At 71.9% G+C, this 107,254-nt stretch carries 96 protein-coding genes and 3 pseudogenes; 47 read left to right on the plus strand and 52 right to left on the minus strand.

Annotation, left to right across the window (positions count from 1 at the left end):
* Window positions 1–153: 153 nt before the first annotated feature.
* Complete coding sequence (locus tag ACFWYM_RS33545; RefSeq protein ID WP_384845945.1) at window positions 154–2,766, minus strand: ATP-dependent Clp protease ATP-binding subunit; 2,613 nt, start codon at window positions 2,764–2,766, stop codon at window positions 154–156.
* A gap of 278 nt (window positions 2,767–3,044) precedes the next feature.
* Here ACFWYM_RS33545 and ACFWYM_RS33550 point away from each other — a divergent pair, with 278 nt between their 5' ends.
* On the plus strand, window positions 3,045–3,989 hold the full coding sequence (locus ACFWYM_RS33550) for an NADP-dependent oxidoreductase (RefSeq protein WP_384845947.1): 945 nt from the start codon (window positions 3,045–3,047) through the stop codon (window positions 3,987–3,989).
* 258 nt (window positions 3,990–4,247) lie between these two features.
* On the opposite strand, the gene ACFWYM_RS33555 is transcribed toward ACFWYM_RS33550, so the two are convergent.
* The gene (locus ACFWYM_RS33555; RefSeq protein WP_384845949.1) at window positions 4,248–5,045 is read right to left on the minus strand and encodes an alpha/beta hydrolase fold domain-containing protein; all 798 of its coding nucleotides are present in this window, start codon (window positions 5,043–5,045) and stop codon (window positions 4,248–4,250) included.
* Between the two features lie 175 nt (window positions 5,046–5,220).
* Complete coding sequence (locus ACFWYM_RS33560; RefSeq protein WP_384845951.1) at window positions 5,221–6,945, minus strand: PucR family transcriptional regulator; 1,725 nt, start codon at window positions 6,943–6,945, stop codon at window positions 5,221–5,223.
* A 929-nt stretch (window positions 6,946–7,874) separates the two neighbouring features.
* On the opposite strand from ACFWYM_RS33560, the gene uppS reads away from it, so the two are divergent.
* The 5 genes from uppS (at window position 7,875) to ACFWYM_RS33585 (ending at window position 12,917) form a co-directional block, all read left to right on the plus strand.
* Window positions 7,875–8,651, plus strand: a complete 777-nt coding sequence (uppS, locus tag ACFWYM_RS33565) for a polyprenyl diphosphate synthase (RefSeq protein ID WP_384845954.1) — start codon at window positions 7,875–7,877, stop codon at window positions 8,649–8,651.
* Between the two features lie 61 nt (window positions 8,652–8,712).
* Entirely contained in the window at window positions 8,713–9,753 is a 1,041-nt protein-coding gene (locus ACFWYM_RS33570) for a terpene synthase family protein (protein ID WP_384845956.1), read from the plus strand.
* A complete protein-coding gene (locus ACFWYM_RS33575; protein ID WP_384845958.1) occupies window positions 9,750–11,135 on the plus strand; it encodes a cytochrome P450 in 1,386 nt (461 codons plus the stop codon). The genes ACFWYM_RS33570 and ACFWYM_RS33575 overlap by 4 nt, the downstream gene beginning before the upstream one ends.
* Window positions 11,136–11,164: 29 nt before the next feature.
* Window positions 11,165–11,569, plus strand: a complete 405-nt coding sequence (locus ACFWYM_RS33580) for a DUF488 domain-containing protein (RefSeq protein WP_384845960.1) — start codon at window positions 11,165–11,167, stop codon at window positions 11,567–11,569.
* 226 nt (window positions 11,570–11,795) lie between these two features.
* Window positions 11,796–12,917 (plus strand): hypothetical protein, encoded by a 1,122-nt coding sequence (locus tag ACFWYM_RS33585; RefSeq protein WP_384845962.1) that lies wholly within the window; start codon window positions 11,796–11,798, stop codon window positions 12,915–12,917.
* A 54-nt stretch (window positions 12,918–12,971) separates the two neighbouring features.
* Here the strand turns inward: ACFWYM_RS33585 and ACFWYM_RS33590 are convergent, their stop codons facing one another.
* From ACFWYM_RS33590 to dhaK, 3 genes and pseudogenes are all read right to left on the minus strand, one after another.
* Window positions 12,972–13,478, minus strand: a complete 507-nt coding sequence (locus ACFWYM_RS33590) for a PTS-dependent dihydroxyacetone kinase phosphotransferase subunit DhaM (protein WP_384846113.1) — start codon at window positions 13,476–13,478, stop codon at window positions 12,972–12,974.
* Window positions 13,479–13,487: 9 nt separating this feature from the next.
* Window positions 13,488–14,165, minus strand: a pseudogene (gene dhaL, locus ACFWYM_RS33595) (dihydroxyacetone kinase subunit DhaL); the annotation flags it as partial.
* 66 nt (window positions 14,166–14,231) lie between these two features.
* Complete coding sequence (gene dhaK, locus ACFWYM_RS33600) at window positions 14,232–15,227, minus strand: dihydroxyacetone kinase subunit DhaK (RefSeq protein WP_384845964.1); 996 nt, start codon at window positions 15,225–15,227, stop codon at window positions 14,232–14,234.
* A gap of 388 nt (window positions 15,228–15,615) precedes the next feature.
* Here dhaK and ACFWYM_RS33605 point away from each other — a divergent pair, with 388 nt between their 5' ends.
* The gene (locus ACFWYM_RS33605; protein WP_384845966.1) at window positions 15,616–16,722 is read left to right on the plus strand and encodes a glycerol dehydrogenase; all 1,107 of its coding nucleotides are present in this window, start codon (window positions 15,616–15,618) and stop codon (window positions 16,720–16,722) included.
* 97 nt (window positions 16,723–16,819) lie between these two features.
* A complete protein-coding gene (locus ACFWYM_RS33610) occupies window positions 16,820–17,401 on the plus strand; it encodes a hypothetical protein (RefSeq protein ID WP_384845968.1) in 582 nt (193 codons plus the stop codon).
* Between the two features lie 39 nt (window positions 17,402–17,440).
* Here the strand turns inward: ACFWYM_RS33610 and ACFWYM_RS33615 are convergent, their stop codons facing one another.
* Window positions 17,441–18,295: a Clp protease N-terminal domain-containing protein gene (locus ACFWYM_RS33615; RefSeq protein ID WP_384845970.1), complete on the minus strand. Its 855-nt coding sequence runs from the start codon at window positions 18,293–18,295 to the stop codon at window positions 17,441–17,443.
* Window positions 18,296–18,635: 340 nt separating this feature from the next.
* Window positions 18,636–18,908, minus strand: coding sequence for a hypothetical protein (locus tag ACFWYM_RS33620; protein WP_384845972.1), 273 nt, complete (start codon window positions 18,906–18,908; stop codon window positions 18,636–18,638).
* Window positions 18,909–20,883: 1,975 nt separating this feature from the next.
* On the opposite strand from ACFWYM_RS33620, the gene ACFWYM_RS33625 reads away from it, so the two are divergent.
* Window positions 20,884–22,005, plus strand: a complete 1,122-nt coding sequence (locus ACFWYM_RS33625; protein WP_384845974.1) for a glycosyltransferase — start codon at window positions 20,884–20,886, stop codon at window positions 22,003–22,005.
* A gap of 64 nt (window positions 22,006–22,069) precedes the next feature.
* Complete coding sequence (locus tag ACFWYM_RS33630) at window positions 22,070–22,504, plus strand: hypothetical protein (protein WP_384845976.1); 435 nt, start codon at window positions 22,070–22,072, stop codon at window positions 22,502–22,504.
* Window positions 22,505–22,537: 33 nt separating this feature from the next.
* On the opposite strand, the gene ACFWYM_RS33635 is transcribed toward ACFWYM_RS33630, so the two are convergent.
* The 5 genes from ACFWYM_RS33635 to ACFWYM_RS33655 form a co-directional block, all read right to left on the minus strand.
* The gene (locus tag ACFWYM_RS33635) at window positions 22,538–22,927 is read right to left on the minus strand and encodes a VOC family protein (protein WP_384845978.1); all 390 of its coding nucleotides are present in this window, start codon (window positions 22,925–22,927) and stop codon (window positions 22,538–22,540) included.
* Window positions 22,924–23,217 (minus strand): ArsR/SmtB family transcription factor, encoded by a 294-nt coding sequence (locus tag ACFWYM_RS33640; protein ID WP_384845980.1) that lies wholly within the window; start codon window positions 23,215–23,217, stop codon window positions 22,924–22,926. The genes ACFWYM_RS33635 and ACFWYM_RS33640 overlap by 4 nt, the downstream gene beginning before the upstream one ends.
* Window positions 23,218–23,397: 180 nt before the next feature.
* Window positions 23,398–23,739 (minus strand): STAS domain-containing protein, encoded by a 342-nt coding sequence (locus ACFWYM_RS33645; protein ID WP_384845982.1) that lies wholly within the window; start codon window positions 23,737–23,739, stop codon window positions 23,398–23,400.
* A gap of 129 nt (window positions 23,740–23,868) precedes the next feature.
* Complete coding sequence (locus ACFWYM_RS33650) at window positions 23,869–24,918, minus strand: bile acid:sodium symporter family protein (protein WP_384846115.1); 1,050 nt, start codon at window positions 24,916–24,918, stop codon at window positions 23,869–23,871.
* A gap of 75 nt (window positions 24,919–24,993) precedes the next feature.
* Window positions 24,994–25,878: an alpha/beta hydrolase gene (locus ACFWYM_RS33655; protein WP_384845984.1), complete on the minus strand. Its 885-nt coding sequence runs from the start codon at window positions 25,876–25,878 to the stop codon at window positions 24,994–24,996.
* A gap of 160 nt (window positions 25,879–26,038) precedes the next feature.
* On the opposite strand from ACFWYM_RS33655, the gene ACFWYM_RS33660 reads away from it, so the two are divergent.
* Window positions 26,039–26,707 carry a hypothetical protein gene (locus tag ACFWYM_RS33660; protein ID WP_384845986.1) on the plus strand — a complete coding sequence of 223 codons (669 nt, stop codon included), beginning with the start codon at window positions 26,039–26,041 and terminating at the stop codon, window positions 26,705–26,707.
* 38 nt (window positions 26,708–26,745) lie between these two features.
* On the opposite strand, the gene ACFWYM_RS33665 is transcribed toward ACFWYM_RS33660, so the two are convergent.
* Window positions 26,746–27,285: a TetR/AcrR family transcriptional regulator gene (locus ACFWYM_RS33665; RefSeq protein WP_384846117.1), complete on the minus strand. Its 540-nt coding sequence runs from the start codon at window positions 27,283–27,285 to the stop codon at window positions 26,746–26,748.
* Window positions 27,286–27,649: 364 nt separating this feature from the next.
* Here ACFWYM_RS33665 and ACFWYM_RS33670 point away from each other — a divergent pair, with 364 nt between their 5' ends.
* Together ACFWYM_RS33670 and ACFWYM_RS33675 are read left to right on the plus strand one after the other, a co-directional pair.
* Window positions 27,650–28,627 carry an alpha/beta hydrolase family protein gene (locus ACFWYM_RS33670; protein ID WP_384845988.1) on the plus strand — a complete coding sequence of 326 codons (978 nt, stop codon included), beginning with the start codon at window positions 27,650–27,652 and terminating at the stop codon, window positions 28,625–28,627.
* Window positions 28,628–28,714: 87 nt separating this feature from the next.
* Complete coding sequence (locus ACFWYM_RS33675) at window positions 28,715–29,713, plus strand: SDR family NAD(P)-dependent oxidoreductase (RefSeq protein WP_384845990.1); 999 nt, start codon at window positions 28,715–28,717, stop codon at window positions 29,711–29,713.
* Window positions 29,714–29,819: 106 nt separating this feature from the next.
* Here ACFWYM_RS33675 and ACFWYM_RS33680 read toward each other — a convergent pair whose 3' ends face one another.
* Entirely contained in the window at window positions 29,820–31,373 is a 1,554-nt protein-coding gene (locus ACFWYM_RS33680; RefSeq protein WP_384845992.1) for a HEAT repeat domain-containing protein, read from the minus strand.
* Window positions 31,374–31,548: 175 nt separating this feature from the next.
* On the opposite strand from ACFWYM_RS33680, the gene ACFWYM_RS33685 reads away from it, so the two are divergent.
* The 3 genes from ACFWYM_RS33685 (at window position 31,549) to ACFWYM_RS33695 (ending at window position 34,358) form a co-directional block, all read left to right on the plus strand.
* Entirely contained in the window at window positions 31,549–31,977 is a 429-nt protein-coding gene (locus ACFWYM_RS33685; RefSeq protein WP_384845994.1) for a cupin domain-containing protein, read from the plus strand.
* A gap of 77 nt (window positions 31,978–32,054) precedes the next feature.
* Window positions 32,055–32,528 carry a carboxymuconolactone decarboxylase family protein gene (locus tag ACFWYM_RS33690; RefSeq protein WP_384845996.1) on the plus strand — a complete coding sequence of 158 codons (474 nt, stop codon included), beginning with the start codon at window positions 32,055–32,057 and terminating at the stop codon, window positions 32,526–32,528.
* A gap of 204 nt (window positions 32,529–32,732) precedes the next feature.
* The gene (locus ACFWYM_RS33695; protein ID WP_384845998.1) at window positions 32,733–34,358 is read left to right on the plus strand and encodes a GMC family oxidoreductase N-terminal domain-containing protein; all 1,626 of its coding nucleotides are present in this window, start codon (window positions 32,733–32,735) and stop codon (window positions 34,356–34,358) included.
* A gap of 200 nt (window positions 34,359–34,558) precedes the next feature.
* On the opposite strand, the gene ACFWYM_RS33700 is transcribed toward ACFWYM_RS33695, so the two are convergent.
* The gene (locus ACFWYM_RS33700) at window positions 34,559–35,461 is read right to left on the minus strand and encodes a LysR family transcriptional regulator (protein WP_384846000.1); all 903 of its coding nucleotides are present in this window, start codon (window positions 35,459–35,461) and stop codon (window positions 34,559–34,561) included.
* A gap of 188 nt (window positions 35,462–35,649) precedes the next feature.
* Here ACFWYM_RS33700 and ACFWYM_RS33705 point away from each other — a divergent pair, with 188 nt between their 5' ends.
* A complete protein-coding gene (locus tag ACFWYM_RS33705; protein WP_384846002.1) occupies window positions 35,650–35,955 on the plus strand; it encodes a DUF1330 domain-containing protein in 306 nt (101 codons plus the stop codon).
* A gap of 301 nt (window positions 35,956–36,256) precedes the next feature.
* Here ACFWYM_RS33705 and ACFWYM_RS33710 read toward each other — a convergent pair whose 3' ends face one another.
* The 3 genes and pseudogenes from ACFWYM_RS33710 to ACFWYM_RS33720 all read right to left on the minus strand — a co-directional run bounded on the left by ACFWYM_RS33710 (window position 36,257) and on the right by ACFWYM_RS33720 (window position 37,544).
* The gene (locus ACFWYM_RS33710) at window positions 36,257–36,769 is read right to left on the minus strand and encodes a GntR family transcriptional regulator (protein WP_384846004.1); all 513 of its coding nucleotides are present in this window, start codon (window positions 36,767–36,769) and stop codon (window positions 36,257–36,259) included.
* A gap of 9 nt (window positions 36,770–36,778) precedes the next feature.
* Window positions 36,779–36,895 (minus strand): annotated as a pseudogene (locus ACFWYM_RS33715) (GntR family transcriptional regulator); the annotation flags it as partial.
* Window positions 36,896–36,932: 37 nt separating this feature from the next.
* Complete coding sequence (locus tag ACFWYM_RS33720; RefSeq protein WP_384846006.1) at window positions 36,933–37,544, minus strand: class I SAM-dependent methyltransferase; 612 nt, start codon at window positions 37,542–37,544, stop codon at window positions 36,933–36,935.
* Window positions 37,545–37,726: 182 nt separating this feature from the next.
* On the opposite strand from ACFWYM_RS33720, the gene ACFWYM_RS33725 reads away from it, so the two are divergent.
* The 5 genes from ACFWYM_RS33725 to ACFWYM_RS33745 all read left to right on the plus strand — a co-directional run bounded on the left by ACFWYM_RS33725 (window position 37,727) and on the right by ACFWYM_RS33745 (window position 42,929).
* Window positions 37,727–38,590, plus strand: a complete 864-nt coding sequence (locus ACFWYM_RS33725) for an SGNH hydrolase domain-containing protein (RefSeq protein WP_384846008.1) — start codon at window positions 37,727–37,729, stop codon at window positions 38,588–38,590.
* A 92-nt stretch (window positions 38,591–38,682) separates the two neighbouring features.
* Window positions 38,683–40,020 (plus strand): acyltransferase family protein, encoded by a 1,338-nt coding sequence (locus tag ACFWYM_RS33730; RefSeq protein ID WP_384846010.1) that lies wholly within the window; start codon window positions 38,683–38,685, stop codon window positions 40,018–40,020.
* A gap of 121 nt (window positions 40,021–40,141) precedes the next feature.
* Window positions 40,142–40,840, plus strand: coding sequence for a response regulator (locus ACFWYM_RS33735; protein WP_384846012.1), 699 nt, complete (start codon window positions 40,142–40,144; stop codon window positions 40,838–40,840).
* Window positions 40,837–42,360, plus strand: coding sequence for an ATP-binding protein (locus ACFWYM_RS33740; protein ID WP_384846014.1), 1,524 nt, complete (start codon window positions 40,837–40,839; stop codon window positions 42,358–42,360). Before ACFWYM_RS33735 ends, ACFWYM_RS33740 begins: the two co-directional genes overlap by 4 nt.
* Window positions 42,357–42,929, plus strand: a complete 573-nt coding sequence (locus tag ACFWYM_RS33745) for a hypothetical protein (protein WP_384846016.1) — start codon at window positions 42,357–42,359, stop codon at window positions 42,927–42,929. Before ACFWYM_RS33740 ends, ACFWYM_RS33745 begins: the two co-directional genes overlap by 4 nt.
* Window positions 42,930–42,964: 35 nt before the next feature.
* Here the strand turns inward: ACFWYM_RS33745 and ACFWYM_RS33750 are convergent, their stop codons facing one another.
* Window positions 42,965–43,942, minus strand: a complete 978-nt coding sequence (locus tag ACFWYM_RS33750) for an NADP-dependent oxidoreductase (RefSeq protein ID WP_384846119.1) — start codon at window positions 43,940–43,942, stop codon at window positions 42,965–42,967.
* A gap of 666 nt (window positions 43,943–44,608) precedes the next feature.
* Here ACFWYM_RS33750 and ACFWYM_RS33755 point away from each other — a divergent pair.
* The 5 genes from ACFWYM_RS33755 to ACFWYM_RS33775 all read left to right on the plus strand — a co-directional run bounded on the left by ACFWYM_RS33755 (window position 44,609) and on the right by ACFWYM_RS33775 (window position 49,719).
* On the plus strand, window positions 44,609–45,391 hold the full coding sequence (locus tag ACFWYM_RS33755; protein WP_384846018.1) for an MHYT domain-containing protein: 783 nt from the start codon (window positions 44,609–44,611) through the stop codon (window positions 45,389–45,391).
* A 141-nt stretch (window positions 45,392–45,532) separates the two neighbouring features.
* Complete coding sequence (locus tag ACFWYM_RS33760) at window positions 45,533–48,322, plus strand: nitrate- and nitrite sensing domain-containing protein (protein ID WP_384846020.1); 2,790 nt, start codon at window positions 45,533–45,535, stop codon at window positions 48,320–48,322.
* Window positions 48,319–48,759: a roadblock/LC7 domain-containing protein gene (locus tag ACFWYM_RS33765; protein WP_384846022.1), complete on the plus strand. Its 441-nt coding sequence runs from the start codon at window positions 48,319–48,321 to the stop codon at window positions 48,757–48,759. The genes ACFWYM_RS33760 and ACFWYM_RS33765 overlap by 4 nt, the downstream gene beginning before the upstream one ends.
* Entirely contained in the window at window positions 48,756–49,139 is a 384-nt protein-coding gene (locus ACFWYM_RS33770) for a DUF742 domain-containing protein (protein ID WP_384846024.1), read from the plus strand. The genes ACFWYM_RS33765 and ACFWYM_RS33770 overlap by 4 nt, the downstream gene beginning before the upstream one ends.
* Window positions 49,120–49,719 carry an ATP/GTP-binding protein gene (locus ACFWYM_RS33775; RefSeq protein ID WP_384846026.1) on the plus strand — a complete coding sequence of 200 codons (600 nt, stop codon included), beginning with the start codon at window positions 49,120–49,122 and terminating at the stop codon, window positions 49,717–49,719. The genes ACFWYM_RS33770 and ACFWYM_RS33775 overlap by 20 nt, the downstream gene beginning before the upstream one ends.
* Before the next feature lie 2 nt (window positions 49,720–49,721).
* Here ACFWYM_RS33775 and ACFWYM_RS33780 read toward each other — a convergent pair whose 3' ends face one another.
* Window positions 49,722–50,990 (minus strand): MFS transporter, encoded by a 1,269-nt coding sequence (locus ACFWYM_RS33780; RefSeq protein ID WP_384846028.1) that lies wholly within the window; start codon window positions 50,988–50,990, stop codon window positions 49,722–49,724.
* A 26-nt stretch (window positions 50,991–51,016) separates the two neighbouring features.
* On the opposite strand from ACFWYM_RS33780, the gene ACFWYM_RS33785 reads away from it, so the two are divergent.
* Entirely contained in the window at window positions 51,017–51,538 is a 522-nt protein-coding gene (locus ACFWYM_RS33785) for a CGNR zinc finger domain-containing protein (RefSeq protein WP_384846121.1), read from the plus strand.
* Window positions 51,539–51,914: 376 nt separating this feature from the next.
* On the opposite strand, the gene ACFWYM_RS33790 is transcribed toward ACFWYM_RS33785, so the two are convergent.
* The 4 genes and pseudogenes from ACFWYM_RS33790 to ACFWYM_RS33805 all read right to left on the minus strand — a co-directional run.
* On the minus strand, window positions 51,915–53,426 hold the full coding sequence (locus ACFWYM_RS33790) for a protein kinase (RefSeq protein WP_384846030.1): 1,512 nt from the start codon (window positions 53,424–53,426) through the stop codon (window positions 51,915–51,917).
* A gap of 104 nt (window positions 53,427–53,530) precedes the next feature.
* Window positions 53,531–54,166, minus strand: a complete 636-nt coding sequence (locus tag ACFWYM_RS33795; RefSeq protein WP_384846032.1) for a 3-oxoacid CoA-transferase subunit B — start codon at window positions 54,164–54,166, stop codon at window positions 53,531–53,533.
* 2 nt (window positions 54,167–54,168) lie between these two features.
* Window positions 54,169–54,963: a CoA transferase subunit A gene (locus ACFWYM_RS33800; RefSeq protein ID WP_384846034.1), complete on the minus strand. Its 795-nt coding sequence runs from the start codon at window positions 54,961–54,963 to the stop codon at window positions 54,169–54,171.
* 193 nt (window positions 54,964–55,156) lie between these two features.
* Window positions 55,157–56,188: pseudogene (locus tag ACFWYM_RS33805) on the minus strand (PHB depolymerase family esterase); the annotation flags it as partial.
* Between the two features lie 279 nt (window positions 56,189–56,467).
* On the opposite strand from ACFWYM_RS33805, the gene ACFWYM_RS33810 reads away from it, so the two are divergent.
* Entirely contained in the window at window positions 56,468–57,940 is a 1,473-nt protein-coding gene (locus tag ACFWYM_RS33810; protein ID WP_384846036.1) for a tannase/feruloyl esterase family alpha/beta hydrolase, read from the plus strand.
* 117 nt (window positions 57,941–58,057) lie between these two features.
* Window positions 58,058–59,413 carry an FAD-dependent oxidoreductase gene (locus tag ACFWYM_RS33815; RefSeq protein ID WP_384846038.1) on the plus strand — a complete coding sequence of 452 codons (1,356 nt, stop codon included), beginning with the start codon at window positions 58,058–58,060 and terminating at the stop codon, window positions 59,411–59,413.
* 39 nt (window positions 59,414–59,452) lie between these two features.
* On the opposite strand, the gene ACFWYM_RS33820 is transcribed toward ACFWYM_RS33815, so the two are convergent.
* Window positions 59,453–59,905 carry an Lrp/AsnC family transcriptional regulator gene (locus ACFWYM_RS33820; protein WP_384846040.1) on the minus strand — a complete coding sequence of 151 codons (453 nt, stop codon included), beginning with the start codon at window positions 59,903–59,905 and terminating at the stop codon, window positions 59,453–59,455.
* Window positions 59,906–60,006: 101 nt separating this feature from the next.
* Between ACFWYM_RS33820 and ACFWYM_RS33825 the strand changes: the two genes are divergently transcribed.
* A complete protein-coding gene (locus tag ACFWYM_RS33825) occupies window positions 60,007–60,966 on the plus strand; it encodes an SMP-30/gluconolactonase/LRE family protein (RefSeq protein WP_384846042.1) in 960 nt (319 codons plus the stop codon).
* Here the strand turns inward: ACFWYM_RS33825 and ACFWYM_RS33830 are convergent.
* Window positions 60,917–62,935, minus strand: coding sequence for a glycoside hydrolase family 76 protein (locus ACFWYM_RS33830; protein WP_384846044.1), 2,019 nt, complete (start codon window positions 62,933–62,935; stop codon window positions 60,917–60,919). The genes ACFWYM_RS33825 and ACFWYM_RS33830 overlap by 50 nt on opposite strands.
* Window positions 62,936–63,015: 80 nt before the next feature.
* Window positions 63,016–64,410, minus strand: coding sequence for a glycoside hydrolase family 76 protein (locus ACFWYM_RS33835; RefSeq protein WP_384846123.1), 1,395 nt, complete (start codon window positions 64,408–64,410; stop codon window positions 63,016–63,018).
* A 358-nt stretch (window positions 64,411–64,768) separates the two neighbouring features.
* Here ACFWYM_RS33835 and ACFWYM_RS33840 point away from each other — a divergent pair, with 358 nt between their 5' ends.
* On the plus strand, window positions 64,769–65,401 hold the full coding sequence (locus ACFWYM_RS33840; protein ID WP_384846046.1) for a hypothetical protein: 633 nt from the start codon (window positions 64,769–64,771) through the stop codon (window positions 65,399–65,401).
* Here ACFWYM_RS33840 and ACFWYM_RS33845 read toward each other — a convergent pair.
* Window positions 65,370–65,921, minus strand: a complete 552-nt coding sequence (locus ACFWYM_RS33845; RefSeq protein ID WP_384846135.1) for a hypothetical protein — start codon at window positions 65,919–65,921, stop codon at window positions 65,370–65,372. The two genes, ACFWYM_RS33840 and ACFWYM_RS33845, sit on opposite strands and share 32 nt — an antisense overlap.
* Before the next feature lie 195 nt (window positions 65,922–66,116).
* Here ACFWYM_RS33845 and sigJ point away from each other — a divergent pair, with 195 nt between their 5' ends.
* Entirely contained in the window at window positions 66,117–66,998 is an 882-nt protein-coding gene (gene sigJ / locus ACFWYM_RS33850) for an RNA polymerase sigma factor SigJ (protein ID WP_384846048.1), read from the plus strand.
* Between the two features lie 2 nt (window positions 66,999–67,000).
* On the opposite strand, the gene ACFWYM_RS33855 is transcribed toward sigJ, so the two are convergent.
* A complete protein-coding gene (locus tag ACFWYM_RS33855) occupies window positions 67,001–69,409 on the minus strand; it encodes a beta-L-arabinofuranosidase domain-containing protein (RefSeq protein WP_384846050.1) in 2,409 nt (802 codons plus the stop codon).
* 106 nt (window positions 69,410–69,515) lie between these two features.
* Window positions 69,516–72,233 carry a PA14 domain-containing protein gene (locus ACFWYM_RS33860; RefSeq protein WP_384846052.1) on the minus strand — a complete coding sequence of 906 codons (2,718 nt, stop codon included), beginning with the start codon at window positions 72,231–72,233 and terminating at the stop codon, window positions 69,516–69,518.
* A 174-nt stretch (window positions 72,234–72,407) separates the two neighbouring features.
* On the opposite strand from ACFWYM_RS33860, the gene ACFWYM_RS33865 reads away from it, so the two are divergent.
* From ACFWYM_RS33865 to ACFWYM_RS33895, 7 genes are all read left to right on the plus strand, one after another.
* Complete coding sequence (locus ACFWYM_RS33865; RefSeq protein WP_384846054.1) at window positions 72,408–73,421, plus strand: LacI family DNA-binding transcriptional regulator; 1,014 nt, start codon at window positions 72,408–72,410, stop codon at window positions 73,419–73,421.
* A gap of 213 nt (window positions 73,422–73,634) precedes the next feature.
* Complete coding sequence (locus tag ACFWYM_RS33870; protein WP_384846056.1) at window positions 73,635–74,723, plus strand: ABC transporter substrate-binding protein; 1,089 nt, start codon at window positions 73,635–73,637, stop codon at window positions 74,721–74,723.
* Between the two features lies 1 nt (window position 74,724).
* On the plus strand, window positions 74,725–76,320 hold the full coding sequence (locus ACFWYM_RS33875) for a sugar ABC transporter ATP-binding protein (protein ID WP_384846058.1): 1,596 nt from the start codon (window positions 74,725–74,727) through the stop codon (window positions 76,318–76,320).
* Complete coding sequence (locus tag ACFWYM_RS33880) at window positions 76,313–77,278, plus strand: ABC transporter permease (protein WP_384846060.1); 966 nt, start codon at window positions 76,313–76,315, stop codon at window positions 77,276–77,278. Before ACFWYM_RS33875 ends, ACFWYM_RS33880 begins: the two co-directional genes overlap by 8 nt.
* 50 nt (window positions 77,279–77,328) lie before the next feature.
* Entirely contained in the window at window positions 77,329–78,324 is a 996-nt protein-coding gene (locus ACFWYM_RS33885) for an ABC transporter permease (RefSeq protein WP_384846125.1), read from the plus strand.
* Window positions 78,325–78,384: 60 nt separating this feature from the next.
* A complete protein-coding gene (locus ACFWYM_RS33890) occupies window positions 78,385–79,107 on the plus strand; it encodes an alpha/beta fold hydrolase (RefSeq protein WP_384846062.1) in 723 nt (240 codons plus the stop codon).
* A 195-nt stretch (window positions 79,108–79,302) separates the two neighbouring features.
* A complete protein-coding gene (locus tag ACFWYM_RS33895) occupies window positions 79,303–80,124 on the plus strand; it encodes an acyl carrier protein (RefSeq protein WP_384846063.1) in 822 nt (273 codons plus the stop codon).
* 26 nt (window positions 80,125–80,150) lie between these two features.
* On the opposite strand, the gene ACFWYM_RS33900 is transcribed toward ACFWYM_RS33895, so the two are convergent.
* Window positions 80,151–80,582 (minus strand): MarR family winged helix-turn-helix transcriptional regulator, encoded by a 432-nt coding sequence (locus ACFWYM_RS33900; RefSeq protein ID WP_384846065.1) that lies wholly within the window; start codon window positions 80,580–80,582, stop codon window positions 80,151–80,153.
* Window positions 80,583–80,586: 4 nt separating this feature from the next.
* Here ACFWYM_RS33900 and ACFWYM_RS33905 point away from each other — a divergent pair, with 4 nt between their 5' ends.
* Complete coding sequence (locus ACFWYM_RS33905; protein WP_384846067.1) at window positions 80,587–80,916, plus strand: hypothetical protein; 330 nt, start codon at window positions 80,587–80,589, stop codon at window positions 80,914–80,916.
* A 93-nt stretch (window positions 80,917–81,009) separates the two neighbouring features.
* Here ACFWYM_RS33905 and ACFWYM_RS33910 read toward each other — a convergent pair whose 3' ends face one another.
* Window positions 81,010–81,486 carry a DUF6069 family protein gene (locus tag ACFWYM_RS33910; protein ID WP_384846069.1) on the minus strand — a complete coding sequence of 159 codons (477 nt, stop codon included), beginning with the start codon at window positions 81,484–81,486 and terminating at the stop codon, window positions 81,010–81,012.
* 169 nt (window positions 81,487–81,655) lie between these two features.
* Window positions 81,656–82,294, minus strand: a complete 639-nt coding sequence (locus ACFWYM_RS33915) for a TetR/AcrR family transcriptional regulator (protein ID WP_384846071.1) — start codon at window positions 82,292–82,294, stop codon at window positions 81,656–81,658.
* Between the two features lie 83 nt (window positions 82,295–82,377).
* Between ACFWYM_RS33915 and ACFWYM_RS33920 the strand changes: the two genes are divergently transcribed.
* Entirely contained in the window at window positions 82,378–83,886 is a 1,509-nt protein-coding gene (locus ACFWYM_RS33920; protein ID WP_384846073.1) for an MFS transporter, read from the plus strand.
* A gap of 203 nt (window positions 83,887–84,089) precedes the next feature.
* Window positions 84,090–85,337 (plus strand): glycosyltransferase, encoded by a 1,248-nt coding sequence (locus ACFWYM_RS33925; RefSeq protein ID WP_384846127.1) that lies wholly within the window; start codon window positions 84,090–84,092, stop codon window positions 85,335–85,337.
* Between the two features lie 38 nt (window positions 85,338–85,375).
* Here ACFWYM_RS33925 and ACFWYM_RS33930 read toward each other — a convergent pair whose 3' ends face one another.
* The 5 genes from ACFWYM_RS33930 to ACFWYM_RS33950 form a co-directional block, all read right to left on the minus strand.
* Complete coding sequence (locus tag ACFWYM_RS33930) at window positions 85,376–86,548, minus strand: 4-hydroxybenzoate 3-monooxygenase (protein WP_384846129.1); 1,173 nt, start codon at window positions 86,546–86,548, stop codon at window positions 85,376–85,378.
* Between the two features lie 276 nt (window positions 86,549–86,824).
* On the minus strand, window positions 86,825–87,304 hold the full coding sequence (locus ACFWYM_RS33935; protein WP_384846075.1) for a carboxymuconolactone decarboxylase family protein: 480 nt from the start codon (window positions 87,302–87,304) through the stop codon (window positions 86,825–86,827).
* Complete coding sequence (locus ACFWYM_RS33940; RefSeq protein WP_384846077.1) at window positions 87,301–88,380, minus strand: dihydrodipicolinate reductase; 1,080 nt, start codon at window positions 88,378–88,380, stop codon at window positions 87,301–87,303. The genes ACFWYM_RS33935 and ACFWYM_RS33940 overlap by 4 nt, the downstream gene beginning before the upstream one ends.
* Before the next feature lie 75 nt (window positions 88,381–88,455).
* Window positions 88,456–90,156 (minus strand): nitrate/nitrite transporter, encoded by a 1,701-nt coding sequence (locus tag ACFWYM_RS33945; RefSeq protein ID WP_384846079.1) that lies wholly within the window; start codon window positions 90,154–90,156, stop codon window positions 88,456–88,458.
* Between the two features lie 244 nt (window positions 90,157–90,400).
* Complete coding sequence (locus ACFWYM_RS33950) at window positions 90,401–91,135, minus strand: TetR/AcrR family transcriptional regulator (RefSeq protein WP_384846081.1); 735 nt, start codon at window positions 91,133–91,135, stop codon at window positions 90,401–90,403.
* 205 nt (window positions 91,136–91,340) lie between these two features.
* On the opposite strand from ACFWYM_RS33950, the gene ACFWYM_RS33955 reads away from it, so the two are divergent.
* The gene (locus tag ACFWYM_RS33955) at window positions 91,341–91,985 is read left to right on the plus strand and encodes an SRPBCC family protein (RefSeq protein WP_384846131.1); all 645 of its coding nucleotides are present in this window, start codon (window positions 91,341–91,343) and stop codon (window positions 91,983–91,985) included.
* Window positions 91,986–92,151: 166 nt separating this feature from the next.
* Window positions 92,152–93,630 (plus strand): esterase, encoded by a 1,479-nt coding sequence (locus ACFWYM_RS33960; RefSeq protein WP_384846083.1) that lies wholly within the window; start codon window positions 92,152–92,154, stop codon window positions 93,628–93,630.
* Window positions 93,631–93,669: 39 nt separating this feature from the next.
* Here the strand turns inward: ACFWYM_RS33960 and ACFWYM_RS33965 are convergent, their stop codons facing one another.
* Complete coding sequence (locus ACFWYM_RS33965; protein WP_384846085.1) at window positions 93,670–94,791, minus strand: hypothetical protein; 1,122 nt, start codon at window positions 94,789–94,791, stop codon at window positions 93,670–93,672.
* A gap of 162 nt (window positions 94,792–94,953) precedes the next feature.
* Between ACFWYM_RS33965 and ACFWYM_RS33970 the strand changes: the two genes are divergently transcribed.
* Window positions 94,954–95,175, plus strand: a complete 222-nt coding sequence (locus ACFWYM_RS33970; RefSeq protein ID WP_384846087.1) for a hypothetical protein — start codon at window positions 94,954–94,956, stop codon at window positions 95,173–95,175.
* A gap of 100 nt (window positions 95,176–95,275) precedes the next feature.
* Here ACFWYM_RS33970 and ACFWYM_RS33975 read toward each other — a convergent pair whose 3' ends face one another.
* The 4 genes from ACFWYM_RS33975 to ACFWYM_RS33990 form a co-directional block, all read right to left on the minus strand.
* Window positions 95,276–95,500 carry a hypothetical protein gene (locus ACFWYM_RS33975; RefSeq protein ID WP_384846089.1) on the minus strand — a complete coding sequence of 75 codons (225 nt, stop codon included), beginning with the start codon at window positions 95,498–95,500 and terminating at the stop codon, window positions 95,276–95,278.
* A 92-nt stretch (window positions 95,501–95,592) separates the two neighbouring features.
* A complete protein-coding gene (locus ACFWYM_RS33980; protein ID WP_384846091.1) occupies window positions 95,593–96,333 on the minus strand; it encodes a GAF domain-containing protein in 741 nt (246 codons plus the stop codon).
* A 94-nt stretch (window positions 96,334–96,427) separates the two neighbouring features.
* Window positions 96,428–97,438 (minus strand): SGNH/GDSL hydrolase family protein, encoded by a 1,011-nt coding sequence (locus ACFWYM_RS33985; RefSeq protein WP_384846093.1) that lies wholly within the window; start codon window positions 97,436–97,438, stop codon window positions 96,428–96,430.
* 176 nt (window positions 97,439–97,614) lie between these two features.
* Window positions 97,615–98,883, minus strand: a complete 1,269-nt coding sequence (locus tag ACFWYM_RS33990) for an aminotransferase class I/II-fold pyridoxal phosphate-dependent enzyme (protein ID WP_384846095.1) — start codon at window positions 98,881–98,883, stop codon at window positions 97,615–97,617.
* Window positions 98,884–99,105: 222 nt separating this feature from the next.
* On the opposite strand from ACFWYM_RS33990, the gene ACFWYM_RS33995 reads away from it, so the two are divergent.
* Window positions 99,106–100,386, plus strand: coding sequence for a hypothetical protein (locus tag ACFWYM_RS33995; RefSeq protein ID WP_384846097.1), 1,281 nt, complete (start codon window positions 99,106–99,108; stop codon window positions 100,384–100,386).
* 4 nt (window positions 100,387–100,390) lie between these two features.
* Here the strand turns inward: ACFWYM_RS33995 and ACFWYM_RS34000 are convergent, their stop codons facing one another.
* From ACFWYM_RS34000 to ACFWYM_RS34035, 8 genes are all read right to left on the minus strand, one after another.
* Window positions 100,391–100,870: an SRPBCC family protein gene (locus tag ACFWYM_RS34000; protein ID WP_384846099.1), complete on the minus strand. Its 480-nt coding sequence runs from the start codon at window positions 100,868–100,870 to the stop codon at window positions 100,391–100,393.
* 139 nt (window positions 100,871–101,009) lie between these two features.
* Window positions 101,010–101,549 (minus strand): DinB family protein, encoded by a 540-nt coding sequence (locus ACFWYM_RS34005; protein ID WP_384846101.1) that lies wholly within the window; start codon window positions 101,547–101,549, stop codon window positions 101,010–101,012.
* Window positions 101,550–101,657: 108 nt separating this feature from the next.
* Window positions 101,658–102,488 carry an alpha/beta fold hydrolase gene (locus ACFWYM_RS34010; RefSeq protein WP_384846103.1) on the minus strand — a complete coding sequence of 277 codons (831 nt, stop codon included), beginning with the start codon at window positions 102,486–102,488 and terminating at the stop codon, window positions 101,658–101,660.
* A gap of 26 nt (window positions 102,489–102,514) precedes the next feature.
* Window positions 102,515–102,973: an SRPBCC family protein gene (locus tag ACFWYM_RS34015; RefSeq protein ID WP_384846105.1), complete on the minus strand. Its 459-nt coding sequence runs from the start codon at window positions 102,971–102,973 to the stop codon at window positions 102,515–102,517.
* The gene (locus ACFWYM_RS34020; RefSeq protein WP_384846107.1) at window positions 102,970–103,482 is read right to left on the minus strand and encodes a hypothetical protein; all 513 of its coding nucleotides are present in this window, start codon (window positions 103,480–103,482) and stop codon (window positions 102,970–102,972) included. The genes ACFWYM_RS34015 and ACFWYM_RS34020 overlap by 4 nt, the downstream gene beginning before the upstream one ends.
* Window positions 103,483–103,542: 60 nt before the next feature.
* Entirely contained in the window at window positions 103,543–105,039 is a 1,497-nt protein-coding gene (locus ACFWYM_RS34025) for an alpha/beta hydrolase (protein ID WP_384846133.1), read from the minus strand.
* A 153-nt stretch (window positions 105,040–105,192) separates the two neighbouring features.
* Window positions 105,193–105,804, minus strand: a complete 612-nt coding sequence (locus ACFWYM_RS34030) for a 1,4-alpha-glucan branching protein (protein WP_384846109.1) — start codon at window positions 105,802–105,804, stop codon at window positions 105,193–105,195.
* A 167-nt stretch (window positions 105,805–105,971) separates the two neighbouring features.
* Complete coding sequence (locus tag ACFWYM_RS34035; RefSeq protein ID WP_384846111.1) at window positions 105,972–106,817, minus strand: calcium-binding protein; 846 nt, start codon at window positions 106,815–106,817, stop codon at window positions 105,972–105,974.
* Window positions 106,818–107,254: the final 437 nt, after the last annotated feature.

The raw sequence follows: 107,254 nt of genomic DNA on the forward strand, positions 1-107,254 counted from the left end.
GGGGGGGGGGGGGGGGGGGGGGGGGGGGGGGGGGGGGGGTGGGGGCGCGCCGCCCCCCCCCCGCTCGCCTCGCTGTCCCCACCGCCCCGGTACTCCGGAGCGCGACGGTTCGACTCGGTCACGGCACGTCAGGTCGGGTCGGAGCGGGCCGGGTCAACCGGCGGATCCGGCGGATCCGGCGGCGCCGCCGTCGTCCGCATGAGCGCCGCCGTCGTCCGCACCGCCTGCCGCCTTCGAGGCCGTGGGCCTGCCGATCGAGCACACCAGGGCATCGTCCTTGACGTCGGCGACGATGGTGTCGCCCGGTTCGGCCTCGCCGCTCAGGAGCAGTGAGGCGATGCGGTTGTCGAGTTCGGTCTGGATGGTGCGGCGCAGCGGACGGGCGCCGAACTCCGGCTGGGTACCGTGCGCGACCAGCAACTTCTTTGCCGCTTCGGTCACTTCGAGCTGAAGGCCCTGGGCGCGCACCCGGCGTTCGCTGCGCTTGAGGAGGAGGTCGAGGATGCGGGTCAGGTCCGCCTCGCCGAGGCGGTGGAAGATGATGGTCTCGTCGATGCGGTTGAGGAACTCCGGGCTGAGGAAGCCCCGCAGGTCCTGCTTGAGGTCATCCTTCAGTGTCTGGTCAAGGGCTCCGCCTTGGGCGGAGACGTCGCCCTGGTGCGCGAGGATCCGCTGGGCGCCGATGTTCGAGGTCATGATGACCACGCAGTTGCGGAAGTCGACGGTGCGGCCCCGGGAGTCGGTGAGCCGCCCGTCGTCGAGGACCTGCAGCAGCGTGTTGAAGACGTCCGGGTGCGCCTTCTCGATCTCGTCGAAGAGCAGCACGCTGTACGGCTGTCGGCGCACCTTCTCGGTCAACTGCCCGGCCTCGTCGTGCCCGATGTATCCGGGCGGGGCACCCACGAGCCGCGAGACGGTGTGCTTCTCCTGGAACTCGCTCATGTCGAAGCGGACCATCCGGCTCTCCTCACCGAAGAGCAACTCGGCCAGGGCCTTGGCCAGTTCGGTCTTGCCGACACCGGTCGGTCCGAGGAAGAGGAAGGAGCCGACGGGCCGGTTCGGGTCGCCCATGCCCGCGCGGTTGCGGCGCACCGCCTCCGCGATGGCGAGCACCGCCTCGTCCTGGCCCACCACGCGCTCGTGCAGCGCCTCCTCCAGCTTGAGGAGCTTCTCCTTGTCGCTGGCGGTGAGTTGGTTGACGGGGATGCCGGTACGGCGGGAGAGCACCTCGGCGATGTCGGCCGCCGTCACCTCCATGACGCCCTCGCGGCGCTCCTCGATGCCCGCCAACTCGCCCTGCGCCTCGGCGATCTGCCGCTTCAGGCCGGACGCCTTCTCGAAGTCCTCGGCGGCCACCGCCTCGTCCTTCTCGCGGTTCAGCTTGGCGAGCCGGTCCTCGCGGCTGACGACTTCGGTGGACTTGCCGAGCGAGCGCAGCCGGACGCGGGCGCCGGTCTGGTCGACGAGGTCGATGGCCTTGTCGGGCAGGAAGCGGTCGGAGACATAGCGGTCGGACAGCTCGGCGGCGGCCACGAGGGCGTCGTCGCTGTAGCGGACCTGGTGATGCGCCTCGTAGGAGTCCCGCAGGCCCTGAAGGATCTCGACGGTCTCCTCGACGCTCGGCTCGGGGATGAGCACCGGCTGGAAGCGCCGCTCCAGGGCCGCGTCCTTCTCGATGTACTTGCGGTACTCGTCGATGGTGGTGGCGCCCACGACGTGCAACTCGCCCCGGGCCAGGGCGGGTTTGAGCATGTTGCCCGCGTCCATGGCCCCTTCGCCGCCGGCGCCCGCGCCGACGACGGTGTGCAGCTCGTCGATGAACAGCACGGTCGACTCCGTGGCCCCCTTCACCTCGTCGATGACCTTCTTCAGGCGCTCCTCGAACTGCCCCCGGTACTGCGCCCCCGCCACCAGACCCGACAGGTCCAGCGAGATGACCCGCTTGCCCGCCAGCGTCTTGGGCACCTCTCCCGCGACGATCCGCTGCGCGAGCCCCTCCACGATCGCCGTCTTGCCCACCCCCGGCTCACCGATGAGCACCGGATTGTTCTTGGAGCGCCGGGAGAGGATCTCGACGGTCTGCTCGATCTCGTCGGCCCGCCCCACGACCGGGTCGAGCCTGCCCGCCTTCGCTTCCTCGGTGAGGTCACGCCCGTACTCGTCGAGGGTCGGCGTCTCACTGGCCTGTCCCCCGCCCGTGCCCCCGCCCGCCGTCGCGCCCGTGTCCCCACGCGGCGCCGATGTGAGGGCGCCCCGCAGCCGGTCACCCTCCGCCCCGGCCGCGGCCAGCAGCTTGGCGGCGCCGGAGTCGGGGTCGTCGAGGAGGGCGGCGAGGATGTGCTCCTGCCCGATGTACGAGACTCCGGCGGCCTGCGAGTACTCGAAGGCGGCGCGCAGCACGCGCTTGGCGGACGGCGTCAGATGCGGTTCGGCGGACGGGGTGGCGCTCTCGGCCGGGAGCACGTCGTCGAGCAGCTCGGCGAGCTTCTGCGGCTCTGCTCCCGCGCGGGCGAGGAGGGTGCGGGCGGGGTCGACCTGGGTGGCGGCCCAGAGCAGGTGTTCCGTGTCCAGATCGCTGCTGCCGTCCCGTACGGCACGGCTGGTGGCCTGTTCGATCAGCTCGCGCGCCGAGTCCGTGAGCAACTGCCCGATCGGCACGCGCTGCACGGCGGGCGGCGACGCGGCGGGCGAGGTGCCGAAGAACCGATTGAGGAGATCGGCGAACGGGTCCGAGCCGCCGAAGGAGCCGAAGGAGGGCATGGTCATGAGGGCCGTCCTGGGAGGGTCAGGGACATCGGGGACGGAGAGGTCCGGGTCGGCCCCAGGCCGGGGCCCGGGGCGTTCGCTCCCCAGTCGAACACTGGTCCGCGGGAACGGCACACGGCGCCGGGGGCGGCTCGGCCGGTCAGGTGACAGGTCGGGCTGCTCGGGGCCGGGGTCCGGGGTCCGGGGTCCGGGGCGAATCGCGATCGGCGCGATGTCGCCTCGGCGGCTGCGCACCACGGGGGGAATGGGGCATCGACCCAGCCCGGTTGCACCGCACCATGAAGGCAATCGGTGTTCATGAGTTCGGCGGTCCGGAAGCGCTGCGGTTCCTGGAGCTGCCCGAACCCCAGGCGGGCCCCGGCGAGGTCCGCATCCGCGTGCACGCGGCCGCCGTGAATCCGGCCGACGTCCTGCTGCGGACCGGCGGCCACGCCGTGCGCATGTCCGACCGCGAGCCCCCGTTCGTGCCCGGGATGGACGCCGCGGGCGTGATCGACCAGCTCGGGCCCGGCACCGACGACCGGCTGGCCGTGGGCCAACGGGTGGTCGCCATGGTGCTGTTCACCGGCCCGCACGGCGGCGCCTACGCCGAGCAGGTCGTGGTGCCCGCCGCCTCGGTGGTTCCGGCGCCCGCGGGCGTGGACCTCCCCGCCGCCGCCACCCTCCTGATGAACGCCATGACGGCACGCCTCGCCCTGGACGCGCTGGCCCTGCCGCCCGGCGCGACCGTGGCCGTGACCGGGGCGGCCGGCGCGGTCGGCGGGTACGCGGTCGAGCTGGCCAGGGCCGACGGCCTGACCGTCATCGCGGACGCCGCCCCGCACGACGTCGACCGCGTACGCGGACTCGGCGCGGACCACGTCGTCGAGCGCGGCGCCGATGTCGCCGCGCATGTGCGCGCGCTGGCGCCCGACGGCGTGCCCGGCCTCGTGGACGGCTCGATGCAGACCACCGAGACCGTGCCCGCCCTCGCCGACGGCGGGACGCTGGCCGAGCTCCGCGGCTGGTCCGGCCCCGCCGAACGCGGCATCAGCGTGATCCCGGTGATGGTGACGGACGGCATCACCGACACCGAGGGGCTGAGCGCGCTGAGCCGCCGGGCCGAGGAGGGCCGCTTGACCCTGCATGTCGCCGACGTGCTGCCCGCCGAGGAGGCCCCCAAGGCCCACCGCCTGCTGGAGGCCGGCGGGCTGCGGGGCCGGTTGGTGCTGGACTTCTCCTGACCTGACGGGGCCGCTGTGGGGGCGTCGGGGGTGCGGGTGCCTGGCTCGCCGAAGAGGCCGGTGATCGGGTTCATCCGGTTCAGAGGGTCCGCGCGCGGCGTCCGGGGGCGTGCGGCCCTCCGCACCCGGCCGGATCAGCGCCTTGGACGGCAGGTCGACGCCTGCGGCGCCGGTCGGGCGATGCCCGGCTCGCCCGGCGGGCGACGAGCTACGAGCTACGAGCCACGGGCTACGGGCTACGGGCAAAGACCAGCCCCCTCAACGCCCCGTCCCCGTAGCCTCCTTGAGCGCCTCCCCCAGCCACTCCCGCAGCTCCGCGTCCGTGTGGAGCACGCCGTGGCCGGTGTCGGGCAGCTGGCGCAGGTCGACGTCGCAGCCCGCGCCGAGGAGACGGCGGGCGTAGCCGCGTACGTCGTCGAGGACCGGATCGAGCAGGCCGACCGCGACGACGGCGGGCGCGAGCCGGGACAGGTCCGTCTTCTCGTACGGGGTGAGAGGCAGGGCGGGGTCGGGCGGGGCGCTGCCCTGGTAGGTCTGCCAGGCGTCGAGCAGATCGGTGCGGGAGGGGCCTACCAGGGCGGGGTTGGTGTACGAGGCGGCGCGGCAGTGTGGGTCGAGGGGTGGGTAGGCCAACACCTGGGCGGCGAGCGGCTGTTGGCGGTCGCGGCGGACGACGGCCGCACTGGCGGCGAGGGTGGCTCCGGCGCTGTCCCCGCCGACCGAGACCGGCTCCCCCTGGTCCGCTCGTTCCTGCGCCCACTCCAGGGCGGAGAGGACGTCGAGGAGGGCCGCCGGATAGGGGTGCTGCGGGGCCAGGCGGTAGTCGACGCCGACGACCCGTACCGAACCGGTGCGGGCGAGGTCGTCGAGGGCGGACGCCCACTCCGCCACCGAGCCGGAGCGCCAGCTGCCGCCGTGGGCCCACACCAGCCAGCCGCGGGCGCCGGGCACGTCGCCGAAGACCCGGACGGGCGCCCCCGTGCGCGTACTGCCTCTAGTGGCGTCGTCGGCCATGGCCACGTGCTCCCGCTCCTGCCGTCGGTCGGTCCTCGGCACCCTTCATACGGTCATTCAGGCACGTACCGTGCGGTCCGGCATCCTGGCCGGGGTGCCGCCCGGCGTGGACCCGTGACCGATACCCGGCCCGGTGCCCGAATCAGCCACTCGAATCAGCAGATCGAACCAGCCACTTGAGTCAGCCGCTCGAATCAGCCGCTCGAATCGGCTGGGCTCAGTCCCGCTGTCCGCCGCCGTCGTACGCGCCCATCAGCCGCAGCTGCAGCATCGCGGCGAACCGGGTGGCCGGGTCCCCCAGGTCGAGCCCGCCCACCTCGCTCACCCGGCGGATCCGGTAGCGGAAGGTGTTGGGGTGCACGAAGACGCTCGCGGAGGCGGCGATCACGTCGCCGAACGCGTCCAGCCAGGCCCGCAGCGTCTCGACGAGGCGGGCGCCGTGCCGGGCGTCGTAGGCGGCCAACTCGGCGAGCGGGCCGGAGAGTTCGTCGCGGTTGGCGATGGCCAGGTCCCGCATTTCGAGGAGCAGGGCGTCGATGTGGACGTCCCCGATCGCGGCGACGCGCCGTGCGGCTCCGCCGTCCGGGCCACGGGAGCCGTGGCCGCCGTGCGAGCCCTGGACCCCACGCGAGCCCTGGATCCCGTACGAGCTGTGCAGGCCGTGGAACAGGACGCGCAGGGCCCGGTCGGCGTTGGCCCGTGAGCGGGCGAGCGCGGCGGGTTCGGCGGCGACCGAGCCGATCCCGATGACCGCGCCGGTCCGCTCGCCCGTGCGCTCAAGGAAGTTGGCGGCGACCTGGACCGCCCGCTCCCGCGCGAAGGCCGAGTCCTCCGCCGCCGGGACGACGGCGTAGGCCACGTCGCCGAGCAGCGCCACCGCGGACCGGGGCTGCACGGCCGTGAGGTGGACGGCCAGCGCACTGGTCAGCCGCTGCCGCTCCGCGGCGATCTCCGCGTGGTCCACGGCCGCGCCCGCCTCGAGGCCGAGCGCCAGCACGAGCAGGGGTTCGTCCGCGAGCCCGAGCCGCCCCAGTGCCTCGACCGCGCCGGAACCTCCCTCGAGCGCGGTGCCCACCAGGTCGGCGCGCAGCCGGTTCTCCGCGTCGGCGCCCGCGCGATGGCGCAGCATGTGCAGGGCGACGAGCCCCGCCGCCTCCCGGAACGCCTCCTCGCGTTCCTTGGTGAGCGGCTGACGTACGGTTGCCCACACCGAGCCGAGTATCTCGCCCCCGGCCCGTACCGCGATCGCCACCCGTGGCAGCGCGGCCTCGTCCCCCAGAGTCGGCGGCGGTATGTGGACGGGCAGCTCGCTCCGGTACAGCTTCTCGAAGACGCCGTGTTCCTCGTGGATACGCAGATAGCGCTCGGGCACGCGCCGGGCCAGGATGCTCGCCACCCGGGCCGGGTCGGCCTCGTCCTGGCGGCCGGAGAAGGCCAGGATGCGGGAGCCGCGGTCCTCGATGGTGATCGGTGCGTCGAGCAGCGTCGCGATGGCGTTGGCCAGGGCGAAGAGGTCCCCGGACGGCACCCCGCCCAGCGTCTGCTCCCCGGCCTCGCCCACGTCCCCCTCGGACAGCAGCGTCCGCAGCATCGCCGCCAGCTGGGCCCAGGAGGCGCCACGTGTGAGGGCCAGCAGCGCGACACCGCTGTGCGCGGCCGCTTCCGCGAGGTCGGCCCGCCCCTCGACGGGTCCGCGCACCACGAGCGCCGCCGCACCCAACTCGCCGAGCTCTCCCAGGAGTTGGACGGTCTCGTCGGTCCCGTGGACGCCGACCCCGAGGACGATGGCCCGCTCGGGGTAGTGCTGCTCGTCGTGCGGGTCGTGGATCCCGACGCCGCCGAGCTCTCCCACCGTGCCCGGTTCCCCGTGGAGCAGGTCGAGCAGCGTGGGGCCCAGGTCCTCGAGCACCCGGCTCAGACCTCGGGCAGGACGCGTCGACATGTGCCTGATCATCTCCGCAGGTTAGGGCGCGTGCGCCGCTGCGCGTTCGTACGTACGAACGAGATTACGCACCTGTTCTCGTCCGCCGAAACGAATGATCTCTGTGAGGGGTGCCACAGCCGGTCGGGGCCCGGACCAGGAGGCGCACGGTCCCCGAGGAGCACGAGGGCTACCAGGACCAAGAGGGCCACGAGGGATTCCGTGGAGTCGTCCCGGCGGGCGTCCCGGCCGGCAGATCCCAACTCTTCAGGATCCCCGATTCCGGACGCTCGCGTCGCACCTTCACGAAACACGACCTTTCGCATCGGTGACGGTTCACGCTGATCCCTTGGCACCACGTCCCCGGGGCCGGGCGGCGGCGGGCGACAGCGAGGGCCGTGCGGCGCGAACGCTGCGCTGCGAGGCGGGTCTTGAGCGCCCTCGGCAGGAGCCGTGGGGGGCCTCCGATTGGGGTGTGCGCACGTCAAGCGCCGCTGGACGCGCCTTTGCAAATCCGGCGAAGCGGAGAAGGATTTTGAGAGCAAGCCGCCGCTGGCAGCCGCCTCGTGGACGCAGGGAGACTGGGCCGGACTCCTGATCGTGTGCACGGGACGGTGTGGACCAGGGCGCAGGCACCACGCCCTATGAGGCACCGCGCCCACCTCAGGGGCGCCCTCTGCTGGAGTCCGTTTCCACCTCCGAGGATCCGCGCGGCCTCCGGCACCTCCCGCACCCGGCGGGGCGGGGTCGACCCACCCCCCCTGCCTGCTGCCGCTCGCCTGCCTCGCACTCACCGGCCCCGCCCCGCTCCTTGCCTTGCCTCGCCTCGCTCGTAGAGCCCGCTCGTGAAGCCCGCTCGTAGACCGCGCTCGTACATCCCCCCCTCGCACAGCCCGCTGGATTCGTATCGGCCATGCCTGCCTTGGCCCCCGGCGATAAGGAAGTGCCCGATGAGTACTCCTCCGCGCGCCCCCTCCCCCACCACAGGTCTGGCCGAGCTGTCCGGTCCGGCCGCGACACCGGAGAGACTCCCCCGGTCCGCGGAGACCAGGAGTCCGCGTCACGTCGCCTTCATAGTGGACGGGAACCGTCGGTGGGCACGCGCCCACGGCTGCCCCGTCGAGCAGGGTCACCGGGAGGGTGCGGACAACATCTGCCGGGCCGTGCGCTGGTGCGAGGCCGTGGGCATCGAGACCACCACGTGGTGGCTGCTCTCGACGGACAACCTCAACCGCGCCGCGCCCGAGCTCCACACGCTGCTGGACGTCATCCTCGAACTGACCCACCAGCTGGCGGCGGCCGGGTACTGGAGAATGCGTCACCTCGGGGATCCCCGGCTGCTCCCCGACGCGCTGGCCACCGCGCTGAGCGAGGCCCAGACCAGCACCTGTCACAACCCCGGCCCGCAGATCAACTTCGCGGTGGGCTACAGCGGCAGGCAGGACATCCTCGCCGCGGCGCGCCTGATCGCCGACCAGGCGGTCACGTCCGCCGGCTTCTCCGTGTCCGAGTGGTCCTTCGCCCAGGCCCTGTCCACCGTCGGGCTGCCCGATCCGGACCTGGTGATCCGCACCTCCGGTGAACAGCGCCTGTCCGGGTTCATGCTCTGGCAGGCAGCGCTCTCGGAGCTGTACTTCTGCCCGACCCTGTGGCCCGACTTCACCCAGTCCGACCTGCACCGCGCCCTGGCCTTCTACGCCAACCGCCAGCGGCGTTTCGGAAAGTAACCAGGAAAGTAACCAGGAAAGCACTCGGAAAGAAGCAAAGAAGCCAGGAAGGAACTGCACCATGCCTGAAGGTCCTCTCCTGTTCCCGTTCCCCGACCTCGAGATGGCGAAGGACATCTCCGGTTCCTTTCAGCCCCTCAAACCCTGGCTGCTCTCCCATCTGGGAAAGGGGCGTGCGACCTATCCGGCTCATCCGCAGACCACCCGCCTGGAGTCCGCGATTCTCGCCTGGGCAGCGGACCTCGAAATGAGCAAGGAACACCTCCAGGTGACGGTCGAGGCGACTCCCGGCCACCTCGTGGGGCTCTTCGCCCCGCAGGCCCCGTGGAATGTGCTGCTGCCGCTGACCAAGCTGCAGATGATCCTGTTCTGGCTGAACACCGTGGACCTCGGCAGTGATCAGCCGGTCGGCCATCTCATAGAGCCCGCGAGAGCGACCCTGGAGGGCAGGAAAGCGCCGTCCGGCGGGCCGGACATCCTCAGGCCGATGGCCAGTCTGCGCGACGACATCATCGCGGCGGGCGGAGCCGCACTGCTCCCCGGCTTCACGGATCTGATGCTGGGATTCCTGCACGAATACACGCATCGGCAAGCCTGGGAGGGCGGAGATCCCCTCCCCAGCCTGGACCGGTACCTGCAACACCGGACCCGCACGGCGGGGATCGTGCTCGGCATGTGGGTGCAGAGACTTCAGCCGGGCCTCGTCGGCCCGGGCGAGGAACTTCCAGAACCCCTGCTTCAACTCATGAAGCAGGGAAGCCTCCTCGTGGGTCTCGACAATGATCTGCACAGCTGCCACCTGGCCGCCGATTCGGGAGAAAGGCTCAGCCTTATCGGCGTCATCTGCCAGGAATACGGAATCCCCGTGGACATGGCCTTCTCCTGTGCGCTCACCCTCAACGCGGTCATGCGCTACGAGAACGCCAACACGGCTGCCGCGATCTGTGCGGACCCCTCCCTGCCCGACGCGGTGAAGAGGCACGCCCAGGCGATCTTCTACTGGGTCGACTCCGTCTACACATGGTCGTTGGAGACGCCCCGCTACGGGCGGCTGCAGAGCATCGACGGCGGGACCGGCCAGCAGACGGCGGGGCGGACATGAAGAGCCTGCGTTCGGTGCCCAGGGCGCCCAAGTCACTGCCCCTCGTCGGTCATCTGATGCCGCTGATGCGCAGCCCGCTGGAGTTCCTCAACTCCCTTCCCGCGCACGGGGATCTCGTCCGCGTCCAGCTCGGCCCCTTCACCCTGGTGGTGATCTGCGATCCCGAACTGACCCGGCAGGCACTGGTCGAGGACCGCGTCTTCGACAAGGGCGGCCCCATCTTCGACCGGGTGCGGGAGGTCGTGGGCGACGACGGGCTGGCCAGCTGCCCCTACAGCGCGCACCGGCGACTGCGCCGGCTGACCCAGCCCGCCTTCCACCCGGCCCGGCTCCCCGACTACGCGAAGGCCATGAGCACCTGCATCGAGGAGGTGGCCGACTCCTGGCACGCCGGGCAGACCCTGGACGTGTGCACGGAGATGATGACCATCACGTCCAAGGTCACGGCCGCCACCCTCTTCTCCGGCGCGCTGCCGCCAGGCGAACTCGGCCCGGTCCTGGACGACGTGAAGACCTTCTTCGACGGCTTCTACCAGCGCATGTTCATGGTCCCCCCGCTGGACCGGCTCCCCACCTCCGGCAACCGCTCCCACCTGCGCGCACGCGCCCGCCTCCGCGGCGCCTTCGACCAGATCATCGCGCAGCACCGGGCCGAGGGCGTCGACCGCGACGACCTGCTCTCCGCCCTGCTCTCCGCCCACGACCCCGAGGACGACCGTCGCGGCCTGACCGACGCGGAGGTCAGCGACACGATCGTCACCTTCTTCCTCGCCGGTACGGAGACCACCGCCGCCCTCCTGGGCTGGGCCCTCGACCTGCTGGCCCGCCACCCCGAGGTCGAGCGGCGCCTGCACGCCGAGGTCGACTCCGTCCTGACCGGCAGCACAGCCACCCACGCCGACCTGCCCCGCCTCGAACTGACGGAGCGCATCATCACCGAGACCCTCCGGCTGCGCCCGCCCGGCTGGATCTTCACGCGCACCGTCACCGCCGACACCCGCCTGGGCGGCCACCTGCTACCGGCCGGCAGCAGCGTCGTCTACAGCCCCTACCTCATCCACCACCGCCCCGACCTCTACGACCACCCCGAGACCTTCGACCCCGACCGCTGGGCCCCGGATCGCCCGCAGCCGCCCCGCCACTCGCTCCTCCCCTTCGCCACCGGTGCCCGCAAGTGCATCGGCGACACCTTCGGGATGACCGAGGCCGTCCTCGCCCTCGCGACCATCACCGCCCGCTGGCGCCTGACGCACCTGCCCGGCCAACAGGTCCGCCCCGCCCTGGGGTTGGCCCTGCGGCCGCGCAGGCTCCACATGCGGGCCACGCCCCGCGTCGGCGCCCCGCCCCAGAGATGCGCTCCCGCCCCCGCCGACCTAGCCTGACGAAGGGACCGCCGTACCAAGGAGTCCATATGCCCACGTCCGCGTCCGCCGCCTCTCCCGTCCGAGTGCGCCGCATCTACGACCCGCCCGAGCCCGACGACGGATACCGCGTCCTCGTGGACCGCCTGTGGCCGCGCGGCGAGTCGAAGGAGAAGGCCCGCCTCGACGAGTGGCTCAAGGACGTGACGCCCTCCAACGAACTGCGCAAGTGCTTCCACGGCGGCGAGGGGACGTTCGAGCAGTTCCGCCACCGCTACGAGACGGAGCTGAAGCAGCCGGAGGCCGCCCAGGCCCTGGCCCACTTGATCGACCTCTCCCGCCGCGGCCCCCTCACCCTCCTCACCGCCGCCAAGGACCCCGAGCACTCCCATACGGCGGTGCTCCTGGCCGCCGTACGGGAGGCACCGGCACCACGGCATCAGCAGCAGAGCTGACCGGCGGCCCCCACGGCGCTCCTCGGCCGCCGCCACCAGCACGTCGCCCTCCCGCGCCGGTGCCACAAAAGCGATGTCACATGACCGAAACTGCACCTCTCGATACGTCATGTGACGCATTGACCCCGCAGCGCGGTCACGGTTGCATGCATGTGGTCATCCGGTGGGGAGCCGGAGAAGACCAGGGATGAGACATGTCTCAACTGGGGGGAAAATGAGGGGAATCGTGCATCGGAGCGCCACCAGACGTGTGCGGGCCGCCGCCTTGAGCTCGGCGGTCGCGGTGGCCGCTGTCTGCGCGGTCACGATGGCGCCGCCCGGAGCCGCCTCGGCCCGACCCGCGGCCGCCTCGGGCGTCGGGGCCGCCGGCGGAGCCGGTGTCGAGAGGATCAGTGTCGCGGACGACGGCACGCAGGCCGACGCCGACTCCGCCGGCGCCTCGATCACACCCGACGGTCGACGCATCGTCTTCTTGTCGTCGGCCACGAACCTGACACCCGACAACCCGACGGGAGGCAAGCGGGTGTTCGTCCGCGACCAGCGGACGGGACAGACCAAGCAGATGAGGAGCAACTACTCCCCGCTCGGGGCCCCGGTGATCAGCGGTGACGGGCAATACGCCGCCCATTGGGCGCAGTTGTTCAGAGACACGAAGGTCTTCCTGGCACAGGTGAGCTCGGGAAGCGTGATCGGCATCAACTGCTCGGGCCTCAGCTGCAGTCAGCCGTCGCTCAGCGCGGACGGCCGCTACATCGCCCAGGTCGCCACCTTCAATCGGCCGCCTTCCCGGCAGCACATCGAGGTGCTCGACTGGCACGCCGACACCAAGGTGACCGTCGCCGAGTTCGACCACACCGCCTCGTCCCGGCCGTCCATGAGCGGCGACGGCCGCCGTGTCGCCTACCAGGACGGCCAGACGAAGGACGTCTTCGTGTGGGACCGGACCACCGGCACCAGCTCCGGCCCGATCGAGGGCCCCGCCAAGGAGGCGACACTCGTCCAGCTCAGCAAGGACGGCAGCAAGGCTGTCTACCTCTCGGGCACCGACACCTACGTGTACGACGTAGGCGCCGGCACCGCCCAACTCGTCCCGAACGTACGGGGCGTGGCCATCGACCCCACCGGCCGCTACCTGCTCCACGCCCCGGGCGGCACGAGCGGGCCCTCCCTCTCGCTGCGCGACCTGCCAGCGGGCACCGACGAGACCGTGTCGAACCAGCCTGCCTCGGCCGAGACCGACGCCGTCAGCACCGGCGGACGCGACGTCGTCTTCCAGTCCACGGCCGACGACATCGTGCCCGGCGACACCAACGGCAAGTCGGACGTCTTCGTGCGCCGCTTCTACTGACCGCCCCGGGGCGCCGCCCCGGCTGCCGCCCTCACCGCCCGTGGTCCACCATGCCTACCTCTTACGGTAGTTACGGGCGTCCTCGCCCGCCGCCACCACCATGTCGAGGTCCGCCCCGACCGACGCCGTGACGACGACGCCGACCGCGCCCTCGACGAAAGGAGCGTCCACGATCCGCGTGTCGGCGGGCATCGTGCGGTCGTCGGAGCCGGAGAGCAGGGCCTGCACCGTCAGGACGGCGCTGCCCATGTCGCACAGGACGGCGACGCCCTTGCCCTCGTCGGCCTTGAGGGCGGCCGCGTGGATGCGCTCGGCGCTCGTACCGATGCGGCAGTCGTCGGTGCCGCCGGCGGCGAGGACGGGGGCGATGCCGCCGGAGCCGACCATCGCCTTCGCCAACTCTGCGGTGGACGCGGCCACTTCGCGGCTGTGCGACACCAGGACCACGCCGACCCTTCCGCCGCCGCCCTCGGGGGTGGTCGGCTCTTCCGTGGCCGGCTCCTCTGCGGCCGAGGAGTCGGCGGTGGGCTGCTCCGCCTCCGCCGCCACCGGCTCCGGCACCCACGCCGGGTCGGCGGCCAGGAGCAGCGCGTCGAAGAGCACCACCACGGAGTTCGCCCCCGCGTCCTGGTGGCCGACGCTGCGCTCCCCCAGGTAGCTGGCGCGGCCCTTGCGCGCCTGCATGGCCTCGGTCGCGTCGGCGCCCGACCGGGCCGCGGCCCGCGCCGCCGTGAAGGCTTCGGTGACCGACGTGGACGCCCGCGTCTCGAGCGCGTCGAGCGCCGGCACGAGCGCGTCCAGGAGCGTCGCATCGCCCGGAACGGCGCCGCCCAGCTTGCCGACGCTCAGCGCACCGGCCCGCAACGCGGCGCCCAACTCGGCCACCGTGACGCTCTCTTGGGCGCTCAGACGCTTGCCGGTGCGCCGCAGCGCCGTACCGAAGAGGGGGCCAGAGGCGCCGCCGACGGAGTTGGTGAGCGTGGTGCCCGCGAGGCCGAGGACATCGCCGGGGGCGGCGGGCGGGTTCTGCTCGGCCGCCTCGCACACGGCGGCGAAGCCGCGCACCATGTTCGCGCCGTGGTCGCCGTCGCCGATCGCGGCGTCGAGGGCGGTGAGCCGGGCGCCCTCGCGCCGGAACAGCTCCGCGGCGGCCGTCAGCCAGCGCCGGAAGTAGGCGGCGTCGAGGACAACATCGGAGGCGACGTCGGGGGTGGCCTCGCGGGCGTCGGGGAGGGGGGACTCGGTCATGGCTGTTCTTCCTGTTCTGCTCTTCCCGGCGGGGGTTCGCGGCGCCGGTCGGGTGTCTCCGGCGCCTCAGGCGCCCCAGCGCAGCGACGGGGTGTGCACGGGGGCGTCCCACAGCCGCAGCATCCGCTCGTCGGCGCGGCACAGGGTGAGGGTGCAGCCCGCCATGTCGAGGCTGGTGACGTAGTTGCCGACGAGGGAGCGGGCGACCTGGATCCCGCGGGCCGCCAAGTGGCGCTCGACCTCGGCGCGGACCACGTACAGCTCGATGGGCGGGGTCGCCCCGAGCCCGTTGACGAGGAGGATGACCGGGGCGCCGCCCTCCTCGGGAAGGTCTTCGAGGATCGCGTCGAGCATGCTCTCGGTGACCTCGGCGGCGGTGCCGAGGCGGGCCCGGCGGCGGCCCGGCTCGCCGTGGATGCCGACGCCCAACTCGATCTCGTCGGGGCCGAGTTCGAAGTTGGGGGTGCCATTGGCGGGCGTCGTGCAGGAGCTGAGGGCCACGCCGAAGCTGCGGCTGAGCTCATTGGTCCTGCGGGCCGTCGCGGCGACCTCGGCGAGCGGCGCGCCCTCCTCGGCGAGCGCACCGGCGAGCTTCTCCACGAAGAGGGTGGCGCCGGTGCCGCGGCGTCCGGCCCCTTCGCCGCGGGCCACGGCCACGTCGTCGTCGACGACGACCGTCTCGACCTTGATCCCGTCGTCGTCGGCGTCCTCGGCGGCCATGCCGAAGTTGAGGATGTCGCCGGTGTAGTTCTTGACGATGTGCAGCACACCGGCGCCCGAGTCGAGCGCGGGGGGCGCCGCGCCGATCCGGTCGGGAACCGGCGAGGTGAAGACGGGCCCGGCCACGGCCGCGTCCAGCATGCCGGTGCCCACGAACCCGGCGTGCAGGGGCTCGTGGCCGCTGCCGCCCCCGGACAGAACGCCCACCTTGCCGGGAACCGTGCCGCCCGCCCGGGTCACGATGCCCGCCACCGGGTCCACGGAGAGCTCCGGGTGGCTCGCGGCCATCCCCCGCAGCGCATCGGCGACGACGGTCTCCGGAGCGTTGATGAGCTTCTTCACGACGGTTCTCTCCCTTGAATACCGAAGAAATCAGAGCGCCATAAGACAGAGCGCCGCGAAAACCCCCGAAAATGCGGTCGGAAATCTCGGTGCGACCCTGCTTCCGTCAGACATTACCCGCGCCCTGAACGCGCTCACCGACCTTTGGTCCCGCGATCGACCGACTTAAGTCCCCAGTACGAACACCCATATTCTGACGTGCAGTTACCTGCGATGAGTCCCGGCCCGAACCCCTGCCATTGGTCCCGGACGCAACGGCACAAAGACCCCTGCGAGGCGACAACACCTGTGTGCAATGCTCTGGTTCACCAGCCGCCGGAGGAATATCCCGGGCGCTTTTGATTTACCGACTGGAGAACGAGTCACCGTGAACAACGTCGTTACGCGCATGCTCATCAGTCCCCCGAAGTACGTCCAGGGCGCAGGCGCCATGCACCAGCTGGGCGAGCACGTCTCCGCGCTGGGCGACCACGCCCTCGTCATCGCGGACGACGGCGTGTGGGGATTCGCCGGCGAGACGGTCGAGAAGTCCCTCGCCGGCGCGGGCATCACGCTGACCCGGGAGACGTTCGGCGGCCTCTGCACACAGCAGGAGATCGACCGGATCGCGGCCCGGGTGCGCGCGACGGGCGCGAACGTCGTGGTGGGCATCGGCGGCGGCATGACCGTGGACACCGCGAAGTCGGTGAGCTTCACCTGCGACGGCATCCCGTCGGTGAGCGCCCCCACGGTGGCGTCGACGGACGCGCCGACCAGCGCACACGCGGTCATCTACTCCGAGAGCGGCGCGTTCGAGCGCTACTTCTTCGGCCTGCACCGCAACCCCAACCTCGTCCTGGTCGACACCTCGTACGTAGCGGCCGCCCCCAGCCGTTTCATCGTCTCCGGCATGGGCGACGCGCTGGCCACCTGGTACGAGGCCCGCACCTGCGTCCAGGCGCGCAGCACCGCCATGGCCGGCGGCCTGGCCACCGAGGCGGCCCTCGCCCTGGCCCGGCTCTGCTGGGAGACGCTCATGGAGTACGGGGTCCAGGCCAGGCTGGCCGCCGAACAGCACGTCGCGACGCCCGCATTGGAGAAGATCACCGAAGCCAACACGCTCCTGTCCGGCCTCGGTTTCGAGAGCTGCGGCCTGGCCGCCGCCCACGGCATCCACAACGGCTTCACCTCCTCGCCCAGGACCAGCACCTTCATGCACGGTGAGAAGGTCAACCTCGGCACGCTCGCGCAACTGGTCATGGAGGGGGCGCCGACCGAGGAGCTCGACACGTTTCTCCGCTTCAGCCGCTCGGTCGGCCTCCCGACGACGCTGGCCGACATCGGCCTGGCCGACCCCGGCCGCGAGGAACTCCTCGCGATCGGCCGCGCGGCCACCGCCGAGGGCGAGACCACGCACAACATGCCGTTCACGGTGACGGCGGAGATGGTGGCGGACGCGCTGCTGGCGGGCGACGCGTATGCGCGCGCGACGGCGGGCAAGCCCGGCGCCGCCTGACGCGACCGCACAGTTCACTCACTGACCCCGGGGACCGGTCCAAGTGACCAGCCCCCGGGGCCACTTGCTGTGGTCCGCAAGGCTAACGTTGCCCTTCATGGGTGCAGCGATCACCACCGTCCTCCTCGCGTTCGTCGGCTACCTCGTCACCTACCTCAACGGCCTGCGACTGGCACAGCGCCAGGAGCGTCTGGCCCGCATCAACCGCCAACTGAGCGAGCTCTACGGACCACTCCTCGCACTGACCGAGATCAACAGCCGCGTGTACGGGGCGTTTTCCGACCGCCACCCCCGCCCCGACGGCCGCTCACCTCTCCAACACGCCCCGGACGAGACGCCGTTGACGGATGAGGAACTGGCGGAGTGGCGCCTGTGGCTCACCAAGGTGTTCCTGCCCAACCACCAAGCGATGCGCGACGTCCTGGTCACGAAGGCGGACCTCCTCCGCGAGCCCCATATGCCGCCGGTCCTGCTGGAGGTCTACGCCCACGCCTCCTGGGACGAGCTCACGGCGGCCCGCTGGGACCAGGGCGACCTCACCCTCGAACAGCCCCCTGAGCCCTTCCCGATGACAGAGATGCGCCGCTACGTCCGCGACAACTTCGACCAGCTCAAACAGGAACAGGCGGCCCTGCTGGGGCGCCGGCGCCTCGGCCTTGGACGCCCTTTCAGCCGGTGACACGCGGGCTGGCCGGTCCGGCCGGTCCGGCCGGCCCGGTCAGGCGCCGAGTGGGGCGGCCAGCGCGCCGACCAGTTGCCGAGCGCGTGTCTCCTCTCCCAGGAGCGCCTCGACCAGGGGGCCCGTGCCCGGATCGGCTGTCGAGTCCGGACCCTTGGTCTTCTCGTCGATGTACTGCTCGACAGGCCGGGCATCGGACGTCAGGCGAAGACGGCCATCGGCGGTCAGGGCACTGTGAACCGAGGCGTAGTCGATGCCAAGACGGACCAGCCGCTCACCGCCCGCGTACCGGGAGCCGGGACCGCGGGTGCCTTCCTCCGCCAAGTGCGGGTACCGGAGGGCCACTTCGTGGGTGGCCAGGACCGCGAGCAGCACGTGCTCAGTGCCCACCACGTCACTGCCGACACGACGCGCCTGCTCGTACGTCTCCATCCGGACCCACCAGACGGGCCGCGCCGCCCAGTTGACCCCGCCGAGCCTGAGTAGCCACCGCGTCCACAAGGGCGCCCGGCGGTAGTGGCCGCGGCCTAGGAGGACATCGCGGGTGGCGTGCAGCAGGGGATCGAGGCTGTCCTCTTCCCGACTGGTGTCGCCGTCGAGGCGGGCGAGTACGGCCTGCGGTGAGATGCCGCACGCGCCGAGCACCTCCACAGCGCGGTTCTCCCCCTCAAGCCCAAGGAGTCCCCGCAGCAGATGCCCGGCGCCGAACCTCTTTGCGTCCTCCCGCCGGGCCAGTTCCATCGCGGCGGTCAGCGCCCTGGCCGCGGCACCGGTGTAGCGGGTGCGCTGCTCGCCCTCCTCCCCCAGGATGTCCTTCTCGGTGACGCTTGCCTCTGCGTCGTCGTCGGCGCTCCACGCGTCGTCCCGGTCCGAGCGGTCCCGCACCACCGCCAACAGCGCGACCTTGGTCGCCCCTTCGGCCGCGAGCGCCTCGCGTGCCGCCCTTGGCCGTGGTGATGCCGGCCAGCAGGTGCTCGCTGCCGATGGGTCCCCCGGTGCCCGACCGCGCACCGCGCGCGGCCCCCAGAATTCCTACGACGTTCCAGTTGGGCGACTTGGTCGCTTCCATGCGGCCCTCCTCTTCTCACTGGGTCCTGCGCAGCAGCCTTCCTGACCGGAGCGGGTACGGCATCGCCCCGCAGAAGGACCTCGTTCTGCACCCTGAGACAGACAGATGGACAGCACGTCCGCAGGCAAGGTCACCAGCCGTCCGCCCGCCTACGAGTCGCCCGGCTCACGAGCCATAGGAAAGGCACTGCGCATACGCGGTGATCGGGAAGGTGGCTCCGGCGTTGTTGTCGTCCTGCTGGTACGAGACCTGCCACGAGTTGTTGACCGTGTTCGACTTGCTCTCCCAGAACCAGGCTTTGATGTCCGCTGACGTGCGGTCGATACGAGTGCCGTGCTCGAACCCTCCGCCGACCACGACGGTGCCGCTCGGGCACGTGGCGGTGACCGTGACCAGGCCCTTCGCGGAGTTGGGCAGGTTCTTCGTCTCGCCCTTCACCTGCTGGACGGACAGGCTCTTGGTCGGACCTGCGGGTCCGGTGGCACCTGTGGCTCCGGTCGCTCCAGTGGCACCGGTCGCGCCGGTCGCGCCGGTCGCGCCAGCAGCACCAGTTGCACCAGTGGCACCTGCGCTTCCTGGAGCACCGTCCGCCCCCTTGGCTCCATCCGCACCCGTCGCCCCGGTCGGACCTGTCACACCAGCCGCACCAGCCGCACCAGCCGCACCAGTTGGCCCCACGGCCCCGGTGGGTCCGGTCGCACCGGTGGGGCCGGCGACTCCTGCCGCACCGTCGCTGCCCTTGGCCCCGTCCGCACCCGTCGCCCCGGTCGCCCCGGTCGGACCCGTCGCCCCGGTCGCCCCGGTCGGACCCGTGGCCCCAGTGCCTCCGGTGGCTCCGGTGGCTCCGGTGGCTCCGGCTGCCCCATCGGTGCCAGCAGCACCCTGCGCGCCGGTGGCACCGGTCGGCCCTGTCGGACCGGTGGGTCCGGTCGCACCCGTGGCGCCTACCGCACCATCAACTCCCTTGGCGCCGACCGTACCTGTCGGCCCCGTCGGGCCGGTGGCTCCGGTCGCGCCGCTCGGCCCGGTGGGCCCCGTAGCACCGGTCGCACCCACAGCCCCATCGACACCGGCCGCGCCCTTCGCCCCGGTCGCACCCGTGGCACCCGTGGCACCCGTAGCACCCGTCGGGCCGGTCGCACCTGTCGCCCCGGCTACACCATCAGTCCCCTTGGCCCCCGTAGCTCCGGTAGCTCCGGTAGCTCCGGCCTGACCTGTAGCACCGGTCGCACCCACAGCCCCATCAGCACCAGTTGGACCGGTCGCACCAGTAGCCCCCGTCGGCCCGGTCGGGCCAGTCGGGCCAGTCGGGCCAGTCGGGCCCACAGCCCCCGCAGTCCCATCCGTTCCCTTCGCCCCGGCAGGCCCGGTCTCCCCTGTCGCGCCCGTCGCGCCCGTCGCCCCAGTTGGCCCAGTTGGCCCAGTTGGCCCGGTGTCCCCCTTGGGACCCTGCAAGCTCTCCTGAAAGTCCTTCCGCGACCCACCCCCATTAGTCGTCTGCCATTCCTCGTACACCGACTTCCCCGGGTCGCCCTTCTGCCCCGTCTTCCCCTGCGGCCCCGTGTCCCCCGTCGGCCCACGCCCGCCCGCGGTCCCGGCCGGGCCCGTCACACCCGCAGGACCCGCAGGGCCAGTTGCCCCCTTCGGCCCGGCAGGCCCGGCAGGCCCCGCCGGGCCGGTAGGACCGACGGGGCTGACGGCCCCGGTCGTCTCCGGCGTACGGCACCACGGCACCGACGCGCTGTTCCGCACATACCGCGCACTCATCCACCCACTGCGATCAGCGAGCTTGTACCAGATGCCGTTGCCCTTGATCCGCTGCCCACGGACCTTGCACTGGATCGACACCCGGGCCCCGGTCGGATAGATCCGCACGGACCGGGACGCCATCGTCGGCCGCGTCCGTACGTGCTGGCCGATCCGGGAAATGATCCGGCCCCCGACCACCGCCCGCGACGCGACCTCCGTGACGGCACGCTCCGCCTCCGCCGCAGGCATGGGAGGCATGGACTGCCCCGGTGGAGCCGCCGCCGCGGTCGTCGGGCACAACGACAGCGTCATCCCCAGTGAGAAAACGCTGAACGTCGAACGGAGCGCCAGGTCCCGATGGTTCGGACTGAGCATGATCGCGCGGACCCCTCTCGGAGAGTCAGGCAGAAGGAAGGACAAGCCGCTAGCAGGATCGAGTGGCGAACAGTTCGTCAGCCGAACCACGCGGCGAGGCACGCCCACATGGCCGCACGGGATCACGAACAGGGGTGATCCCCTGCCTCCCCTCGCCCGACGTCTCGTTCTGCTGAATGCACCGTCCGCCGCAGGTCAGCGGGGATCCCACTGGTCCACCGGCCCACCGGCCCACCGGTCCACCGCCCCCACTCCCCGCTGCCCCATGAACCACCCGATGAGGCACCCCATGACCGACCGCCCCCGCAAGCCCACCATCTGCCTCTGCATGATCGTGAAGGACGAGGCACAGGTGATCGAACGCTGTCTCGCCTCGGTCCGCGAGCTGGATCTGATCGACTCCTGGGTCATCTCCGACACCGGCTCCACCGACGGCACCCAGGACCTGGTCCGCAAGGCCCTCGACGGCATCCCCGGCACCCTCCACGAAGAGCCCTGGCAGGACTTCGGCCACAACCGGAGCCGGAACATCGCCCACGCCCTCGGCAAGGCCGACTACTTGCTGCTCATCGACGCGGACATGGTCGTACGCCAGGACGCGCCCCTGCCGCCGCTCGACGCCGACTCGTACATGCTCAAGCACGCGGGAGACATGGAGTACCGCATCAAGCGCCTGGTACGAGGGGACATCGCCTGGCACTACGAGGGCGCCACCCACGAGTATCTGACGAGTGATCAGGACCATGGCCAGGAGCACCTCGACGCCCTGGTCATCGAGCACTTCGCCGACGGCGGATCGCGCGGCGACAAGTTCGAGCGCGACGCGCGGCTGCTGCGCCGGGAGCTGGAGCGCAACCCCGGCAACAGCCGCGCCGTGTTCTATCTCGCCCAGACCTTGCGGGACTTGGGCGAGACGAGCGAAGCCATCGACCTGTACGAGCGGCGGGCGCGCATGGGCGGCTGGGAGGAGGAGATCTATTACGCCTTGCTGCAGTCCGGTGTCCTGCGCGCCGACTCCGGGGACTGGCCGGGCGGCATGGACCGCCTGGTGCGCGCCTGGGAGTCACGGCCGCAGCGCCTGGAGGCCACGTATGAACTGGCCTCCCGGTTGCGCGGGCGGAAGTGCCACCGGGCCGCCCACGCCTACGCGAGCGCGGGTCTGAACCGGCCGCGCCCGGCGGACGATCTGTTCGTGGAGCCCTGGGTCTACCGGTGGGGCCTGCTCTTCGAGTACTCCATCACCGCGTACTGGACCGGCGACATCGCCGCCTCCGTCGCCGCCTGCGACCGGCTCCTCGCCATGCCCGACCTTCCGGACACGTATCGCGAACAGACCGTCTCCAACAGGAAGTTCGGCATCAAGCTGGTGCCGCAGACGTACAACCTGCGGATGCCCGAGCCCGTCTGGTGAATCCCGCACCCCAAGAGATGGCGGCTCTTGACCTGAACCACGCTTGAGGGATCACGCTGGTCGCATGACGACCACAGACAGCGGAACCACAGACAGCGGAACCACGGACAGCGGAACCATCCTCTTCCGCAACACCATGCGCATCACCGACGGCCACCTCGACGGCTTCCGGGACGCCATCGCGCAGGCGGTGGCGTTCGTCGAAGAGCACGGCCCGCAGCTCATGGTGGAGGTGTTCATCGACGAGGAGCGGATGCTGGCGCACAGCTTCCAGCTCTACGGCGACTCCGACGCCATCCGCACCCACTGGCGCCTTTCCGATCCGTACATACGGGAGGTCATGGAGCACTGCACCGTGCAGCGCTTCGAGGTGTTCGGGGATCCGGACGACGACATCGTCGCGGCCCTCAGGACGCCCGACGGCGTACCGTTCCCCTTCGGCCTCTCGCCCCGCCTGACCGGCTTCACTCGGCTGCAGCACCCGCGCGCCGCCGCCTGACCGACCGCGCCGGGGAGCGCTGTGCGCAGCGCCTCACGGGAGGCGCACGATCTGGATCAGGTTGCCGCAGGTGTCGTCCAGGACCGCGGTCGTGACGCCGCCCATCTCCAGCGGCTCCTGGGTGAACTCCACGCCGAGCTCGCGCAGCCGCTTGAACTCGCCCTCGACGTCGTCCACGGCGAACGAGGTGGCCGGGATGCCGTCCTCGACCAGCGCCGTCTTGTACGGCTGCACCGCGGGGTGGCCGGAGGGCTCGAGGAGCAGTTCGGTGCCCTCGGGGTTCTCCGGCGAGACGACGGTCAGCCAGCGGGCCGGGCCGCCGAGCGGGATGTCGGTCTTCTTCTCGAAGCCCAGCTTCTCGGTGTAGAAGCGCAGGGCCTTCTCCTGGTCGTCGACGAAGACACTGGTGACGTAGATCTTCATGGGGTGCTCTCCGGTGGTTCGGGCTTGAGCCACCGGGTCACGATGCGCTCAAGGGGTTCGGTGTCGAGGTCGTGGAACTTGTAGCGGCCCTGGCGTCGCGAGACGACCAGACCGGCGGTTTCGAGCACGGCCAGATGCTGGCTGATCGCCTGGCGCGACAGGCCGAGGCCGTGCTTGGTCGTGAGCCGCGCGCATATCTCGAAGAGGGTCTGGCCGTCGCGTTCGGTCAGCTCGTCGAGGATGAGCCGACGGGTGGGGTCGGCCAGGGCCTTGAAGACATCCTCTGCCATGACCACCACCATAGGCAAGTCGCGGCTTGCCTATCAATCGGAGCCCGCCCCCATGGCCTGCGCCTCCGGGCTCCGGGCTCCAGGCGCAAGCCTCATCCCCATGGCGCAGCTCCCGCCGCGCGGCCTGTGGCACCGGCACCCGCACCCGCACCCGCACCCGCAGCGACAACTGACGATCCGTCACGTCACCGGTGGGTCGCGGGGCTCGTCAGGTCCGGCGAAGAAGAGCTTCGCGGTGCCGGTGATGTCGAGTACGCGCCGGACCGGCACAGAGGCATCCACGAGTCGCAGGGTGCCGCCGCGTGCCGTCGTATGGCGCTGGTACTTGGTGAGCAGGTTCAGGGCGCTGGAGTCGGCGAACGTCACCTGTAACAGGTCGAGTTCGCAGTACCGGCCCTCGCATTCGGTGAGGGCGCGGGCGAGTTCGGGGGCGGTGGCCACATCGAGGTCGCCCGCGACCCGGACCAGGACCAGGTCGGGGAGTTCGACCACGTCAACGGCGAACGGCATCTCTCGCGGCACGCGCACTCCCCCCAGATTGAGTTGTGGCCGACGGCAAGCACGGCCACGGACGGACAGGGCACCGGCCACAGCCTTCCGGGGGCGTATGCCCCGTGCAACTCCCAGCATGCTCGTCGACGTCCGGCAACTTCAGGTGGTGACGCGCTGCCGCGCTCCCCGCGCGGGGCCAGGTGGTCGTGCCGCACCTCCGGCCACGATCTTCTGGAGCAGGCTGTACGCGAGGACCGGCAGCAGCACTTCGGGGCGGTGGGAGAACCAGCCCGCGGCCAGGACGGCCGCCGCACTGCTGTTGTTCATGCCGGTGGCGAAGGTGAGGGAGATCCGCTCCGGCTCGGCGCACCGCGTCCAGGCGGACAGCCGACGGCCGCAGCAGAAGGTCAGACAGCACACCGCGCCCGATGCGGCGAGGGCCAGCACCAGCAGGTCGGCATCGGGGTGGGCGAGCGCTTGCCCCAGTGCACCCGCGGCGTTGATGTAGCAGAGCGCCAGGATGTTCACCAGGTTGACGGCCTTGACGGCGGGCAGGACCCGCCGGGCACGCTGCTCCCCGAGCACGGCGCGTACGACGATTCCGGCGAGGCACGGCAGCACCACCGCCACCACCGCGAACACCCCGGCCCCGGACCGGGCGACGAGGTCGACCTTGGCCGTGTCGTCCAGCGCTCCGGCACCGTCGGGTCCGACGAGTCGACCGGCCAGATGGATGCCGAGCGGCACGGTGAGCGGGCTGAGCAGGGTGGAGCCGAGCACCATCGCGACGACCAGCGGGACGTTGCCCCCGGCGTGCTGCCCCCAGGAGGCGGCCCCGCCCGCGATCGGCATCGCCAGGACCAGCATCAGCCCGACCACCAGCCCCTCCGCCTCCGCAGGGTCGGGCCAGGCGCGCAGGCCGAGGGCGACGATCGGCAGTACGAGCAGGGGAAGCAGGGCATTGGCGGCGATGCCGAGCACCAGCCGCGCCGGCCGGGACGCCACGCCGCGCAGTTCGGCGACGCGGACCCCCAGACCGGCGTTGAACAGCATCACCGCAAGCAGCGCCATCGGCACCGTCAGCGCAGGCGCGCCCGCGCCGATCGACACCTTCAGCGCGCGCAGCGCCTCGCCGGGGGCGGGGCAGGCACCGGCCAGTACATAGCAGGCCAGCATCAGCCCCAGCAGCCACCGCTGCACCCATGCCATCACGCAGCAGAGCCTAGCGGTCACCCATTGCTACCTGTGAGGTGATGCCGGCGCGTGGCAACTCCGCACGCCCGCTCAGGCGTTGGAGTCCTGGCTGCCGTCGGCAGCGGGTGTGAGCTCCGCGAGGTCGGCGAGGACCCGGGCCGCCGGTGCCGCGTCGATGAGCCACTTCAGGTGGCTGCCTGCCAGGGTGCGGACGTCGTAGGGGTTGTCCGGCGTCAGCTCGTCGCCCTCGCGGATCAGGCGGTCCTGGAGGGCGAGCGGCATGCTGGCGTCGTCGGCCAGGCGGACGTACGTCTTCGGGATGCGGCCCCACGTGGCCGCCTGCGCACGGTCGTTGGAGGTGCCGACGTCCAGGTTCTCGTCGGGCTGGAAGGTGTTGAGGAAGGTCAGGAGCTCCTCGTCGGTGCCGTCGGCGAGGAAGGCCGCCTTGAGGGCCGCGAGGGCGTCCGGGTTCGCGGTGCGGAAGTTGACGCGCAGCAGGCCGAGTTCGGCCGGGTTCCCGGTCAGTATGGGGCCGAAGGCGGCGGGGTCGACCGTGGCCATCTCCGGCTGGGCGTAGTAGTCGTTGACGTCGAGTCGGACGGGGCACCAGGACGAGACGTAGACGATGCGGTCGATCAGGTCCGGGCGGGTGTTGGCCGCGGCCGTCGCGGTGATGCCGCCGCGGCTGTGCGAGACGAGGATGACCGGGCCGTTCTCCTTGGCCCGCTCAAGGATCCCGATCAGGTGCGCGGCGTTGTCCGCGAGCGTCACGCCCTTGATCGCGCCGGGCGCGGCGGCGAGGGCTTCGAGGTCCTGCGGAGCCTGATACGCCGTGACGTACGTCGCCTCGAATCCGTGCCCCGGCAGGTCGACGGCGACCGATCGGTGCCCCAGGAGGCCGAGTTCGGCCTGGAGCGGCGCGAAGGAGAAGGAGTTCGCGAAGGCTCCGTGAACGAGTACGTAGGTCGGCTGCATGTGATTCCCACTCACTTTCTTGTCCCCCCGAGACGCCGGCGCGGCGCGCAGAGCGCGCACGGCCCACGTCACAAGCCGCAGTGGCCGGATGCCGGTGGCTCACCCTACTCAACAGAAGATCAGCCGCACCAGGGACTTGGACGGCTGCGAGACTGGCGCGATGACCTTGCACCTGATCTCCGTCATCGGCAGCAGCCCCGGCGTGGGCAAGTCCACCCTGTGCGGCGCGGTGGCCAAGTGGCTTGCGGAGAGCGGCGCTTCGGTCGACCACTTCGAGGAGGCCGACATCCTCACGCGGGCCGCTTTCCAGCCGGTGGCCGAGGAGTTCGGCGACGGGACCGGGGCGGTCCGGCCGGAGACCCTGGTCGCGTGCACGCGCGCGTACGTCACGGAGTCCGTGTCGGCGGGCAGGGACTACGTGGTGACGGACGCCCTGCTCCCTTTCATCCCGTCACTCGTGGCATGGGGCCACGGCGAAGTGGCCCTCACGCGCGTCATGGATGAGCTGACCCGGGCCGTCGAACCGGCCCAGGTCACCCTCGTGTACGTGCACGACGACCCGGAAGCCGCTCTGCGACGGGCCGTTGAGCGCGAGGGTCCCGCCTGGGCGGACTGGTACGTACGCAAACTCGCGGCCTCCCCCGGCACCCGGTCCGTCCACGACCTGCCCTCCGCCGCCACCCACCTCCGCCACGAGGCCGACCTGACACGGCGCCTGCTCGCGCGAACCCCCTGGCGCGTCCTGACCGTTGACGTCGGCAGGCTCGACGCGCGAGGAGCGTACCTCCACACGCGGGGGCAGCTGGAGGAGTTGCCGGGTCCCGCCTGAGGCAGTCGGCGTCGCGGGGGGGCGACCGGACGGTCCGGTCAGGCCGACTGGGGTACTTGCAGCCCTTTCAGCATGAGCTCGATCAGACGGCGGGGGTCGTAGCGGGGGTCGTCGTCGCGGCCGATGCACAGGTTGCCGATGCCGCGCAGCAGCTCGTACGGCTGGATGCCGGGCCTGATGCCGCCCGCCTCGACGGCCGCGTCGAGCAACTCCGCACAGACGGGGATCAGTCGGTCGATGAAGTACGTGTGCAGGGCGGCGAAGCCGCTGCTGTCGGCCTGCATCGTGTTGGCGAGTCCGTGCTTGGTGACCAGGAAGTCGACGAAGAGGTCGATCCACTGACGCAGCGCGGCGAACGGGGACTCGGCGTCGGCCAGCAGCCGCGGGCCGGCGTCGGCGCACTCCTCGACCTGGTGGCGGAAGACGGCGACGACGAGGTCGGCCCGGGTCGGGAAGTGGCGGTAGATCGTCCCCATGCCCACGCCCGCCTGGGCGGCGATCTGACGGATCGGAGCGTCGACGCCCGACGTCACGAACACCTCGGCGGCCGCGGTCAGCAGCTTCTGCTGATTGCGCACCGCGTCGGCCCGCTTGCCACGGGGCGCCGACGTGTCGGGAGCCGTCCCGTCGGGGGCCGTCCCGTCGGATGCGGCCGCGACGGGTGCCACCTCGTCGCCGGACCGGTCTGCAGTGGGCACCGCTTCTCTCCTTCTGCCGTCGCTCTTCGCCCGCTCGGGCACTCCTGTTCGGGGCCGTGCCCGAACCGGAACCATACTCCGTTTGATAAACGGAACAATGCTCCGTAAGCTAAACGGAGCAACGTTCCGATTGGTGGAGCGCCGCGGGAAGCCGCGCGGCCGAGCCCCGTCGGACACTCCCGCCTGACCACCCCGCCGCCCTCCACGCAGCGGCGGCAGGGGACACCGAAGGGAACGACGCACCATGACGGAAGCGACCGCCCTGAACCTGAACGCAAACGACGTCCGCACATCGCCGCACCCGGTCCTGTCCTACAGCCCGGTGGTGCTGCCCGTCCCCGGGCGCCCCGCCGACCTCCAGCTCCGCGTCACCGCACCCGCCACCGGAAGCGCCGGCCTGCCGGTCATCCTCCTCTCGCACGGCCACGGCGGTGCCCTCAACCTCTCCTCGCTCAACGGCTACGCCCCGCTCGCCCAGCCCTGGGCGGCGGCCGGATTCGTCGTCATCCAGCCCACCCACCTCAGCTCCCGCACCCTGAGCCACCTGTGGGAGACCGACCCCGCGGCACCCTTCTTCTGGCGCTCCCGCGCCGAGGACATGTCCCGCATCCTCGACCGGCTCGACGAGATCGAGCGGGCCGTGCCGCAGCTGGCCGGGCGCCTGGACCACGACAAGGTCGCCGTCGCGGGCCACTCGCTGGGCGGCTTCACCGCCGAGCTGCTGCTCGGCGCCCAGGTCACCGACCCCGACACGGGAGAGAAGGTGAGCCTCCTCGAACCCCGTATCAAGCAGGGCGTGTTGCTGGCCGCGCCCGGCCGGGGCGGGGACGCCCTCAACGGCTGGATGGCCGAGGAGGCGCCGATATTCCGCAGCATCGACCTCGCCACGATGAGCCGGCCCGCACTCGTGGTCGCCGGCGACAAGGACGACTCCCCGCACTTCACGGACATGGGTCCGGCCTGGCACTACGACCCGTACCACCTCGCCCCCGGCCCCAAGACGCTGCTCACCGTCTTCGACGGGGAGCACCTGCTGGGCGGGATCCAGGGGTACGACGCCGCCGAGACCACGGACGAGAACCCGGCGCGGGTCGCCGCGATCGCCGAGCTCGGCGCGGCGTATCTGCGCAGCCGGTTCCACCCCGGCGACAACGCCTGGCAGGTCGCGCAGGACGCGTTGACGACCGGTCCCGGCGCGGTCGGGCGCGTCGAGTCCAAGTAGGGCCGCCGTCGGGGCACCGGGCCCACGTCCCGCCGACCGGCAAGTCCACCCCGCCCACCACCTTCACATACGCAGAGGACTCCTCGTATGACACACAGGCAACACCCCATCGGATCCGGATTCACCGCCGCGTCGACCGCCGACGAGATCCTCGGCGGGAGGGATCTGACCGGCACTCACGTCATCGTCACCGCCGGTCATGCCGGTATCGGCCGCGAGGCCACGCGGGCCCTGACCAAGGCGGGCGCATCCGTGACCGTGGGCGCGCGCCACCCGGAACGCGCCCGGACGGCGCTCGCCGGGATCGAGGGCGTCGAGGTCGGCCGTCTCGACCTGCTGGATCCGGCGTCGATCGACGCGTTCACCGGCCACTGGCAGGCGTCCGGCCGACCGCTCCACATCCTCATCAACTGCGCCGGACTGGCGGCCCCCGCGACACGGGAACGGGATGCCCGCGGCTACGAAGTGCAGTTCGCGACCAACCACTTGGGCCACTTCCAGCTCACGCTCGGCCTGCTGCCCGCCCTGCGCGCCGCGGGTGGCGCCCGTGTGGTCAATGTGACCTCCGGTGCCCAGCGCCTCTCCGACATCCGCTGGGACGACCCGCACTTCGACAGCGGCTACGACGCGATCATGGCCTATGCGCAGTCCAAGACCGCCAACGTGCTCTTCGCCGTCGAGCTGGACCGCCGCTGGGCCACGGACAAGATCCACGGATACGCCGTGCACCCGGGCGTCGTCGTCGGCACGGCTCTGAACAGCGGCGTGGGGCAGGACGATCTGCGCGCCATGGGGCTGATCGACGCGGCCGGGCAGCCGATCATCGATCCCGAGCGCGGCAAGAAGACACCGGAACAGGGGGCCGCCACCCTCGTGTTCGCGGCCACCAGTCCCCTGCTGGACGGGATCGGCGGCGTCTACCTCAAGGACAGCGACATCGCACCCCTCGACGACGCGCCCCGGCCCGTCACCGCGGACAGCATCCCGTCGGAGGCCATGTCGCACTCCATCGACCCCAACTCGGCTGTCCGCCTGTGGGAGTTGAGTGAACAGCTGCTCAAGGCCCCCGTGCGTCGGGCACGTTGACCGTGCTTCGTGTGTAGGCCGCGTTGACTGCGTGGCCCTCACGGACCACTAGCCGCCGAGGCCGGGCTTCTCCCGCGAGGTCGCGGCGTGCGCCGGTCGCCTTCGCTCACCCCTCCTGGACCAGACGCAGCAGCTGTTCCATCACGGGGAGGGGCAGTGACGGGCGACCGGCCGCCTCCTGTGCGGTCTCGGTGTCCCGCAGCAGCTGCACCACCACGTGGGCGGGCAGGTGGGGGTGCTGAGCAGCCGCCCAGCGCACTCTGTCCTTGGGGTCGTCGAGCAGCCGTACCGCTGATGTGAGCGTCAGGCGAGGGTCGCGGGCGGCTCGATGCCGTACGTCCGCGTCGCCGTCCCGACTGAGGCGCTCGACGAGTTCGGGTGTCGACTGCGGGTCTTCCAGGGCCAGTCGGCGCATCCTCGGGTCCGGGTCGTCGGCGTGGCGCAGCAGGTCGTGGCGGGGGAAGTTGGGGTGGCTCAGGGGGCGGTCGGGGTGGCTGAAGCTGCCGGTCCACCACTGCCACACCCGCAGCAGCATCGCGGCGGGTGCGTCGTCGCAGGACTCGGCGAGGAAGAGCTGGACGACGCGGTCCTCGTCGCTCGCCAGCCGGGTCACGACGTCGGGCGGGAGGTGCCTGGCGCGGGCCACGCTGCGGCGTACGAGGGGGTGGGAGGAGGCGGCGAGGCGGCGCATGGCAGCCGGGTCGTCGTGCAGCGCCACCACCCAGCCCAGCGCGTGATGGTGCACTCCCGGGTCGAAGTCGATGTCGATGTCCGCCCGCTGGTCCTCGGTGAGACCGGCGCGCAGGGAGATCGTGAAGCGGACGGATTCGTCCGGGTCCTGAGCGAGGAGTGCCACCAGGTCACCGGGCAGGTGCGGGTTGAGCGCGAGGGACGTGCGCTGGGCGCGACTGCCGTGCCGGGCCACGTGTTCGGCGAGGTCCGGTGTCAGGCAACAGCACTTCAGCGCACGGTCGTTGAGGGTCCCGGCCGCGAAGACGGACCGGGGCATGGGGTGCTCTTCGTGGTGTCGGAGCAGCGCCTCGCCGCGGACCTCGTCGTCGGGGTCGTCGAGGAGGGCGGCCCGGTCGGAGGCCGAGAGGTGCGGCCACGCCCTGCGGCAGGCGGAAGCCCGTACGGAGGGATCGGTGTCGGCCGCCAGGGCGGTGATGTGGCGTACCGGAAGGCCGGTCAAGCGGGCGGCCTCTGCGCGGACGCGTGCGGAGCGGTCGGTGGCGAGCTCTTCGTAGGCGGCGTCGGTGAGTTCGGTGCGGCGGTCCACCGCCACCGACGTCTGGATCCAGCGGCGCCGTGGGTCCTGCTCGCCCAGGATCAGGCGGGCCCACTGCTCGGGCGAGATGTTCGGCTGCGCGTCGGCCAGCAACGACCGCACCTTCCACTCCGGGTGCGCCAGGGCCGCGTCCACCACCGCCGACGGCAGGGAGCGCCACATGACGTGGTGCGAACGGCCGATGAGGCGGGCGCGCAGGTCGGCCGGGGCGGCCGGGTTGCGGGCCAGCCCATGCGCCCACATCTCGCGCAGGCGCTTCGAGGGAGGCGGACCTTCCGTCAACGCCCGCCAGCCTGCCGCCTCTTCCTCTGCGGTCGCGGTCGCGGTCGCGATCTCGGTCTCGGTCTCGGCTTCGCTCCGTCCATCCGTCATGGGGCCATCCTCCCCGAGGTGCCGCCATCGGGATCGACCCAGGTCGCCCCAGGCCGGCAGGCACGGCCGACCCCCTTGCCACCGCTTGCCGTTTCAGCAACTTCAGTTGCCGCACCAGGTCGACCGGTTGCAGTCTGATGCAACGCAACAAGGCCACGGCACACAGGAGATGACCATGACCGCCCACCCGCACGGCGACACCACCCCCGCACCTCTCAACAACCGCGTCCACCACGTGCGCGCCGGGGAGCTGGACGGCTACGCCGCCCTCAGCGGTGGCACCGTCGGCTCGAAGAGACTGTGGATGGGCATGGTGGAGAACGCCCCGCTGAGCTCGACCGACAACCACCATCACGGCGCGTCGGAGGCGGGCATCTTCGTGGTCAGCGGCCATCCCGTGTTCGTCTTCCACGACGGCACTCAGGAGGTACGGGTCACCGGCGGGCCCGGCGACTTCTTCCTGGTCCCGCCGTTCGTCCCGCACCGCGAGGAGAACCCCAGCCCGGACGAACCCGCGGTCGTCGTCATCGCCCGCACCACACAGGAACCCATCAAGGTCTCCGTGCCCGAGCTCTACCAACTCGCCGAGGCGGACGGGCAGTAGCCCTCACATGTGGCGAGGCTGTCTCGTCGTACTGCTGGAGGCGAACACGCGCCCCCAGCGGTACGAAGGAGTTCACCATGGACGCCCGTCTCAACTTCCACGGCAATCCGGTCGGAGCCGCGTTCCTCAAGCACATCGTTCCGGCGGCGCGGCCGATCAAGGAGTCGGGACTGCCCGCCCCGACGCTGGAGCTGGTGGCGCTCCGGGCCAGCCAGATCAACGGCTGCGGCTTCTGCATCGACATGCACACCAAGGACGCCACCGCGGCCGGGGAGTCCCCGGCCCGGCTCCACCTCGTCGCGGCCTGGCGTGAGGCCACGGCTTTCACCGACGCCGAGCGCGCCGCCCTGGAACTGGCCGAGGAGGGCACGCGGATCTCCGATGCGGCCGGTGGCGTGCCCGACGACGTCTGGGCCAACGCCGCCAAGCACTACGACGAAATCCAGCTCGCCGCGCTGGTCTCGGTCATCGCCCTCATCAACGCCCTCAACCGGCTGAATGTCATCACCCAGCAGCCCGCGGGGGACTACCAGCCCGGGCAGTTCGGGTGACGGCCGTGAGGCCGCCGCGCCCGGCCTGCCAGCCATGCCAGCCGTGCCCGCCGTGCCCGCCGTGCCCGCCGTGCCCGCCGTGAAGGGAACGTGCGTCCCCCGCGCAGATAGGGCCTGATGTCGCGCCAAGTACCGCTCCCCCACTCACTCTTGACGTTGAATCATGGCGTCGGGACAGCGAGCACCGAGGGGGACGGAGTCGGCATGGCGGTCAGCAGAGTCACGTCCGGTGTGGGGCGGCGTCGGTTTCTCGGCGGCGCGGGGGCCGCGGGGGCTGCGTTCGCCACGTCTGCCTTCACCGGCAGGCGGGCGGCGCGCCGGGAGGAGACCCATGACGTCGTGATCGTCGGCTCGGGGGTCGGCGGGAGCATCGCCGCCTACCGGCTGGCGGCCGCGGGGGTGCGGAACGTCGTCCTGGAGCGAGGGCGGCGCTGGCCCATCAATCCTGCCGGAGACACCTTCCCGGACTTCTGGCGGCCCGACCGGCGCACCCTGTGGCTGGGCGGGCGCCTGCACCTGCCGTGGGTGTCCGCCGTGCCGGCCCTCGACGCGCTCGTCCGGTCCGCCGAGTCCACCGTCCTGCCCTCGTACACCGGCCTCGCGGACATCGTTCTCGACGACCAGATGAGCGTGATCTGCGGTGCGGGGGTGGGCGGCGGCACGCTCATCTACGCGGGGATGCTGCCGCAGCCGAGCCCCGAGGTCTTCGCGCGCTGCTTCCCGTCCTGGCTGGACCACGGTGAGCTGGACGCGGAGTACTACCCGCGCGCCCGCCGCCGCATGGTCGCCTCGCCCATCCCCGACGACGTCCTTGCGCACCCCCGCTACCGGCCCAGCCGCCAGTGGGAACAGGCCACCCGTACAGCGGAGTTGAGCTCGGAGCGGCTGCCGCTGAACTACGACTGGGACGTCATCCGCCGCGAGCTGTCCGGCGCCGTCACCCCTGCCGCGACCGTCGGCCAGTACATGCTGACCGGCTGCAACAGCGGCGCGAAGATGAGCGTCGACCGCACCTACCTCGCCCGCGCCGAGGCCACCGGCCGCACCACGGTCAGGCCCCTGCACCAGGTGACCGATGTGACGCGCGAGGCCGATGGCGTGTACCGGGTCGTCGCCGACCGGCTGTCCGAGGACGGCGATGTACGGGAGACGGTGTCGATGCGGGCCGCGAAGGTGATCTTCGCGGCGGGGGCCACGCACACGCCGCGCCTGCTCGTGCGGCTGCGGGACACCGGCTCGCTGCCCGGACTGCCGCCCGCCGTGGGCCAGGGCTGGGGCTCCAACGGGGACCGGCTCATCGCGGTCAAGAGCCTGACAGCGGACACCGGGGCGCCGCAGGCCGGGCCGCCGCCCTTCATCATCCGCGACGACGACAACCCGGCCGGGCCCGCCTCGTTGGAGATGGCGCCCCTGCCCATGCCCTTCAACACGGGCGCGTATTTCGTGCTGGGCATGGGGATGTCCCAGCGTCCCGCGTCGATCGTCTACGACGGGGCTACGGACCGCACGGAGCTGCGTTTCGCCCCGGGAACCGACCTGCCCGCCGCCCAAGGAGCCGCGTCGATCTCGGGCCGGGTCGCCCGCGCCATGGGCCCGGACACGGTGGTCGTCGACGCGGGCGTCGTCCACCAGGTGACGGTCCACCCGCTGGGCGGCGCCGTGCTCGGGCAGGCCACCGACCGGTACGGGCGGCTCGACGGGTATCGCGGCCTGTACTGCCTGGACGGGTCGCTGCTGCCGGGCACAGCGGGGGCGGTCAATCCCTCCCTCACCATCGCGGCCGTGGTCGAGCGGTGTCTGGACCGGCTGGTGGGTGAGGACTTCGTCTGAGGTCAGACGGGTTCAGCCAAGGTCAGTTGAGATCAGACGAGTTCAGACGCGTTCAGTCGAGGCAGTCGAAGGTGATGACCGATTGCTTGCCGGAGTTGCCCTTGCCGGGCTGGGGCTGGACGGGCTGGACGATACGACGTCTCGGGGCGCTACCCGGGCCGGAACGCGGGCGGCGATGAGCGGCGTGGTGCTGGGCACCGTCAGTCCGGCAGCCAGTGCAGCTCGTGCGCCAGGGTTTTGGCGACGGCACGGATGCGGCGGTGCAGTGGCGACTGCTCGCGCGGGAGGACCAGGTGGATCGTCAGGCCGGGCGCACCCCGCAGCGGTCGCCAGGTGAGACCGGCCGGCTGTGCCGTGGCCGCGGCTTCTCCGGCCGGGGCGAGGGTGACCCCGTCGCGCAGGTCGCGCTGGGACATGTCGAAAGAGACCGCGGGCGTGCGGAATTGGAGGTGTGGTCGGGCGTCTCGGAACAGCGCGGACAGCTGATCGTGGATCACGGGGTTGGCCGCACGGTCCGGGAGTCGCAGCGGATACGCGGCCGCGTCGGCGATCTCGATCTCCGGGTGCTCGGCCAGCGGATGGTGCTGCGCCAGCTGGACCCCGATGCGCGCACGCCGCAGCAGGAACCGGCGCACGCCACGGCCCGGCTGTTCACCGCGGGTGATCCCGGCATCGATGCGGCCGTCGGCGACCGCGGGAGAGATCTCCGGTGTCGCCATCGGGACCGCGCCGACCTCGAGTCCGCTGTTGTCGCGCATCAGCCTGTCCACCAAGGCCGGTGCCGTCTCGGCCCCGGCGCTGAGGCTGTATCCGATGCGCAGCGTGCCCAGTTCACCGGCCGCCGCGCTCCGGGCGGTGTCCCATGCCCGGTCCAGCGCCGCCAGTGCGGGCGGCGCGGACTCCGCCAACGCAGCACCGGCCGTGGTCAGTTCGACGCTTCGCGTGTTGCGGACCAGCAGGGCCGTACCGAGTTCCGCCTCCAATCGGCGCATCCGGGCGCTGAGCGCGGGCTGTGCGATACCGATCCGTGCGGCCGCGCGGGTGAAGTTCAACTCCTGCGCCAGCACCAGGAAGTACCGCAGGCTCACCGTGTCCGGCGCCACGCGCCCTCCCTGCCGATTGATAACGATCCGTTCTGAGCCTATCCCGTACCGGTCTTTCCCCCGGCCGCACATCACGCCCTAGCCTGCGGATACGGCGATTCAACTGACCGCGGTACCCGTCGCCGGGATCGCTCGATCTGAGTGTCAATTCGACGTCGGACGTATCCGACCCCACACAGGAGGTTTCCATGGCCAAGGGCTACTGGGTCAGTGTCTACCCCGCCCTTTCCGACCCTGAGGGGCTGACTGCCTACGACCAGCTGGCCGGTCCGGCTGTCCAGGCCGGGGGCGGGCGCGTCCTGTCCCGGATCCCGTCCCGTGGCGGTCGAGTCGTCGCCCACGAGGCCGGAATCACGCAACGCGTCGTTCTGATCGAGTTCGACAGCTTCGAACAGGCCGTCGCGGCATACGAGAGCGAGGCGTACCAGAAGGCGCTGGTGGCCCTCCCCGACGGCTTCGAGCGCGACTTCCGCATCATCGAAGGCATGGACTGACCGGCGGGCCCAGCCATCGCTGAGCATCCGTCACCTGATACGCACACGGTGCTGAACGACGACTGAGGAAGCTCAACCCGACCCGACCCGGCTCGGCTCGGCTCGGCTCGGCTTGGCTTGGCTTGGGTGGCTGCAGCTGTGGCTCTTGCTGCTGCGATGACCGTAATACGGGAGCGGGTGGCCGCCGCGAGGAGAGGTCCGTCCGCGATACGGGTCCTTCGGCCCGTACCGCGAGGGCTTCTGCCGTCGCTGTCGCCGCTCCGGGCGGTGGAACATGGCGGCACGGGCCGAAGTCCGTCGCTCAGCTCGGCTGGAACGTGGTGCGCAGGCGGTAGCGCTCGCCGCTGTACTCGACGGTCGAGAGCAGCACGGGCCGCTGCTCGCGCGTGTAGATGGTCTGGTCGAGAACGAGGACGGGCGCGCCCTTCGGGAGGCGCAGGTGCTCGGCGAGTTCCGCCTCGGCGGTGCGGGCCTCGATCGTCGCCTCGGAGCGGTCCAACTCGACGCCGTGGGTGCGGAGTTCCTCGAAGAGGGAGGCGGACGTGTAGTCGGCCTTCTCGATACCGGGGGCGAGCCGGGCGACGACGAGGGTGCGGTCGACGGCCACGCGTACGTCGTCGAGGAGCCGGACGCGGTCGAGGCGGAGCAGGGGCGTGCCGGCCGGTACGTCCAGGCGGTCGGCGTCGTCCAGGGAGGCGACGGCCGTCTCGTGGCGCAGCACGAGGGAGCTCGGCGTCATGTGCTTGCGGCGGGCCGTCGCGGTGAACGACTCCAGGTCGTTGGGCCACTCGCGGGCGGGCGCGGGCGTGGCCACGAACCAGCCGCGGCCGTGCGAGGCGGTGAGCAGCCCCTGGTCGACCAGGTGCAGCAGGGCCCTGCGGAGAGTGACGCGGGAGATGTCGAGGTGGGTGCAGAGCTCGCGCTCGGCGGGCAGCCGGGCCCCGGCCGTGAGGCCGCGCCGGCCCCCGTCCCCCGGCTCAGCCCTCGCGCCGCCGCGCCCGCAGCACCGTGTCGTGCCGGTGGTGGGTGCCCGGGGGTGCGGGCGTGGTGCGGGGGCGGGTTTCGTTGATCTCGATCGTCCAGTCGTCGTCGAGGAGCCGGGCGATGTCGGCGGGCTGGTAGTAGGCGTCGGGGTCGAAGTCCCGCTCCGGGGCCGGGGGCAGGTCGGAGAGGTCGTGGCCGGCGAAGAGGAAGGTGCCGCCGGGGGCGACGGCCGCCAACAGGCCGCGCAACGCGGTGTGGTCCGGGTCGCGGGTGAGCGGGAAGTAGTGGGCCGTCACCAGGTCGAAGGCGTCTGGTGCGGGGGCGGTGGTGGTCAGGTCGGCGCGTTCCCAGGTGACACGGTCCGCCAGGTCCGTGTCCCGCAGGGCAGCTGCGCCGCGGTCCAGGGCCGTCTGCGCCACGTCGACGGCGGTGACCTGCCAGCCCTGGCGTGCCAGCCAGTGGGAGTCGCCGCCCTCACCGCAGCCCACCTCCAGTGCGCGTCCCGGTGGCAGATCCGTCACCTCGGTGACGAGCACGCCGTTGGGTGCGCCGCTGAAGAGCTGGTCGGTGTCGCGGTACCTGTCTTCCCACTGCTGTGCGTCCATGGGCGCAGCCTCTCCCCGGCCGTGAGCCGACGGCAATCTTCTTTGCTGGAAACGCAAATGGAGGGGCTGGAGAAGGTGGCGTGCCGGGGCTCCGTGCGAGCCATATGACCGCTCCTTTCTCGTTGTGTGAGCAAACGATGACAAGCGGCCTGACGGCCCGGAACCGCTGCTTCTCTGGGCTCATGAACAGCAACGATTCCGCCCGCAACGGGCGTCGCCCCGCCCTCCTCTCCCGTCGTTTCTCCCCTCTCGCCACCCGCTCCGTGGCCGCCCTCGCCGTCCTCGGCATCGCACTCGTCGGGTGCGGGAACCAGGGCAAGGACTCCGGGAAGGACGGCTCGGGCAGCGAGGCGCAGGCCAAGGGCAGTGCCGAGAGCGCGAGCAACGGGACCAAGGTGCTGTGGGTGGGGGACTCCATCGCCGGTGCCGAGGCTCCCGCGCTCGGCGCGGCCATCGAGGCCAGTGGGGCGAAGTTCAAGGACGCCTCGTCCGACGGAGGCGGCTCCGTCGTCGACGGCGGCGACCAGATCACGAAGAAGATCTCCGGCGACACCTGGAAGCAACTCCACAAGGACATCTCGGCGTTCCAGCCGACCGTGGTCGCCTACCAGGTCACCACCTACGACTGGGGCAGCCAGGGCAAGCAGCGCGCCGCCTACGACAAGCTCGCCAAGGCGGCCAAGGACGCCGGGGCGAAGCTGGTCCTCGTCGCCGCGCCGCCCTTCAAGATCGACGAGTTCTACAAGCAGCACGAGTCTCAGATACGCACCGCCCCCAAGGCCGCCGAGGCAGCCGCCGAGAACAGCGGTGGCGCGGCCGTGTTCTTCGACTCCAGTGAGCTCTGGGGCACGGACTCCGGCGGCAAGAAGGCGCAGCGTTCCAAGGACGGCATCCACAACTGCCAGCAGGGCGCGGCCGCCTTCGCCAAGTGGTTCACCGAACGGCTCGGCAAGGAGGCCGGGTTCACGCCCGCGTCCGTGGACGTGTGGGCCAAGGGCTCGTGGACCGGCAGCGACCGCTACGGCAAGCTCAAGTGCGGCAGCTGACGGGTCGGGGCTGACCCATGACTGGCAATTCCGTGGCGGACTCTTCCGCGGCCGGCTCTTCCGCGGCTGGCTCTTCCGTGGCGGGCTCTTCCGTGGCGGGCTCTTCCGTGGCCGGTGACTCCGCAGCCGGTTCCGCCGGCGCCGCCCTCGCGCCGGTGCGCGGCGGCACATTGCCCCCTCGGCACCGTGCCCCGCGCCCCGGTGACCGGGGGCGCCCGCACATCGCCGCCCTCGACGGGCTGCGCGGCTTCGCGGTCGCGGCCGTGCTGTTGTTCCACGCCGGGAAGCTGCCGGGTGGCTTTCTCGGTGTCGACCTCTTCTTCGTGCTCTCCGGGTACCTGATCACGGGGCTGCTGCTCGGCGCGGCCATCGGGGGTGGGGGCCGGGGCGGGGGGAGCGACCGCGGACTCGGGGTCGGGGTCGGGGTCGGGTTCGACTCGCTGCTCGGGTTCTGGGTGCGGCGGGCCCGCCGTCTCCTGCCCGCCCTCGTCTTCGTCGTCGTCGGCACCACCCTGCTGGCCTGGACCTTCGGCGACGGGGCGCTGCTGCGGTTCGCGCTGGACGACCTGCCGTGGGTCGGGTCCCAGGCCGTCAACTGGCACTACATCGCCGAGCAGATCGGCTACTGGAACGCCTCCGACACCCGCGTCTTCGCGCACCTGTGGAGCATCGCCGTCGAGTGGCAGTTCTATGTGGTGTGGCCGGTCGTGGTGGCCGTCCTCGCGCGCGGGCGGCAGGCCCAGCGTGTGGTCGCCGCCGTGGCCGGGGCGGGTGCGCTGGTCTCGCTCGCCCTGATGGTCTCGCTCGGGGCCGCGGTGGACACCACCCGCGCGTACGAGGGCACGGACACCCGGGCCGTCGCGCTGCTGCTCGGCGCGCTCGCCGCCACCGCTCCCGTACGCGCCCTCGCCGCCAGGGTGCCCCGGCGTGCGGCCGACGCGCTCTGTCTCGCCCTGGCGGCCGGGCTCGCGGTCGCCTGGACGGTGACCGAGGGCGAGAAGGCGCCCCTGCTCTTCAAGGGCGGGCTCTTCCTGCATGCGCTGGGCGCCGCCGTGCTGATCGTGCTGCTGGCGCAGGTGCCCGGGACGTGGGCGGCCCGGATCGCGGGCAGCGCTGTGCCGCGGCGTCTGGGCGAGCTCTCGTACAGCCTCTATCTGTGGCACTGGCCCGTCTATCTGCTGCTGTTGCCGCGCCTGGCCGGGCTCGGGGACTGGGGCGGTACGGCTGTCGCGATCGCGGTGTCGCTCGTCGCGGCGGCGGTCACGAAGTGGCTGGTCGAGGATCCGGTGCGGTTCCGGTCGGGCTGGGCGCGCGGGCGGCGCGGGCCGATCGCCGTGGTGGGGCTGGCGCTGGTCGGGGTCGCGCTGTGGGGGTTCGTGCCGGCGCCGGTGCCGGGTGCGGGGACCGTCGACCTCGATCAGCTGAGGTGAGTGGGCCAGGAGTGGGGCCCGGCCCACTCACCGCGCGGCCGCACTCATACCGTTATTGCATGGAATGCGAACCGTCTCGCTGGATGTCTCTCTGGATGTCTCTCTGGAAGGAAACCCGTACATGACGCGTGTCCTGCTGATCGAGGACGATCCGGCCGTACGCCGTGGCGTCGTCCTGGGACTGCGCCGCTACGGACACGAGACCGAGGCGGTCGGCACCGGCGAGGACGGCCTGGAGGCGCTCGCCGCCTTCGCGCCGGACCTCGTCCTGCTCGACCTCATGCTCCCGGGCATGAGCGGTCTGGAGGTGTGCCGCCGCATCCGGGAGACCAGTCAGATCCCTCTCGTCATCCTGTCCGCGCGCGGCGACGACATGGATGTCGTGATCGGCCTGGAGGCGGGCGCCGACGACTATGTCGTCAAGCCCGCCAGCGGTGCGCTCATCGAGGCCCGCATGCGCGCGGTGCTGCGCCGTGTGGCGCCCGCCCAGGCCGCGGCCGACGCGCCCACCGGGACCACCTCCGTGGGGGACCTGGAGATCGACCGCGGTGCGCTGCGCGTCCGCAAGCACGGCGCGGACGTGCCGCTCGCTCCCTCCGAGATGAAGCTGCTGCTCTTCCTGAGCGCCGCACCGGAGCAGACCTTCAGCCGGCAGCAACTCCTCGAGGACGTCTGGGAGCACAGCTATTACGGGGATGCCCGCCTGGTCGACGCGTGCGTGATGCGGCTGCGCGCCAAGATCGAGGACGATGCGCGTCACCCGGTGTACGTCCAGACCGTACGGGGCTTCGGCTATCGCTTCGGCCCGGTGCCCGCGTGAAGATCGCCGTGCCCCGGGGGCTGCGCACCCGACTGGTCGTCGCGTTCCTGCTCGTCGCCGCGCTCAGCGCGCTCATCACCGCCGCGCTCACCTTCCGGCAGGCCCGCGAGTCGATCCTCAAGCGCACCCAGGAGGCGGCCGTGCACGACCTGCGCCTCCAAGTGGACTCCCTGGCCCCCAACTTGCCGGCCAAGCCGAACAGCTCGGATCTGCGCAGCTTCGTACAGCAGTTGGACCGCGCCGGCGGCTCACGGCGGTGGAGCACCGCCGTCGCGCGCGGCGACGGGCCGGTCATCGGCAGCACGGCGGCCGTCACCGCCTCCCTGCGCGACGCCGTCCGCGAGGGCGACGCCACCGTCTACGAGCGCGTCGACCGCTCCGGCGCTCCCCGACTGCTCATCGGCATGCCCATCTCCTATGCGGCCGACGGAGACAGGAGCGGCAAGAGCGGTGCGCCTTCGGGCATCGCCGTCTACGCCGACCTCTCCCTGCGCACCGAGCGCGCCGACATCTCCGCGCTGGTCACCGCGGCCTGGGCGGGCGCCATCCCGGCGCTCGCCTTCGCCGCCGTCCCCGCCCTGATCGCGGCCCGCCGCGTGCTGCGCCCGGTGCGGCAGCTGCGCACGGCCGCCGAACAGATCACCACGGGCGCCCTCGACACCCGTCTCGACGTCCAGGGAAAGGACGAACTCGCCGAGCTGACCGGCACCTTCAACAGCATGGCCGCGGCCCTGCAGCGCGACGACGCGGAGCTGCGCCGCATGGAGGCCAACGCCCGCCGGTTCGCCGCCGACGTCTCCCACGAACTGCGTACCCCGCTCGCCGCGATGTCCGCCGTCACCGACGCCCTCGACGAGGACGCCCGCTCCGGCCAGCTGCCCCCGGACACCGCCGACGCCGTCCAGCTCATCAGCGACGAGACCCGCAAACTCGCCCGCATGGTCGAGGACTTGATGGAGATCTCCCGCTTCGACGCGGGCGCGGCCGCCCTCCATCTGGACGACGTCAGCCTGCGCACCCTCGTCCTCAAGACGCTGCAGCAGCGGGCCTGGCGGGAGCCGGAGCACGTGGTCACCGAGCTCCCCCGGGAGGACGTACGCGTACGGGTGGACGCGCGCCGCATCGACGTCGTCCTCGCCAACCTGATCGGCAACGCGCTGCGCCACGGCACGGCGCCGGTGACCGTGCGGGCGCGCCGCACGGGGACACGCGCCGTCATCGAGGTCGCCGACCGCGGCCCGGGCATCCCGGACGACGTGCTGCCCCACGTCTTCGACCGCTTCTACAAGGCGGACGCCGCCCGCACCCGCTCCGAGGGCAGCGGCCTCGGGCTCGCCATCGCCCTGGAGAACGTGCGTCTGCACCACGGCACGCTCACCGCCGCCAACATCCCTGGTGCGGGGGCGGTGTTCGCGGTCACCCTGCCGATCGACCCCGGGGAGCCGGGACAGCCCGCGCAGCCCCCGCAGCCCGAAGGTCCCGAGCAGCCGGACGACGACAGCCAGGAGGAAGCACGATGAGCCGCCGCCTCCAACTCACCGTCCTCACCGCCGCGTTGGCCACCCTCCTCGCGGGCTGCGGCATCGACGCCACCGGCCCGGTCGAGGCCGGGGCCCCCGCGTCGGGGCTGCGCCGACCGGGCAGCACGACGTACCACGCCCAGTTGTACTTCGTCGGCCCGTACGGCATCCAGGCCGTCTCCCGTCCGCTCGGCTCCCCCGCCACTCCGCAGCAGGCACTCGATCTGCTCCTCAAGGGCCCGGACGACGCGGAGCGGGCCCGCGGGCTGATCACGGAAATCCCGCCGCTGCCCGGTCCGTTGCGGGCGACGGCCACCACCGGGGCCGTGGACATCTACCTTCCGCAGCAGATCGCGAAGATGAACGGCGGCGATCTGGGCATGTCCCAGATCGTCTGCACCGCCGCGAACGCCCACGTTCCCGGCGACCGGCAGCCCCCTGCCGTGGACGTACGCGTCCATGAGCCGGACACCCCGGACGGGCCCTCCCCCTGGACCCTCCGCTGCAACGCGGCGGGCAACGTCGTCCCCGTACCGAACTCCACGCCCACGCCCAGCACAGACCGGTGACTGCGGGCACCGGTCTGTGCCGGCCCGAGATCAGCTCAGGCCCCGGTGGCCCCGGTGGTGAGCACGATCTTCCCCTGGATGTGGCCCTGCTCGACACGGCGGTGCGCCTGCGCCGCGTCCGCGAGCGGATAGACGCTGTCGATCTCCGCCCGGACGCGGCCCGCGTCGATGAGGCGGGCCAGCTCGCCGAGTTGCGCCCCGTCCGAATGGACCTGCCCCGGGCGGAACTCGATGCCCAGCTCGGCGGCCCGCTCCGGCTGGTAGTCGCCCAGGAAGACCGGGCTGATCGTGCCGCCGCGCCTGATCGCGGACAGCAGGCGGTGGCCGTGCGGGCCGCCCACGCAGTCGACCACGTGGTCGACGGTGCCGTCCGCGACCGCCGCCGCGGGCTCGGTCGCCGTGTAGTCGATGAACTCGTCGACGCCCAGGGACCGCAGGAACTTCTCGTGCCGTCCGGAGGCCACGGCGATGACATGGGCGCTGCGCGTCTTGGCGAGCTGCACGGCGAAGTGCCCGACACCGCCCGCCGCGCCGCGGATCAGCACCCGCCTCTCCGGCTCCAGGCCGATGTGGTCGAAGAGGAATTGGTAGGCGGTCAGGCCCGCCATGGGCACGGCGGCGGTCTGCACATGGTCGGCGGAGTCGGGCTTGCGGGCCAGGTCGGTGACGGGCGCGGTCGCGTACTCCGCGTAGGCCCGGCCGCCGTTCTCGTCGACCGGAGGGAAGCGGATCAGCCCGAACACCTCGTCGCCCGGCGCCCATTGGGTGACCTCCGCACCGATGGCCGTCACGACGCCCGAGACGTCGCTGCCCGGCGTGAACGGCAGGCGCCGGGTCGGCCTCATCTCCTCCGGGATGTTCGCGAAGCCGGTGCGCGCGTACCAGTCGGGCGGGTTGAGGCCCACCGCGTGCACGCGGACGAGCACCTCGTCAGGGGCCGGCTCGGGGCGCGGCACTTCCTCGTACACGAGCCGGTCGGGTCCGCCGAACTCATGGACGCGCACGGCATGCATGGTCGCTGACTGCGGCATCTGTCCAGAGATACGGAGTACCTCCCCGGGCGTCAAGCCCCCCGAACGGTGGTCGGCGCATCACATGCATTCCTTGACAGGAATGGCCGACGGGCGGCAGCTCCCCTTCCAGCGCTCCCTGGCCGGGCGGCCCGAGGAGGTCTGGCGCCATCTCACCGAGAGCCCGCTCCTCGCCCGCTGGTGGGCGCCGGACGACCTGTGCGGCTCCGAGCTCGTCTTCGAGCTCGTCCTCGAGGCACGGGCGACGGGCTGCCCGAGGGGAAGTGGTCGCCCGTCAGCCAGTCCGCGGGCGAGCACGGCGCCTCGGCCGTCGTCCACGACCGGGTGCGCCGAGCCGCCACCCGGCCCCGTTCCCACACAGGCGGGCCCGTTCCCACACGAGTCGGACGCAGGCAGAGCTTTGCGTTCGCACCGCCCACCCGTCCGGGATGTCCAAAGCGCCCCGTGACGCGGCGTGACAAGAGTCGCACCGCGCCATGGGGCGTTTGCCGCCCTTGATCGCCGAGTCGCCCGTGAACTGGGGGTTTACTCGTTGGTAGCCCTTGCCGTGCGGGCGATTTGCGGTCCGCGACGGCTCAACTCCCGCGTGTTAGCGTCCCGGTCGACCGGGGGGAGAACCGAACGCTGCGAACATGCGAGAGGAAATCCGTGGGTCATATGCACCACATGTCAGGGGGCTGGATCACGCCCGTGCTGTCGTACGCGATGGCCGTGGTCGGCGCCGCGCTGGGACTGCGCTGCACCGTGCGGGCGCTGGGCGCCGAGGGCAGATCGAAGCGGAACTGGCTCATCACCGCGTCGGTGGCCATCGGCGCGGGCATCTGGACGATGCACTTCATCGCCATGCTCGGCTACACCGTCGACGGCACCGCCATCCGCTACGACATCCCGCTCACCCTGCTGAGCCTGCTCGTCGCCGTCACCGTGGTGGGCGCGGGCGTCTTCCTCGCCGGATACGGGAGTTCGCGCGTGCGCGCCGTGCTGCTCGGCGGGCTCGGTACCGGGCTCGGGGTCGCCGCCATGCACTACATCGGCATGGCCGCCGTGCGCCTCAACGGCTCCATTTCTTACGATCCCGTGGTCGTCGCCGTGTCCGTGCTGATCGCCGTGGGTGCCGCGACCGCCGCTCTGTGGGCGGCACTCGCCGTCAGCGGGCCCGTCGTCGCCGCCGGTGCGGCGCTCGTCATGGGCCTTGCCGTCAGCAGCATGCACTACACCGGAATGGCCGCCGTCAGCGTGACGGTGCGCCAGGGCACCGAGGCCCTCAGCGGCGCCGGCGCCACGGCGTTCATCCTGCCGCTGACCGTGGTGCTCGGCTCGTTCCTCTTCCTCACCTGCGCCTTCGTCGCGCTCTCCCCCACGGCGCGGGAACGCGCCGAGGACCGGGCGGCCGCCGCACCGCTGCACGAGGTGGACCTCCCCGCCTCCTGAGCCCGCCCCCGCGCGCCGTCGGCTCGTCCACTCGTCTGCTCCCCAACTCCCCGCGTCCCCACGCTCGTTCACCGGGCGCGCCGCCCGCCACTCCCGGGCCGCGCCCCTCCCCATGCTGCCCCGCCGAGGAGGCAACCCGTCATGCCCAGAGGCTTCCCACCCCGCTGGAGGCTGCGGCCCCGCTCGATCCGCGCCAAGGTCGTCACGCTGCTGACCGTGCCGGTCGTCTCGCTCATGGCGCTGTGGGGCCACGCGGCGGTGACCACCGCCTCCCAGGTCTCCGACGCCCAGCAGCTCCAGGACGTCAACTCCCGGCTGCTGCAGCCCATCTCGGACTTCACGACCGCCGTGCAGGACGAGCGGCGGGCCGCCCTCGCCTATCTGGCCGCGCCCGGCGGCGACCACCCGAAGGCGCTCGACGCCGCGAAGTCCCGTACGGACAAGGCCGTGGCGGCGCTGCGCCGCGGCGTGCACGCCAACAGCACCGACACGGCGGCCCTCGACTCCGCGCTGCCTGGGCGGCTCACGCGGCTGCTCGACAGCGCCGACTCCCTCGCGGCGCTGCGCGAGCACCCCGGCGGTCTGGATGCCGCCCTCGACGCGTACTCCACTCCGGTGCGGCGCGCCTTCGCGGTACGGGCTTCGCTGGCCGGAGCGGACCGGGCGGGTGCCGGGTCCGACGCCCGCGCCGTGCTCGAACTGGCCCGCTCCCGCGAGGCGTTGAGCCGTCAGGTCGCCCTCTTCGGCGCGGCCCAGGCCACGGACGGCGGCATGACGGCCGGCCAGTACCGCGGGTTCATCGGCGACGTGGCGCTGCAGCGCGGCCTCGCGGACGGGGCCGTCGACGAGCTGCGCCCCGCCGACGCCTCCGCCTACCGCGCGGTCCTCGGCTCGCCGGGCGCCACCGATCTCAAGGACGCCCAGGACACGGTGGAGAAGGCGGGCGCGGCACACGCGGTGGCCGCCGTGAGCGCGGAGCGCTGGCGCTCGGACACCTCGGTGACCCTCGCGGGGCTGGCCCGTGCGGAGGCGGGCGCGCGCACGGCGGGCACGGGAGCGCAGCCGTACTCCCTCGAGACGCTGGGCAGTTCGGGCCTCGCCGTCGTCCTCGGTCTGCTCGGTGTGCTGCTCTCGCTCTTCCTCTCGGTGCGCATCGGCCGCGGTCTGGTCGCCGACCTCACCGGTCTGCGCAACTCCGCGCTCCAGCTGGCCTCCACGCGGCTGCCCGCCGCGATGCGCCGCATCCACAACGGCGAGGACGTCGACCTGGACCGCGAGGCACCGCTGCCGCGCACCGCCGAGCGCGACGAGGTCGGGCAGGTGGGCGCCGCCCTCACCACGGTCCAGCGGGCCGCGCTGCGCGCCGTCGCGAGTCGGGCCGCCGTCCTCACCGGGGTCTCCGGTGTGTATGTGAGCCTGGCCCGGCGCAGCCAGGTGCTGCTGCACCGCCAGTTGGAGCTCCTCGACACGATGGAGCGGCGCACCCAGGATCCCGTGGACCTCGAAGACCTGTTCCGCCTGGACCACTTGACCACGCGGATGCGGCGCCACGCCGAGTCGCTGCTCATCCTCTCCGGCTCCGCGCCCGGCCGCGCCTGGCGCAGCCCCGTGCCACTCCTCGACGCCGTGCGGGCGGGCATCGCCGAGACCGCCGACATCGAGCGGGTCCAGCTCGGCGAGATCCCCGACCTGCGCCTGGCCGGTGCCGCCGTCGCCGACCTCGTCCACCTGGTGGCCGAACTCGCCGAGAACGCCGCCCAGTTCTCGCCGCCGCACACCCCCGTGGTGGTGCGCGGCGAGGAGGTCGGCGCGGGCGCCATCCTGGAGATCGAGGACCGCGGCCTCGGCATGGGCGAGGAGTCCCTCGCGGCGGCCAACGGGAAGATCCGGGCCACCGAGATCGACCTCCTCGACTCCCGCCAGCTCGGCCTGTTCGTGGTCAACCGCCTGGCTCAGCGCCAGCACGTCGACGTGTCGCTGCGGCGGTCGGTGTACGGCGGCGTGCTGGCGGTGGTGTTCCTGCCGAAGGAGCTGTTGGAGGCCCCGCATCCGGGGCTGCGGCCGCATGCTCCCGGCGCGAGCGAGACCTCGCACCTCCCCCAGGAGGTCGACGCATCCCCACGTCTGCCGCAGGCGGGCGAGGAGCTGGAGGCGGCGCCCGAGCTGCCGCGCCGGACGGCGGCCCGGGCCGCGGAGAGCGGCGGCGGGCCGAGCCGAACGGGCTCGGGTGGCACCGCCGATGACGGCCTGCCCCACCGCACGCCTGCGGGCGGCCCCTCCGATGAGGCGAGCCTGCCGCGGCGTACGGCGATCCACTCCACCGACAGCGATCTGCCGAGCCGTACGGCTGCGGGCAACGCCCCCGATGATGGCCTGCCCACCCGCACACCTGCGGGCAACGCCGCCGACAACGACGCCCTCCCGCGGCGCAGGGGCATCGGCAACACCCCCGACACCGACAACGCCCCCGGCACCGGCACCAGCACCAGCACCGACCAGCCGATCGGTGAGCCGGACCGCACACGCACGGGCACCGCTCCCGACGCCCCCCTGCCCCGGCGCCCGAAGCCCGCCGACGCTGACACCGACACCGACACCGACACCGACGCCGACGCCGACGCCGACGCCGACGCCGCGAGCGCACCGCCCCACCCGTCGGCCCCGCCCGCCGGGCCCGACGCGGCCCCCGCCCCCGGCGACGACGGACTCCCCCGCCGCGTACGGCAGATGAACCTCGCGCCCGAGCTGCGCGAGCGCGAGGACCGAGGCGAGGGCGGCGGTGCCGCCGAGCCGGCGGCGCCCGCCCGCCGCTCCCCCGAGGCGGCCCGCGCCACCATGGCCTCGCTGCGGTCCGGGCGGCGGCGTGCCCACGCCGTGCGGGACGAGTCGCGCCCGCCGCACCCCTCTCAGAACGACGAAGGAACCCGATGACCCCCACGTACACCGTCACGAACCTGGGCAGCAGCGGCGACGACGGCAGCGGCCGGATCGACTGGCTGCTCGACGACCTCGTGAACCGGGTCTCCGAAGTGCGCTCCGCGGTGATGCTGTCCATCGACGGGCTGCCCGTCGGCACGTCCAGCAGCCTCGGGCGCGACGACTCCGAGCGGTTCTGCGCCATCGCCTCCGGCTTCCACTCCCTGGCCAAGGGCGCGGGGCGGCACTTCGGTGCGGGCGGCGTCGTGCAGACGATGGTGGAGCTGGAGGACGGCTTCCTGTTCGTGGTCGCCGCGGGCAGCGGTTCCTGCCTCGCCGTGTTCACCGCGGGGCACGCCGACATCGGCCTGGTCGCGTACGAGATGACGCTCCTCGTAGACCGCGTCCACGAGCACCTCGGCGTGCCCGAGAGGGCGGACGGTGCTGTGTGAGCGACGCCTGGACCGAACGGTACGACGAGGAGGCGGGCCCGCTCGTCCGCCTCTACGCGATGACCGGCGGGCGCGCCCGCACCCGGGACGGTGCCGAGCGGATCGACCTCATGGCCGTCGTGCGCGCCACCGGCGCCACGCCGCGCGCGCCGCTGCCGCCCGAGCAGCACGACCTGCTCGCCCTGTGCGGTGAGGCGCCGCGCACGGTCGCCGACCTGGCGTCCGACTCGGGCCTGCCGCTCGGCGTCGCACGCGTCCTGCTCGGCGACCTCACCGCCAGGGATCTGCTGCGCATCACCCCTGCCGACCCCGCGCCCGGGAGCAGCCGCCCGGACGCGCACCTCCTGCGAGAAGTGATCAATGGACTCCGCGCACTCTGAGCACGCCCGGCCGACCACACCGCCCGGCACGCCCCTCCGCGACTTCACGGCGCTCAAGCTCCTGATCGCCGGCGGCTTCGGCGTCGGCAAGACGACGCTCGTCGGGTCGGTCAGCGAGATACGCCCGCTGCACACCGAGGAGCAACTCACCGAAGTCTCCCGCCCTGTTGATCACCTTCAGGGCGTGGAGACCAAGACGACCACCACGGTCGCCATGGACTTCGGCCGCATCTCACTCCGCGACGACCTCGCGCTCTACCTCTTCGGTACGCCGGGTCAGGACCGCTTCTGGTTCGTGTGGGACGAGTTGTCGACCGGCTGCCTGGGTGCCGTGGTGCTCGCCGACACCCGGCGGCTTGCCGACTGCTTCCCGGCCGTCGACTACTTCGAGAGCCGGGGCATCCCCTTCGTGGTGGGCGTGAACTGCTTCGACGGGGTGCGCACGCATACGGCGGACGCCGTGTCGCGCGCCCTGGACCTCGGGCCGGACACCCCGGTGGTGCTGTGCGACGTGCGCGAACGGGAGTCGGGGAAGGACGTGTTGATCTCGCTGGTGGAGCATGTGCTGCAACAGGTGTGAGGTCACCGGCCGTCGCGCCGCGTGGCCGCCAGGGCCACCCCGGTCAGCAGAACCAGCAGGCCCCAGGAGGAGGTGAAGCTGCCCGTTCGGTCCTTGAGCAGGCCGAGCAGGGGCGGGGTCGCGACGATCGCGACCTGGTTGACGGACATGGCAAGGCCCAGCGCGAACCCGGTCCTGCCGGGCGGGGCGGCCTCGGTCACGTGGGTGACCCAGGGGCCGTACCAGCCGAGCCCGAAGAAGCCGAGGACGACGAGGATCAGGGCGGCCGCCACGGGTGACTGCCCCACGGGTGTCATCAGCAGCGCCATGCCGACGGTGACGGCGAACAGGCAGGCCCTGACGGACCCGTACCGCCCGCGTCCCCGGCTCCGCGCGCGATCGCTCCAGGCGGCGAGGGTGATCCGGCCGACGACGCCCGCGCCTTGCACGGCCACCAGGACGAGCGTGGCCGTTCCGGCGCTGAGCGACGCGACGTCGTAGAGGTAGAGCACGGTCAGGATTCCCAGGCCGCACTGCACGGCGACCAGGCTGGTGCCGGACAGCATGACTCGCACCATGGACGGTGCGCGGAGCAGCGCCCGCCGCCCTCCCTCCTTCCGCGCGCCCCGGGGTCGTACGGGTGCGGGCGTGACCGCCCGGGCGGGCGGCCGCCGGTAGACACCCATGAAGAGCGTCGCGCCGAGCAGCGCGACCAGTCCGCCGGTCACGAGCGTGGCCCGCCATCCGAACTCCCCGGCCACGAAGGGCAGTACGGCCGCGGCGAGTGCCGCGCCGAGCGGCAGGCCCGCCTGCCGGATGCCCATCGCGACGCCGCGCTGCGAGGCGTCGAACCAGGACGCGACCGACTTGCTCCCGCCCGGCTGCACGGTGCTGTATCCGGCGCCGACGACGAGAAGGGCGAGCAGCAGGACCGCGTATCCCGGCGCCATGCTGCCCGCGAGCAGGGCCACGGCGACGAGGGCGGCGCCCGCCCCGACGACCCAGCGCTCGTCGAAGCGGTCGAGGAGCTCACCGGCGACGAGGAGCCCGAGCAGCGGGGCCAACTGGGCGGCGGAGAGCAGGAGTCCGAGCTGTGCCGTGCTCAGGCCGAGGTCGCGCTGGAGGTGGATGCCGAGGGCTCCGATGCCCTGCACGAAGAAGGCGGAGGCGGCCTGGGTGAAGGTGGCGATGCCGAGGACGAGCCAGCGGAAGCGGCCAAGGGGTGGTTCGTGCACGGGTGTTGGCGCGGTCAGTGACAGGGGCGAGGGAGGCGACACCGCTGAGTGCTTCATGTCCGCCACGATGATGTAATGGCATGATGCAACTCAACCCTTACGGCGAGCACACGGTGAACCTCGCCGCCGACCTGGCCAATCGGCGCCCGGCGAGCGCGGAGGAGCTCGCGGAGCGCTGCCGCGCCGCCGGGCTGATCCTCGAACGACCCGTCGGGGGCAGGGACTTGGCGCAGACTTCGGTCACGCTCGACGCGTGGGAGAAGATCGTCGACACCTCCGCCGAGGAGGAGCGCGCCGCGCTGGTCAACGAGCTGCTGGCCCGGGCCACCAGCCACCCCCGCATGACCAACCACGGCGGCGACGGCTGGCATCTGCACTACCGGGACGACGACCAGTCGCTCGGACCCGTGCTCGCGGCGCTCATCGCCGTCGGCACCGCCCTGCATCTGGTGGGGCGGGGCATGCACCGGCTGCGGCGCTGCGACGCGACGGGCTGCGCGCTGATCTTCGCCGACACCTCCCGTACGGGACGGCAGCGCTACTGCTCCCCGCGGTGCGCCAACCGGTCGGCGGTGCGCCGGCACCGGGCGCGCGCCTCGGGGTGAGCCGGCGCGCGAGGGGGCGCGGCACCTCGCGGTGTGCGACGGACTGTTGGCCGAGTCGGCGCGTCCGGTGAGGCTGCGGGCGGCGGGCGGCGGCGTGCCGTGTCGCGTCTGCGGGGGGCCTGAGCTGCGGTGCCGCGGGGCCCTGGTGTGCGCACGGGACGTGCTCGGCCCGATCAGCTGCTACGGCTCCTGCGGCTTCTCGCCCGTCGTCCCCGTCGTGTTGGCGCGCAAGGGCTTCACGATGGCCGAGCCCTGTCCTAGTCTGCGCTCACCGCGCTCGGCCAGCCGCTGGGTTGTCTTCTGCTCATGCGGCTGGCCGAGCGGGTCCAGCGCGGGGCTCCGGCAGTCGCGCCCCGGCGCCTGCCGCTGACGCTCGTCAGCGACGACCCTGACCCTGGGTGGCGCGTACGGCCGCGGCGGCGACGGCGGCGGCGATCGCGGTCAGCACATCGAAGATGGTGGCGAGGCCGAGCATCACACCGTTCGTCTTGTGGAAGCCGAACACGAAGTCGAGCTGCTCGCTGAAGCTCACCTTGAAGCTCACGCCGAGCAGTGGCTGCAGGACGAGGATCAGCACCGCGAACAGCGCGCAGACGACGGCCAGACTCCGGGCGACGGCGGCGGTGCGGGTGAACATGAGCACCCCCAGCAACGCCAGCAGGGCGGCGGAGACGAGCCCGCCGATCACATTCATCCGCACTGCGTCCGACAACGGGACGCCCCCACGCACATGCACGATGTTGACGACCGCGAACGACACCAGCAGCCCGGCCGTGACCAGCGCGAGCAGCCCGGCGACGACGGCGGCGGGCGGCCTGGCCGTCGGTGTGCCCTGCGGCATCCCCCCGCCCGCGCCCGGGGGCCAGGCCGGCGCCGTCGGAACGGCCACCGGTGGTGGCGGCGCCGCGGGCATGGCGTCCGGGGCCGTCGGTACAGCGGCCGGCGCCGACGCGTCGAACGGCGCCTGCAGTGGCGCCATCGCGGGTGCCGCCCGGACCCCTCGCACCCGGTCCACCTCGGCCCGCATCTCCTCGGCCGTCGCGAAGCGCCGTGCCGGATCCTTCTCCAGCGCCCGGGACAGCAGCAGCTGCACCGCAGGGGGCACCGTCACCCCCAGGTCCGCGAGGAGCGGTGGCGGCTGCGTCACATGCTTGACGGCGATCGCGGTGAACGAGTCGCCGTCGAACGGCAGTTGGCCGGTCAGCAGCTGAAACAGCATCACCCCGACCGCGTACAGGTCCGAGCGGCCGTCCAGCGGCAGCGCCTGCGCCTGCTCGGGGGACAGATAGTGCGGCGTGCCGATCACCACACCGGTCCGGGTGAGCTGGGTGACCGGCTGGTCGCCCCCCTGGGCACGGGCGATACCGAAGTCCATCACCTTCACCACGCCGCGGTCCGTCAGCATCACGTTCGCGGGCTTGATGTCCCGGTGCACCAGGCCCAGTTCATGGCTGGCGGCCAGCGCCGCGAGGACGTCCGCGGTCAGCGCCAGCGCCCTCGCCGGATCCAGCCGCCCGCCGGGGCCCGCCTCGTCCCGCAGCACCTCGCCCAGCGAACGGCCCGCCACATACTCCATGACGATGTATGCCACCGGCGGCGCCCCATCCGGCATCTCCTGCTCACCGCTGTCGTGGACGGCCACGACATTCGGGTGGTTGATGCGCGCGACGGTCTGCGCCTCACGCTCGAACCGCTGCAGGAAGTCCTGGTCGCGGCCCAGTTCGGCGTGCATCGTCTTGATCGCCACGAGCCGGTCGAGGCGGGTGTCGTGCGCCTGGTGGACGGCGGCCATGCCGCCCCTGCCCAGCAACTGCCCGAGCACGTAACGGCCGTCACCGACCGCACCGCCCAACCAGGTCGCCCATGCGTCGCCCCGCCCCTGCCCCATCACAACCCCCGTCGTTCCCACCGATGACGACGCACCCTATCGGTCGGCCCCGACAGCTCGACACCGCGGATGCCTCCGGGGGCGAGGGCCCGCGCCCCTCCGGTTCACACCGCCACCGTGACGTCCGCCCCCGTCGCCTCGCGGACCTGCTCGACCGTCGCGCCCGGCGCCAGCTCGGTCAGAGCGAAGCCCTCGCCCGTGATGTCGAGGACCGCCAGGTCCGTGATGACACGGTGGACCACCGAGCGGCCCGTCAGAGGGAGGCTGCACTGCTGCACCAGCTTCGGGCTGCCGTCCTTGGCCGTGTGTTCCGTCAGGACGATGACCCGGCGGACGCCGTGCACCAGGTCCATGGCGCCGCCCATGCCCTTGACCATCTTTCCGGGGATCATCCAGTTCGCCAGGTCGCCCGTGGCGGAGACCTGCATGGCGCCGAGGACCGCCGTGTCGATGTGGCCGCCGCGGATCATGCCGAAGGAGAGCGCCGAGTCGAAGAAGGAGGCGCCGGGGAGGGTGGTCACGGTCTCCTTGCCTGCGTTGATCAGGTCGGCGTCGAGGGATTCCGCCAGGGGGTAGGGGCCCACGCCGAGGATGCCGTTCTCGGACTGGAGGACGACCTCGACCGTGGGCGGCAGGTGGTTGGGGATGAGCGTGGGCAGGCCGATGCCCAGGTTGACGTAGGAGCCGTCGGTCAGTTCGCGGGCGGCTCGGGCCGCCATCTGTGCGCGGGTGAGGGGCATGTTCAGGCTCCGCCTTCCTGGGTGGCGGGGAGGGCGGGGCGGGTCGTGCGGCGTTCGACGCGGTGTTCGCGGGCCGGGTCGCCGGGGGCCAGGGCGATGACCCGTTGCACGTAGACGCCGGGCAGGTGGAGGGCGTCGGGCGGGAGTTCGCCGGGCTCGACGAGTTCGTCCACCTCGGCGATCGTGATGCGGCCCGCCGTCGCGGCGAGGGGGTTGAAGTTGCGGGCCGACGCGTGGAAGGCGAGGTTGCCGTGGCGGTCGGCGACGGCCGCCCGTACGAGCGCGAAGTCGGTGGTGATGCCGTGCTCGAGCAGGTACGGGCGGCCGTCGAAGTCGCGTGTCTCTTTGGGCGGTGAGGCGAGGGCGACGCTGCCGTCGGGCGCGTACCGCCAGGGCAGTCCGCCCTCGCCGACCTGTGTGCCGCCGCCCGCGGGCGTGTAGAAGGCGGGGATGCCCGCGCCGCCCGCGCGCAGGCGTTCGGCGAGTGTTCCCTGCGGCACCAGCTCCACTTCGAGTTCGCCGCCGAGGTACTGCCGCGCGAACTCCTTGTTCTCACCCACGTACGAACTCGTCATGCGCGCGATCCGCCCCGCGGCGAGCAGCAGCCCGAGTCCCCCGTCGTCGACCCCGCAGTTGTTGGAGACCACCGAGAGGTTCCTCGTGCCGCGCTCCAGGAGGGCGGTGATCAGGGCGCTCGGTATGCCGCACAGGCCGAAGCCGCCGACCGCGAGGGATGCCCCGTCGGGGATGTCCGTCACCGCTTCGGCCGCGTCCGCGACCGTCTTGTCCAGACCCATACGGTCTCTCTCCGCACCCATACGGTCTCTCTCCGCCCTCTCTCGACGCATTCGGTGCCGGTTCGACCGGCGCCCGGCGAGCGTAGGAAGCGGGCACGGGGCGCGGCCATGGCTGCCGGGCACACAGTGGGGCGGCTCCGCATGGCGGTCGCCGCCCCCTGTCACCCCGTGGTGTCCCGTGGTGCGGTCAGGCGCCGTCGAGGCCCCAGAACTTCGCCGTGTGGTAGCTGGAGCAGATCGTGTCCAGGTAGTACGTGCCGGTCGTGCCGCACTGCTCGGCGCCCGGACCGGGGTCGACGGCGAGGCCGTGGCGCATGCCGGAGACCGTGAACACCGCGACGGCGGGCTTGCCTTGAGGGTCGTCGTAGGTGTCCCCGGTCGTGCCGGCGGGGAGCGACTGGCTGCTGGACGGGGTCTGGCCCAGGCCCTGGACGTCGGTCCATTGGTCGCGCAGGGCGGTGGCGTTGGCGGGTGCGACGGTGGTGTCCGCGGTGCCCTGCCAGATCGCCACGCGCGGCCAGGCGGTCGTGCCGCCGGGGGCCGCGGCGCGCACCAGGTCGCCCCACTGGGCGGGCGTCTTGCGCGGTGGCGCGTACATGCAGGTGTAGGCGTTCGCCATGGTGTCGGCGCAGTGGGCGGCGATGCCGGAGTCGATGGCGCCGCCCGCGAAGACGTCGGGGTAGGCGGCGAGCATGTCCGCGGTCATGGCGCCGCCCGCCGAGAGCCCGGTGATGTGGACGCGGCGGGCGTCGCTGCCGTACTGGGCCACGGCCTTGTCGACCATCTGCTTGAGGGACAGCGCCTCGCCCTGCCCGCGCGCGGTGTCGCCGGCCTGGAACCAGTTGAAGCACGAGTTGGCGTTGTTGCCGCTGCCGGTCTGCGGGAAGACGAGCGCGAAGCCGTACTGGTCGGCGAACTTCGGCCACCCCGAGTGGCTGTAGTAGTCGTTCGCGTTCTGGGTGCAGCCGTGCAGGGCGATGACCAGCGGGGCGTGGGCGGGCAGGTGGTCGGGGGCGTAGGTGTACATGGCGAGGTTGCCGGGGTTGGACCCGAAGTCGGTGACCTGGGTGAGTCCGGACGCGGCGTGCGCGGATCCGGAGTGCGCGGATGCGGAGTGCGCGGATGCGGAGTGCGCGGATGCGGCGTTCACCGATGCGGAGTGCGCGGACGGTGCGCCGCCCAGCAGGCCCGTGGTGAGGGCCAGGGCCGCCGTCGCGCTGGACATCCAGCGCCGCAGGGCGTGGTGCGCGGGGCGGTTCGGGGTGGGGGGACGGGCTGCCATGAACTGCTCCTGAGGGATGGGGAGTTGTGGCTCGGCACCCAGCCGCGAGGGGGACTCGGCCGATGTGACGTGCATCATGCGGGCGCCGCTCTCGGCACGCACATGGGTGGAGCGGCCACGCTTCGGGCGCGCGCTGTGTGCCGGGGAGCCATGTCGGACGCGCCCCACGGGCTCCTATCCTCCGAGCTCCGTCCGCACCTCCCGTGACATCGGAGCTGGTTCATGCGTCTCTCCGGTACGGCCCCTGTCGCCCGCGCCCTCACCCTCGCCGCCGTCGCCGCCCTGGCCGCCACCGCCCTCTCCCCCATGGCCCAGGCGGGCGGGACCGGCACGACGGGTGGCGGCGCCCACTGTGCCCGCACGGCTCAGCTCCGCGTCCCCGGCGCCGCGCACCAACAGGCCGCCTGTCTGGCCGAGTTGACCACGGCCGGGACCATCGCCTCGGGCCACACCGACCCGGCCGACTGGGCCGGTCTGAGCCCGGAGGACCTGGAGACCCCCACGGGCGTCCCCGGCGTGCAGATCGACGGGTACTTCCCCGACACCTCGGCCACCAACACCCATCACGGCTGGGACCACGACGCCCAGTTCGTCGTCCGGCTGCCCGACCACTGGAACGGTGGCCTGGTCGTGGCGGGCACGCCCGGCAATCGCGCGCAGTACGCCAACGACCGGTCCATCGCCGACTGGGTGCTCGCCCGGGGCTACGCCTACGCGGCCACCGACAAGGGCAACACGGGCCCGGCGTTCCACCGGGACGGCGCCGCGCCGGGCGCGGCCGTCGCCGAGTGGAACCAGCGTCTCACCCAACTGACGCGCGCCGCACGGTCGGTGACGGTCCGGCACTACCGGCGGCCGCTGTCCCGCACCCTGGTGACGGGCATGTCCAACGGCGGCTATCTGGTGCGCTGGCAGCTGGAGAACCACCCCGAGCTGTACGACGGCGGAGTGGACTGGGAGGGCCCGCTGTGGCGCCCCGACGGACCCAATCTCCTGACGTCCCTGCCGGTCGCGCTCCGTTCCTACCCGCGCTACGCGGAGGGCGGCGCGGGGGCCCGGCGGGCGCAGCAGGCCATGCACGCCGCCGGGTTCCCGGCCGGTTCGGAGTTCCTGTGGCCCTTCCACCACCGCGTCTACTGGGATCTCACCCAGCGGATCTACCGCGAGGAACTCGACCCGGGCTTCGACGGCGCGGCCGAGGCCGGAACCCCGTACTGCCCGAGCGGAACACCGCGCTGCGACGCGGACTACGACTACCTGGCCCGCCCCTCCGAGGTCCGCGAGGCGGTGGCGGGGATCGCGCTGACCGGGCGGATCGGGAGGCCGCTCATCACTCTGCACGGCACCCTCGATGTGCTGCTGCCCATCAGCGAGGACTCGGACGTGTACGCCCGCATGGTGCGCCGGGCCGGGCGCGGCGGGCTGTTCCGCTACTACCGGGTCGAGGGCGGTACGCACACCGACGCGCTGTTCGACGCGTTCCCGGACCGGCTCCGGCCGATCACCCCGTGCCATCGCGCGGCCTTCGCGGCGCTGGAGCGGTGGACCGCCTCCGGCCACCGCCCGCCCGCGAGCCACACCGTCGCCCGGCCGACGGGGGCGGACCCGTCGGCGCTCCTGGCACGGTGCTCCCTCACCGCCCCCGCCAGGCATCACGGACCCGACCGGAGTGCCGTACCCCGCGGGATTCGATGACGTGGAGCGCGCACTTCCGCCCACTGGCCACATAGCGCCCTTACCCGCGCCCCCGCGCGGCGCCCACGATGGCCTGAGACCGAGACGGAGACCGAGACCACAGAGGGGCAGCACCGCATGGGGCGACGGGCACAGGGCCGGTGGAGCAGGGCAGTTGTCGTGGGCGGGGGCCACGCGGGGCTGGTGACAGCCCGGGTGCTCACCGACCACTTCCGCGAGGTGGTGATCCTGGAGCGGGACCAGGTGGACGCGGACACGGGGGTGCATCCGCGCACCCCGCAGGGCTACCACGCCCACGCGCTGCTGGCGAAGGGCGCCGAGGTCCTGGAGAAGTACTTCCCCGGGCTGCGCGCCGAACTCGAGGAGGAGGGGGCGCCGGTCTTCGACTACGGGGAGGGCCTGAGCTATCTGACCCCGGCCGGGTTCGCGCCACGGCGGCGCACGGGGGTGCGGATCCAGTCGTTCACCCGGGACGGCCTGGAGCGGCGGCTGCGCCGACGGGTGCTCGCCCTGCCGGAGATCACGCTGCTCGCGGGCGTACGGGCCGAGGGCCTGGAGGCGTCGCGCGGCGGGACGGTGACCGGCGTGACGTACCGAACCGAGGACGACGGCCAACTCGCCCACCTCGACGCCGACTTGGTGGTGGACGCGGCGGGGCGGTCCAGCGCGCTGAGCGACTGGCTGGGGCGGATCGGCGTCGACGTCCCGCCCAAGCGCGTGGTCAAGACGAAGATCACGTACACGTCGATGAACCTCGACCGGCCCGAGGACCCCGCACCCGACTTCCAGATCGCCTACCAGATGACGTTCGCCCCGCACATCTCGCGCGGCGGCGTCATCCTCGCGGTGGAGCGCGGCCGTTGGACGTGCTCCCTCTTCGGCTACGAGGACGAGCTCCCGCCGACGGACGACGCGGGCTTCCTCGACTTCGCCAAGAGCCTCGGCAACCCCCGCCTCGCCGAGCAGATCGCCCGCCGCACCACACAGGAGCCGGTCCACCGGTACACCAACGTCAACAGCCAGTGGTTCCCGTACCACGCGTGCAAGAACTGGCCGGAGCGGCTGCTCGCGCTCGGCGACGCGGTGTGCGTCTTCAACCCGGTGTACGGGCAGGGCCTGACCGTCGCCGCCCTGGAGGCCGACCTGCTGCACCGCATGCTCGCCGGCCGCAGGTCGCGCGGCCAGGGGCTGCACGGGCTCAGCCGCCCCTACCAGCGGGGCGTGGCCCGCGTCGTGCTCGGGCCCTGGACCCTGTCCAGCAACTCCGACCTGATGTGGACCAGCGGCCGCAAGCCGTTCGGGGCGAAGGCGGCCCACTGGTACAACAAGCACCTCTTCGAGGTGGCCGTCACCGACCCGGCGGTCTGGCGGCGCTTCGCCCGGGTCATCAACATGGTGGCCCCGCCGACTCTCCTGTTCCATCCGGCCGTGGCCGGCAAGGTGCTCGCGCGCGCGGTGGCGAGCAGGAGGTGAGGGAGCCCGGCCCCGGGAGCCCCGCGCGAGGTCAGCCATTCACTCCGGATCGGCCGCCAGCGGCGACACCTGGCGCTCGAAGAAGGTCTCCAGGACCACCGTCGCCTGCGTGCCGCTGACCCCGTCGATCGCGTAGATGCGGCGCAGCACGTCCTGGAGCTGCTCGGTGGTCGCGGTCCTGACCTTCACCAGGACCGAGGCGCTCCCGGCGATGACGTGCGCCTCCAGGATCTCGGGCAGCGCGGCGAAGCCGTCGGCCGAATCCCCCATCCAGGACGTCGAGTCGACCATCACGTACGCGAGGACGCCGCTGCCCACCGCCGACGGGTCCACCTCGGCGGTGGTGCGCCGGATGACGCCGCGCTCGCGCAGCTTCCGCACGCGTTCGTGAGCCGCTCCGGCGGACAGGCCGACGGCCTCGCCGAGCGCCGCGTACGGCTGGGTGGCGTCCTCCTGGAGCCGGGCCAGCAGGGCACGGTCGATGTGATCCACGACTCTCCATTCTATTTGGGATTGCAGAGACAGTATCTCATCCAGCAATCTCCCTCTTGAACCGAAGATGGTTCGGCACACCTCGATGGGGAGGATCCCGCATGACCAGTGACCGTGACCGTGAGCGCCCCGCGCTGTACGAGATGCTCGACGACCGCTTCCGCACGGGTCGCTGCATGAACGGCGACCGGGACCTGGAAGTGCTCCACACCGGCTGCCGCTGGGCGGAGGGCCCGCTCTATGTGCCTGCCTGGCGGCAGTTGATCTGGAGCGACATCCCCAACGACCGGATGCTGCGCTGGGACGAGGAGACCGGCAGCGTCAGCGTCTTCCGCCGCTCGGCCGGGCACACCAACGGCAACACCCTTGACCGGCAGGGCCGGTTGATCACGTGCGAGCAGGGCAACCGCCGGGTCACGCGGACCGAACACGACGGCACCATCACGGTGTTGGCGGACCGCTGGCAGGGCAAGCGGCTCAACAGCCCGAACGACGCGGCGGTCACGTCGGACGGCTCCGTCTGGTTCTCCGACCCGGACTTCGGCATCACCAGCGACTACGAGGGCCACCGCGCCGAGAGCGAGATCGGCGCCAACAACGTGTACCGGATCGACCCGGACAGCGGTGAAGTGCGCCTGGTGGCCGACTGTTTCGGCGCCCCCAACGGCCTGGTCTTCTCGGCCGACGAACGGCAGCTGTTCGTGTCCGACACCCGCGCGGGCTGCATCCGCGTCTTCGACGTCCAGAGCGACGGCACGCTCTCGGACGACAAGATCTTCGCCGAGGCGGGCGCCCGTGAGCAGGCCCGCTTCGACAACCTCCGCTTCGACGACGGCGGCCGCCTCTGGGCCGCCGCGATGAACGACGGTGTGCACTGCTACGACCCCGACGGCACCCTGATCGGCCGCCTCGACGTCCCCGAGGCGGTCGCCAACATCAGCTGGGGCGGCGCCAAGCGCAACCGCCTGTTCATCGCGGCGGAGACGAGCCTGTACTCGGTGGTCATGGGCGTCACGGGAACGCACCCGACGGGGCCGGGGCGGCGGCCCTGGCTGGGCTGATCAGCCGTGGGACCAGGGGGCGGGCCGACCTCCGGGGGGGAGGTCCGGCGGCATCGGCCGCCGTCAGCGCTCCGAGCGCGCTCGCCTGGGTGCGCCAGTCCCGCGCATTGGGTGCCGTCCCCGCCCAGCGCTGGCCCAGCCGGTTCAGCTGGTCCCGGTCGGCGCTCCAGACGGCGTCGGCCTGGCGCCGGATGAACGTGCCGTACGTGCCCGGGTCCGACTCGCCCGCAAGTTGCGCGAGGTGGTGCAGGAAGATGCCCTTGAACTGCTTCTGGTTGTCGTCGCACTGCCGCGCCTCGGCATCGCAGCTCTCGGTGAGGACGCCGTCCCTGGTCAGCTCGGGTGCGGTCAGCGCGGCATCGGCCAACTCCCTTGCCAGGTCGAGGTGTCGGCGCTCGCCCGTGGCCCGCCACAGCTCGGTGAAGGCGCCGATGGCGAGACCTTGGTTGTACGTCCACACCGTCTGGCCGTTGTTGCGGCAGTCGGCGTTCAGGCCGTCGTTCACGAGGTGCCGCTGGTTGATCAGTCCGCCGGCGCGGTACCACTCTCCCGCCGTGCGACCCCGCTCACCCCACACCTCGCCGCCCGGAACCCGGCGGTGCAGTGCGGCGGTGAGCAGCAGGTACTGGCCGTTGGTCACGGCGTTCTTGTAGGTGTGCTCGCGGTCCCACCACACTCCGCCGCCACAGGTGCCCGGGTCCCAGTGCCGGTGCAGGTACTCGGCGATGGTGACCGCCTCGCGCAGATACCGTTCGTCGCCCGTGTGGTCGTACGCGGCCACCCAGGCGAGCGCCCACCAGCCCGAGTCGTCGACCGCGCGGCTGATGAAGTGGCCCTCGATGGCGTCCGTGCCGCGCGCCCCGGCCGGAAAGGCGCCCCGGTTCTGTTCGAAGGTGCGGGCGATGATCCAGTCGTAGTCGTGGGTCCCGGTGGCGTGGGCGAAGTCGATGACGGAGGTCAGGGTGGCCGCCGAGTTCCACCAACTCCCGCGCCACCAGCCCTCGTTCGCGTCGTAGGACCACATCAGCGCGTCGGCCCCGGCGCGGGCCCGGCTCGGGACGGGTCTCGACCAGGCCGTGCAGCTGCCTTCCTGGTGCGTGGCCTCGCGCCCGCACGCCCGCACCGCCCCGCCGTACAGCAGGCCGCGCGGGTCGCGGGTCGCGAACAGGGCGGTCCGTGTCCCGGCCGACCCGGGCGGCACGCTCGTACGGCCGACGGACGAGCCGTCGGGCCAGGTGCCGCCCTCGTCCCAGGAGCGGTCCAGCCAGATCTCGTCGCCGGGGCCGCCGTTCTCGATCACGCCCCAGGCCATGGCGTTGCGGTGGTCCACGTGGAGGCTGATGCGGCGGCCGAAGAGGGTGGTGGAGGGGACCGGCTGGTCGTCGCCTGCCGCCTGTGCGGGGTCGGTGCCGTCGCACAGCACGTCGCAGACCTGCGGGTAGGCCCACCGGGTGCAGGCGACGGCGGCCGCGTCGCCGCAGGCGCGCAGCAGTCCGCGCCGGTGCCCGCGCGGGTCGGTGAGGTTGTACATCAGGGTCCGGGTGCCGGTCCGGCCGCCGGGGATGCTCGCCTTGCCGAGCAGCGGTTCCCAGCTCGCGCCGCCGTCCCAGGACCGGTCCAGCCAGACCGCCTCGCCCTCGGTGCCGCCGTCGATGCTCGCCCAGGCCATGTCGTCGGCGTCGGAGACGTGCAGGCGCACCGTGCGGCCGTTGATGCCCTTCGCCGGGACCGGGAAGGTGTCCTGGGCGGCGTGCGAGGGGTCGAGGGTGTCGCAGTGCAGCGCGCAGACCGGGGCGGCCGCGGCGGCTGCCGCCGTGCTGTCGGCGGCCGCGGCGGGCGGACCGGCGGCCAGGGCGGTCGCGCCGAGCAAGGCCAGTGCCAGTACGCGGAGCAGGTGGCACCGCAGGCGTCGGACGCGCGCGGCCGACCGGACGAGAGCGGCCGACCGGACAAGGGCAGGTCTCGGCACGGGAGTCTCCAGGGCGGGCGGGTCGGGTGAGGGTGAGCCGGTCAGGGCAAGCGGGTCGGGGAGGTCCCCGGGGGAACCGGTCAGGGCGCCGCGTTCAGCAGGTCGAACGCGCTGTGCTGGCGGTCCGCGCCGATCCGGTCGAGCGGCCCGGACCAGCGCAGCCCGTACTGGTCGAGCGCGTTGCGGTCGCTCTCGTGGGCGCGGTCCGCCTGGCGGCGCAGATAGGCGGTGTAGGGGTGGTCGGGCAGGGCCTCGTTGAGCTTGCCGAGGCCCCGCACGTGCGCGCCCTTGAAGGACGGGCCGTCGCCCCCGCAGTCCCCGGCCGCCTCGCACGGGTCGGCGAGCACTCCGTCAGCCGTGTGCAGCTCGGGGGTGCGGACCGCGGCGTCGGCGATCTGGCGTGCGGTGTCCAGGAGTTGGGGGTCGCCCGTCGCGCGGTGCAGTTCGGTGAGCGCGCCGAGGAGGACTCCCTGGTTGTACGTCCAGATCTCCTGGCCGTTGTTGCGGCAGGTGCCGAGGTCGATGCCGTCGTTGACCAGGTGCGAGGAGTTGACCATGCCGGTGGAGCGGAACCACTCCCACCCGGCCCTGGCCCGTCGCAGATGGCTCGTGTCGCCCGGGATCCGGTTGTGCAGGGCCGCGTTGAGCTGGATGTAGAGGGAGTTGGCGATGGCGTTCTTGTACGTGCGCGCCGTGCTCCACCACACTCCCCCGCCGCAGGTGCCGTCCCAGTAGGCGGCCATGTGCGCGGCGTCGGCGCGTGCGGTGTCCAGGTAGCGCTGCTCGCCCGTCGCGTCGTACGCGGCGATCCAGGCCAGGCCCCACCAGCCGGTGTCGTCGAGGTAGTCGTTGCGGAACTCGCCCTGGTAGGCGCCGCGTTGGAGGTCGTACGTGCGCGAGATGGCGTACGCGTAGCTGCCCATGCCCGAGGCGTCGATGTTGTCGATGACCGCGGTCAGGGCGTTGGCGGAGTTCCACCAGCCGGTGGTCGAGAACAGGCCGGTGCCGTAGTCGTAGAACTGCATCTGGGCGGTCGCCGCGGCCCGGCGCCGGTCGCTCGCGTTCCACGTGGTGCGCGCCCACTCGGTGCAGGCGATCTCGGGTCGGTCACCCGCCTTGCCGCAGGCCCTGAGCGCGCCCACGCCGTGGGCGGCCCAGTCGTCGACGTTGAACATGGTGGTCGTGGTGGCGCGTGCGCCCGCCGGTATCGCGGTGTCGCCGAGCCGACTGCCCCGGGTCCAGGTCCTGCCGCCGTCGAAGGAGCGGTCGAGCCACAGCTCGTCGCCCGGGTCGCCGTTGGTGATCGTGGCCCAGCCCATGGCGTCGGCGTCGTCGAAGTGCAGGGTGATCGTGCGTGAGTGGACCGATGTGCCGACCGGCGTGCGGTCCTGGGGCGCGAGTGCCGGATCGCGGCCGTCGCAGTAGGTGTTGCAGATCGCGGCGGCCGGGACGGTGCCGGGGGCTGCGGCTCGCATGGTGCCGAGGGTTCCGGCCCGCTCAGTGCCGAGGGTTGCGACTCGCTGCGTGGTCGGGTCGTCGCCGCGGGCCGCCGCGGAACCGCCGCCCAGCGCGGCCAGGAGCGCGAGTACGGCCGTGAGGACGGTGAGCGTGCGGCCGGGCAAGCGGGTAGGTGGGCGCCGTAACGGCCGTACCGGTGACGTCATCTGGCCCCTCCGGCGGCTTCGCATCGTTGTAAATCCGTGGCGGACTGCTACCGCAGCACCCCACGGCAACGGTGTCCAGACCTGCCACGGTGATGGCCACATCCCGCCCCTGCCCCACGGGCGTCACCTGCCGACCGGTCCGGCCGGCGCCCCGTCCAGCATCGCGGACATGGCAGAACGAGCGGTGCGCAAGCGGGCCCGGAAGGTGCTGGGTGAGGAACCCCTGGCACTGGTGTGGTGCGAGATCCACAAGCCGATCCCCGCCCCGCCGAAGGACGTGCACCGGGCCGCGGGCAAGGGCCGGCTGAAGCCCGGCCACCACTGGCTGCTCTACGTCGGCGGCGCCGTGTTCTTCTTCGTCGTCGTCCCCTGGATGCTGATCGACAAGGCGGACGGCCGGCTGAGCCGGAGGACGGGACCACGGCAGGGGCAGGGGCAGGGGCAGGGGCGGGGGCGGGTTCGTGGAGCGGCCCGCCGCGCCACCCCCGAGGGCCACCGTGCCGCCCCCGCGCCCGACGACCCCGCCCACGCCGTCTTCGACGGGAACTGGAGCCTCGCCGCCTCACCGCGCCGCCACCTCTCGCCCACCAGGCCCGACGACTTCAGCATCGTCGCGGAGTTCCCGCCGGCCGAGGCCCGCGTCGAGGCGGAGCCCGGCCGGCCGCGCGGGTTCGCCACCTTCCGGATCCGCTTCGCCGACGGCTCGTGGATCCAGGTCGGCCGCCTCGGTGAACCCGAGGACGCCGACCACTTCCTCCGAACAGCCGCCGCTACGGATTGCGGTGCGCCGGCTGCGGCGTGAGCGGCTGGAGCACCGAGGTCACGATCTGCTTGGCCAGGTCGATGCCGAAGGCCGCGAAGCCGTGCGACGTCAGCAGGGACAGCTGCGTCGTCAGCGCGGTCCCGTTGGCCAGCACCCCGGCGTAGTCCCCGTTCGCCCTGGCCTGGGACAGCTGCCGGGTGTCCTTCTTGATCTCGTCCACGATGGCCTTGAGGACCGGGTCCGCGACCCGTCGGCTCGGGGCCCCTCCCGGGATGATGGCCAGCAGGTTGTCCAGCGAGGCGTCGACCTTGGCCTGGCCGTCGCGCACCTTCTGCGGGCTCATCCCGCCCTGGAACACATCGCCCGCGAACGTGGCGACCGTGGAGTTCGCGTTGCCCGTCCGGCCGAAGCTGTGGAAGGCGTGCGCCTGGTTCCGCAGCTCGCGTTCGGTGGCCGGGTTCGGTGGTGGTGGCTCAGCTGCCGATGCCGATGGGAGCGGTCCGAGGACGATGGCTCCACACGCGAGCGCCGCCGCGCATCCCAGAAGTGACTTACGCACACTCAACTCATCTCTCCGAGCGGATATCTGTCGTGGGGTCAGATTCCGCGAGGAGTGATCACGCCGCCATTCGGAGCGGCGCGGCGTTGCTCCACTCGGCGGGCCGCCCCGGTCGGCCAAGAGGCCCGCGTCACATCTGGGGGCCCTGTCTCGTCGTCAAGGTGAGGACCACGAAACCAAGGGAGCAGCGACACCATGACGAGCGAGCGCCGCCAGCTGATCAACGTCGCCTACCGGCTCCTCGGCTCGCTCGCCGACGCCGAGGACGTGGTGCAGGAGGCGTACGCCCGTTGGTATGCGATGTCCGCACCACAGCGGGACCGCATCAAGTCCCCCGGCGCCTGGCTGACGACCGTCACCGGCCGCATCTGCCTCGACCTGCTCCGCTCGGCGCGCGCCCGGCGCGAGAGCTACGTGGGCGCGTGGGTGCCCGAGCCGCTGCCCGACCGCACGGAGTGGAAGGCCGGGGCCCGCGACGCCGGGACCGTCGACCCGGCCGACCACATCACCCTCGACGAGTCGGTCACCATGGCCCTCCTCGTCGTGCTGGAGTCGATGACCCCGGCCGAGCGCGTCGCGTTCATCCTGCACGACGTCTTCCGCTACTCCTTCGCCGAGGTCGCCGACGTCGTCGGCCGCACCCCGGCGGCCTGCCGCCAGCTCGCGACCTCGGCCCGGCGCCGCATACCCGGGCCACGGTCCGCCGCGCCGATGAAGCCCCAACAGGCCACGGTCATACGGCAGTTCAAGCAGGCGTGGGACGCCAAGGACATCGACGCCCTCATCGGCCTCCTCTCCCCCGGCGTCACGGCCGTCGCCGACGGCGGTGGCATCGTCAGAGCCGCGCTCCACCCCGTCCGCGGCAGCGAGGAGGTGGCGCGCTATCTCGTCACCATCCTCGACCTCACACCCGGCCTGGAGGTCCTGGAGCGCACGGTCAACGGGCAGCCGGGCCTGGTCCTCCGACTGGACGGCGCGACCTCTTCGGTGCTGGCCTTCGACGTCGTGGACGACCGGATCGAGCACATCTGGGCCGTGCGCAACCCCGACAAGCTCCGGCCGTGGACGACGAGCTGAAGCTACCGAAACCTCCACAGGTGGTCCGCCGTCCCGTTGTCGTCGAACTGCACGACCTCGGCACTGTTCTGCGTCGACATCCCGTCGACGCCCAGGACCTTGCCGCTGTGCTTGTTGCGGACGCGGAACCAGCCGTCCGCGTCCTGGTCGAGGCGCCACAGGTGATCGGCCGTCCCGTTGTCCTCGAACTGCACCACCTGCGCGCTGTTCTCGGTCGACATCCCGTCGACGCCGAGGACCTTCCCGCTGTGGCCGTTGCGGATCAGGAACCAGCCCTCGCCCCGGTCGACGAGCTGCCAGGCGTGGTCGCCGGTCGGGGTGTTGTCGAACTGGACGACGTGGGCGCCGTCGTCGAGGGACATGCGGTCGACGGCGAGGACCTTGCCGCTGTGCCTGTTCTCGATGCGACGGAAGGGCGGCGCGGGCGTCCAGGGGGCGCCGTCCGGTGCGGCGATCGGGAAGGACGTGATGCGCAGCCGGGCCGCTCCCATGGGGATGAGCGTGATCTCCTCGACGGCCGCGTCGCTGCGGGCCGGGCTCTGCTGGAGTGGGGTGACGACGTGCTCGTCGTCGGCGGTCCACGCGGTGATGCGGCGGGCCCGTGCCGTCATGCCGACCGGGCTGCCCTCGTGAGTGAAGGGGTTGGCCGGGAGCGCGCCGCCGCGGCGGTGGACGGTGGGGGTCTGGCCGGGCACGAGGCCGTAGTTCCAGGGCGTGGTGGCGTGCACCTCCTGGTGGGGGAAGGCGGCGTCGCCGTCGTAACGGAGGTACTTCTCACCGATCTTGAGGGAGTACGTGAGCGGGCCGCGGTCCACGCTGACCGCGCCGTGCGGCCAGGTGCGCAGGGTGGTGCGCTGCGGCAGGCGCAGGGTGACCACGTCGCCGTCGCGCCAGGTGCGGTCGATGCGGGCGAAGGCGGGTCCGTCCGCGGCGCGCACACGGCGGCCGTTGACCTTCACTTCCGGTGCGGTGCACCAGCCCGGGACGCGGAGGTACAGGGGGAAGGCGACGGGTCCTGACGCGGTGGCGAGGGTGAGGCGGACCGTGTCCGTGAACGGGTAGTCGGTGTCCGACGTGACCGTGACACGGTGGCCCTCGCCGACCGTGGCCGTGACCTCGCTCGCGGCGTACATCGCGGCGGCGAGCCCGTGGTCGGGGGTGCCCAGCCACAGCTCCTCGGCGAAGTAGGGCCAGCCCATGCCGTAGTTGTGCGGGCAGCAGCGGTACTGGTGGATGCCCGGCTGGTACGCCTGCATGGCGAAGCCGTTCTGGAACTGCCCCTGCGTCTTGACCTTGTCGTCCAGGTCGACGCTGTTGGCGCTGGTGATGTAGTGGACGCCCTTGCCCTCGGGGTCGAGCGCGGCGGGCAGCATGTTGAAGGCCAGGTCCTCGCAGCGGTCGGCCCACAGCGGGTCGCCGGTGAGCCGGGTGAGCAGCTCGTGGCTGGCCATGAACTCGACGATGCCGCAGGTCTCGAAGCCCTGGCGGGGGTCGCCGAAGCCGGGCCGGAAGTTCTCGTCGCCCGCGAGCCCGCCGCCGGGGAACTGCCCTTGTCCGGAGCGGGCCTTGGCGTAGGTGCGGTACGTGGCGCGGGTCAGCTCGTCGTCGCCGGAGCGGCGCGCGTACTGGGCGGGTTCGCGGAAGCCCTGGGAGATGTTGACGTTGTGCGGCGATGCGATGTTGTCGGACCAGTCGGCGCCCTGGGCGTGCATGGTGTCGCACAGGTCGAGCAGGAAGCCGTCGCCGGTCCGCTCGTACAGCCATTGAGCGATGTCCTGGGCGTCGCCGAGCCGGTAGGAGATCCAGCTCTCCTTGAACACCTCGGGGCGCTGGGCGTTCATGTAGCGCAGGAAGCGGGTCAGGAAGGGGACGATGCGGTCGTCGTCCGCGTACTCCTGCCAGGTGCGCAGCGCCATGAGCAGCGGAAGGAACGGCCAGAAGTCGGGGCCGCCGTTGAGCGCGGTGCGCAGGCGGCGCGGGCCGAAGAAGCCGTCGTCCTGCTGGGTGGCGAGGATCGCGTCGACCCACGTGCGGCTGGTGGCGAGGGCGGCGGCGTCGCGGGTGGCGACGGCGAGGGGGAGGTAGCCGCGCAGCCAGTACGGGAGTTCCTCCCAGCCGTCGTTCTCGGGGTGGACCCAGCCGGTGGTGGCGAAGTCCAGATACGGCGAGATGTCCGCGAACTTTCCGCAGAGACCGGCGAGTTGCAGCTCCAGCTGCCCCGCGAGCCAGCCGCGCGCCCGGATGCTGCCGGTCTTCAGACGGGTGAAGGCTTCGGGGGTGAGGGCGCTGCGACCGCGTGCTGCGGCAGGCGCGGAGGCGGCATCGGCAGGGGCAGCCAGGAGCGGGGAGCAGGTGAGCGCGGTGAGACCGAGCGCACCGGCGTGCAGGAAGTCGCGTCGGTTCAGGGGCATGAGGGGGCTCCAGACGAGGTGGGAGGTCCAGAGGGCACGAAGCTTGAGGTGGCGCCCGCCCGGCCGCTCCTGCGAGCGGCCGGGGCGGGCGTCCCGCACAGCGTGGCTAGCGGGAGGAGCAGGGCAGCGTGCCGTCCTGCGCCCCCTTGATCAGCGCTTCATGGGCGGCCTTGATGCGCTGCGCATCGCCCTTGAGCACCTTGCGGTCGTACGTCATCAGGCCGTTCAACTCGCCCTCGACGTCCGTGATCTGCGTGTAGACGGCGCCGTTGCCGCCCTTGCAGGCCAGGGCGCGGACCTCGTCGAGGCGCTCGAGGTAGTCGTCCGTGTACGTCTCCGGGTCGACGTTCACGTACGACATCTGCACCGACCAGGCGTGTCCTGGCACCCCGAGGCCGAGGCCGCCGTACTCGCCGCTGATCAGGGCCCGTCTGCCGTCGGGGGCGGGCAGGGCGGGACTGGGGTAGCCGTGTTCGTCGATGATGTCGCCCGCCTTGCCGTCGGCACCGAGGTTGATGCCGGACTGGTTGTTGACGAGGCGGGTCGGGTCCCAGGACTTGGCCTGCTCGGCGATGCGGGCGACGTCGTACTGGCCCCAGCCCTCGTTGAAGGTGACCCACATGACCACGGCCGGGCTGTTGCCGTGCTCGTCCATGATCTGCTTCATCTCGCGCTCGTACTCGGCGCGGGAGGCGGCGTTCGGGTCGACCCCGGCGGTCATCGCGGGCATGTCCTGCCACACCAGCAGGCCCAGCTTGTCCGCCCAGTAGAACCAGCGGTCGGGCTCGACCTTGATGTGTTTGCGGACGGAGTTGTAGCCGAGCTTCTTGTGGGCCTTGAGGTCGTACGCGAGGGCCTCGTCGGTCGGCGCGGTGTGCAGGCCGTCGGGCCAGAAGCCCTGGTCGAGGGTGGCCATCAGGTAGACCGGTTTGCCGTTGAGCATCGTGCGCGGGGTGCCGTCGACCTTCTGGACGGAGACCGAGCGCATGCCGAAGTAGCTGCCGGCCTGGTCGGCGCCGGAACCGCTGCCCACGGTGACCTTCAGGTCGTAGAGGAACGGGTCGTCGGGCGACCACAGGTGCGGCTCGGCGATCGTGAGGGTCAGCGGTCCGCTGCCCTTGCCGGAGGCGGTGGCGACCTTCTTGCCGTTCTCGTACGCGGTGGCGGTGACGGGCACGCCGTCGCCGACTCCCCTGGCAGAAACGGCCACTTGGCGCTTGTCGACATCCGGTGTGATCTTGAGGGAATCGGCGTGGTCGGTGGCGACCGGCTCCATCCACACGGTCTGCCAGATCCCGGACGACGGGGTGTACCAGATGCCGCTCGGGTCCAGGCGCTGCTTGCCGACGGGCGGGTTCTCCCCGTTCTTGGCGTCGGTCGGGTCGTAGACGCCGACGATCAGCTCCTGGGTGGTGCCGGGCTTGAGGGCGTCGGTGACGTCGGCGCTGAACTTGTCGTAGCCGCCCTTGTGTTCGGTGACCTTCTTGCCGTTGACGTACACCTCGGCCTGCCAGTCGACGGCGCCGAAGTTGAGGTTCAGGCGCTGTCCGGAGCCGATGGGCCAGGCCTTGGGGACGGTGAAGGTGCGCCGGTACCACATGCGGTCCTCGTGCCGTTCGAGGCCGGAGAGCTGCGACTCGACGGGGTAGGGCACGCGGATCTTCTCGGCGAGGTCCTTGCCGACGGGCGGCTGTTCCCCGGCCTTGGCGGCGGCGAACTGCCATTTCCCGTTGAGGTTCTGCCACTTGGCGCGGGTCAGCTGGGGGCGCGGGTACTCGCGCAGGCCCTTGCCGGACTCCGCGTCGTCGGCCCAGGGGGTGCGCAGTTCGTACGTGGAGTGGTTGGCGCCGCTGGACCAGAAGGCGCCGACATTCTTGCCGCCGTCCGCGGCGGCCAGGCCGCCCTTGCCGTCGTAGCGCAGGTCGGCCATGCCGGGGGCGTTGCCCTGCTTGTTGCCGACGACCGGCTCCTTGAGGGAGATGAGGAGAGCGGTGGGGTCGGCGGGGTCCGACGCGGCTCTGTCGAGGGGCCACTTGGCGCCGCCGATGATGGCTTCGACGTGGTCGGTGAGGCCGGCGGACGGGGCGGCCAGCTGCTGCGGGAAGGCGAGCCTGAGGGTGCGGCCGTCCTTCTCGACGGTCGCGTCGGTGGCCCCGTCGTAGTCCCAGCCCTCGGGGGTGCGCAGCGCCGAGCGGGGCACGGCGGTCTTCTCGCCGCCGGGCGGGGTCCAGCGCAGGTGGAGGTTGGAGCCGCCGTAGTGCTCGAAGTACTCGAGCTTGATGTCGTAGGACTTTCCGGCGGTCAACTCGACGGGCTGGGAGGTCTGTTCCTTGTCCCAGTCGTCGACCCAGTGGTCGATGGCGAGCTTGCCGTCGACCCAGAGGCGGAAGCCGTTGTCGCCGGTGAGGGAGAACGTGGTCGGACCCGTCTTCCCGGGGACGAGGCGGCCGGTCCAGCGGACGCTCACGTCGTCGCCCTGTCCGGTGGCGGCGCTCAGGCGCGGTTCCAGGTTGCCGAAGTCGACCTGGGGGTCGAGGACGGTGGCCTTGAGCTTGTCGAAGTCGAAGGCGCCGGGGGCGGATTGGGTGTAGTACTCGCCCTTGAGGCCCTGGATCTCGCCGGGTTGGGCGGCGCGTCCGGCAGTGGGCCCGGCTCCGTGCCCGGGAGCGGGCCGAACCGCGGCTTCGGCGGCGGTGTCGGCGGCGGCTCCGGCTCCAGGCGCGACCGCGAATCCGGCGGCGCCGAGCGTGAGGGCGGCGAGTAAGACCAGGGGGTTGCGCAGGCGTCGGGGTCTGCCCCGTTCGCCGGATTTCAGTGTGCGCACGGATCCTCCTTTGGTGAGGAAGGGTGGCGGCTCGTCGCTGCAGTCGGTACAACGAGTCTGTCTGTACAACGTTGGAAGGCGACGAGTCGCATGACAGCATGCGCCCCGGTGCGCTGTCCAGGGGGCGGCACGAGCCCTCCGGCGCCGGGCGCGCTATCGATGCAAGGAGAACCGGTGCGAGTAAGCCTCAAGGACGTCGCCGAGCGCGCGGGCGTCTCCATCAAGACCGTCTCGAACGTGGTGAACAACTACCAGCACGTCACCCCCGCGATGCGGACGCGGGTGCAGACGGCCATCGACGAACTGGGCTACCGCCCCAACTTGACGGCACGTCACCTGCGGAAGGGCCGTACGGGCATCATCGCGCTCGCCGTGCCCGAGCTCGGCAACCCCTACTTCGCCGAGCTGGCCGCGGCCGTCATCGACGCCGCCGCCGAGCACGACGTCACCATCCTGCTCGACCACACCCGCGGCGAGCGCGAGCGCGAGGTCCTGGTCAGCCAGGGCTTCAGGGCCGGGGTCATCGACGGGCTGATCCTCAGCCCGCTGGAGCTGGAGGCCGAGGACCTGCGCGGCCGCACCGACGACGTCCCCCTGGTGCTGCTCGGCGAGCGCGAGTACGACCTGCCCCACGACCACATCGCCATCGACAACATCGCCGCCGCGCGCACCGCGGTGCGCCATCTGCTCGGCCGCGGCCGCACCCGCATCGCCTACCTCGGCGCCCGCACCGACTCCGCGAACCGCCCCGCCCACCTGCGACTCCTCGGCTGGCGCGAGGAGTTGACCGAGGCCGGGATAGCCGCGCCCGACAGTCTGGTGGGCCCGACCGGCGGCTGGGACCGGGGCGACGGCGCCGAGGCCATGGCGCGGATGCTGGACGCCGGGGTCCGGCCCGACGCGGTGTTCGCCTATAACGACCTGGTGGCCATCGGCGCCATGCGGGTGCTGCACGAGCGGGGGCTGCGGGTGCCCTGGGACGTGGCGGTGGTCGGCTTCGACGACATCGCCGAGGGCCGGTACGGGGCGGTCACGCTGACCACGATCGCGCCGGACAAGCAGGCCATCGCGCGTCTCGCGGTCCAGTCGCTGCTGCGCAGCCTGGAGCGCCCCGGCGAGCCCGGCGGTCGTGAACTCACCGCGGAATACCGCCTGGTGGAGCGCGAGAGCACCCTCGGGCGGCGCTGAGCCGGCCCCCGTGCGGGACCGAGGACAGGGCGGACCCGGCAGGTCCGCGGGCGCCCAAGTGGCCGTGCGAGGAGGGTTTACAGCGTCTCTCCAACGATGTAAAACCCTCCCTAACGCCGAGCCGCGCACCGGAACCGCTCGCGATGTGCGCAGGTACCAATCCTCCCCGTGAGCGCCCCCCGGGCGCCGGGGCCGTGCCGTAATGGGGACTCCATGAAGCCGATCGCATCAGTTCGCCGTACCCCCGCCCGGACCCTCCTCGTCGCCGGCCTCGCCGCGGGCCTCGCGCTCGCCACCGGCTGCACCAAGTCCGAGGACGACGGCGGCTCCGGCTCCTCCTCCGCCAAGGGCGGGGCGGGCCAGTCGGTGAAGGAGAACAGCGGCGGAAAGACCTGCACCATCGGCCAGTTCGGCGGCAAGAAGCTGGATCTGAAGAACGCCACCGTCGGCTTCTCCCAGTCGGAGAAGGAGGCCAACCCGTTCCGCATCGCCGAGACCGCCTCCATCAAGGCCGAGGCCAAACAGCGCGGAGTCAAGCTGCTCACCGCCAACGCCCAGTCGCAGTTCTCCAAGCAGATCAGCGACGTGCAGGACCTCATCGCCAAGGGCGCCGACCTGCTCGTCATCGCCCCGCTCAACTCCGACGGCTGGGAGCCGGTGCTGCGCTCGGCCCAGGCCAAGCACATCCCGATCGTCACCGTCGACCGCAAGATCAACGGCGCGGCCTGCAAGGACTATGTGAGCTTCATCGGCTCCGACTTCACCGAGCAGGGCCGCCGCGCCGCCGACCAGATGATCGAGGCCACCGGCGGCAAGGGCGAGGTCGCGATCCTCCTCGGCACCGCGGGCAACAACGTCACCACCGAGCGCACCAAGGGCTTCGAGGAACGCATCAAGGCGAAGGCGCCCGGCCTGAAGGTCGTCTCCCAGCAGACCGGCGAATTCGCCCGCGAGAAGGGCCAGTCGGTCACCGAGAACCTCATCCAGTCCAAGCCCGGCATCAAGGCCATCTACGCCGAGAACGACGAGATGGGCCTCGGCGCGGTCAACGCCCTCAAGGGCGCGGGCAAGAAGCCCGGCGACGTCAAGATCGTGACCATCGACGGCACCCGCAACGCCGTCCAGGGCATCGTGAACGGCTGGATCAGCGGCGTCATCGAGTCCAACCCGCGCTTCGGACCGCTCGCCTTTAAGACCCTCGACTCCTTCACCAAGGGCGAGAAGGTCAGCGAGGACATCGTCATCAAGGACAGCGCGTACACGAAGGACAACGCCAAGTCCGACATCGACAAGGCGTACTGACGTGAGCGCACCCGCCGACGTCCTGGCCGTGCGCGGGCTGACCAAACGGTTCCCCGGCGTCCTGGCCCTGGACGATCTGACCTTCACGGCCCGCGCCGGCGAGGTGCACGCCCTCGTCGGCGAGAACGGGGCCGGGAAGTCCACCCTCATCAAGGTCCTGACCGGCGTGTACAAGCCGGACGAGGGCGAGATCTCCTACCAGGGCGAGCCCGTCTCCTTCGGCACGCCGCTCGCCGCGCAGCACGCCGGGATCTCGACCATCTACCAAGAGGTCAACCTCATCCCCCTGATGAGCGTGGCCCGCAACCTCTTCCTGGGCCGCGAGCCGCGCAGCCGCTGGGGACTGATCGACTTCGGCCGCATGCACCGCGAGACGGCGCGCGTGCTGCGCGAGTACGGCGTGGACGTCGACGTGCGCCGCCCGCTGCGCGAACTCGGCGTCGGCGCCCAGCAGATGGTCGCTCTGGCCCGCGCCGTCCAGGTCGACGCGCGCGTGGTCATCATGGACGAACCCACGTCCTCGCTCGAACCGCGCGAGGTGGAGACGCTGTTCGGCGTCATCCGCGGACTGCGCGAGAGCGGCATCGCGGTGATCTACGTCAGTCACCGCATGGACGAGCTGTACGAGGTGTGCGACACCGTCACCGTGCTGCGCGACGGGCGCCTGGTGCACACCGGGCCCCTGGCCGAGACCGACCGCCTCGGCCTGGTCGCGCTCATGCTCGGCCGCGACCTGGGCCAGGTGCGCGCCGAGGGCGTCACCAAGTTCACCGGCGAGCACGCGGCCGGGCAGGAACCCGTGCTCAGCGCCGAGGGGTTGACCCGCCCGCACCAGCTGCACGACGTCTCCGTGCGCATCCGCCCGGGCGAGGTCGTCGGGCTCGGCGGGCTGCTCGGCTCCGGGCGCAGCGAGACCGCGAAGGCGATCGCGGGGGCGCTGCCGGTCGGCGCGGGGCGCGTGACCGTCGCGGGCGTGCCCGTGCGCACGGGGTCGACCCCGGCCGCCATCCGTGCCGGGATCAGCCTGCTGCCCGAGGACCGCAAGGCCGAGGGCATCCTGCCGGGACTGTCGGTGCGCGAGAACATCGCGCTCGCCGCCATGCCGCGCATGTCCCGCTTCGGCCTGGTCTCCGAGTCCCGCGTCGACGCGATCGTGGACACCTTCATGAAGCGCCTGAGCATCAAGGCGTCCAGCCCCCGGCAGAAGGTCGGCGAACTCTCCGGCGGCAACCAGCAGAAGGTCCTGCTGGCGCGCTGGCTGGCCATGCAGCCCAAGGTGCTGCTCCTGGACGAGCCGACGCGCGGCATCGACGTCGGCGCCAAGGCCGAGGTCCAGAAGCTCATCGACGAGCTCGCCGACGACGGCCTGGGCGTGCTGCTCATCTCCTCCGACGTGGAGGAACTCGTCGAGGGCTCCGACCGCGTGGTGGTCCTGCGCGACGGCGCCGTCGTCTCCGAGCTCACCGGCGACGACGTCACCGAGGACCGCCTGATGCAGGCCATCGCCGCGGCGGCGCAGCAGCACGCCGCCGCTCCCCCGCCGGCCGAGCCCGTCGCCGACGCACCCGCCACCGCAGAGGGGACCACCCATGGCTGACCTCGCCCTGCGCAGGACGGCGGCGACCGACCGTACGGCCGTACTGCGCTGGCTGCAGGACTACGGCGTCTACGCGGGCGTCGCCGCCCTGCTGCTGTTCAACGCCGCCTTCACCGACCACTTCCTGTCGGCGGAGAACTTCCGCACCCAGGCCGTCCAGGTCGCGCCCGTGCTGATCGTCGCCCTGGGCATGGCCCTGGCGATCGGCACGGAGGGCATCGACCTTTCGGTGGGCTCGGTCATGGCCCTGTCGACGTCGCTGGTCTCCCTCTACCTGGGATACGGGCCCTGGCTCGCGCTTCTGGTCGTCATCGTCGGCGGCGCCGTCGTGGGCCTGGCGGGCGGCTCGCTCATCGCCTTCATCGGGGTCCAACCCATCGTCGCCACCCTGGCGTTGATGGTCGGTGTGCGCGGCCTGGCCCTGGTCTTCCTGCCCCAGCTCAAGGACGTCAACGAACCGAGCATGGCGTCCCTCGGCTCCGGCGACCTGCTCGGCATCCCCTATCTGGCGCTCATCGCCGTCGCCCTCGCGGCAGTGGTGGCCTTCGCCGTCCGCCGCACCACCTTCGGCCGCCGGCTCCTCGCGATCGGCGACAGCCGGCCGGCCGCCCAGCTCGCCGGTCTGCCCGTGCGCCGGGTCCTGATCATCGTGTACGTGTGCTCCGGCGTCCTCGCTGCCATCGCGGGCTTCCTGGCCACCGCCCGCCTGTCGGCCAGCGACCCCACGTCGCTCGGCAACCTCATGGAACTGTCCGCGATCACCGCCGTGGTCGTCGGCGGCACCCCCCTGACCGGCGGCCGGATCCGCATCGGCGGCACCGTGGCCGGGGCCGTCCTCATCCAGCTGTTGACGGCCACCCTCATCAAGCACGACCTGCCGCCGTCCTGGACGCAGATGGCCCAGGCCGCGGTGATCGTCCTCGCCGTGTACGCGGCACGGGAGAGAGGCAAGCGGTGACGACCACCAACTCCACGGTGAACACGATGAAGACGCCCGACACCCCCGTCATGACGGTCACGGCCCCCGAGGAGACCCCCGCGGTGCGCCGGGGCGAGCGCCTCAGCGCCCTGGCCCAACAGCACGGCGCCCTGGTCGCGTTGATCGTCATCGCGACGGTCGCCTCGTTCTCCTTCGACTCGTTCGCCACCGAAGGCAACCTCAAGAACATGGCGCTGACGTCGGCGTTCCCGGCGCTCATCGCGCTCGGCATGACCTTCGTCATCATCACCGGCGGCATCGACCTGTCGGTCGGCTCGGTGTTCGTGCTGGGCGGCGTCCTCGCGGCCTGGGGCTCTCAACACGGCGCGCTGGTGGGCCTGTTGGTGCCCCTGGCCGTGTGCGGCCTCATCGGCCTGGTCAACGGCCTGCTCGTGGCCCGCACGGGACTGGCGCCCTTCATCGTGACACTGGCGACGATGCTGGCGGCGCGCGGCCTCATGCTCAACATCACGGACGAGGGCGCCACGACCTATCTGATCGGCAAGAACTCCGTCCTCTCCCGGCAGCTGGGCCAGGGCGAACTGCTGGGCATCGGCGTCCCGGTGTGGATCACGGTGGCCCTCTTCGTCCTCGGCGCCGTGGTGCTGCGCCGCACCCGCTTCGGACAGCGCGTCTACGCGGTCGGCGGCAACGAGGACGCGGCGGCCCTCATGGGCGCCCCCGTGGCCCGCACCAAGGCCACGGTCTACGTCATCTCCTCCCTGACCGCCGGGCTCGCGGGCATCCTCAACGCGGCCTGGCTCGCCTCCGGGGTGACCATCCTCGGCTTCGGCATGGAACTGGACGCGATCGCCGCGGTCGTCATCGGCGGCACCCTCCTCAGCGGCGGCCTCGGCTATGTCAGCGGCTCACTGGTGGGCGTGCTGCTCCTGAAGGTGATCCAGAACATCATCAACCAGATCGGCACCCTCGACTCGGCCTACCAGCAGGTGGTCAGCGGGGCGTTCCTGGTCCTCGTGATCATCGCGCAGACGTGGCTGGGGAGGCGCCGGAGGGTGGCCTAGCACGCACGTCGGACCGCACGCACATGCCCCTGTGTCCGCCCTCTCCACTACGGTGCGAGGATGTCGAACTTCGTACTGGTCGCAGGGGCATGGCTCGGATCGTGGGCGTGGGACGAGGTGGTGCCGGGGCTTCGGGAGGCCGGCCACGACGTCCATCCGCTGACGCTGTCCGGCCTCGCCGAGAGGCAGGACGAGCCGGCCGGGGGCGCCGCCGGACAGAAGACCCATGTGCAGGACATCGTCGGCGAGGTGGAGCGGCTCGACCTGCGCGACGTCGTCCTCGTCGGGCACAGCTACTCCGGCATCCCGGTGGGGCAGGCCGCCGAGCGCATCGGGGACCGCCTGAAGCGGGTGGTCTTCGTCGACGCCAACGTCCCCGTCGACGGCGAGTCGTTCGTCTCCACCTGGTGGCAGGGCCCCGACCGGCTCCAGGAGACGCTCGACGCAGGCGGCGGCCTGTGGGAGCCGCTCACCGCGGCCGACTGCGCGGGCCAGGAGCTCACCGGCGAGCAGATCGCCCGCCTCACGGGCGGGGCCACGCCGCACCCCGGCGCCTCCCTGGCCGAGGCCGCCGTACTCGAGCGGCCGCTCGGCGAGCTCCCGGCGACCTACATCAAGTGCCTGCTGGACGGCGCCGATCCGCACGGGGACGTGGCCGAGCTGCTGGCCACCAGTGACCGGTGGCGCCTCGTGGAGATGGACACGGGCCACTGGCCGATGTTCTCCCGGCCCCGCGAACTGGCACGGATCCTCGTCGACGAGACGGCCCGGGACAGCCGCTGAACGCCCTCTCCCGTCCATGGGCTCCGCCGACAGGCGGGCGATGACAGGGCGAACGTGGCGTGTACGGCCGATGCACTCTCGGCGCACCGCACGGACCTCTACAACCTCGTCCGGTCCCGTGCGTGTCGAACTCTGCGCCTGGTCACACCGGATCAGGCGAGACCGACGACACCACTCACGGACTACGGAGTTCCCGTGCACCTTCGCTTACCGGTCGCCGCCCGGCTGACCGCGGCCGCCGCTCTCGCGCTCGCGACCGTCGTGGCCGCCGCCCCCGCCCACGGCGTGCAGGCCGCGCCCGCGCAGGACGGGCCGCCCGCGCAGGAGTTCACCGTGACGCTCTCCAGCAGCGTCACGACGACCGACTACGACCACCGGTCCACTGATCTCAGCGGCACCGTGACCCGCGCCGACGGCACCCCGCTGGCGGACGCGCCGGTCACGCTGCTCAAGACCGTCCGCTACTACAGCTGGAACCCGTGGGGCGACCCCATCGACCCGACCGAGCGGGAATCCCTCCGCCTGGGGACCGTCCGCACGGACGCCCAGGGCCGGTTCGCACTCGACGACGTGCGGGCGGACCGCTGGCAGGACAAGGCCAGCACGTTCCTGTTCCCCCAGCACGAGGTGGACTTCACGGCCAGCTACGACCCGGGCGACCCCGACGACAACGAGGTCTACCTCGCCGACACCACGGTCACCGTCAAACCCGTTGCCAGCAGCATCAGTTACCACGTGAACCGCACCAAGGTGCGCGCCGGGGACACCCTCCTCGTCACCGGCAAGGTCACCTGGCCCGACGGGCACGGCCCGGTCGCGGGCACCCGGGTGCTGCTGCGGACGTACTACGAGTCCGCGTACAACGCCCAGGCCACCACCGACGCGCACGGCAACTTCGCCGTCCGCGCCAAGATCCGCGACTACGACAACCAGTTCGTGGTCTTCTCCACGCCCAAGGACTACTACGTCGCGGGCGCGGACAAGACCCTGCCGGTCAAGAACGTCACCCGTCCGTAGCTCCGCCCGGCCCGCCGCAGACCGCTTCAGTCGACATCCGGCATGAGCGGCGGGCCGTCCTTCTCCACCGCGAGTGCCACCGTCCGCAGCAGGGCGGGCGGCTGCCCCGACTCCCCTTCGGTGAGCGGTGCGAGCAACGCGGCCTCGGCCTTCCGCTGGTCGTCGATCACCGCCGCCCAGGCATCGGCGCCCGCGGGCGTCAGGGCCACGAGCAGGCTGCGCCGGTCGCCCTCCGCGTGCTCGCGCGCGATCAGCCCGGACGCCTGGAGGCGGTCGAGGCGGTTGGTGAGCGTGGCGGGGTGGACGCCGAGTCCCTGCGCGAGGCGTGTCGGGGTCATCCGGTAGGGCTCCTTGGCCGAGCGCAGGCGCCAGAGGATCTCGTACTCCCACAGCTTCAGGCCCTGGCGCGCCAGCGCGGCCTCCTTCTGCCGCTGCAGGTGCCGCACCAGCATCTGCATGCGGGTGACGGCACCCTCCAACTCTGGTACGAGGCCGGGCACTTCGCTCCGTATCTGCTGCTCGGCTACGCGGGGACGCTGTCGATGTGGCGCAACCGCACTCACCCGCGACGAGTGGTTCCTCGACCTGGGCGCACTGGCCTTCCGCGACGCGCTGACCGAGGCCGAAGTGGCCGACGAACGCGTGCACTTCGAGCTGTTCGAGGGCGGCCACATCGCGGTCGAGTACCGGATGCCTCCGGCGCTCGCACGCCTGGCGCACCGCATCGCCGGGCCCGCGACATCGACGGCTGCGGCTGCGGCTGCGGCTGGGGCTGCGACTGCGGCGACCTGAGGTCCCGGCCGCACACGCGACCGAGGGCAGCGTCCCCGTCGCTCGGGGAGGCTGCCCTCTCGGTTCGTGCGGTGGTGGCGATGAAGCCGCAGCTCAGCGGGTGGGCCGCCCGGCCAGTCGTACGGCGATCGCCGGGACGATCACCGCTGCGGCCACCAAGTGCGCGACGGCCAGCACGATTTGGGTGGAGACCGCGGTGTGCGGAGCCATGAACGGGGGCGCCAGGGAGACCGTCGTGAGCACGACCGTCGTGACCGTGAAGGTGCGGGCCGGGCGCTTGGCCCAGCGGGCCAGGGCCACCGCGAGGACGACGCCGACGACCGCCCAGAACAGCACGCCGCTCGCGAAGCCGAAGTTCGGGATCGGCTCGGCGGAGTCCGCGCCGGGGCTCGCGGCCTTCATCGGGACGCCCAGGGCGCGCATGACCTGCGCGTAGCCCTCGGTGACCAGGGCACCGGCGAGAGCGGCGAGGACGCCCGCCCGCCACACGGGCTGGGCGACGAGGAAGGAACGGATGCGGCCCGAGATGCGGGTGGTGCGGGCGGCGGAGAGAGCGGTGGTCGCGGTCATGGTGTGCCTCCGGGGAGTGACTCGGGCGAACTGCCCTGTGGCGTCGCTGTCATAGAGGTAGACCGGGACTCCGTACGGAACTCATCGCTCGCGGCGGAACTTTCGAGAGGAACTTCGGCGCAGCACGGCGACGGAGCACTGCCACGACATCGAGTGACCCCAACTGCCGCTAGAACGGGCCGTGTTCGTGGTGGCTCTGATAGTGCTTGCGCCACTTCGGGGTCGCCGCGCCGCCCATGACCGTCATGACGACGTCGTGGGCGAGGGTGTCGGTGACCGGCAGATGGCCGAACAGGACGCGGTGGTACGTCGTCGCGGCCACCATGTCCAGGAGCAGGCCGATGTCCGCGTCCGGCGCGAGGTCGCCGCGCTCGATGCCGCGGCGCAGGGCCGCCTCGGTGGTGGCCCGCCGGGGGTGGAGGATCGTCTCGGCGAAGAGCCGGTCCAGCTCCGGGTCGTCGGCGAGCTCGGCGATCAGCGCGGGCAGGGTGCGCCGGCCGAGGGTGCCGCCGAAGGCGTTGGTGAGGGTCTCGATGCCGAGGATCAGGTCGCAGTGGGTGCAGCCGGTGTCCGGGGTGGGCGCGGTGCCGAGCGACTGGGCGAGCGCCGCGACGACGAGGTGCTGGCGCGAGGCCCAACGGCGGCGGATGGCGGGCTTGGTGGTCCCCGCGCGCCGCGCGACCGCCTCCATCGTCAGGTGCGGATAGCCGCTCTCCTCCAAGAGCTCCAGCGTCGCCGTGAGGATGGCCGCGTCGAGGCGGGTGTCGCGGGGGCGGCCGGCGGTGCGGGCGGCGTCGGGGGTTGCCATGGGGACCAGTATAGGTAGCATTCAATTTCGTTCCGATCCGGAACGGAATGTATGAGTGCCTGCATTGGAGGGGGTCCACACCCGTGCCCGACCAGGAAACCGCCGTCGACGGCGGATCACCCACGTCCACACCCACATCCACGCCCACGTCCACATCCGCGTCGCCGACCGTCGAGGCGGCCCGCGAAGCCGCCCGCGACAGCGTGTTCCGCGCCCCGTACACCGCCCTGACCTGGGGCATCGTCCTGTCCGTCGGGCTCGTCGCCTTCGAGTCGATGGGCGTGGCCACGGTGCTCCCCGAGATCGCGGGGAAGCTCGGCGGGCTCAACGCCTACGGCTGGGGCCTGTCCGCGCTGATGCTGGCCAACCTCATCGGCACCGTCGCCGCCGGACTCGCCGCCGACCGACGGGGCCCCGCCCGGCCGTTGGGGGTGGGCCTCGTCGTGTTCGCGGTGGGCTGCGCGGTGGCCGGATCGGCGGGCAACTGGCCGCTCTTCCTCGCCGGACGATTCCTCCAAGGGCTGGGCGTAGGCGCGGTGATGGCCCTCGCGTACACGGCGATCGCCCTCGCCTACCCGGAGCGCCTGCGGGCCCGGATGTTCGCGCTCGTGTCCGGCGGCTGGACGGTGCCGTCGCTGATCGGCCCCACGGTCGCCGCGCTCATCGCCGACCACGTCTCATGGCGTGGCGTGTTCGTGCTGCTCCTGCCGCTCATCGCGATGGCCGCCGCCCTGGCCCTGCCTCAACTACGGCGCCTGAGCAGCACCGCGGACGACACCGCGCATCCCTCCACCCCCCGGTGGTGGACCGGCCCCATCGCCCGCAGCGTGCTCCTCGCCGCCGCAACAGCCGTACTCCTGGCGGGACTTCAACTGCGCCGGCTCGCTCTCCTCGTCCCGCTGGCCCTGCTGGGCACGGCAGTCGCCGGGTACGCGCTGCGCTCGGTCACCCCGGCCGGGACGCTCTCGGCGCGCCACGGGGTGGCGGCCGGTGTGGTGCTGCGGTTCCTGCTGTGCGGGGCGTACTTCGGCAGTGAGGCGTTCCTGCCGCTCGGACTGGTGGAGCTGCGCGGGCTGAGCGCGGCGCAGGCGGGGCTCGGCCTGTCGGCCGGTGCGATCACCTGGGTGCTCGGGGCCGCCTGGCAGGGCCGGGCCGACGGACGCTGGAGCGGCCGCTCCCGTGCGGTGCCCATCGCGCTGGGCTTCGTGGTGCTGCTGGCAGGCATCGTGGTGATGGGGGTGGGCGTCCTCGTCGACTCGGTGCCCGCGCTCTTCGCCGTCGTGGGGTGGGCGGTCGGCGGCGCCGGGATGGGCGTGGCCTTCAACGCCGCCACGACCGATGCGATGGAACAGGCCCCCGCCGACCGCCAGGGCGAGGCCAGCGGCGGCATGCAGCTCGCCCAGACCCTCGCGGTCGCGGTCCTCAGCGGCCTCGGCGGCGCGGCGATCACGCTCTCCGATGCGTACGGGGGTTCGGTGACACTCGCCCTGACGGTCACGTTCACGCTGACGGGGGCGCTGGCCGCGGCCGGGATCGTGCTGGCGCGACGCATCAGGCCGACCATGAACAGCGCCGCGCCGCAGGCCAGTTGAGGCGACGAAGCCATCGGAGCCGGTTGAGGCCGGACGCGAGAAGGGCACGGAGGTCGTCTCCCTCCCTGCCCTTTTCAACGTATAGCCCACCGGGGGGCTTGCGACAAGCCCCAGGCCATGCCGCAAGATGACCGGCCGAAGCCAGGACCTGCGGAAGAAGAACGGGACCTGCGGAAGAAGAAGGGGGCCGACCAGTGGGTGCGGTGCGTGTGGTGTTGTCGACGTGGGGGTCGCGCGGGGATGTCGAGCCGCTGGCCGCCCTCGCGGTGGGGTTGCGGGAACTCGGCGCCGAGGCGCGGGTGTGCGCGCCGCCGGACGAGGAGTTCGCGGAGCTGCTGTCCGGTGTCGGCGTGGAGCTGGTGCCGCTCGGCCCGACGGTGCGCTCGGTGGTGGCCGGTGAGCGGCCGCCGACCGCGCAGGACGCGTTCCGGCTGGCGCCCGAGCTGGTCGCCGCGCGGTTCGAGACGCTCTCCGCGGCGGCCGAGGGGTGCGACGCGATCCTTGCGACGGGCCTGATGCCTGCGGGCGCCCGGGACGTGGCCGAGGTGCTCGGCATCCCCTACGTGTTCGCGTGCTTCCATCCGTTCGGGCTGCCCTCGCGACACTTCCGTCCGGGGCGGCGGCCCGGCACACCGTCCCCGCAGGACGAGACCGACCTCAAGGTGCTGTGGGAGCAGGACGCCCAGCGCGTGAACTGCTTGTACGGGGAGGCACTCAACCGCCACCGGGCGGCGCTCGGCCTCCCGCCCGTGGACAACGTCCGCGACCACGTCCTCACCGGCCGCGCCCTGCTGGCGGCCGACCCGGTCCTGGGCCCGTGGCAGGAGCTGACGGAGCTCGACCTCGTGCAGACCGGGGCGTGGATCCTGCCGGACGAACGCCCACTCCCGTCCGACCTCCAGGCGTTCCTGGCATCCGGCGAACCTCCCGTCTACGTGGGCTTCGGCAGCATGGCGGCGTACGCGCCGAAGGACGTCGCCCAGGTCGCCATCGAGGTGCTCCGCGCGCAGGGCCGCCGCGTCCTGCTGGCCCGCGGCTGGGCCGGACTGTCCCGGATCGACGACAAGGACGACTGCTTCGTCGTCGGCGAGGTCAACCAGCAGGCCCTCTTCCCCCGGGTCGCCGCCGTGGTGCACCACGGCGGCGCGGGCACCACGACGACGGCCGCCCGGGCGGGCGCGCCCCAGGTGGTGGTCCCCCAGATCGCGGACCAGCCGCACTGGGCCGCCCGCGTCGCCGACCTGGGCATCGGCGTGGCCCACGACGGCCCGACCCCCACCTTCGCCTCCCTGTCGGCCGCGCTCGGCACCGCCCTGTCCCCCGAGACCCGGGCCCGGGCGAAGGACGTGTCCCGCACGATCCGCACCGACGGCGCGACGGTGGCCGCACGCCTGGTGCTCGATGCTGTCGATGTCGGACCGCTCGGCCCTGGTGCGGCCCAGGCCCCGTGATCAAGTACGGGCGAACAGGCTCTGTCCACCATCGCGTTCTAGCCGTCGGCGTCCTTCCCGATGTACGACTCCGCGAACGCCACCGCCGCGCCACGTGAGTGGAGAATCCGGTCCAGGCGGGCCACCGCCGTGCCCGCCTGGAAGGGGTCGCCGGACGAGGGGCCGTGCAGCAAGTGCGCGAACCACTCGGAGAACTCCTGGTCGTGCCATACGCGGCGCAGGCTCGCCGCCGAGTAGCCGATGAGGCCGCTGTCGTCGCCCCGGGTGCAGTGCGCGATGAGGGCGTCGGCGAGCAGGAACGCGTCATTGAGAGCGAGGTTCATGCCCTTGGCCGCGATCGGCGCCGTCAAGTGGGCCGCGTCGCCCGCGAGATGGAGGCGGCCATGGGTCATGGGGGCGACCACGTAGTTGTGCATGTCGAGCATGCGCTTCTCGATCAGCCGCCCTTCGGTGAGGGGGCGGGCCCCTGCGCCCGCGAGGCGGGTGTGGAGCTCGGACCAGACGCGGGCGTCGGGCCAGTCGTCCGGGGTGTCGCCGGGCGGGCACTGGAGGTAGTAGCGGGTGATCTCGGGCGTACGGGCCATGTGGGCGGCGAGTCCGCGCGGGTGGATGCCGAAGACGACGCAGTCGCTGGAGGGCGGGGCCTCGGCGAGGAGCGCGAGCCAGCCGATGCCGTAGTCGTGCCGGGCGAGCGTGGTGTCCTGCGCCGGCAGACAGGTGCGCGTGACACCGCGGGCTCCGTCGCATCCGGCGATCGCCGTGCAGGCGAGGCGTCGGCGCCGTCCCGTCTCCGGGTCCGTGTACGTGACCGAGGGTTCCTCGCTGTCGATGTCCTGGAGCGTGACGTCGCGGACCTGGAAGCGGATGTCGCCGTCCGCCTCGTCCGCGTACTGCCGGACCAGATCCGTGACCAGGAACTGCTGTGGGTACACGTAGTGGTGATGGCCCGTCAGCTCGGCGTAGCGGAAGGTGTGGCGGGCGCCCCCGTACCGGAACTCGCACTCGCTGTGGACGGGAGCGCGGGCCAGGAGCCGGTCGGCGAGGCCGTGTCGGTCGAGGCCACGGACCGCCCACTCCTCGATGAACCCGGCGCGGGGCCGCTGTTCGATGAAGTCCCTGCTCTCGGTCTCCAGCACGACGCAGTCGACCGCGGCGGTGCGCAGGATGTTGGCGAGGGTGAGTCCGGCGGGGCCCGCCCCCACGATGACGATGTGGGTGCGTTCCGGAACAGGGGAAGAGGGAGAAGGGGCGGAAAGGCTGGAAAGGGTGGAAGAGGTGGGGACGGTCGACGCCTCGGGGTGTGCCACCCCGGCATTATGTCGGTGATCCGCCGGCCTGGCCCCCACCCCCAACTCGGCACCGCTGCAAGCCGATCCGCTGCGGGTGGGCCGGTTCCACTGGGCAGACGAGGACGTCGAGCCGTCGAGCCGTCCCCAGCGGCCGACCGTGACCCGTGTCGGCGTGCAACGCACGTGACGCAGGCGACCTCAGTGGCCGGGCAGCACGCAGACCGCGTCGATGCCGAGCACATGGTTGAGGCGGCCGAAGGCCAGCCAGGAGCCGATGCCCATGGTCAGCTCCACGATCTCGGTCTGGGTGTAGTGGGTGGTCATGCGGTGCCAGAACTCCTCGTCCAGGCCGTGGTGGTCGAGGGCGTACCGCTCGGCGTACTCGGCGGCCAGGCGGGTGCGGTCGTCGAAGGCGTCCGTGGTGCGCCACGCGGTGACGGCGTCGGCGAAGCCGTCCTCGACCTTCTCGCCGTCGCGGTCGGTGCGCCAGTCCAGGCAGAAGAGGCAGCCGTTGATCTGCGCGACGCGCAGCCGCGCAGCCTCGAACTCCCGCAGGCCCAGCGTCGTGTGCTCGTACACCGCCATCGAGAAGTTCGCGGCGGCGGGCCCGATGCCGGGAACCATCTCGCCCCAGACGTAGCCGATGGCGTCCTTCCCCTCGGGAACGTCGATGATCATGAGTGTTTCCTTCCGAGTCGGCCGACTGCGGGGCGCAGCGGGACGTCGAGGGCGTCGTAGAGGCCGGGTTCCGCGTCGACGAGCCAGTCGATGGCGTTGACCAGGCGGCCGACCGCGGTGGCGTTGCCGCCCGCGGAGCGGTTGTCGCCCTCGTCGGCCGCCTCGACCGTGACTTCGATGCGCGGCCGCCCCTCGATGATCACGCGGTGGGCGCCGCTGCCGTCGGGCGGCGAGGGCCAGTCGGGGGCGGCGGAGGGGTGGATGCGGGTGATGTGCTCGATGACGATGCGGGGTTCGCCGTCGACGATGCCCTGCACCTCGAACCGCACCGCGCCCTGTGTACCGGACTTGAAGACGCCCATCAGGCGGGTGGTGACCGTGGTGTCGAGGGCGCGCCGGTCCATCGTCTCGCGGATGTCGTCGAGTTCGACGCCGAGGGCCCGGGCCATGAGCCGCAGCTGTCCGCCCCAGACCATGGTGGGGATGGTGGGGGCGAGCATGAGCGGCTCGTACTCCATGGGGTGGCCCATGCCGATCAAGTCCCGTACGGCTGTCTCCTGTTCGTACGTGGAGTAGTCGAAGATCTCCTGGCAGCGGATGGCGTCGATCGTGGAGCCGAGGCCGCTCATGAGCAGCGGCAGGACGTCGTTGCCCCAGCCGGGGTCGACGCCGGAGACGAAGAGGGAACCGCCGCCGTCGGCGATGGCGGCGAGGACGGGGTCCCGGAACTCGGGCGGGGCGCTGCGCTGGTCGTAGAGCGGATACAGGGCGGGCGTGACGACGACGGCACCGGCGCGCAGGGCGCGGGTGATGTCGACGAGGGCGTCGTCGGGGCGGAGGTCGCCGGAGGCCGCGTAGACGACGGCGCGCGGCCGGGCGGCGAGCACCGCTTCGATGTCGTCACTGGCCGCGACGCCCAACTCACCCTCCATTCCTGCGAGTTGGGCTGCGTCGCGGCCGACCTTCCGCGGGTCGTGGACGAGCACAGCCGAGAGGTTCAAGAGCGGGTGGGCCTCGACGGCGCGGATGGCCGCGCGGCCGACATTGCCCGTTCCCCAGACCACCGTGGCAAACATGCGCGGAGGGTAGCGCCGACCTCGCGAGGTTCCCAGGGGCGTGCGGGCACGGCTTCGGGGACACGGTGTCGAGGGTTACGTCCCCGCCAGCGCGTCCATCTCCCGCCGCACCGCGGCCTGATGGGCCTCGGCGTCCTCGCGGGCCCGCCTGGGGCTCCAGCGGCCCGCCATCACGAACACGAACGGCAGGAAGAGGACCTGGCCGCCGACGCACACCCACCACCAGGTGCGCCACTCCCCCGGCCCGTCGTGCGCGGCCTTCTGCACGCGGGCTCCGTGCTCTTCCAGTACGGCGAGCTCGGGCTCGGCCTTCCGGACGACGGCGAGGTCCGCGGGCCCGACCTCCTTGGCGGCGCGGGCGGCCAGGGCGGGCGGCGTGGTGGCGGGGGTGTACTTCTTCAACTCGGCGAAGATCTTTGGGTGTTCGTCGATGACGGCGAGGGCGGGCGCGGCCTTCGCCTGGGCGGCCTTGACCTCGTCGCCGTGCTCGACGAGCGGGGTGACGGAGGTGACGACGACGGGGATGAAGGCCGCGGAGACGGCGACCACGATGCGCACGATCCAGCCCCAGACGGCGAGCCCGGCGGCCGTCGCGGCGGGGTTCCGCTTCTCCACGGTCTCGGTGAAGCTCGCCATCCATGGGGCGTAGGTGACGCCGCTGAAGACGCCGATGCCGACGAAGAGCCAGGCGAACGTGTAGTAGTCGGTGCCGGCATGGGTGGCGCGGCTGGCGAAGACGGCCGTCATGGCGATGGTGCCGACGGCCCCCACGATCATGAAGGGCTTGCGGACCTTCAGCCGGTCGGAGAGGAGCCCCACGACGACGAGGGCGATGGCGTTGGCCGCCCAGTACCAGTTGGCCAGGGCGTTGGTGCGCTGCTCGGTGTAGCCGAAGGTGGTGGCGAAGTAGACGACGAGGTTGCCGACCGCCGCGTAGTAGAGGAGCAGGAAGGCGGCGACGGCGAACGCCGAGCCGACGATGTCGAGGTGCATCATCTGCCGCCACTCACCGCGCCGGGCCGCCTCCGGGTCGATGCCCTGCGCCCGGGCCTCGACGAGCGCCCGGTCCCGCAGGCTCACCATGATCTGGTCCCGCAGGGCGGGGGCGAGTTCACGCAGGAGGAACAGCGCGGCGACGAACACGACGAGCCCCGCCGCGGCCGAGTAGCGCAGCTCGTCCTGCCAACTGGCGTGGTCGAGGGTGTGGCTGGTGACCAGGGTGACGACGAGGCTCCCGATGATCGGGCCCATCGTCCAGTAGCCCATGGCGGTGGCCCGGCCGAGCTGGGGCGAGAAGTCCCGGATGAGGGCGGGGGTGGCGACGAGAACGATGCCCTCGATGAAGCTCAGCAGCGCGAAGAGCACCAAGTACGTCGTCTTGTCACCGGCGCCCGGCAACCCGAAGAAGACCAGGAGCGCGGCGGCGAGCAGCCCGTAGACCACGAGGTTGGCCCGCCCCCACCGGTCGGCGAGCCCGGCCACGAGCGAGGCGAACGCCCCGATCGCGTTGCCGATCACCGAGACCCAGATGAAGTACCGGTACGTCATGTCGAAGTGCGTGATGATCGACGTCGCCACCGCGTACTGGATGTAGAGCATGTAGTACAGGACGACGGTGGTGACGACGACGATCGCCAGATAGATCATGCGCCGACCGGTGGCCGGATACTCGGCGAGCTCACGCCGGTAGAGCCGGGCAAGCGGCCGTACGGCGTCACGGTCTGCGCCGGCGGGGCGCTGTGACGCGGTGTCGGATGCAGCGGGGACGGCGGGCATACGGCTCCTTGATCAACGTCCGGATACCGGGGGCGACGTGCCCATGACGGATCACGGGCAGGACGGATCACGCCATGGGCATGGCGGATCACGCGACGCGGGCCGGCTCCGCGACGTTGGCCAGACGGTAGTACCGACTAGTCGGTACGCCTAGTCAGCGCGCATGAATTGCTTCCGGAGGGGAGCGGGAGGGACGAGAGGGACCGGTTCCGGAAGGGAGCACCCGGCGCGAGGAGCGCGCGGCTCAGCGCGCCAGCAAGTCGTCGAGTTCGGCCTCGAAGAAGAGGGCCGGGTCGAAGCCCATGCCGGTGAAGTGCCCGGCGAGTTCGAGGGACAGGAGTCCGTGCATACGGGTCCAGAAGGCCAGGGCCCGGTGGAGGGCGGGCTCGGGGGCGGGGTGGCTGCCGGCCCAACTCCGGTGGCTTTCCAGGTTGGCGCGGAACGACGCCGCCGGTCCCTCCACCCCCTCCTTCTTCCCCTTCTTCTTGTCCGACCCCTCCGGCTCCAGCTCCGCGCACGCGTCGAGCAGGTTCGCCATGATCCCGGAGGAGATGTCGGTGATGTCGTCGGGCGCGTGATAGCCGGGGACAGGGGTGCCGAAGATGAGGAAGTACCGCTGAGGGTCCGCCAGGGCCCAGCCGCGCAGGGCGTGGGCGAGCCCGGCGAGGTCGGCACCGTCGGCGGCGGCCGCGCCGATGGTCCCGGCGAGGCTCTGGTACGCCTCCCGGATGAGTTCGGTGATGAGCTCGTCGCGGTTGGCGAAGTAGCGGTAGAGGGCGGGGCCGCTCATGCCCATCCGCTTGGCGATCGCGTTGAGGGAGAGCGCGGAGGCGCCCGCCGAGGCGATCTGCTCCCAGGCGTGTTCCTTGATCTCGGCGCGCACTTGGGCGCGGTAGCGCTCGCGGGGGGTCTGGGCGTCGGGCCTGGCGCCCGACTTCGCGGCGGGCTTTGCACTCGGCTTTGCATCCGACTTCGCCATGACCTGCCGCCCCTCTCACCCAGGAGCCCCGGGCTACACCTGCAAGATTTCGTTAGAAGTTATCACGCAACCCATTGACCGCCCATTCCGAAGTGAGTTACAACTTCTAACGCAAGCAGGAGCTTCTAGCAAAGCAAGGGGCTGCGCGCCTCAACAGGCAAGCCCCGCACACCCATTGACCACTGAGGAGCACGAGATGAACACCATGTCCCGCACCCGCACCACCGGCATCCGCGGCGCCGCGGCCCTCTGCGCACTCCCCCTGGCCCTCGGCGTCCTCGGCACGGCCGCCGCACCCGCAGGGGCCGTCCCCGCCAACCCCGCCGCCCCCTCCACCACATCCCTCACCTGCCGAGGGGAAGGCGTCGACCCCGACGCCCAAGTCCGCCACCGCACGCAGAAGTTCATCCACGCACCGCTGCGCACCATCTGGAAGCTGCAGACCGACGTGGAGCGCTGGCCGTCCTGGCAGGCCCCCGTCACGTCCGTGGACCGCCTCGACGGCGGCCCCTTCCGGAAGGGCTCGGCGTTCCACTGGACGACCCCGCTTCCCCCCAACCCCGCAACTCCCGCCACCCGCCTGGACATCACCTCCACCGTCCAGCAGCTCAAGCACCACTCCTGCATCCGCTGGACCGGCCCCGCGGTCGCGGAGGGGCTGCGCATCGACGGCGTCCACGTGTGGACCTTCACAAAGGTGAAGGGCGGCGTTCTCGTGCGCACCGAGGAGACGCACAGGGGGCCGCAGGTGGACGCGAACGTGCCGTACGCGACGGACGTCCTCCGCCAGGGCCTCGAGGCGTGGCTCGGCGACCTGAAGACGGCCGCCGAAGCGCGCGCCCACCACTAGGTCAGCGCGGCGTTGAAGGGGGAGACCACTGCCGTTCATGCGGAATTCAACGTCCCGTACAACCCTCCCGCCCCATCCCGTGTCGAACTGGGCGCCGGACAAGGAACGGGCCCTTTCCGGACTCCCCCCGCGTACGCCCGGCTGCCTTCCTTTACAGGAGACACTCGTGCGCAAGAATCGTTCTGCCGCCATCGCCGCGGCTTCGTTCCTCCTGATGACGGGTGCGGGGATCGCCGCCGCGCCGTCCGCGTTCGCCGGCACCCCTGGGGGCACCCACGCCGACGACCGCAACAGCGACTTCAACGGCGACGGTTACGAGGACGTGCTGGTCGGAGCCCCCGGGGCGACGGTCAGCGGGGAGAAGGGGGCCGGGCTCGTCACCGTGCAGTACGGCTCCTCCAGAGGCATCGGGACCAGCGATGTCGCCCGGTTCAGCCAGTCGACGGCGGGGGTCGCGGGTGCCGCCGAGGCCGGGGACGGGTTCGGGAAGGCCGTCGCCACGGGTGACCTGGACGGGGACGGGTACGACGACGCCGTCGTCGGCATCCCCGGCGAGGACCTCGCCGACAAGGCCGACGCCGGCGGGGTGGCCATCCTGTGGGGTTCGAAGAACGGGCTCAGCGGGGCCGACAGCGACTGGCTGCAGACCCAAGAACCCACCGCGGGCGCGCAGTTCGGCGTCGGGCTCGCCGCCGCGCACTTCACCGGCAAGACGCCGGGCGACGAACTCGGCGTCCTCGACCGCGACAGCCTGGAGCTCTTCGTGTACACCCCCGTGCCGCAGGCCAGGGGCGCGGCCCCGCTGAAGCACCAGGCCACCCAGCGCCTCGCCGGGGACGTCGGGATCCAAAGCATCCTGTCCAAGTCCCTCACCACCGGGGACTACGACGACAACGGCTACGCCGACCTCGTGGTGGGCGGAGTGACCGTGGGCGACGAGCCCGGCAACGGCTGGTCCACATACTTCTCGGGGCACGAGGACGGGCTGAAGTACGAGCGGGATCTGCGTGGCGGGCCCGTGGCCGCGTCCGGCGACATCAACCACGACGGCTACGACGACCTGGTGACCGGCGAGCCCAACTCCCCCGACGACGGCGGGGAGTTCAAGACCGGCGGCGTGGTCGGCGTGCGGTACGGCGGCGCAGGCGGCCCGTCGGAGGACGTCGGCTGGTGGACGCAGGACACCGACGGAGTGCCCGGCACCGCCGAGCAGGGCGACGGCTGGGGCAGCGACCTCTCCGTCGCGGACACGGACGGCGACGGCTACGCGGACGTCGCGATCGGCGCCCCGGGCGAGGACATCGGCACGGTCGCGGACGCGGGCGCCGTCTGGGTGCTGCGCGGCTCGGGCAGCGGGCTGACGTCCAAGGGCGCCAAGTCCTGGGACCAGGACTCCGCGGACATCCCCGGGGTCCCCGAGAAGGGCGACAAGTGGGGCGCCCAGGTGCGCCTGACCGACCCGAACCGCGACGGCCGCTTCGGGCTGCTCGCCTCCGCGCCCGGCGAGAACGCCGGGGACGGATTCGTGTGGGTGCTGTCCGCCGGTTCCGGCGGCATCACCTCGTCCGGGGCGTGGTCGTACGGCGCGCAGACGCTGGGCGCACCGGGCACGGCGGCGGCGTTCGGCGCCGCCATCGACGAGTAGGGCGAGCGAGGGGACCCGTCGAGGGGGCGCCGCCGCGCCTCAGGTGAAGCGTTCGATGCGGAGCTGGGTCGGTGGGATCGGGTAGAAGGAGTCCGCGCCCACCGACCAGTAGCCGCCGTCGGTCCCCGGGATGCGTGCCAGGGCCAGGGGGAATGCGGCGCGGGGGCTCTCCGGGCCGCGTTCACTGATCCAGGCCGTTCCGTTCCAGCGCAAGTAGTGGGCTCGCTTCTCGTCCCAGAAGTCCCAGCCGGAGATCAGGTCGGGACGGCCCTGCTCGTCGCCCATGACGGAACTCAAGATGCCGACGTTGAAGGGCTTTTGGACGCTGCTCCACTGGGTGCCGTCCCAGTGCTCCAGGGTGGCGGCGGGCGGCTTTCCGGCCGGGCCGCCGATCCCGTACGAGAGTCCGGTCAGCCACACGTCGTCGGGGGCGACGGCGAGGAGCCCCGTCAACGAGCTCCGGATGCCGTTCACATGGGGAACAACCGTCCAGGCGCCGTCCCAGCGGGCGATGATGTCGCCGTACACCCACACCTCGCCCCGGTGGGTGACATGGATTCCGTACGGGACCGGGGCGGCCTCGTCGGGCAGGGGCTCGCACCAGCGCCAGGTCTTGCCGTCGCCGTGCATCATCCCGGCGCGGCCGCCATGGCTGCCCGCGACCCAGAACCGGCCACCGGGCCCGGCCGCGATGTCGGTCAGCTGCGTCCCCGGCGCGCCCCGGCCGGGGAAGCGCGCCTCACGCCAGGTCGCGCCGTCCCAGGCGAGCAGCTGGTCGTGGCCCGCGGTGTCGGTCCCAAGTGCCCATGCCCCGCCGCGCGTTGTGGCGGCGACCGCGCGCAGGCCGCCGGTGTAGGTGAGGTGGGAGACGTCGGTGACCGACCAGACGGAGCCGTTCCAGGTGAGGGCGATCGGGGTGCCGTAGTGGTCGGGGCCCTGGTCCAGGTTCTGGATGCCCACGGCCCAGGCGCGGTCGGGCGCCGTGGCGGCCACCCCGAGCAGCCGGGTGGCGGGCACCCCGCCGGGCGCGGGCACCTGCTGCCAGGCCCCGGCGGCGGTGCCGGACGCCTCGGCGGCCGAGGCCCCGTCGGGCAGCGACAAGGGCAGAGCCAATCCGGCACCGGCGGCCGTCAGTCCACGTACGAAGTCACGTCTTCGCATGAAGGGAAGCCCTTCCTCAAAGGGTCAGTGGTGCCTGGCCGGTCCCGGACCAGGCAGGGGCAACACCCTGAACTGGCGGCTGTGGGGCGTCAATGCACATGGGTGCGTATTTCTGCCGGGAGCGTGGACGGAACGGGCGCCTGTCGGCGCATACTGACGGCAATGACAAAGCCACTAGCACCGAAGCGTCATCTGCCCACGAGCCCCTTCAAGGCCCCCGTCGCACCGCCTCTCAAACACTTCGCCGTCGGAGATCAGGTCACCCACGACATGTACGGTCTCGGTTCGGTGATCAGCATCGAGGAGGGGGTCGCGGCGCTCGTGGACTTCGGCTCGACGCAGGAGCGGATCCTGAGTCCCTACGCGAAGATGAGCAAGCTGTAGCACCGTCCCGCCCGTAGCGCGCGCAGAAGAGCCTCCGTCGGTTCTCACCGACAGAGGCTCTTCGCACTCCTGCGAGCTGCCACCATCTCGAACTCCCGGTTCAGCGGCGGTTCTCCTCCGCCACTCGCGCCGCCCGGGAGCGGGCCTCCGCCTCGGGCAGGCCGACGTCGCACACGATCGTCACCTGGCTGCCGTCGTCCAGCGACACCCGCCGCATCTCCACGCCCAACAGCGCGGGCCGCTCTCCCTGCTCCTGGTCCTGTTCCAGCTCCAAGCCCAGGTCCAGTTCCAGCTCCTGCGCCCGCTCTTGCTCCTGATCGGACATGAGCACTCCCACCACTCGACGAGCCCCCACGTAACCATGCCGGTGGGCCTGACCCCGTGTGACCACGCCCACGTCACACTGACGCAGCACGGTCAGAAGACGGGTGGCTTGAACGCGGGTGGGTCGTGCGGGGGCCGGCCGGTGAGGCGAGTGATCAGGTCGACGCACAGATCGCGGAGTTTGACGTTGCGGTTCTGTGAGGCGCTGCGCAGGATCGCGAACGCCTCGGCGCCGGGGCAGCGTTGCTGGGCCATGATGATGCCGATGGCCTGGTCGATGGCGCCCCGGTAGCGCAGGGCCTGCTGCACGTCGGCGGTGAACTGGCGGGAGCGCGCCATGCGTTGGGCCAGTTCGATGGCGCCCGTGGCCTGGGAGGCGAGGGTGCGCAGGGAGTCGAGGTGGCTGTCGTCGAAGCCGTGCGGGTGCGGCGAGTAGAGGTTCAGGGCGCCGGCGGTGTCCGTGTGCGGGGCGATGGGGAACGACATGGAGGAGCGGGTTCCCGCGGCCACCGCGTGGGCGGAGTAGGCGCCCCAGCGCGGCTCGTCCATGAGGTCGGCGACGTGGACCTCCTGGCCCGTGCGCAGGGCCTGGAGACAGGGACCGTCGTCCAGGCCGTACTGCTTCTCGTCCAGGGCGGGGGCGCTGGTTCCCGCGCTGGTGACGGTCAGGAAGCGGCCGGTTCGCTGGAGCGTGACGCCGCACCCGTCGGCCTTGGGGGCGTAGCTCATGGCCTGTTCGGCCAGGACGCAGAGGAAGTCGGTGAGCGTCTCGGTGTCCAGCAGGAGGGTCACGATGCTGGAGCCGTCGGGCGGGTCGACGCGGTCCGCGAGCATGGGGAGTCCGTTCCGCGGGCCGGTCGGCCCGCTGGCTCCTTCCGACTGCCCCCGTACCGGCGACCGACACCCTCTCCTGCCGCTCTCCTGTACGTCAGTTCTTGAGCGTCTTCAGGACCGTTGCCGCCTGATGGTCCGCGCCCAGCTCGTTGGGGTGGAGCGGGACCGCGAGGCCGGGCGGGTTGCTGGTGAGCGGGACGAAGCCCTCGACCCATTTGGTGCGGGGCAGTTGGCAGACGTCGTGGCCGACGCTGCCGCTGTACGTGTCCACGAGGCGTACGTCGAAGCCCCGTACGTCGTGCTGGGCGCGGCGCACGGCCCGGGCGAGCATGCCGTTGATCTCCTTCAACTTCTCACCGAGCCACATCAGGTCGCCGTCGTTGACCTGGACGTACGGGTAGCAGCCGTGGTCCAGGGGGACGGCCGCGAGGTAGTCGACGACCAGGACGGTGGCGTCGGGCGCGAGGTCGTGGGTGCGCTTCAGGGCGTCGTACACCTTGGTCTCGACCGCCTTGATGCGCTGGGACATCTCGTCCACGCCGTTCTTGACCCAGCCCTTCTTGCACTGGCCGCCCAGGGGCGCGGGCAGGCCGACGCCGGGGAGCAGCTCCAGGGAGGGCAGCAGGTTGAAGCAGGATCCGGCGGCGCTCGCCAGTCCGGCGTCGTTGCCGCCGATGCCGAGGGTGACCAGGTCGGTGGTGCGGGAGAGCCGGGAGAACTGGCGGGGGTTGGAGCCCCGGACGAGTCCCAGGTAGTTGATCTCCTGGGCCCGGTCGAACTCCCTGGTGGTGGCGCTGCCGCAGGTGGCGTCGCGGAAGGTGCGGGCGCCGAGCGCCTTCGCGACCTTCTTCGGGTAGTTCCACGTGGACTGGAAGCAGGCGTACGGGGCGTGCTCGGTCGAGACGTTGCCGAGCAGCGCGACGTCAGCGGACCAGGAGTCGCCGAGGGCGACGTACTCCTTGTACTGCTGGTGGTCCGCGTACTTCTTCGAACCGCCGTCCTGGGGTGCGGCGTGGGCGGGCAGCGTGGTGGCGAGGAGGGCGCCGACCGTGGCGGCGACGGTGCGCGTGAGGCGGCGGGACGTGCGCGACGTGCGGGATCGCATGCAGGCTCCTGGCGTGGGGCGGGACGGTGGCCTCGCCCATCCCGCCATGGAGCCGGTGCCGCGCGCGGGATTGTCGCCCCGCGTTCACCCGTGCGCGCGGGATCGGTCGCCCGACGGTGCGATCACCCCGTTCGGCCTGGCCCGATCGGGCCAGGCCGCCGGTCGGCCGGGGTGGCTCAGCCGGTCTGCTGCTCGTAGCCCACCAGGCGCACGCACACCGCGAGTCCGTGGATGGCCTGCTCCAGCTCGGCCAGGCCCGGGTAGCTCGGGGCGATGCGGATGACGGCGTCGCGCGGGTCGTCACCGTAGGGGTGCGTCGCGCCCGCCGGGGTCAGGACGATGCCGGCGTCGGCGGCGCGGCGCACGACCTCCTTGGCGCAGCCGTCCGGCACCTGGAGGGTCACGAAGTAGCCGCCCTTGGGCGAGGTCCAGCTCGCCAGACCGGTGCCGCCGAGCTCCGCCTCGAGGATGCGGGCGACGGCCTCGAACTTGGGCTGCAGCAGGGCGCGCTGGCGCTCCATGTGGGCGCGCACGCCGTCGGCGTCGCGCAGGAACATGACGTGGCGCAGCTGGTTGACCTTGTCGGGGCCGATGGACCGCTTGGCGTTCTTGGCGAGCAGCCACTTCAGGTTGGCGTGGGAGGAGCCGAAGAAGGCGACGCCCGCGCCCGCCGCGGTGATCTTCGAGGTGGAGCCGAAGACGAACGCGCGGTCCGGGTTGCCGGCCTCGGCGCAGGCGCCGAGCAGGTCGGCGATCGAGGCGGGCTCGTCGGTCAGGTGGTGGGCGGCGTAGGCGTTGTCCCAGAAGATCCGGAAGTCGGGGGCGGCGGTCTCCATGGCGGCGAGGCGGGCCACGGTCGCGTCGCTGTAGGTGACGCCGTCGGGGTTGCTGTACTTCGGGACGCACCAGATGCCCTTGATCGCCGGGTCCTCGGCGACGAGCCGCTCCACGACGTCCATGTCCGGGCCGTCGGCGGTCATGGGCACCTGGATCATGTCGATGCCGAACCGCTCGCAGAGCCCGAAGTGCCGGTCGTAGCCGGGCACCGGGCACAGGAAGGCGATGCGCTCCTGGTCCACCCAGCGCGACTCGGCGCCCGGCAGCTCGCTCAGCAGGGCGTGCACGATGCAGTCGTGCATGAGCTCCAGGCTGGAGTTGCCGGCCGCGAACAGCTGGTCGGCGGGGACCTGGAGCACCCCGGTGAAGATGTCGCGGAGCTCGGGCAGCCCCTGGAGGCCGCCGTAGTTGCGCACGTCGGTGCCGTCGGCGGCGGTGTGCCGCCCGCCGGGCAGGCTCAGCAGGTCCTCGGAGAGGTCGAGCTGCTCGGGCGCGGGCTTGCCCCGGGTGAGGTCGAGGGAGAGGCCGCGCCCGGCCAGCTCCTCGTAGTCCTTGCGGGCCGACTCAAGGAGTCCCGTCAGCGCGTCGGGGCTCAGCTCGGTGGTCATGGTGGTTCCTCTCCCGGTGTGCCGTCATCGAGGGGCGTCGATGGATGGTGCCTGCCGAGAATACAAAGCCGGGCGCGGGCCACGTGCCACCGGCCGGGGGCGGGCACCTCGCCCCACCAGGCGCGACGGCCGGATCTCGGCCATCACACGGCTCGCCGCCGACCAGCATGCGGGACCGGCCGCTACGGTGAGTGCCCTTCTGATCGAGGAGAGTGATCCCGCATGCGCGTCACGTCCTGGTTCCGGGTGCTGCTCGCGCCCCTGGTCGTGGCGGCGGTCCTGCCGCCCGCGGCCGAGGCGTCCACGCCGCCCGCCCCCGCCACCACAGGCCGTACGCCCGTCGTCCTCTTCCCCGCCTTCCACCTCACCAAGCTGCGCGTGGACGTCGACGGGCAGTCCACGGCGCCCGGCTGTCCGCGCCGGGGCAGCTTCGAGGACTGGTATCTCAACGACCACCCGAGCAAGAAGTTCAGCCAGGTCTGCCAGGACCGCCTGCTCACGCTCCGCCACGACTCGTCCCCGGCCGGGCGTACGAAGCCGATGGCGGCCCGCTTCAGCGAGCAGCCCGGCGTGCGGGTCTCCGTCGTCGACTACGGCAGCACGCGCAGCGCCCCCTTCTACGAGCCGCTGTACCGGACGCTGGAGCGGCACGGGTACCGGCGGGACACCGATGTCCGGGTCGCGGGCTACGACTCCCGGCTCACCCCGGACCTGGCGGGCTTCGTCCCGCGCACCCGCAGGCTCATCGAGGCGACGTACCGCGCCAACGGCGACCGCCCGGTGCGCCTGGTCGGGCACTCGAACGGTCCGCTGTACGCCCAGTACCTGCTCACCCACACGTCCCAGGCGTGGCGCGACAAGTACATCCAGGGCTTCACGCCGATCGCCGGGAACTTCCCCGGGCAGGGCCTGCTGTACCCGGTGATGTTCTCGGGGCTCAACATCCAGGACTTCGGCTATCCGACGACGCGGGCGAACGCGCGGAGCAGCGCCCGCATGTACCTGAGCGCCCCGTCCACGTACATGAGCGCCGCCGACCCGCGGGTCTTCGGCGACCGCGAGACGGTCGTCAAGGCCGGGTCCACCGGCCGGAGTTACACCCCGCGCGACTACCCGGAGCTCTTCGCCGACGCGGGTCTCCCGGCGGCGAAGGAGCTCGCCGACCACTACATCGGCTTCGTGAAGTTCACCGGTCCCCGGTGGTTCCCGAACGTCGACGTGTCGGCGGAGAAGGGCTCGGGCCTCGCGACGCCCGTGGGCGCGCGGCTCAGGAACCTGAAGGTGGGCCAGGTGATCTCCACGGACCAGTTCCTCAACCGGGACGGCGACAGCAACCAGGAGGACATCACCAACGAGGCGGTCCTGGCCTGGCGTTCGATGCCCTGCCACCGCTTCTCCCTGACCGACCACCCCGGGGTGGGCCACTTCGACCTGCCGGGCGACCGGGCGCTGCTCGACCGGCTGGTCGGGGACCTGAGGCGGGAGCGGGCCGACTGCCCGTAGGAGATCAGCTCTCCTTCCGGGAGGCGCGCGCACCGTGCGTCTCCCGGGCGAGCGCCGTGTCGGCCGCGGCGAGGATGTTGGCGAAGGTGCCGGTGATGATCGGCTTGGCGAGGCGGCGGGTGAGGAAGGGGCCGACCAGCGGGACGGGGATCTCGGCGCGGGTGACCCACACGACGTGGGTGCCCCCGTCGACCTCCGTGAACGTCATGCGCCCGAGCTCGTGCCGCGAGGGCGGCAGGCTCCGCTCGACGACGTACTCGGTGGCGTACGGCGGCTCGTACTGCGTGATGCGCTCCCGGAACCAGCCGATGAGCCAGGTGTGGTTGCGCACGGCGCCGACGCCGTAGGGGGCGCCCTCGCCGCGCCGGGCCAGGCGGCAGCGCAGGACGAGGGGTGAGCGGGTGTAGTTGGTGGTCGTGGTGAGCCAGGCGAACACTTCGTCGATCGGGGCGGCGATGGTGCGCTCGACGGTCATCGTCTCCATGGCTAGCTCTCCTGTGCAGTCGCGTGTTTTCGTCCGACGCAGTGGAGACAAGACAGGTCGGCGATCCGTGACATCGCGCTCGGGTGACGTGCTTCACACGGTGGTGACGGGGTCGGGCGGCGTGGGGCGGGCGCGCCCCCTAACCCCCGAAGCGGTGCACGTACAAGTCCCTGAGCAGGGAGATCTCCGCTCCGTGGTGGATCGTCTCGCGGTTGATGTGCAGCACGAGCGTCGCGAGCGGCTCCTCGGCGTACGCGCCCTCGGCCGGGCCGCACGGCCGCGCGAGCCCTTCCTCGCCCAGGCCCCGCACGCCGGTGATCCACCTCTCGTACGCCTCGTCGAGCCGGTCGAGGGCCTCGGCCGCCGTGCCCGGCCACGGATAGGTCATGTAGTCCATGGGCGGCCCGCCGAAGTGCGCGGCGGTGCGCATGCCGAGCACGCCGACGAGGATGTGGCCGATGCGCCAGGCGATGGTCGTGACCGGGGCCGGGTCGGGCGCGGGGTAGGCCCAGTCGATGGTGAGGCCGCCGCGTTCGGGGTCGGGGCGCACGGTCCAGCAGTCGGGCACGGGCTGCCAGAAGTACTCGTCGTCGGTGAGGCCGTCCAGGCGCGGGCGCAGCTGGTTCTGCCAGTGCCAGTCGAGCTGGTCGGCGAGGAGCGGGTTCCAGTCGAGTGCCATGGCCTCACGCTAGGGCGCGTACGACGTTCCGGCCTCCCGGCTCTCCACGGGGCTGCCTGCTCGGCCAGGGAATGGACGAGGAACGGCAGCCCTTCGGGCCGAGGGCGGTCATGGCGTCGACGTGCGGATGATGTCTGCGATCTCCCGCGCGTGGGTGAAAACCAGTCCGTGGTCGGTGTCGAGCCGGGTCACCGGGGTCTGTGGCCGTGCGCGCAGGAGGCGGTCGATGCCGTCGCGCCAGAGCTGGTTGAAGCGCGGGACGGGGTCTTCGGCGCTGTCCCCCGCCATCGAGGTCGACATGATCATGCGGATGGGGTAGCGGATCTTCCCGTGGCGGTCGAGGGTCTGCTGCGTCCGCACGGCGTCGACTTCGAGGTTCAGGTCAAGGATCTCCTGGCCGGTGAGCAGCACTTGGCGCGGGGTTCCCTTCGCCCGGGCGACCTCTTCGCTGTTCGCCTGTTCCTCCCACATGGTGCGGAAGAGCGGCAGGTCGGTGGGGGTGAGGAAGGGGTCGGGCACCGGGTTCGCCCCGTCGATGAGGACCAGTCCGGCGAGGGGGACGGTGTCGGGGTGCTCGGCGGCGTACTGGAGGACGAGGTCCGCGCCCAGGGAGTAGCCCACGAGCAGCGGCGGGGTCGCGGCCGGGAGGCCGCGGCGGGCGAGCTCCGCCAGCACGGCCGCGAGGTCGCTGCCGAACGCCTCGAAGGAGTACGAGCCGGCGGCCGAGGCCAGTCCGTGGCCTCGGAGGTCGAAGGTAGTCACGTCGAAGTCGTGGCGCAGCTCTGCGGCCAGGTCGTGCAGGTCCGCCTGGGTGGAGCTGAGGCCGGGGCACAGGACCAGGGGGCGTCCGCGGCCGCCGCGGGTGACCGGGAGCGTGACGCCGTCGTGGTGGACCGTGAAGCGCTCCATCGTTCCCTTCTCCACCGCTCCCTCCTCCATCACTTCCTCCTCCGTCCCGCGCTCCCTCAACGGGCCGCCTCCGCCGTCGACTTGACGTGCGCGTTGCGCGAGCGGATGAGGTGCGGCATGTACCGGTTGAGGGCGAGCCACTCCGCCAGGCGGCCGAGCGGGCCCAGCGGGGCCGTGAACTCGATGACGTCGCGCATGCGCGTGCCGCCCTCGCCGTCGGGCTCGAAGTAGTGGGCGTGGTACCAGCGTCGGAAGGGGCCGGAGACCTGTTCGTCCACGAAGTGGCCGGGTGGGTCGTGGGCGGTGATCCGCGAGGTCATCCGCCAGGGCACGCCGAAGTGCCGGGCCTGCCAGGTCACGGTCTCGCCCAGCGCCATGCGGCCCGCCGTGACGCCGCCGACGACGCGCTCGCCGGAGTCGGCCATCGACGCGGTGTGCACGTCGACGTCCAGTGAGATGTCGAAGACGAGCTGCGGGGGCGCGGCGATGCGGGTGACGACTTCGAAGCGGGTCACAGCGTGAACACCACCCCGCGCCAGGTCCAGCCCGCGCCCAGGACCGCCTCCTGCAGGGGGTCCTTCATCTCGGCGGGGTCGAAGCGGAACACCTCGCGCTTCTCCCTGTGGCCGTCCTCGTTCCGCTCGTACGTCCATTCCCGGGTCACCGTCTTCACCCGGCCCCGGGAGTACTCGCGCGAGCGGGACAGCCGCGGGGTGTCGCCCACCCACGCGACCTCCCACTGTTCGTCGAGGGCGCGGACCTCGTGCTCGGCGGCGTCCAGGCGCATGCGGGTCTTCAGGGTCCGGTCCAGCTGGGTGCGGACGAAGAAGGTGCGCCAGGCGGGCTCCTGGACCCGCCACTCCGCCACCAGGTCGGCGTTCTCGTCGGGGGTGGCGGCGCGCACGAGCCACGGCACGTCCGGCCCGCCCAGCGCGAGCAGCGCCGCGCGCACGTCCGCGGCCGGGCGCGGCGGCACGCCGTCGCCCGGCCGTCTGGTTCCGGTCAGTCGCTCGAAGAGACCCATTGGACGAACATTACGTGCCCCCTCGGACCGGTCGGATCAGCAGGCGGATCAGCAGGTGGATCAGCAGGCGGTGTCCTTGTCCGGCCGCACGCCCGTCGCCAGGTAGCGGGAGACGGTCCGGTCGCCGCAGGCGTTGCCGTTGGCGAGGTAGACGTCGTGGCCGGAGGAGTCCACGGTGACCATGGTGGCGCGCCGGCCGAGGGCGTCGCGGAGCTTGCGGGCGCCGCTCAGCGGGGTGTTGGGGTCGCGCTCGTTCTGGATGAGGAGGATGTTGGCGGGGCCTTCGTCGGTGATCCGCACCGGGGGCTCCTGCGGCTTGTACGGCCAGGCGGCGCAGGGCATCGCGCTCCGGGGCATGCCCGCGGTCAGCGGGTACTTGGCGCGGCTCTTGGCAACGGCCGTCTGGTAGGCGGCCGTTGACGAGGGCCAGGCGACGTCGTTGCAGAGGGTGGCCAGGCCGACCCCGATGACGTTCTGCAGCGCCTCCTCCGGGGGGCCGACGGGCGCGGGCGGCACGGTGCCCTTCTGAGCGGCGAGGATCAGCTCAGCCAGGGTGGGGTAGGCGTCGGGCTCGGCGAGGGTCTCGAGCATCGTCTGGCGCAGGACGTTGCCGCTGAGCTCCTCCGGGTTGGCGCCCGGCCACGGGATCGGGTCGCGGTCGAGCCGGGCGGCGAGCTTCAGGAACAGCGGCCGCACGTCCTTGGCGCTCTTGGCGAGGCGGTACGGGTTGCCGGGCTCGGCCGCCCACGCGGCGAAGTCGGGGAAGGTGTCCTCGACGCCTTGTTCATGGCTGGCGACCCAGGCGCGGTTGCCCTGCTTGGGGTCGGGGTTGTCGTTGCTGTCGAGCACGATGCGGTCGGTCCGCCCGGGGAACAGCTGGCTGTACACGGCGCCGACGTAAGTACCGTACGAGACGGCCCAGGCGGAGAGTCTCTCCTCGCCGAGCGCAGCCCGTATGCGGTCGATGTCACGGGCCTCGTTGGCGGTGCTGATGTGGCGCAGCAGCTCGCCCCCGTTGCGCTCGCACGCCCGGGACATGCGGCGGGCGGTGGCCATGTTCTCCGTCACCGACCCGTCGGCGGCGGGCCAGGGCCGCAGCCGGGACGTGGCGAGGTCGGCGTGGTCGAGGCCGCAGCTGACGGGGTTCGAGGCGCCGAGTCCCCGCGGGTCGAAGCCGATCAAGTCGTAGGCGTCCCGCACCTCTTGAGGCAGCTTCTGTCCCTTGCCGGAGGGGTCGTCGAGCGCGGATCCGCCGGGCCCGCCGGGGATGAGGAACAGCGCGCCGCGCCGTGCCTCGGGCTTCTCGCTGGGGATGCGGGAGATGGCGACGGTGGTCTGCCTTCCTTCGGGGTCCTTGTAGTCGAGCGGCACCTCGACGGTCGCGCACTGCTGGCGGGGGTCGACGCCGGAGCCGGTGCACTTCTTCCAGTCGAGGTTCGCCTGCCGGTCATGGGTGGGTGCGGGGGCGGGTGCGGCGGCCGCCGCGGTGGCGGCGAGGGGTGCGGTGAGGCCGAGGGCGACGGCGGATGCGGCGAGCAGGGTGGCGTTGCGTTTCATCTTCGTCTTCGTCTTCGTCTTCGTCGTCACGCCGTGCGTCGTGGGCGTCATCATCTTCTTCGTCGTCTGCTTCGTCATACCGACGATCTTTACCGAGGCACCCCTGCCGCCACATCCTCCCAACTGACCACTGTGGATGGGGGTTTACCCCGATCAGCCCCCTAGGGTGGCGAACACTCCTCGGGCTCGGTTCCCGTCCAGCAGCCGCCAGCCTCCGCCGACATGACCGACCGTTCCTCGCGGAGCGGACACCTCGCCGTCCGGGGCAGGCTGCAGGACCCGGCACAGGCGGAGGGTGGCGGCGATGTCGCCGTCGACGGACAGGGGGCCCTCGCCGGAGTAGGAGCCGACGACGTCCAGGTCGGGGACGTCGCTGGCGTTCTGGTCCTGGGCCTGCACCCGGCCCTCGAACAGGGCCAGCAACTGGGCGACCAGGACCGGGTCGTGGCGGCCGTCGTAGGCCCAGCGGCGTCCCAGCACACCGTGCTCCATGGTGCCGACGAGGGCGTGCTCCGCGCCGTCGAGCGGGGCACCGCGGTAGGTGAGGGGCACCAGGTAGGTGACCGGTTCACGGCCGGGGGCCGCGTCGGTGACGACCATGAACTCCATGCCGACCTCGCCCTGCGGGTCGTCGAGGCGGAAGCCCCCGGCCTTCTCCAGGACCGGCGCGCCCTCACCACCGCGATACCAGGAGCGGGTCGGCAGCCAGGAGGTGAGCAGCTCGAGCTTGGTCGGCTTCAGGACGGTGCGGTGGATGACGGCCATGTCGGCGGCTCTCTTCCCTTGGCGATCAAGTGGACGCGGACCAGCACAGCCTCGCATCCGTGCGGCCTGGAGAGACCGGCGCCCGGAGAAAACGGTGACCCGCCCTCTCGCGCGAGATCGGAGCGCCGGGTCTTCGCAGGCCCGGCGCTCCGACCCCTGAGGGGTGGTCAGTCCTGGTGCACCTCGTTACGGCCCGCGCCACCGGAGAGCTTGTCGGTGCCCGCGCCGCCCCACAGGACGTCGTCACCACTGTTGCCCCACAGCGTGTCGTTGCCCGCCTCGCCGTACAGCTTGTCGTTGTTCTTGCCGCCGTACAGGACGTCGGCGCCGCCCCCGCCGCGCAGGATGTCGTTGCCGTCGTCGCCGTGCAGGTTGTTCGCTTCGGCGGTGCCGGTCAGGGTGTCGTTCCCGGCCTCGCCGAAGCAGTCCTGGCCGCAGTGGGTCAGGGTGTCGTTGCCCGGGCCGCCGTAGGAGCCGAAGCCGAACGGGCCGCCGCCGCCGTCCAGCTTGTCGTCGCCGTCGCCGCCGTGCAGCATCGACCCCACGGAGCCCTTGATCACGTCGTTGCCCGCGCCGGCGTAGACCCCGGCCCACGCTTCGCTGTCCGGGGCGAGCGTCAGAGTGTCGTCCTTGTCACCCAGGTCGATGTCGTAGTTGTCCGAGTCGTCCGAGCCCTGCGGGATCAGGACGGCGCAGCGCACGGTGGTGCGGTCGCCCTGCGCCGGGTACGCGCACTCGTCCGACTGCGCCGCATCCGCGGAGATCGCGATCTCGTTGCGGTCGTGGAACGTGAGGACGTAGTACGACTCGAACTCGCCGCGCTGCTCGATCTTTTCGTCGACGGTCAGCCGGTTCTGCTGGCCGGGGGCCGCCTTGTACCAGAGCTCGCCGTCGGCGATGACCATGGAGGCCGTCGCTGCCGCCGCGGGGGCGGCCTGGGCGGCCGGAACCGCTAAGGCGAGGGCACCGAGGCCCAGGGCTGCGGTGGCGGCGAGAGTGCTGTAAGTGCGCATGCGGAAGTGTTCCTTTGGTATGTCTGGTTGCGGTGGTTCTTGTGGTCATTGAGTGAGACATGGGGCCCCGCACGGGAGTTGCACCCTCGATCGTGAACAACGGCGGGCCAGTCAGTGGCCGGGACATGGACGGCACGGTGCAGGCCGTCGCGGGGTCCACCGCGTCCCACTCCCGCGTTCCAGGCACCCCACATATCCCCTGGCCAGAGGGCCTTTACGTGTTCCAGCGTCCCCAACTGCCCGGATGTGCTGGCCTCTTGGGCAGAGCACCCCGCAGGCTCGGACCGTGCCCACCGGGAGCCGGACCGCTCTGAACGGTTCTGAGTGGTTCTCAACGTGGGCCGTCAGTAACGACTTTGGGAGTACGTACATGCTTCGCAAGCGCTCACGTCTGATCGCCGCCCCGATCGCGGCCGCCGCCCTGACCCTCACGGCCG

The organism is Streptomyces sp. NPDC059009, from assembly GCF_042740175.1.
Taxonomy (GTDB): Bacteria; Actinomycetota; Actinomycetes; order Streptomycetales; family Streptomycetaceae; genus Streptomyces.

Coding starts and splice junctions, on each gene's coding strand:
- ACFWYM_RS33900 (WP_384846065.1), bottom strand. CDS start 80,582: ATGCAGATGCTGGTGCGGCACCTGCAGCGGCAGAAGGAGGCCGCGCTG.
- ACFWYM_RS33550 (WP_384845947.1), top strand. CDS start 3,045: ATGAAGGCAATCGGTGTTCATGAGTTCGGCGGTCCGGAAGCGCTGCGG.
- ACFWYM_RS34025 (WP_384846133.1), bottom strand. CDS start 105,039: ATGAAACGCAACGCCACCCTGCTCGCCGCATCCGCCGTCGCCCTCGGC.
- sigJ (WP_384846048.1), top strand. CDS start 66,117: ATGACGAGCGAGCGCCGCCAGCTGATCAACGTCGCCTACCGGCTCCTC.
- ACFWYM_RS33680 (WP_384845992.1), bottom strand. CDS start 31,373: ATGACGGATGGACGGAGCGAAGCCGAGACCGAGACCGAGATCGCGACC.
- ACFWYM_RS33970 (WP_384846087.1), top strand. CDS start 94,954: ATGACAAAGCCACTAGCACCGAAGCGTCATCTGCCCACGAGCCCCTTC.
- ACFWYM_RS33835 (WP_384846123.1), bottom strand. CDS start 64,410: ATGCGAGCCGCAGCCCCCGGCACCGTCCCGGCCGCCGCGATCTGCAAC.
- ACFWYM_RS33605 (WP_384845966.1), top strand. CDS start 15,616: ATGCTCATCAGTCCCCCGAAGTACGTCCAGGGCGCAGGCGCCATGCAC.
- ACFWYM_RS33870 (WP_384846056.1), top strand. CDS start 73,635: ATGAAGCCGATCGCATCAGTTCGCCGTACCCCCGCCCGGACCCTCCTC.
- ACFWYM_RS34005 (WP_384846101.1), bottom strand. CDS start 101,549: ATGGCACTCGACTGGAACCCGCTCCTCGCCGACCAGCTCGACTGGCAC.
- ACFWYM_RS33610 (WP_384845968.1), top strand. CDS start 16,820: ATGGGTGCAGCGATCACCACCGTCCTCCTCGCGTTCGTCGGCTACCTC.
- ACFWYM_RS33785 (WP_384846121.1), top strand. CDS start 51,017: ATGCAACTCAACCCTTACGGCGAGCACACGGTGAACCTCGCCGCCGAC.
- ACFWYM_RS33690 (WP_384845996.1), top strand. CDS start 32,055: ATGGACGCCCGTCTCAACTTCCACGGCAATCCGGTCGGAGCCGCGTTC.
- ACFWYM_RS33985 (WP_384846093.1), bottom strand. CDS start 97,438: ATGCGATCCCGCACGTCGCGCACGTCCCGCCGCCTCACGCGCACCGTC.
- ACFWYM_RS33570 (WP_384845956.1), top strand. CDS start 8,713: ATGCCTGAAGGTCCTCTCCTGTTCCCGTTCCCCGACCTCGAGATGGCG.
- ACFWYM_RS33580 (WP_384845960.1), top strand. CDS start 11,165: ATGCCCACGTCCGCGTCCGCCGCCTCTCCCGTCCGAGTGCGCCGCATC.
- ACFWYM_RS33815 (WP_384846038.1), top strand. CDS start 58,058: ATGGGGCGACGGGCACAGGGCCGGTGGAGCAGGGCAGTTGTCGTGGGC.
- ACFWYM_RS33790 (WP_384846030.1), bottom strand. CDS start 53,426: ATGGGGCAGGGGCGGGGCGACGCATGGGCGACCTGGTTGGGCGGTGCG.
- ACFWYM_RS33720 (WP_384846006.1), bottom strand. CDS start 37,544: ATGGACGCACAGCAGTGGGAAGACAGGTACCGCGACACCGACCAGCTC.
- ACFWYM_RS33655 (WP_384845984.1), bottom strand. CDS start 25,878: ATGCAGCCGACCTACGTACTCGTTCACGGAGCCTTCGCGAACTCCTTC.
- ACFWYM_RS33950 (WP_384846081.1), bottom strand. CDS start 91,135: ATGGCGAAGTCGGATGCAAAGCCGAGTGCAAAGCCCGCCGCGAAGTCG.
- ACFWYM_RS33630 (WP_384845976.1), top strand. CDS start 22,070: ATGACGACCACAGACAGCGGAACCACAGACAGCGGAACCACGGACAGC.
- ACFWYM_RS33825 (WP_384846042.1), top strand. CDS start 60,007: ATGACCAGTGACCGTGACCGTGAGCGCCCCGCGCTGTACGAGATGCTC.
- ACFWYM_RS33725 (WP_384846008.1), top strand. CDS start 37,727: ATGAACAGCAACGATTCCGCCCGCAACGGGCGTCGCCCCGCCCTCCTC.
- ACFWYM_RS33965 (WP_384846085.1), bottom strand. CDS start 94,791: ATGCGAAGACGTGACTTCGTACGTGGACTGACGGCCGCCGGTGCCGGA.
- uppS (WP_384845954.1), top strand. CDS start 7,875: ATGAGTACTCCTCCGCGCGCCCCCTCCCCCACCACAGGTCTGGCCGAG.
- ACFWYM_RS33695 (WP_384845998.1), top strand. CDS start 32,733: ATGGCGGTCAGCAGAGTCACGTCCGGTGTGGGGCGGCGTCGGTTTCTC.
- ACFWYM_RS34000 (WP_384846099.1), bottom strand. CDS start 100,870: ATGGAGACGATGACCGTCGAGCGCACCATCGCCGCCCCGATCGACGAA.
- ACFWYM_RS33675 (WP_384845990.1), top strand. CDS start 28,715: ATGACACACAGGCAACACCCCATCGGATCCGGATTCACCGCCGCGTCG.
- ACFWYM_RS33575 (WP_384845958.1), top strand. CDS start 9,750: ATGAAGAGCCTGCGTTCGGTGCCCAGGGCGCCCAAGTCACTGCCCCTC.
- ACFWYM_RS34030 (WP_384846109.1), bottom strand. CDS start 105,804: ATGGCCGTCATCCACCGCACCGTCCTGAAGCCGACCAAGCTCGAGCTG.
- ACFWYM_RS33625 (WP_384845974.1), top strand. CDS start 20,884: ATGACCGACCGCCCCCGCAAGCCCACCATCTGCCTCTGCATGATCGTG.
- ACFWYM_RS33745 (WP_384846016.1), top strand. CDS start 42,357: ATGAGCCGCCGCCTCCAACTCACCGTCCTCACCGCCGCGTTGGCCACC.
- ACFWYM_RS33990 (WP_384846095.1), bottom strand. CDS start 98,883: ATGACCACCGAGCTGAGCCCCGACGCGCTGACGGGACTCCTTGAGTCG.
- ACFWYM_RS33910 (WP_384846069.1), bottom strand. CDS start 81,486: ATGACCGCGACCACCGCTCTCTCCGCCGCCCGCACCACCCGCATCTCG.
- ACFWYM_RS33885 (WP_384846125.1), top strand. CDS start 77,329: ATGACGGTCACGGCCCCCGAGGAGACCCCCGCGGTGCGCCGGGGCGAG.
- ACFWYM_RS33940 (WP_384846077.1), bottom strand. CDS start 88,380: ATGTTTGCCACGGTGGTCTGGGGAACGGGCAATGTCGGCCGCGCGGCC.
- ACFWYM_RS33915 (WP_384846071.1), bottom strand. CDS start 82,294: ATGGCAACCCCCGACGCCGCCCGCACCGCCGGCCGCCCCCGCGACACC.
- ACFWYM_RS33975 (WP_384846089.1), bottom strand. CDS start 95,500: ATGTCCGATCAGGAGCAAGAGCGGGCGCAGGAGCTGGAACTGGACCTG.
- ACFWYM_RS33660 (WP_384845986.1), top strand. CDS start 26,039: ATGACCTTGCACCTGATCTCCGTCATCGGCAGCAGCCCCGGCGTGGGC.
- ACFWYM_RS33800 (WP_384846034.1), bottom strand. CDS start 54,963: ATGGGTCTGGACAAGACGGTCGCGGACGCGGCCGAAGCGGTGACGGAC.
- ACFWYM_RS33750 (WP_384846119.1), bottom strand. CDS start 43,942: ATGCATGCCGTGCGCGTCCATGAGTTCGGCGGACCCGACCGGCTCGTG.
- ACFWYM_RS34020 (WP_384846107.1), bottom strand. CDS start 103,482: ATGGGTCTCTTCGAGCGACTGACCGGAACCAGACGGCCGGGCGACGGC.
- ACFWYM_RS33780 (WP_384846028.1), bottom strand. CDS start 50,990: ATGAAGCACTCAGCGGTGTCGCCTCCCTCGCCCCTGTCACTGACCGCG.
- ACFWYM_RS33795 (WP_384846032.1), bottom strand. CDS start 54,166: ATGCCCCTCACCCGCGCACAGATGGCGGCCCGAGCCGCCCGCGAACTG.
- ACFWYM_RS33560 (WP_384845951.1), bottom strand. CDS start 6,945: ATGTCGACGCGTCCTGCCCGAGGTCTGAGCCGGGTGCTCGAGGACCTG.
- ACFWYM_RS33705 (WP_384846002.1), top strand. CDS start 35,650: ATGGCCAAGGGCTACTGGGTCAGTGTCTACCCCGCCCTTTCCGACCCT.
- ACFWYM_RS33775 (WP_384846026.1), top strand. CDS start 49,120: ATGGACTCCGCGCACTCTGAGCACGCCCGGCCGACCACACCGCCCGGC.
- ACFWYM_RS33545 (WP_384845945.1), bottom strand. CDS start 2,766: ATGACCATGCCCTCCTTCGGCTCCTTCGGCGGCTCGGACCCGTTCGCC.
- ACFWYM_RS34010 (WP_384846103.1), bottom strand. CDS start 102,488: ATGGAGGAGGGAGCGGTGGAGAAGGGAACGATGGAGCGCTTCACGGTC.
- ACFWYM_RS33955 (WP_384846131.1), top strand. CDS start 91,341: ATGTCCCGCACCCGCACCACCGGCATCCGCGGCGCCGCGGCCCTCTGC.
- ACFWYM_RS33880 (WP_384846060.1), top strand. CDS start 76,313: ATGGCTGACCTCGCCCTGCGCAGGACGGCGGCGACCGACCGTACGGCC.
- ACFWYM_RS33735 (WP_384846012.1), top strand. CDS start 40,142: ATGACGCGTGTCCTGCTGATCGAGGACGATCCGGCCGTACGCCGTGGC.
- ACFWYM_RS33635 (WP_384845978.1), bottom strand. CDS start 22,927: ATGAAGATCTACGTCACCAGTGTCTTCGTCGACGACCAGGAGAAGGCC.
- ACFWYM_RS33935 (WP_384846075.1), bottom strand. CDS start 87,304: ATGATCATCGACGTTCCCGAGGGGAAGGACGCCATCGGCTACGTCTGG.
- ACFWYM_RS34035 (WP_384846111.1), bottom strand. CDS start 106,817: ATGCGCACTTACAGCACTCTCGCCGCCACCGCAGCCCTGGGCCTCGGT.
- ACFWYM_RS33890 (WP_384846062.1), top strand. CDS start 78,385: ATGTCGAACTTCGTACTGGTCGCAGGGGCATGGCTCGGATCGTGGGCG.
- ACFWYM_RS33670 (WP_384845988.1), top strand. CDS start 27,650: ATGACGGAAGCGACCGCCCTGAACCTGAACGCAAACGACGTCCGCACA.
- ACFWYM_RS33650 (WP_384846115.1), bottom strand. CDS start 24,918: ATGGCATGGGTGCAGCGGTGGCTGCTGGGGCTGATGCTGGCCTGCTAT.
- ACFWYM_RS33995 (WP_384846097.1), top strand. CDS start 99,106: ATGCGCGTCACGTCCTGGTTCCGGGTGCTGCTCGCGCCCCTGGTCGTG.
- ACFWYM_RS33945 (WP_384846079.1), bottom strand. CDS start 90,156: ATGCCCGCCGTCCCCGCTGCATCCGACACCGCGTCACAGCGCCCCGCC.
- ACFWYM_RS33640 (WP_384845980.1), bottom strand. CDS start 23,217: ATGGCAGAGGATGTCTTCAAGGCCCTGGCCGACCCCACCCGTCGGCTC.
- ACFWYM_RS33810 (WP_384846036.1), top strand. CDS start 56,468: ATGCGTCTCTCCGGTACGGCCCCTGTCGCCCGCGCCCTCACCCTCGCC.
- ACFWYM_RS33685 (WP_384845994.1), top strand. CDS start 31,549: ATGACCGCCCACCCGCACGGCGACACCACCCCCGCACCTCTCAACAAC.
- ACFWYM_RS33840 (WP_384846046.1), top strand. CDS start 64,769: ATGGCAGAACGAGCGGTGCGCAAGCGGGCCCGGAAGGTGCTGGGTGAG.
- ACFWYM_RS33980 (WP_384846091.1), bottom strand. CDS start 96,333: ATGCTCGCGGACCGCGTCGACCCGCCCGACGGCTCCAGCATCGTGACC.
- ACFWYM_RS33760 (WP_384846020.1), top strand. CDS start 45,533: ATGCCCAGAGGCTTCCCACCCCGCTGGAGGCTGCGGCCCCGCTCGATC.
- ACFWYM_RS33855 (WP_384846050.1), bottom strand. CDS start 69,409: ATGCCCCTGAACCGACGCGACTTCCTGCACGCCGGTGCGCTCGGTCTC.
- ACFWYM_RS33765 (WP_384846022.1), top strand. CDS start 48,319: ATGACCCCCACGTACACCGTCACGAACCTGGGCAGCAGCGGCGACGAC.